The sequence below is a fragment of the Pseudoxanthomonas sp. LH2527 genome, assembly GCF_022539275.1.
In the GTDB taxonomy this organism is placed as follows: domain Bacteria; phylum Pseudomonadota; class Gammaproteobacteria; order Xanthomonadales; family Xanthomonadaceae; genus Pseudoxanthomonas_A.
In genome coordinates, this window is record NZ_JAKZBW010000004.1 from 1 (window position 1) to 115,343 (window position 115,343).

The following is a 115,343-nucleotide window of genomic DNA, read 5'->3' on the forward strand; positions in this document are numbered from 1 at the left end:
GCTTGCGGGGGGGGGTCGGGGTGGGGGCGAGCGACGCCGTCTGACGTCGGCGCTGCCCCCATCCGCCCTTCGGGCACCTTCCCCCGCATGCAGGGGAAGGAACCTTCGGTTACTTCGACAACTGCTGCCAGAGGAAGGTGTAGGCCAGCGCGCTCATGTGCGCGGCCTGGGCGTTGTTCGCCGCGCCGCCGTGGCCGCCTTCGATGTTCTCGTAGTAGCGCACGTCCTTGCCGGCGTCCAGCATCATCGCCGCCATCTTGCGGGCATGGCCGGGATGCACGCGGTCATCGCGCGTCGAGGTCATGAACAGGGTGGGCGGATAGTCCTTCTTCGCATCGAACAGGTGGTACGGCGAGAAGGTCTTGATGAACTCCCAGTCGGCCGTATCGGGATTGCCGTATTCGGCCATCCACGACGCACCGGCCAGCAGATGGCTGTAGCGCTTCATGTCCAGCAGCGGCACCTGCACGACGACCGCGCCGAACAGCTCCGGATACTGCGTCAGCATGTTGCCGGTCAGCAGACCGCCATTGCTGCCACCCTGGATGCCCAGGTGCTTCGGCGAGGTGATCTTGCGCGCGATCAGGTCCTGAGCGACCGCCGCGAAATCCTCATACGCCTTGTGGCGATTGGCCTTCAGCGCTGCCTGGTGCCAGCGCGGACCGTACTCGCCGCCACCGCGGATGTTGGCCACGGCGTACACGCCACCCTTCTCCAGCCAGCCCTTGCCGACACCACCGGAATAGCCCGGCGTCATCGAGATCTCGAAGCCGCCGTAGCCGTACAGCAGGGTCGGCGTGCTGCCGTCGTACTTCAGGCCTTCCGGACGCACCAGGAAGTACGGGATCTTGGTGCCGTCCTTCGAGGTGGCGAAGTGCTGTTCGATCTTCTTGCCCGAGCCGTCGAAGAACGCCGGCATCGACTTCAACTGTTCCGGTGCCTGGCCCAGTTCCACCAGCGACAGCGTGGTCGGGGTCAGGTAGTCGGTGACGGTCATCCACACCGCGTCGCTGCTGTCGGCATCGACCGCGCTGACGCTGACGGTGCCGAAGCCCGGTGCGCCGACGAACTCGCCGCGCTTCCAGCCGGTCGCCGACGGCGTCAGCACGCTCAGCCGGTTCTTGACGTCGTCCAGCACGTTCAGCACCACGTGGTTCTTGGTGACGGACATGCCGGCGAGCGAGGTGCTGACGGTCGGCTCGAACAACACGTCGAACGTGCGCTTATCGGCGATGAAGTCGTCGAACTTCGCCGCCAGCAGCGAACCGGCAGCGTAGGTCTTGCCGCCGACGGTCCATGGCTCGCGCAGTTCCAGCGTCAGCCATTCGCGGAACACGCCCTTGTTGGCCGAGTTCGGCGCGTCGATCTTGGCCAGCGTGCCGTCGGCGCGGCGCAGGTACAGCTCGTCGTTGTAGAAGGCCAGCGTGCGGCTGACGAAATCACGCTGGAAGCCCGGCGTGTCGTCGTGGTACGCGGCGATGTACATGTCGTCCGGCTTGCCTTCGTAGACCACCTTCGCGCTGTCCAGCGGCGTGCCGCGCTTCCATTCCTTGACGATGCGCGGATAGCCGGAGCTGGTCATGCTGCCGGCGCCGAAGTCGGTGTAGACGTAGACGGTGTCGGCGTCCTTCCAGCCCAGGCCGCCCTTGGCCTCGGGACGGTAGAAGCCGTCGGCGAGGAACTGCTTGTTGACCAGGTCGAACTCGCGGGTCTCGTCGGCATCGGCGCCGCCGCGCGACAGCGCGACCAGGCAACGGGTGTAGTCGGGCTTGCGGCAGTCGGCGCCGTGCCAGACCCAGTTCTTGCCCTCGGCCTTGTTCAGCGCGTCCAGGTCGAGCACGGTTTCCCACTGCGGCTGCGGCTTGCGGTACTCGGCCAGCGTGGTGCGGCGCCACAGGCCGCGTTCGTGCTGCTTGTCCTTCCAGAAGTTGTAGTAGTGGTCGCCGATCTTCTGCACGCCGGGGATCTTGGCGTCGGAATCGAGGATGGCGCGGATGTCCGCTTCCAGTTGCTTGAAGGCCGGGGTCGAGGCGATCTCGGCCTCCGCCTTCGCGTTCACACTCTTCACCCAATCGAGCGGCTTCTGCCCTTCGACGTCTTCCAGCCAGGCATACGGGTCGCTGGACACGTCAGCCTCCGCGGCGTTGACGGGGGCGGACAGCGCGCCCGCCATGGCAAGGCCGGCGGCCAGGCAGGCATGGGTGAGTCTGGGCATCGAGGGTGGCTCCGGAGGTGCAGTTCATGAACACGTCACGCTAGCACAAGGCCCGGAGGCCACCCCCTGCCGAAGGTCAGGCCGCCCGGGACGGGCCAACCGGGGCCAGACGCAAGCGCCGCGCCTGCGGTCCGCGGCGACGCACGGCCTTGCGCGCCAGGACGACCCGGCCGGGCATCCTGAACCGGTGCAGCGCCCACCACGCCACCGCCGGCATGCCGACCAGCCAGAGCGGCAACCAGCCGAGTGCATCGGTATTGGCGCGCGCCAGCGGCACCAGCAGCACCAGCGCCAGGCCCGTCAGCACGAGCCGGCGCAGCAGGCGGTCCAGTGCCGCGTCGGGGCGGTCGGAGGAAGAAGAGGCGGAAGAAGCATGCGGAAGGAAGAACATGGCGGTGCACTCCTGTGAGGCGATGTCGGCGATGGGTCACCGTCGCGCAGCCGCATCTCACGGGTTGCGACATCACCGGTTAACATCTCCCTCGCATCCTGATGACTAGCGTGTCCGTATGACGGGGAGAAAGGAGTTCCACATGCCCATGCCGTTGTTTCCCCGCGTGGCCCGCCTCGCCCTGCTGGCCTGCCTGCTGGCGCTGCTCGCCGGCTGCGGCCATCGCGGCGCCGTCCGGGAAGGCCCCGCCGCGCTCGACCTGCCCCGCTTCATGGGCACGTGGCACGTGGTGGCGCATGTTCCCTACTTCGCCGAGCGTGGCCATGTGGCGGCGCGCTACGAATACGCGCTGCGCGACACCGACAAGGTCGGCGTGACCTACCACTACCGCGAGGGCTTCGACCAGCCCGAACAGACGCGCGAAGCCCGCGCTTCGGTGAAGAGCGAGTCTGGCAACCGCGAATGGACCCTGTGGTTCGTCGGCGTGGTGCCGGCGAAGTGGCGCATCCGCGAGGTGGCGCCGGATTATTCGTGGGCGCTGGTCGACTACCCCGGCCGCGACATGGGCTGGATCATCGCCCGCGACCCGGTGATGGCCGATGCGCAGTACCAGGACCTGGTGAAGCGGGCCCGCGACCATGGCATCAACGCCCGCCAGCTGGTGCGTGTGCCGCAGGTGCCGGCGCAGGTCGGTACGCCGGGGTTCGGGGAGCCGAAGGCGCCGTGATCCGGCATCCTGTAGGAGCGACGTCAGTCGCGACCGGATGCGGACGTTGTCCTTGGCGCTTCGCCAGGCAAGAAATGTGGCGCTTGCTACCTGCGCCATGACGCGTAGCTACAGCTTCAAGACACTCAAGATCAGCGGTCGCGACTGACGTCGCTCCTACAGGAACTCATTTCTTCTCGTAGTTCGACAGCGCCAGCTCCAGCAGTGCTTTCGCCTGTTCGCGCAGCACGGCAGGCTCGATGATCTCGGCATCGGCGCCGTAGTGCAGGATGTCCATCAGCAGCTCGCGCGAGACGCTGTAGGGAATCTTCAGTTCGTAGCGGCCATCGGACAGATGGCGGCCCTGCTGCTTGGAATGCCACTGCTCGTCCGCCACCCAGCGCGCCGCCTTGGCGCTGAACAGGATGGTCGCCCAGCCCTTCGGTTCGCCCGAGAAGATGCCGTAGCTCGAGGCCAGATGCTGGTTCAGTTCCTCGTTGGGGAGGTCGCGCGCGGGTTCGTCGCCCATCCTCGCCTGCCCGATGCGGTCGACGGCGAAACTGCGCAGCGCGTTGCGCTCGTGATCCCAGGCATCCAGGTACCAGTTGTCGCGGTAGTGGGTGATGCGCTGCGGCGACACCGTGCGCCTGGTGCGCTCGTCGGTGGAACGCGCGCGGTATTCGAACTGCAGCTGTTTGCGCTCCAGCACCGCGGAGGCGACGGTACGGAAGCTGGCTTCGTCGAGCGTGCGGCCGCGATGCGGGATGACGCGCACGCGGTCGACCGGCCACTGGTCGACGCCCGCGTGGTCGGCCAGCAGGCCTTCGATGCGCTTCTGCAGCGGCGCCAGCGCGCCGGACAGCACGCCGCCGCCGGTGCGCACCAGCAACTGCTGGGCGGCGAGCAGCGCGTACAGTTCCTCCGAACTCAGCCACAGGCCGGGCAGTTCGAAACGGTCGCTCTCGGCGGCGTGGTAACGGAAACCCGCCTCGCCATCGCCCTCGATCGGGGCCATCAGCGCATCGCGCAGGTAGGCCAGGTCACGGTAGACCGTCGCGCGCGAGCAGCCGAGTTCCTCCTGCAGCCGCTTCACCGTGACCGGATAGCGGGCCGCCTTGAGGAGTCGGTGCAGGGCGGTGATGCGTTCGATCTTGTCCATGGGCGGCACGACGGGGGGCGTGCACGGATTATCACCGACGGGTGGCCGTTTTCGTCGCCCTGCCGCCGTTGGAACAGGCACGGGGGACCTGCGCCGACGGCGGCTTGGGCCCGTGCGGTGCCTGGTGCCACGGCGTGTCCTCACCGCCGTGGCGCCCTCAACGCGCGGACCCAAGTCGCTGTTGCGCCGCGCCGCTTCGGAGGGAGCGTGCACCGCTCTGCCCGCACGGGCTCACCGACGTACGCCTGCCATGGGCGCATGCGGCGCACGCCTTCTTGACCCTCGAAGCCACGGTCCCCGCTCTGCGTGCAGCGGATGCGTCCGGCCCGACGCCAGCGACCCGCAAGGGGAACGCCGTCGATCGTGACGGCCATCGCGAATCGGACACATGCGCCTGCCAGAATGCATGTCGCAAACCTGAATCCGAACAAGCACTTGGGTTGTGGCGGCGCAGGCGTCTGCCTACCATGTAACCGGTTTCAGTCATTCACCTCCCCCGAGATCCGCCATGTCCGCCCGGATGCCCCTCTCCCTGCTCGCCCTCGCCCTGCTGGCCGGCGGCGCACTCCCGGCGCATGCCACCGAGGTACTGCTGCCGCGCAACGACAAGGTCGACGCGCCCCCGGCTGGCAAGGGGTTCACCAAGCAGGAGGGGATGGCGCTTCCCGTGGTCGCCATGGCGGTGCGTCCGATTCCGGAAACACCCCCGCCCCCACCGCCGCCCGCGCCGACCCTGACCGGCGGCGGTGAACTGGGGTTCGCCGCTGCGAGCGGCAACAGCAACAACGAGAGCTTCAACGGGCGACTGGACCTGACCTATACCGACGGCGGCGCGTGGCGGCACAGCGCCAGCCTGTTCGGGCTGCACTCGCGCTCCGAGTACAACCGCACCCTGGACGACGGCAGCGTCGTGCGCGACCGGCGCACCACCGCCAACCGGCATACGGTGACCGCCAACAGCGCCTACCTGATGGACGACCGCGGCACGCTCAATACCTCCGTACGCCATGAGGAAGACGACTTCGGCACCTACAGCCGCCAGCAGTCGGTGAGCTTGAGCTACGGCAACCGCGTGATCGAGAACGAACGCGCGCACCTCGACCTGCAGGTGGGCCCCGGCTTCCGCCGCGCCTACGACACCATCGACGAACGCAACGAAGCCAGCTTCATCGGCCGAGGCCTGGTCGATGTGCGTTACGCACTGAGCGAGAACACCGAGATCGTCAACAAGCTGCTGGTCGAATCGGGTGAGTACAACACGTTCGCGCAGAACGACCTGGGCGTGTCGGTGACGATGAACTCGCACCTGGCATTGAAGGCCGGCTGGCAGGCACGCCACAACAGCGACGTACCGCCGGACAGGAAGCGCACCGACACGCTGACCACGATGAACGTGGTCTACCGCTTCAAGTAATCGCGGCGCGCGCGGCTCAGGCCAGGAAGGCGCCCGCCCCCTGCTCCAGCAGCTGCGCCGCCACCCGGCGACCGAGCGCGTCGGGATCGGCGGCCGGTCCACGCCCTTCCGCGCGCAGCACCTGGCCGTCCGCCGCCGAGCCCACCAGGCCGGACAGCACGAGGTCGTCGCCATCGCGCCGCGCGAAGGCCGCCACCGGCACATGGCAGCTGCCATGCAGCGCCCGGTTCATCGCCCGCTCCGCTTCCACGCACAGGCGCGTAGGCGCGTCGTCGAGGGCGGCGAACAGCGCCTGCGTGTCCGGATCTTCGGCGCGGCACTCCACCGCCACCGCCCCCTGCGCGGGCGCGGGCAACCAGTCCGGCGCGTCCAGCCGCGCGCGGATGCGCGAGGCGAAGCCGAGCCGCTCCAGGCCGGCACAGGCCAGCACGATGGCGTCGTACTCGCCGGCGTCCAGCTTGGCCAGGCGCGTGTTGACGTTGCCGCGCAGGTCGCGCAGGTCCAGATCGGGACGCACCGCGCGCAACTGCGCCTGCCGACGCAATGATGACGTCCCCACGCGCGCACCCTGCGGCAACGCCACCAGGCCTTCGTGGTGGTTCGAGACGAAGGCGTCCGCATGGTCGGCACGCGGCAGGATAGCCGGCAGGACGAACGGTCCCTCCAGTTCCATCGGCACGTCCTTCAGCGAGTGCACGGCGCAATCCGCGTCGCCGCGCAGCATCGCCAGCTCCAGTTCCTTCAGGAACAGACCCTTGCCGCCGATCGCGGCCAGCGAGCGATCGAGCACTTCGTCACCGCGCGTGCTCATCGGCACCAGCTCGACGGCCAGGCCGGGATGCGCGGCGCGCAGGCGGTCGGCAACGTGTTCGCTCTGCCAGAGGGCGAGCGGGCTCTTGCGGGTGGCGATGCGCAGCGTGGTCATGCGGGCATTATCCCGCATGGCGCGGCGATGGCGGGGAATCAGAGCGCCTTGACCGTCTCGCGCAGGCCGGCCACGCAGCGCCGGCTGACTTCCAGCGGTGCCTTGCCGTGGCGCAGGATCGCCTGCACGTGGCCATCGCCGACACGCTTGATCTCGACCAGTTCGTGCCGCGCGACCAGGCAGTTGCGGTGGATGCGCACGAAGCGGCCGCCGAACTCCTCTTCCAGCGACTTCAGCGACTCTTCGATCAGGTCCTCGCCGCGCGCGTGGTGCACCACCACGTATTTCTCTTCGGCCTGCAGGTAGTGGACTTCATCCACCGGGATCAGCCGCAGGCTGCCGCGCAGGCGCGCGCACAGGTGGGTGCGTGGCTGGCTGCTGGAGGCGGCAGGCGGCTGGTTCTCGCGCCCGGCGATGAAGGTGCGGGCGCGCTCCAGCGCCGCGGCCAGCCGCTCGGGGCGGATCGGCTTCATCAGGTAGTCGATGGCGGCGGCTTCGAACGCGGACAGCGCGTGTTCGTCATAGGCGGTGCAGAACACCACGGCCGGACGCGGATCGAAGGCGGCCAGGTGACGCGCGGCTTCCAGCCCGTCGACGCCGGGCATGGCGATGTCCAGCAGGACCATGTCGGGGCGATGCTCCGAGCAGGCCTGCAGGGCGTCGAGGCCGTTCTCGGCTTCGGCGACCACCTCGATACCGGGATGTTCGGCAAGCAGGGCGCGCAGGCGCTCGCGCGCAAGGGATTCGTCGTCGGCGATGACCACTTTCACGGCAAAGGCGTCCTCGGTGAACGGTGGCGTGATCCCCCGTGGCCTAGGTTACCCATGGCGACGCCGTGCGTCATCCACCGGGGGCACGTGGGGATTACAACGCAAATCGTTGCGCCATCCAGTCACCGAGGTCACGGATTTCCTCTGCGCAGACCTGGTGCGCCATCGGATAGCGTTGCCACTGCACGTCGAAACCGAGCTCGCCCAGCACGCGCGCGCTGTGTTCGGCATGGACCAGGGGAATGACCGGATCGCCGCTGCCGTGCGCCATGAAGACCGGTTGCGCGGTCGCTGCCGGATGCAGGTGGCCGGCGGCCTGTGCGGCACCGGGCAGGTAGGTCGACAAGGCGATCAGCCCCGCCAGCGGCACCTGCCGGCGCAGGCCGGCGGCCAGGGTAATGGCGCCGCCCTGCGAGAAGCCCGCCAGCAGCAGGCGCTCCGGCGCGATGCCGCGCGCCTGCTCGCGTTCGATCAGCGCTTCCACCTGGGCGATGGATTCCTCGATGCCGGCGCTGTCCGCGCGGGTGGGGAAATCCATGCCGACGATGTCGTACCAGGCGCGCATGCGCACGCCGTTGTTGATGGTCACCGCGCGCACCGGCGCATGCGGGAACACGAAGCGCAATGCAGGCCAGCCCGGCCGCACCAGTTCGGGCACCAGCGGCGCGAAATCATGGCCGTCGGCGCCCAGCCCGTGCAGCCACAGCACGGACCACTGCGGCGCCGGGCCGGTTTCCTGTTCGACGGTATCGAGTACGGCGGAAGCGTTGGAAGTCGTCATGCCGCCATTCTGGCCGCAGACGCGCGCCGACACCACTCAGCCGCCGCGGGCCTCGCCGGCCGGCAGGCGGAACCGCACGGTGCGGCTGGAGGCGTGTGCCTGGCCGGTCGCCTCGAAGCGCCAGCGTTGCGCCACCGCGAGTGCCGACGCATCGAACATGCCGTCCGCCGTCGACGACAGCAGGCGGACATCGCGCACGCTGCCATCGGGCTGGATGGTGAAGGCCACTTCCGCCTGCCCCTCGATGCGCGCACGCAGCGCCGGCAAGGGATAGCGTGGCTGCGCATCCTGCAGCAGCCGCGGCGTCGCCGTGCCCTGCGCGATGCGCGCTGCCGGCTGGGGCGTGCTGACCGGCCGGGGCGGTTCCTGGGCCGCTGCAGGCACGACCGGCGTGGACACGGGATCGGCTTGCGGCGCGGCCATCGCGGTCATGGGCACGACGGCGGGTGGTGGCAACGCGGCTGCCGAAGCCGCGGGTGCCGAAGCCACGGGTGCGGATGCCAGCGGTTGCACGGCCTCCTGAGCGACCGCCACCTCCCGTGCCGCCTGTTCGCGCACGAGCGCGGCCACCGCGGTCCGCAATCGCGGCAGGGCCGGCGCACGGGGATCGATGCGCTCGATCAGGCCCTGCAGCCGCAGCGCCTCCGGCGCGTCACCGCGCGCGATCGCCTGCTCGGCGGCAATCAGCACGTACGGCTGCAGTTCGGCCAGTGCGGCCTGCGCGCGCGCCTGCTCCGGGGCCTGTGTGCGCGCGGCGAGATAATGTTCCACCGCATTGTCGCCCACCGGCGACAGCATCCGGCCGGCGGACAGTGCACGCGTCGCCCGCTCGTACGGCGTCGCGGGTTCGTCCCCGGTTGCGACGTCGATCGCCACCGCTTCTTCCCGGCTCGCCGCGGGTGCAGCCGCATCGCCGCACGCCGTCATCCCCAGAGCGATTCCCACGCCCACCCACATCCACATCGTTTTCATGGCCACCCCTGTCCTGCGGTCGGCAAATCTAGGCGGCGTAGATGACGGGGATGCGTCAGTGGCATGGACGCCACCGGGGGTGCCTGCGGGAGCCGGGGAGTCGGCCACGCCCCCCCTCCCGGCTGCACCACCGTGGAGCATGTGGTCCACCGGTGCCATTGGAAGCGTTTGCAGGCGCGCCGGCGGCCCGCGCGCCTCGAAAACTCGGGTACAGTGAGATGATTCGGGGCCGATACCACTGCGTACCGTCCCCTTCGGGGCGGCTCAGCAGGGAATGCCGTAGCGGACCCTGTCCATCATGCGGCAACCGTTCTTTTGGGGAAGAACCGACCGTGAGGCCCACCGCCATCACCATGCCCTCGCACATCGTCGATGGCGAACCGGACGTGTCCTGGGTCATCGACCACAGCGACAACGCCATCGTCGTCTGCGACGATTCCGCGCGCATCACCTGGACCAACCAGGGCTTCACGCGGATGCTGGGCTACACGCGGGAAGACGCGGTGGGACGCCGGCCCAGCGATTTCCTGGCCGGCCCGCATACCGATCCGGAAACGGTCGAATGGGTGCGCGGACAGCTGCACACGCAGCAGGGTTACCGCACCGAACTGCTGGTCTACGCCAAGAACGGCGTGCCGCTGTGGATCTCCGCCGTGGTGAACCCGGTCTTCGATCCCGAGCGCAATATCCGCTACCTGCTCGGCGTCTACACCGACATCACCCACAGCAAGCTGCACGAAGAAATGCACCGCAAGGTGCTGGGCGCCATCGTCCGCGAACAGCCGCTGCGGGACGTGCTGACGCTGATCTGCCGCGAGGTGGAGAAGGTCATGCCCGAAGCCGTCGCGTCGGTGATCGGCGTCGACGAATATGGCCGCCTGCGCCCGCTGGCCGCGCCCAGCCTGCCGGACGCCATCGCCTCGGTGATCGACGGCGAACTCGCCGGTCCGATGGTCGGCGCCTGCGGCTCGGCCGCATGGAGCGGGCAACCGGTGGAATGCCGCGACATCGAGCGCGACCCGCGCTGGCAGGCCTACAACGCGCCGTTCCTGGCGCTGGGCATCCGCGCGTGCTGGTCCAGCCCGATCAAGGACAACGACGGCCGCGTGCTGGGCACGTTCGCGCTGTATTACTGGGAAAACCGCGCGCCGGACGACTTCCACCAGCGCGTGGTCGATGTCTGCCTGCACCTGTGTGCGCTGGCGATGGAGCGCGAGCGCGCCCATGCCCGCATGCACCAACTGTCGTTCTACGACACGCTGACCGGCCTGCCGAACCGCGCGCTGTTCAACAGCAAGGTGGAACAGATGCTGCTGGGTGCCGCCCGGCGCGACGCCCACGTGGCGCTGCTGTTCGTCGACATCGACCGCTTCAAGATCGTCAACGACACCCAGGGTCACACCGCCGGCGACATGCTGCTGCGCGAACTCGCCAAGCGGCTCGGCAGCGAACTGCGCGAGGGCGACGTGGTGGCGCGGCTGGCGGGCGACGAGTTCGTGCTGGCGGTGCCCGACCGCACCGCGGAGGAAGCCGCCAACCTCGCCGACCGCCTGATGGCGCGCCTGTCCGAGCCGGTCAGCGCCGGCCGCATGATGCTCACCCCGCAGGCCAGCGTGGGCGTGGCGATGTTCCCGTCCGACGGCTGGGACGTCGACTCGCTGGTGCGGCATGCCGACATCGCCATGTACCGCGCCAAGTCCGAGGGCGGCGGGCGCATCGTGTTCTACAGCCTGGAAATGAACCAGGCGATGCAGGAGCGCCTGGCGCTGGAGAACGCCCTGCGCGAAGCCATCCGCAGCGGCCAGCTGCGCCTGCACTACCAGCCGCAGGTCGCGCTGGACGACGACGCCACGCTGCATGGCGTCGAGGCGCTGCTGCGCTGGCGGCACCCGGAGATCGGCGAGATTTCCCCCTCCACCTTCGTGCCGATGGCCGAGGAATGCGGCCTGATCGACGAACTGGGCCGCTGGACGCTGGAGGAAGCCTGCACGCAGATGGCCGACTGGCGCCGTCGCGGCGTGCCGGTGCCGCGCGTCTCGGTCAACCTCTCGGCGATCAACTTCGAACAGCAGGATCTGCCCACCTTCATCGGCAACGTGCTGGGCAAGTGCGGCCTGTCGCCCGACCACCTGATGGTCGAGGTGACCGAAAGCGTGATGCTGGCGCAGAAGCCGGAAGTGCTGGCGAATATCGATGCGATCCACCGGATGGGCGTCAGCCTGTCGATCGACGATTTCGGCACCGGCTACTCCAGCCTGAGCCATCTGCACCGCCTGCCGATCAGCGAACTGAAGCTGGACATGAGCTTCGTCCGCGACCTGGAGCACAGCGAGTCCGCGCGCGCACTGACCACCTCGATCCTGCGCATCGGCGAGAGCCTGTCCCTGAAAGTGGTGGCGGAGGGCGTGGAGAACGCCGCCCAGCGCGCCGTGCTGGCTTCGCTCAACTGCGACCTGCTGCAGGGCTACTACGTCTCCCGTCCGCTCTCGCCGCACTCGCTGGAGCGCTGGGTCAGCCTGCAACCGCCGGCCGAGTGAGGGCCGGGCTTCCTGCATCGTCCAGCAGGAAGTCGAGCGCTTCGCCGCACGGGGCCGCCAGCCGGAACTGCAGCAGATCATCGGCGCGCGTGCGACCCAGGCCTACCGCCGCCACCGGCAGCCCCAGGCGGACAGCCGCGTGCACAAAGCGCAGCCCCGAATAGACCATCAGCGACGAACCGACGACCAGCATGGCGTCGGCGTGCCCGAGGTGCGTCATCGCGGTCTCGACACGCAGCCGCGGCACGTTCTCGCCGAAGAACACCACGTCCGGCTTGAGCAGTCCGCCGCAGGCCTCGCAGGCGGGCACCTCGAACGTGCCGAAGTCCCGGCCCTCCAGATCGGCGTCGCCGTCCGGCGCCGTACCCGCGTCCAGCGACAGCCACGCCGGATTGGCCTGCGCCAGCCGCTGTTGCAGCTGCGCACGGCCTGATACCGCAGCGCAGCCCAGGCAGACGACCCCGCCGAGCCGCCCGTGCAGGTCGATCACCGACACGCTGCCGGCGGCCTGGTGCAGGCCGTCCACGTTCTGGGTCAGCAGCACTTCGCAACCGCCCTTGGCTTCCAGCGCCGCCAGGGCGACATGCGCGGCATTCGGCCGCGCCGCGGCGACGCGCGGCCATCCGAGCAGGCTGCGCGCCCAGTAGCGCTGGCGTGTGGCGCGATCGCCGACGAAGGCCTGGTAGGTCACCGGCGGCGTGCGCTTCCAGGCGCCCTGCTCGTCCCGGTAGTCGGGGATGCCGGACGCGGTACTGCAGCCGGCGCCGGTCAGCACGAACAGGCGCCGGTGCGCCGAAACGAAGTCTTCCAGTCGCGTGTCGATCATGCCGGCAGCATAGGCCATGCCGCGCCGGCGTGGCTCAGGGCTTCGGCGCGGGACAGTAGCTGCGCAGGTAGTCCATGTGGGCCGGCATCTGCCTGGCCGTGTCCAGGACATTGCGGCGGATGTCGTCGAGGAAACGTTGCAGGTCCGCCGGCGACATCACGTCCGCGGTCGGGTGGTAGCGCTTCGGCACGATGCCCTGGCCCATCATCACCTGGATCCAGGAATTCTCGCCGAACAGTTCGCCGGGAACATGGAACACGGTGCCGGTCTCGCGGAACAGGTCGATGCGATGCCGCAGCGTGGACGGGATTTCCATCTCCGCGATCTCGCGCCAGTACGGCGTGTCGCGCCGGTCGCTGACCTTGTAGTGCATGATCACGAAGTCGCGGACGTGTTGCAGCTCCTCGTCCAGGCGCGCGTTGTATTCATCGATCGCCGGCTGGGTGATGGTGTGCGGGAACGTCTGCAGCAGGCGCACGATGCCGCGCTGGATCAGGTGGATGGTGGTCGATTCCAGCGGCTCGATGAAGCTGCCGGCCAGGCCCAGCGCCACGCAGTTCTTCGCCCAGCACTGCTGGCGCTGGCCGGGCTGGAAGCGGATCGGCCACGGCTGCTTGATCACCTCGCCCTCGACGCTCGACAGGAACTGCTCGCGCGCCTCGTCGTCGCTGATGTGCCGGCTGGAATACACGATGCCGTTGCCGACCCGGTGCTGCAGCGGGATGCGCCACTGCCAGCCCGCCGTGCCCGCGATGGCGCGCGTATACGGCACGGCATCGCGCACGGCGGTGGTCTGCGTGGCCAGCGCGCTGTCGTTGAACAGCCACTGCGACCAATCGGTGTAGCCCACGCCCAGCGTCTTGCCGATCAGCAGGGCACGGAAGCCGGTGCAGTCGATGAACAGGTCGCCTTCGATCACCTCGCCGCGCTCGAGCTTGATCGAGGAGATGCATCCCTCGGCGTCGGTGGCCACGTCGACGATCTTCCCCTCAACGCGCTTGCAGCCATGGCGCGCGCTGAAGTCGCGCAGGAACCGCGCGTAGAGCGCGGCATCCATGTGGTAGGCGTAATTGACGTGGTAGCGCGGCAGGTGCGAGAAGCGGTCCTGCAGCGCCGCCTGCAACTCGATGCAGTAGTCGCTGTACTCGCTGGCCAGGCCTTCGGCGCGTCCACGCAGCCAGAAATGCTGGAAGCCCGCCGACCAGTGGTCCTTGCCGCTGATGCCGAACGAGTGGATATAGCGATGGTCCACGTCCTTCCAGTTTTCGAAGGAGATGCCCAGCTTCACCGTGCCCTGCACGGCCGCCATGAAGTCCTGTTCCTTGATGTCGAGCAGGCGATGGAAGACCACCAGGGTCGGAATCGTCGCTTCGCCCACGCCGACGGTGCCGATCTCTTCGGACTCCACCAGGGTGATGTCGAGCACCTTGCCCAGGGTCTTCGACAGTGCGGCGGCGGCCATCCAGCCCGCGGTGCCGCCACCGGCGATGACGACGCGCTTGACGGGACGGGGGGTGGCGACGGGTTCTGGCGTATGCATGCGGTGGGCTCTATCGGTTCAGGCGCTGCACGAGCAGCGCACGCAGGTGGCGGACACGGTCTTCGTCGAGCGACGCCAGCACGCGCCGCGCGGATTCGGGAATATGGCCGGCGTCGACGGCCTCGTCGTAGCCGAACACGTAATGGTCGAACACGTCCTTCCAGATGGCGCGCTCGTGCGGCGGCAGGTCGCGCAGGCTGGTGATCGCCAGCATCAGCGCGTTCATCGGCGTGTCCATCCACGCAGGCGTGCGGCGCCACCAGTAGTTCACCAGCACGTTGAAGGGTTCCAGGCCCTCCATGTGATGCCACCACATGGAAGGAATGAACACGGCATCGCCGGGCGCGAGCACCGCAGTGCGTGCATGGCGCATCGCTTGGGCAAAGCGGGGAAAGCGCTGCAGGTCCGGCGCAGCGAAATCGACCAGGCTCACCGCCTGCCCTGCCGGCGTGTGATCGAGCGGTCCGATGTAGAGGTTCTGCAGCTGGTCCGGCGGGAACAGCGTCACCCGTCGCCGACCCGCGACCACGCAGGCCAGGTTGTCCGGCACGTCCTGGTGAGCCGCGATGCGGCTGCGGTTGCCAATCCAGATGCTGGCCAGCGGATCGCGGGCGCCCAGCATCATGGGATTTTCCGCGCGGAACCCCGGCAGGAACGTATCCAGCGTGGTGGACGCGACGTAGATCGAGGGCGGCGCGGCGGCATCGAGATACTTGCGCAGGGTATCCAGCGCGACCATCAGCGGCACCTCTTCGCGCCGGAAGTTGAAGCCGCTCAGGTCGTCGTTGTAGAAGACACGCCCGCCGGCCTCCGGTGGTGCCACCGTGGCGACGACCGGCATGCTGCCGTGGTCGAACCGCTTGAGATACGCGATCGCATCGTGCGCGGATGCGTGCGCCGCCTGAACGGCAGGCCATGCCGATGCCAGGCCGCGCAACACCACGGGACTGCTTGCCGACAGCAACGATTCCGGTACGGCGGCGGGGTCGTACCCGCTCACCTCTTCGATGGCATCAGTTTGCGGCAGCACGACGTCGATTGGTCCGTTCGATCAGGTCGCGGAAGCGCGACATCGAGGCCAGCACCATGTAGATGGGCAACAGGTGGCCCTCGTGCGCCAGCCGTTCAAGCGCCGCGCCCGGTAATGCCTGCAGGCGCGCTTCGTCGATCGTGTGGAAGCCGGCCAGGCGATTATGCGAGCCGTCGTCCAGCTTCACGTCCAGTACGAACGACTCCAGCAGTCCGTGCTGCAGCAACGCGTCGATGAAGGCGGGTGTGGCCATGACACCGTCATGCAGGGCCAGCAGCACGGACTTGACGCGCTCCAGGTATTCGGTGGCGACGCCATGGTCGTCGTGGAAGAGCGTCTCACCGCCGTCGGTGGTGACGCGCGGATGCTCCAGGTCGACGTGCAGCAGGCGCTCTTCGCCCGAGACGCCGACGAGAAAAGGCTGCCGCCTGATGGCCAGCGGCACGTAGGTCGCATCCCAGCGCGTACCGTCGAGGAAGAGGTTGTCGCCTTCCTGCAGTCCGAACAGCGCAAGCGGTACGAAGCGGCCCTCGCCATCGCGCCCGAACACGATCGGATAGTGCGCCTGCACGTCACGGAACTCGGCGGGAAACGTCAGCGCGCGCATGACCGCATCGCCGAGTGCCGCGCCGTGTCCGGCGTGCACGCGCAGCGTGCGGTGTTCGACGTTGTTCAACAGCACATGCTGGCTCATCGGCTCTCGCAGGCTATCTGTAATGAGAAGCGCAGTACCCGGGCATCGTGCCCGATCGGATGGCGCAAAGAAAGACGGAGCCGCCGGACACGCCGACGACTCCGCCCTGGATCACGCAGCAAGGATCAGAACTTGTACCGCAGACCGAACATGTAGCGCGGGCCGGTCTGGGTGGCGAACCGCACCATGTTCTCGTGACGGGCGTGGGTACGCATCGTCTCGTCGGTGAGGTTGATGCCTTCCAGGCTGAGCGTCAGCTGCGGGGTCACCTGGTAGCTGACGTTCATGTCGAACTGGCCGTAGGCTTCGGTGTAGTTCGGGTTGTTGCCCTGCCCGCCGACGCCGCTGAAGAACTCGTCGCGCCAGTTGTACGCCGCACGGACCTGCCACGGCCCCTTGTCGTAGAACGCCACCAGGTTGGCCGAATCGCTCAGGCCCGCCAGCGGGTACTGGTCGCCCAGGTCGGTGTCGTCGAACGTCAGGCCCGAGTCCACCTTGGTGTAGTTCGCCGCCAGGCCGAAGCCGCTCTCGCCGAACAGGTGCTGCACGTTGATCTCGAAGCCATCGAGCGTGTCCGAACGCTGGTTGGCCGGCACGGTGATGTTGAAGCCGGCGATGGGATCGCCCGGCTGGCCGGTGATCGTGCCCGCCGCGACATCGACGCCCGGATCGTTGGCATGGTTGGCGAAGATGTAGGTCCGGATGCAATCGCCGTCGGTCGGCAGGCAGCCCGCCGCCAGCGCGTTGTTCCAGTAGGTGCCACCCACCGGCGTATGCAGGGAGAACGGCTCCTCGCGCACCACGGTGTCGCTGATGAAGTTCTCGATGTCCTTGCGGAACCAGCCGACCGAGAAGTAGCTGCCCGAACCGTAGTACCACTCGAACGACAGGTCGAAGTTGTCCGACAGCAGCGGCTCCAGCGCCGGATCGCCGCGGCTGCCGTCGCCACCGCTGATGCGCACCACGTTGGCCAGCTGCTGGCCGCCACGGATGGCGCCCCAGCCGGGACGGCCGATGGTCTGGCTGTAGCTGCCGCGCAGCACCATGCTCTCGCTGAGATCCAGCTTCAGGTCCAGGTTCGGCAGCAGGTAGTCGTACTTGCCCTCGCGACGGCCGAACGACTGGCCGTCCGCGTAGTTCACGTACAGCTCGTTCGCGGCCACCCAGCTGATGGTCTCGCCGACGCGCTCCAGCGCGGTGGAGACCACTTCGGTTTCCTCGTAGCGGACGCCCAGCGCCAGGTGCAGCGGCATGGACCAGTCGAACATCGTGGTCCACTGCACGTACGCGCTCTTCGACTTCTCGGTCGTGCGGATGTCGTCGGTGAACTGGGTCGGCATCTGGTAGCAGGTGGCGCAACCGGATTCGCTGATCGCGGCCTGGCGCAGGCGCTCGAAATCGAACACCAGGAAGGCGTCGGTCCAGTTCGGATTGTTGTGGTTGCCGAAGGCGTCGAAGTACCGCGACATGTGGTCGGTGTACCAGATGCTGTCGTCGTAGTCGGCCGGCGTACCCACGCCGCCCCACGTATCGCGCTGCATCACCGCCGAGGCCGAGCGGTTCTGCACGTCCATGGCGGACACGCCGAAGTCCAGGCCCGAGTACTCGCCGAACTCGAAGCGGCCCTTGGCCTGCATCTGCTCGACTTCGGACTTGTTGTAGCTGTTCTGGAACACCGAGCCGGTGACCAGCGCCTGCGAGGCCAGCACTTCGGTCTGGCCCGGCGGCAGCACGACGTTGACGATCGGGATCTCGCCCGAGTAGTCGACCGTGGTGGTCCCGCGCACGTAGGCGGCCACGCCCAGCACGCCGGCCGAGCCGAGCGGGCTGTCCGGCTTCGATTCGGACTGGGAGTTGTGGTAATCGAACTCGAGGTTCAGGTTGTCGCTGACTTCCCACTCCACGTTGAAGCCCAGCGAATCGCCCTGGGTCTTGGTGGCCAGCTGCATGCCGCCCATCGACAGGTCGGCGCCGGTCATGTCTTCGGAGTAGATGATCGGCGCCGCGACCGGACCGTCGGTCCACGAGCTGTCGCCCGGGCCGTAGTTGAACCACACCGACAACTCGCTGCGCTGCTGCTGCACCTTGTTCTCGATGTAGTTGTAGTCCAGCGTCGTGGTCACGCGGTCGGTGGGCGCCCACTGCAGGGTCACCTGGCCGTTGGTGCGCTGGCGCTGCACGCCGTTGACGCTGTAGCCCGTGTTCTGCGGGCGCGCGTACACATCGTCCGGGCCGGGACGGTTCTGGATGCGGTCGTAGTAGGTCTCGCCCGGCAGCGGCAGGCGCTGCCAGCTGTTCGAGTTGTCGCCATAGAACGTCAGCCAGCCATCGGCGACGGACGCCTGGTTGAAGCCGGAATCGCGCTCCTGGTAGCTGCCGCTGAGGGTGACGCCGAAGCGGCCATCGGCATAGGTCTGGCTGAAGATGCCGGACATCTCGCCGGTGAAATCGCTGCCCTGCAGGGTATCGGGCAGGTTGCGGTTGGAGCTGTCGTTGACGGCCTTCAGGCCGAATGTCGCCACCGGATCGGCCTCCAGCGGGCGCGCCGTGCGCACGTCGATGGTCGCACCGATGCCGCCGGTGGGATTGTCGGCGCGGCCGGTCTTGAACACGCGCACTTCAGAAACCGATTCGCTGGCCAGGTTGGCGAAGTCGAACGAGCGCGAGGTGGAGTTGCCTGCGCCGCCGCTGCCGAGATTGGACGCCGGCATCTGGCGGCCGTTGAGCAGTACCAGGTTGTAGTCCGGACCCATGCCGCGCACGGTGACCTTGGAACCTTCGCCGCTGGACGTGCGATCGATCGACACGCCGCTGATGCGCTGCAGCGATTCGGCCAGGTTGGTGTCGGGGAACTTGCCGATGTCCTCGGCGACGATGCCGTCGACCACACCCTGCGCGTCGCGCTTGAGGTTCATCGACGACTCGAGGCTGGCACGGATGCCCTTGACCACGACCGTGTCGAGCTCCGTGGGATCCACCTGGTTGGTGGTGGCGGGCGCGGCACTGGTGTCGCCCTGCGGCTCGGCCTGCTGCGCCCACGCGGGGCCGGCGAGCGCCAGCAACAACGCGGATGTCAGCACCCGCTTCCTTGGAACGGACTGCAACTGCTTCATGGACTTTCCCCTCTCCGGAAATTCACGAATGGTGGTGGTGTACGTGCTCGCGGCCCTTTCGCCGCGTGCATGGGGCCGCATTGGACGCGCGATTGACAGCGTTGTCAACTTTTCCTGATTTTCGGCCGAGTGATCGCGAAACCCCTTGTTTTAAGCCATATCGTGCATGTTGCATCGCAGCTGAAACCGTTTTCTGCATTGCATCCGTGACACGACGCCGGACGAAATTTCCGCCCGGACCAGACCTGAGGTTTTCTATTGGTATGGAAGATGCCGGGCGCGACAGGCACGCGCGAACCGGCGCATCGCGCGCCAACGGAATCCGGCAGCGATACCTTCAGCGCGTTGCGGGAGGCTGCGTCGACTCGCGGAACAGCACTTCGTGCTCCACCTGCACCATGCCGCCCGCTTCGGCCGCGCGGATGCGCGACAGCAACTGCAGCGTGGCCAGCTTGCCCATCTCGGAGGTGGGCTGGCGCACGGTGGTGAGCGCGGGATAGATATGGCGCGCGATCGGCGTGTCATCGAAGCCGCAGACCGAGATATCGCGCGGCACTGCCAGCCCGCGCTCGCAGGCGGCACGGATCACGCCGGCCGCCATGTCGTCGTTCGCCGCGAAGATCGCGGTGGGCGGCTGCGCGAGGCCGAGCAGCGCATCGCCGGCCTCGATGCCGGATTCGAACGAGAACGCGCCCTGCACCACCAGCGCGGGGTCGTATTCCAGTCCCGCCTTCTTCAGCGCATCGCGATAACCCTTGTAACGCCACTGGCAGGCGCCGTGGGCGGGCGGGCCCTTGATGTGCGCGATGCGGCGGTGGCCCTGCGCCACCAGCCCGGCCATCAGCTCCAGCACGGCCGAGGTCTCGTCCATTATCACGCCGATCCGCCCGTCGGTGCGCTTGGGCGCGATGCAGGCGAACGGCACTTCGTGCTGCTCCAGGAACTCCAGCACCGCCGGATCGTCGGTCAGCGGCGGGATCAACACCACGCCGTCCGGGGCGAAGTGCTCGAACACCACCTTCAGGTCTTCGGCCTTGCGCTGCCTGGCCGAGCCCACCGGCGCCAGCACCAGGTTGTAGTGATGGTCGCGGCAGGCATCCAGCATGCCGCTCTGGATTTCCATCAGATAGTTGCGCGACGGGTTGTTGTAGACCAGCGCGATGACGTAGGAGCGCTGACCGGCCAGGCTGCGCGCGGACAGGTTCGGGCGGTACTGCAGCTGCTCGACGGCCGCCATGACGCGCTGGCGCATCGCGTCGCGCACGTTGGGCTCGTTGTTGAGCACGCGCGACACGGTCTTCATCGAAACGCCGGCGGCGGCGGCCACATCCTCGATCCGACTACGCATAAGACGGTTCCCGCTCCACTTCGTCCATCCCTTCCGGCAACGAGGCCGGATTCTGACAGCGCCGCGCATCGCTGGATACTGCGTCGTCCCCACGTGAGGCGGCGCGACCGACGCATCCTTCATGCTGCATGGCAACAGACCGCGCAGCGCGCAGGGCCGACATCCGCACCGCGCCGCGTCTCACCGTGGCGTTCCTCGCCTCCGGTTGACAGCATGGTGTAGCAACTGTATGACAGCGCTGTCAACCATCCCGCTCCGAGAGCGCCCGCGCAACACGCGGGATGCCATGCCGCGCCCACGAGGATCACGCCGATGCGCCACACGCCCCTGTTCGCCGCCGCCCTGCTGGGGTTGTCGATGATGAGCGGCGCACCGTCCGCGCAATCGGCCGACGCGTCCGCCACCGTCACCATCTACACCACGGCGCAGGACAGCACGCAGCGGCTGGCGCGGACCGGAACCGCCAGGCTGCAGGCGGGGCATGCACTGACCGAGGTGGAGAACTCGGTCTTCGTCGATCCGACAAGGAAATTCCAGGCGCTGCTCGGTATCGGCGGCGCGATAACCGACTCGACCGCCGAGGTCTACGCCAGCCTCTCGCCGGAAAAGCGGGCCGAGTTCATGCGCGCGTACTACGACACCCGGGACGGCATCGGTTACTCGCTCGCGCGCACCACCATCCACAGCTCCGACTTCAGCCCCGCCAGCTACACCTATATCGAAGAAGGCGACAAGGCGCTGGCGACGTTCTCCATCGACCACGACCGCCGTGCGCGCATCCCGATGATCAAGCAGGCCATCGCCGCCGCCGGTGGTGCGCTGCCGCTGTACGCCAGCCCGTGGAGCGCGCCCGCCTTCATGAAGACCAACAAGCACATGCTGCGCGGCGGCGCCCTGCTGCCGGAGTATCGCGACGCGTGGGCCAACTACTTCGTGAAGTTCATCCAGGCCTACGAGCAGGAAGGCATCCCGATCTGGGGCATTACCGTGCAGAACGAGCCGATGGCGAAGCAGACCTGGGAATCGATGCTGTACACGGCCGAAGAGGAGCGCGACTTCCTCAAGCTGCATCTCGGCCCGAACCTGCATGCCGCCGGTTACGCCGACAAGAAGATCATCGTGTGGGACCACAACCGCGACATGATGCTGTACCGCGCGCAGGTGATCCTGGGTGACCCGGAAGCGGCGAAGTATGCGTGGGGCCTGGGCTTCCACTGGTACGAAACCTGGGCCGGTTTCGACCCGATGTTCCGCAACGTGGCCGCGGTCACCGAGGCCTTCCCCGACAAGCCCGTGCTGCTGACCGAAGCGGCGGTGGAGAAGTTCGACCCCGCCCGCTACCAGCACTGGCCGAACGCGGAGCGCTACGGCACCTCGATGATCCACGACTTCAACAACGGCGCGGTCGGCTGGACCGACTGGAACATGCTGCTCGACCAGACCGGCGGCCCCAACCACGTGGGCAATTACTGCTTTGCGCCGTTGCACGCCGACACCCGCACCGGCGAGCTGATCTACACCCCCAGTTATTACTACATCGGCCACTTCTCGAAGTTCATCCGGCCGGAGGCGCGCCGCGTCAGCACCGCCACCAGCCGCAGCACGCTGCTGGCGACCGCCTTCGTCAATCCCGACGGACGGCTGGCCACGGTGGTGATGAATCCCACCGACGACGCGATCGACTACAACTTCTATGTCGGGCAGGCCTCGGCGGTGGTGACGATTCCCGCACGCGCCATCCAGACGCTGGTGCAGTAGGCATGCGCGGCGTACAGCGTTTCCTCCTGTCGCTGCTGGTCATGGCGACCGGCGCGGCACAGGCGAGCGAACCCTTTCCGTGGCCCGGCGGACGCAGGGCGGCAGTCAGCCTCGCGTACGACGATGCCATCCCCTCGCAGCTCGACCACGCCATCCCCGCCCTCGATCGCCACGGACTGAAGGGCAGCTTCTACCTGACACTGGCCTCCGACACGCTGCGCACGCGCCAGCGGGAATGGATCGCCGCCGCGCGCAACGGCCACGAGCTCGGCAACCACACGCTGTTCCACCAGTGCTCGGCGTCGCAGCCCGACCGCGCCTGGGTCGAGCCGCACCGCGACCTCGACACCACCACGGTGGCGCAGATGGTCGATCAGGTACGGCTGGCGAACACCATGCTGGCCGCGCTCGACGGCAGGAGCGAGCGCACGATGACCGTGCCCTGCGGCGATACGCAGGCACGCGACGGCAACTACATCGATGCCGTCGCCGCGGACTTCGTCGCGATCAAGCTCGGGCAAGGCGGCGTGATCGAGGACATGGCCGGGGTCCATCCCGCTGCGGTACCCGTCGATGTTCCCGTCGATGCCACGGGCGAACAGCTGATCGCACGCGTGGAGGAAGCGGCGCGCCGCGGCACGATGGTCAGCTTCACCTTCCATGGGATCGGTGGCGATTACCTGGCCGTCTCGAACGGGGCGCACGAGCAGCTATTGCGCCATCTCGCCGCACACCCCGACGTCTACTGGGTGGCGCCCTTCGTCGACATCATGCGGCACGTCAGATCCCACCAAAGCGCAACGCCAGCCTCGCGCCCATGACGGGCGCGGCGCGTCATCCGCCGCCGGCCCAGTGCCAGCGCACGCCGACGGTGAAGGTACGATCCGCACCCGGTTCGTAGTAGCGGCCATTGCCTTCGTTGACGATGACCGAGCCGATGTGGAAGCGGTCGAGCGCATTGTCGATGCGGGCGAATCCCTGCAACCGGCCATGGCCTGTCGCCCAGGCGCGCGCCACTTCCAGATTGAGCAGGCCGTAGCCGGGCGCACGCTCGCTGCCGGTGTCGTTGACGCTGACATCGCCCACGGCCAGCAGCTGCGCCGCGGCATGCCACTGTTCGCCCTGCCATCGCAGCCGTGCCGAGGCCTGCTGCCGTGCGACACCCGGGATGCGGGTGCCGGCGGCGACCTGCACGACGGGCGAGGTGCAGCCGCTCGCGGTGCAGATCGGGAAGTCGTCGCGGAACGTCGCATCCAGCCAGGTGTAGGCCAACTGCAGCTGCCATGCCGCCTGCAGCGGCAGCTCGGCCTGGATCTCCACGCCCTGCCGGCGTGCGGCGCCGACATTGCGGAAGCTGCTGCGGCCGCCGACGTTGCGCGCGACCGCGAGTTCGTCGTCCGTGTCGGCGCGGAACACCGCGGTTTCGACGCGCAGCCCCTGCTCGCCGCGCCACTTCATGCCCAGCTCGGCATTGCGCGTGGTCGCAGGCTTCAGGTCGAATGCCAGTCCGGCGCCGCCGTCGGCGCGATAACCGACCTCGTTGAACGTCGGCGTCTCGAAGCCGCCTCCGATCGAGGCGTACAGGCGCAGCGCGTCGGAGGGAGAGAACACCAGGCCGGCCACCGGCGTGGTGCGCGCGTACACCACCCGGCCGCTGTCGTCGGGATTGGTGGCGGTGACGTAGGCATCGTCGGAGCGGAAGCGCACGCGGCTGTGGCGGGCGCCGACCAGCAGCGACCACTGTGGCGCGAATCGCCACCACGCCTGCGCATACTGGTCCGCGTTCGCCACCTGGTTGCGCTCGTCCCGCCGCAGGTCGCCGCGTACGCCCAGGGCGGTGCCGACGAAGTTCTCGTAGCCGCGACGATGCTGGCGCTGGCGGTCGGCATTGACGCCTGCGCTCAGCTCGAATGGGCGCCCGGCGAGATCGCCGGTCCATGACCAGCGCAGGTCGGCACCGCCATAGTCGTTGTCCAGATCGATCACGCCGCCCGAATTGAGCGGATTGGCCTGCGCCGCGATCGGCAGCGACAGGTACTGCTCGACCTCGCGGCGACCGCCGTAGGCCATCGCGCGCAACCGGTGTCCGTCGGCAAACGGCCATGCGTAGATCGCGCCAAGCTGGTCCTGGCGCACGGATTTTCGCGTGTTGTATTGGGTGGCGACCGGCGACGCCTGGCGCGGGTCCTGCCAGGCCTGCGCGCGCGTCAGGCCCAGCGGATCCTGGGCGTCGGGCGCGTCGAAATGGTTGAGCAGCAGGTCCAGCGTGCCGGCACCGGGCTGCAGCCGCAGCTTCGCGTTGAGCGATTCGCGCCGCGCCGCACTGTGGTCTCGGTAACCGTGCGTGTCCAGCACCGACGCCGCCACGTTGTAGCTGACCGCATCACCGACACCCCGCAGGCGCGCGCCCAGCAGCCGGCTGTCGTGGCTGGCCACGCTGGCCTGCACGCGGGCTTCGTGCCCTTCCTCGGGGACCTCGCTCCACAGTTGGATCACGCCACCGGACGAATTGCCGTGCAGGGCCGAGAAAGGACCGCGCAGCACCTCCACGCGATCGGCGCCCAGCATGTTGAAGTGCGATACCTGGCCCTGCCCGTCCGGCATGGTGGCCGGCACGCCATCGGCGTACAGCCGCAGTCCGCGCACCCCGAAGGTCGAGCGCGCACCGAAGCCACGGATCGACAACTGCGTGTCCTGCGCGAGGTTCTGCCGTTCGCGCGCGAGCAGACCCGGGATGCCGTCCAGCACTTCCGACAACGCGGCTTGCGGCCGGGCGCCGCCATCGCCCAGCGAGACCACGTGGGTGGACGCGGGCGTATCGAAGGCGCTGACCACTTCCAGGCGGGTGGCAGTGACGACGACGCGGTCCAGCGTTTCCGCGGACGCGGCCGACTGCGCGCGGGCAGGCGTGACGAAGGGCGATGCGAGCAGCGAACCACCCAGCATCCAGCAGAACGAGGACTTCACAAGCGGGTATCGAATCGGCGGAGCGGCCGATGGTACAGGGTGCGGTGCTTCCCGCGGCACCGTCGCCGTCACGCAGAACGACGCCCCGCCGTCCGTGCGACCGCGTCAACCGCGACACCGCATGATCGCTACTTCGCCGGCTCGAAGAGCAGGTCCGGATAGTCGTAGCTGAAGTCCGCCAGCGGCGAGACCGCCTTCATCGTGATGCGGTCCACGCGGCCGTCGCCATCCAGCGCGAAGGTCATGTAGGCGGGCTCGATGGAGGCGTCGTCCCAGTCCACGCGGAACGTGTCGTACTGCCAGTGACGCAGCGTCCCGGCCATGTTCGGCGTCTGGCTGAAATCGACGCGCAGCGTGCCGCCCTGTTCGGCGACGCTGATCGGACCGTACCACGCGTCGCGGTAGGCGCCTGCGTAGCCGGTGACGGCCAGCGAGGGCCGTGATGCCGCGCGTGCGCCGGTCGACGCGCCCTTCAGCGCTTCCAGCCCGCCCGCCAGCCGCGCCTGGTTCCACGTCGAGAACGCGCCGACCCAGTCGCGCGACGCCAGGCCGAGATAGTGGTCCAGCAGTTCGTAGCCGAGCCCGCGCATCACCTCCACGTCTTCGGCGTTGATCTGCAGCGCAATTCCCAGATTGCGCTCGGGCACCAGCACCACGAAGGCGAGCACGCCGAACACCGCGCCGCCGTGCTGCACGACCTTGACGCCACGGTAGTCCTGCACGTTCCAGCCATAGCCATAGCCGGAGAACTGCGGCGTGATGTCGGTGATCGGCGCCGGATACGCACGGATCGGAATGGTCACCTGCGGCGTCCACATCGCGCGGGCCGACGCCTCGCTGTAGAGCCTCCCTTTGCCGTCGGGCAGTGCACCCAGCGCCAGTTGCACCTGCAGCCAGCGGGCGAAATCGTTCGCGCTCCAGGACAGGCCACCGGCCGGTGCGCCGACTTGGCCCAGGCCTTCGCGTTCGGGCAGCACCTGTTGCGCACCGAGTCCGCGCAAGCGCGGATCCAGGCGCGCATGCGGCTGCGCCCGATTGGGGTTGGCGAAGCGGTCCTTCTCGTCGCTGACTGCGGTCGTCATGCCGAGCGGCTGGAAGATGCGCGTGCGCACGAAGTCTTCCCACGGCTGTCCGCTGACCTGCGTGACCAGCTCACCGGCGACGATGTAGAGGATGTTGTCGTAGGCGTAGCCGCTGCGGAAGCTGGTCGCGGGTTTGATGTGCCGCAGCGCGCGTACGATGTCGGCGCGGCTGCGCGAGGTGCGCGGAATGAACAACAGGTCGCCGGCGCCCAGTCCCAGTCCGCTGCGGTGGAGCAGCAGGTCGCCGACGGTCATCTCGCGCGTGACCCAGGCGTCGTACATGCGGAAGTCGGGCAGATGGTCGATGACCTTGTCGTCCCACGCCAGCTTGCCGTCGTCGATCAGGATGGCCAGCGCCGCCGCGGTGACTGCCTTGCCGGTCGAGCCGGTAGGGAAGATCGTGTCCGCGTCGACCGGCTCCGTGCCGCCCAGCCGGCGCACGCCATAGCCCTTGGCATGCACGATCTGCCCATCCTTGACGATGGAAATGGCCATGCCGGGTACATCGCGCGACCGCATGGCCTGCTCGACGCGCGCATCGAAGCCGGCCGGCACCTGCGCTTGCGCTTGCGTTGCCAGGCCCGGCAGCACGGCGACCGCGGCCACCACCAGCAGCTTGAGGAACACGTTCATCGGCGATCTCCGGACAGGACGGGCGCAGGCGAAGCGCCGGATGCGGGGCGATGCCGCAGTCGCCAGACGCCGACCGTCAGCAGCGGCACGATGTAGACCACGAGGAACAGGTATGCCAAGCCGCGGTATCCCTGCGCGATCAGGTCCACCAGGCCGACACGGTCGGCAATGAAGATCGAGCCGACCAGCAGCACGGCGGCCACCGTCAGGCGCGCAGCACGGCCCATGCCGAAGCCACCGCGCGCGCGCCAGGCGTGCGCGATGCGCTCGTTGCAGGCGTGGATCACCGCCGTGCCGCTTTCCAGCAACGCGCTGAAGATCATCAGCTGGAACAGCAGGTGGAATACCGGCAGCTGCAACTGGCGCAGGATGAAGTCCGAGGGCAGCGCTTCGTCGCCGATCCGCGGATACCAGGCCAGCATGCAGAGGAAGAACAGCAGGCCCGGCAGCATCGCCAGCGGCCCCGACAGCACGCCGGCCACCACGGCATCGCGGCGGCTCAGGAAGTGCCGAACCAGCGGCAGCACCACCACCGCGCCGACGATGTTGTAGCCCGCATACGTCAACCCGCCCTGCAGCCAGCCGGTGGTCGGATGCGGGGTGGCCAGCGTGGCCAGCGCCGGCTCGCCGAACCTGGCCAGCACCAGCACCACGAACAGTGCGTAGGTGCCGTACAGCAGGATCGACACCCACTTGAACAAGGCCTCGACCGTTTCATTGCCGAAGGCGACGAAGCCGCCGATCGTCACCATCAGCAGCAACGTGCCGACCAGCGTGGGCCAGCCCAGCATCGCCGCGAAGATCTCGCCCGCGGCCGCGCCAAACACGGCCAGGATCAGCACCATGAAGACCAGGTAGGCCAGCTCGAACAGGAAGGCGAAGCGGCCCAGCAGCATGACGAAGAAGCGGCGGTAGTCGAAGCTGCGGGTCGCATGGGCGACGGCGAAGGTCAGCGCGCAGATCGCGCTCCAGCACAGCATCGCCACCATGATCGCCAGCAGGCCGCCCTGCGGACCGCTGGGGATGAAGTACTCGGCGAGTTCACGGCCGGTGGCGTACCCGCCGCCGATCACCGCCGCCTTGAACGCCAGTCCCGGCAGGATCCAGCGCTGGAAGCGCGTTGCCGGCATCGCCTCAGCCGGCCTGCCGGGCGAGGCAGGCGGCGACCAGCGCGGTGAACGTGTCGCCTCCCCGCACAGGATCGGCGACCGGCATGCCCAGCCGGTCGGCCAGCGCGTCGATCGCCTCGCGTGCGGCCTCCGCGTCCAGCATGCCGGTGTTGAGGCTGACGCCGCCGCAGCGGATCGCCGGATTGGTGCGTGCGCCGAGACGCAGTGCCAGCTCGATGGTTTCCTCGATGGACGGCAGCAGGTACTGCGGATAGCCGAGCACGCGCTCGCGGCCATGGGCGTGGCAGACGACGATCACGTCCGGCTGGCTGCCATGCAGCAGCGCCAGCGACACGCCCGCGTAGGCCGGATGCGACAGCGATCCCTGGCCTTCGATCACGTCCCAGTGCGACGGGTCCGCGTCCGGCGACAGCATTTCGGCCGCGCCTGCAGCGAAGTCGGCGACCACGGCATCCATCGGAATGCCCGCGCCGGCGATCAGGATGCCGGTCTGGCCGGTGGCGCGGAAATCGGCATCGATCCCGCGCGCGCGGAATGCGCGGGCCAGGGCCAGCGCCGTGTACTTCTTGCCGAGCGCGCAATCGGTGCCGACCGTCAGCAGGCGATGTCCGCTGCGCTTGGCGCCGGTGGCCACCGGGATCTCCGCCGGCGGCTCGCGCACGTCGATCAGGCGACGGCCCAGCGCGCGCGCCGCGTTGCGCAGCGGCTCGATGCCCGACAGCCGCATGTGCATGCCGCCGATCAGGTCCAGCCCGGCTTCCAGCGCCTGCACCAGCAGCGGAATCCATGCCGGCGGAATGCGTCCGCCAGGATTGGCCACGCCGATCACCATGGCCCGCGCACCCGCCTGGCGCGCCTGCGCCGGCGAGAGAAACGGCAGGCCGGCGCTGACCCGTGCCGTGTCGCAGGCGAATTCGCCGACGCAGCGCTCGCGCGCCCAGTCGCGCAGGCCGAACGCGGTCTTGGCATAGCCCGGCTCGACGGTGTCGCCGAGGAACAGCAGGTACGGTTGCGGAAGCGCGTCGACGTCGGACGACGCCGGAAGAGCGGTCTGCATGTGCGGGGTCCGGAGCGCGGAAAGAGCGGACGCCATCCGCGGGAAGCGGATGGCGCGCGGTCAGAAGCGGACGTCGAGTTCCAGCCCGAAGGTCCGCGGCTGGATCGGCACGCCGGTCACATGCGACCTCGTGCCCGACAACGCGCCGTCCATCGGTGCCAGCGTCGACCACGCCTGCTCGCCGGTGACGTTGTTGGCGTACAGGCGCAGCTCCCAGTTGTCCTTGCCGATGCCGGCGTACAGGTCCAGCGCGTGGTAGCTGTCCAGTTCCAGCGGCACCGCGATGTCGTCCGGCGCCAGCAGCGTGTCCGGATCGCCTGGCGCGGTGACACGCTGGCGCTCGGTGGTGTCGTTGAGGCGGTCGTCGGCCCAGCGCAGCGCACCCCCCACCTGTCCGTTGAGGCCGCCCACGGAGAAGGCGTACTCGGCCGTCCCGGTCCACGACAGCTTCGGCGTGTACGGCATGCGGTCGCCGGCAAGGCCGGTCCACAGGATCACGTCGAACAAGGGGTTGCCGTCCACGTCGTACTGCGGGATCACCGTCGGCTCGAAATCGTTCTTGATGCTCGCGTCGGTGTACGCGGCGTTGAAGCCCAGCGTCAGGTTATCGGTGGCGCGGAACAGCGACGACAGCTCCAAGCCCTCGCTGGTCGCCTTGCCGCCGTTGACCAGGCCGCCGACGCCGTTGAACGACGACGCCACCTGGATGTCCTCCCAGTCGATCCGGAACGCGGACACGTCGAGGGTCACGCGACGATCGGCGAACTGCGACTTCATGCCGATCTCGTAGCTGTCGAGCATCGAGGAATCCACCTGCGGCGGCACCCCGGCCAGCGCGACGTTCGGACCGCCCGGCTGGTAGCCGGTGGCGACGCGCGCGTACAGCATGACGTTCTCGGACAGCTTGAACTGCGGGCTCAGGCTCCAGGTGAACACGTCCTCGCTGGAGTCGCCCGGCGATTCGCCGATGGGCGCCAGGATGCCGGTCGGCACGTTCTGGCTGAACCACTGGTCGTTGCGCGCCTGGCGCAGGCCGGCGTCGATCTTGAAGCGCTCGCCGAACCGCCACGAGCCGTTGGCGAACAGCGCGTACTCCTTGTACGTGCTGGGCAGGTTGATGATCGCCAGCGTGCCATACGCGCTATCCAACGGCGCCGGCAAGGGCGAACCGTCGCGCAGGCCCAGCCAGGCGAACTGGCTCTGCAGCGCGTCTTCCTTGGTGTAGAACGCGCCGACCATCCACTCGAAGGTGCCGCCGCCCTTGGATTGCAGGCGGAACTCCTGCGTGACCTTGTCCAGGTCGAAGCTGTAGCGCACGAACGAGCTGCCTGGCTCCGGCAATCCCAGCAGCAGGTTGGCCACTTCGCCGAACTGCACGGTCGAATCGATCTGGTCGACGGTGTCGGTCTGCGACCAGCCGGTCGCCGAAATGAAGTTGCCCCAGCCCAGGTCCCAGTCCAGGCTCAGCGATGCCAGCGTCAGGTCCTTGGAGAACGGACGCGGCTGCCAGGCCAGGTCGTCGTCCTCGCCGAACAGCGGGTCCAGCGTGTCTCCGTCGAGCGCCTCGCCGGCGCGGTCGTCGCTGCGGATGCGCTGGTGCAGCACCGACAGGCCCAGGTCGAACGCCTCGCCATCCCACGACAGCGCCGTGCGCGCACCGATCTGCTCGCCCTTGTTGATGTCCTCGCGGCCGTCCACTGCGTTGTCGGTGAAGCCGGCGATGCCGTTGCGCGCAAAGCTCATGCGCAGGCCCAGGCGATCCTCCTTCAGCGGCAGGCTGGCGCCGAAGCGGGCATTCCACGCATGGCCTCCGTCCTGCACGGAACGCAGGCCGAAGCCGACGCGCGCCTCTTCGCCGAACATGTCCGGCGCACGGGTGACGTACTTCAGCAGGCCGCCGACCGCGCCGGCGCCGTACAGCGTGCCCTGCGGGCCGCGCAGCACTTCGACGCGGCTGATGTCGTACGGCAGCAGGTCGAGCATCAGCGTGCTCGCGCCCTGGTAGATGCCGCTGGAGCCGACCGGCACGTCGTCGATGTAGGTGGACACCGTCGCACCCGAGGACAGCGCCGCGATGCCGCGCAGCGACACGCGGGTCAGGCCCGGGCTGCCGTCGTTCTGCACCTGCAGGCCGGGGATGTAGGCGGCGTAGTCGGACAGCGACACTGCGCCGATGTTCTCCAACTGCCGCTCGCCGATCACGCTGATCGAGGCGGCGACATCGCGGATGTTCTCCACGCGCTTGTTGGCGGTCACCACCACCGTATCGAGGTTGGTGGCGGACGCCTCGTCGGCCGGTTCGGCCTGCTGCGCCAGCGCGGGTGCGGCGCAGCAGGCCAGTGCGCCTGCGATCGCCAGGGAGAGTTGCTTGCGGTACCACGGCCGTGCGGACTGGGACTGGTTCATGCCTGCGCTCCCGGGCGACGTTGGAAAGGAGGGATGGGGCGCCGGCATCGACCCGGCGCGCGAGGACTATCCTGATTGGCGATAATGATCCCAATCAGAGAATTGTCAACACATTTGGAAAATTTTCGGCCGCAGCCTAATCCGCCGCCGGCACCCAGCCCGGGCCGCGCACCACGCGGCCCGGCGTGGCGCCGGTGTGTTCGCCCGCACGCAGCACCTGCACGCCGTTGACGAAGACCTCGCTGACGCCGCTGGCGTACTGCTGCGGGCGGTCGTAGGTGGCGTGGTCGGTGATGGTGGCCGGGTCGAAGACGACGATGTCGGCATGGCAGCCGACCCGCAGGCAGCCGCGGTCGGTGAGTTTCCAGTTCGCCGCCGGCAATCCGGTCAGGCGGTGGATGCCCTCTTCCAGCGGCATCAGCTTGCGGTCGCGCACGTAGTTGCCGAGGAAGCGCGCGACATTGCCGTAGGCGCGCGGATGCGTGCTGGATTTCAGGAACACGCCCTCCGGCGCCGACGACTCGGCGTCCGAGCCCAGGCTGACCCACGGCTGCTTCAGGCCGAGCTCGATGTTCTCTTCGCTCATCAGGAAGTAGGCGGTGCCGATGCGGTGGTTGTCCTCGATGATCAGGTCGATGGCGGTGTCTTCCGGCGACGTGCCGCGTTCGCGCGCGATGGCCGCCAGCGTCTTGCCGCCCAGCGGCTTCAGCGCCTCGCTCTTGAATTCGATCAGCAGCAGCCGCTCGTCCGAGCCGGCGAGCAGGCGCAGGTTCTCCCACGGCGCATGCGGGTCGCGCATCTCGGCGATGACACGCGCACGCGTGGCGGGGTCCTTGAGGCGCTGGATCATCGCGTCATGGCCGCCGGCCTGCACCCACGGCGGCAGGCTGGCGGTCAGGCCGGTGGCACCGGCGGTGTAGACGTACATGTCGGCGCTGACCTGCAGGCCTTCGGCGCGCGCCGCAGCGATCCGGTCGATCGCCTGCTGCATCTTCGGCCAGTTCTTCTCCCCGGCCGCCTTCAGGTGGTAAGCCTCGGCGCGCTGGCCGGTGGCACGTGCGATCGAGATGGTTTCATCGATGGCCTCGAGGAAGCGGTCGGCCTCGCTGCGCATGTGCGAGACGTAGCCGCCGCCGGATTCGCCCGCCGCCTGCGCCAGCGCGATCAGTTCCGGCGTCTCGGCGAACGCCGCAGGTGGATAGATCAGCGAGCTGCCCACGCCCAGCGCACCTTCGCGCATCGCCTGCCGCACCACGTCCTGCATGCGCGCCAGCTGTGCCGGCGTGGGGTCCACGTCGTCCTCGCCCAGTTCGTGGATGCGGACCGTGGTCGCGCCGATGAAGGACGCCACGTTCGGCGTGACCCCGCGCTGCTGCAGGTGTTCCAGATAGCCGCCCAGCGTGGTCCAGGGAATGTCGTAGCGGATGTCGCCCTGCTGCTTCAGTGCATCGGCCTTCATGCGCGGATTGACCGGCCCCATCGACCAGCCTTCGCCGAAGATCTCCAGCGTCACGCCCTGCTTGGTATCGCTGACGCCGCGGCCGTCGGCGATCAGCGATTCGGTGGCCCAGCTCAGCACGTTGATGAAGCCCGGCGACACCGCCCTGCCCTTCGCATCGAGCACCTGCGCCGCCTCGGCCTGCTGCCCGGCGGGCAGCAGTGCCACGATGCGGTCGCCGCGCACGGCCACGTCGACGCGCTTCGGCGCGCTGCCGCTGCCGTCGTAGACCACGCCGTTGCGGATCAGCAGGTCGTAGCGCGGCGCGTCGGCGGCGAGGGCCGGCGCACTGCCGCAGGCGGCGAGCGCCCCCGCGAGAACGGCAACCATCACGGAAACAGGCAGTCGATGCATCGTTGTCCTCCAGTCGATTCCAGGTAGCGCGAGCGAGCGACCATGGCGCCCGCCGTCACGGTCAATGCCGGATGCGACCCCTCTCAAGGTCCCAGCACCTCGAACAGGCCGATCCCCACGAAGTTCCCCAATGCATAACCCAGCACCCCGGTCGCCACCGCGGGTACCGCCAACTTGCGCCAGCCGAACAGCACGGCATAGGCGATCGAGATCGGCGGCCCCCCGATACAGGCCGTGGACGCGATGATGATCTCGCCATAGTTGAGCTTGAACAGCCGCGCGGCGACCAGGATGAAGACCACATGCGTGGCGAAGATGATCAACACGTAGCCGAACAGCGACGGCGCCGCGCCGAGCATCGCGCTGATGTCCGCACCCGCACCGAGCAGGGCGAAGAACAGGTACATGAACAGCGTGGCGGCCAGCTCGGGTCCTGCGATCGACTTCAGCCAGCGCCGCCCCAGCGTCGCGATCCCGACCATCAGCAGCGTGATGTAAAGGATCGCGTAGCTCGCCTGCCCCAGCGCGGCGGCGATCGCATTGCCGGCCGCGCAGGCCAGCGATGCCAGACCCAGTGCCAGGGCAAGATCGATGACCGTCGGGATGCGCTGGGTCTCGTCGGTCCCGACCACGGTATCGACCAGCGTGTCGGCGCGCCATGCGAAGCGGCGGGTGAAGATCGTCCACGATGCCGCCGCACCCGCCATCACCAGATAGGACAGGCCGATCACGTTGTCGATCGCCACGCCCGCCGCCAGCGCGGTGGGGTCGCGGAAGCCGATGGCTTCGGCGACGGCGGCGAAGTTGATCGAACCCCCGACATAGGTCGCGCTGAACACGGCCGCGTACTGCGCGCCAAACGGGCCCAGGTCCAGCAGTTGCGCGCCCAGCCACGCCCCGACCACCACGCCGACCGCGCCGAACAGGAACGCCACCAGCGTGCGTCCGCCTTCCACCACGATGCTGAAGAGATCGGCGCGCAGCAGGAACAGCGCGATCGCCAGCGGGACGAGATAGGTCCAGATCAGGTCGTAGGTGGGCGCCGAAGCCGGGATGATGTCGAAGTGCGACAACACGATCGCGAGGGCGATGACGAACATCACCCCGGAGACGCGCCGCCCGATCTTCGTCTTCTCCAGCGATGCGCCGATCACCGCGATCGCGAAGAACACCGCGAGCAGCGCGAACGCGTTGTCGGCGGGGATCAGCGAGGTGGCGGGCGCCGGGATCATGCCGACGCCGATGCGCCCCAGACCGCATCGGGACAGTCGATGTGGCCGTCGGCGTAGACCACGCCTGGCGTCCGGTCCTGTTTCAGGAAGATCGGACCATCGAGATCGACCACGTCGCAGAACTGCCCCAGAACGAAGGCCGGCGCGGCCGCCAGGCTGGTGCCGCACATGTTGCCCACCATCACCTGCTTGCCGAGTTCGCGTGCGCGGCGCGCCATCATCAGCCCTTCGGTCAGGCCACCGCACTTGTCGAGCTTGATGTTGATGACATCGAAGCGGTGGTGGCGCGCCTCCAGTTCGGCGAGATCGAGGATGCTTTCGTCGGCGGCGAACGGCAGCGCGCGCTCGATACCGTCCAGCTCGTCTTCGCGACCGCGCACGCAGGGTTGTTCCAGCAGCGACACGCGCGCCTGCACCAGCGCGGGCAGCAGGTCCGGCAACGTCGCGCCGCCGTAGCCCTGGTTGGCGTCGACGCCGATCCAGGCCTCCACGCAGCGCGCCCGCACCGCCTGCACGCGCGCGGCGTCGAGCGCCGCATCGCCGGTGAGTTTCAGCTTCAAGGCCCGCGCCTGCTTCGGGCCCTGCACGTAGGCGGCGGCGCGATCGGCCATCACGCCGGGATCGTCGGCGCCCACGGTGAACGTGGTCAGCAGCGGGCGCACGCCGTCGAGCCCGGCCAGTTGCCACACCGGCGTGCCGGTCCGCTGCGCCTCCAGTTCCCACAGCGCGGCATCGAGCGCATTGCGGGCGCCGCCGGGCGGCAGCAGATCGCGCAGCGAAGCGCGGTCGAGGCCGGCTTCGATGCGCGGACGCAGGGCTTCCAGCGTGACGATCATCGTGTCCGGATGATCGTCGTTGTAGTAAACGCCGGCCGCTTCGCCGCGACCGACGCGATCGCCCTCGCGCAGCGTGACCACCGTGGCCGGCATCGCCTCGAACACGTGCCCGGCGATGCGGAACGGCGCCGACATCGGCAGGGGTTCGTTGTGCAGTTCCAGTCGAAGGGACACGCCAGCCTCGTGCAGGCAGAAGGACACGGGAGCGGCCGGCGACAGAGGCCGCCGGCCGCCGGGGATCAGTAGTTCGCGCCGAAGCCGATGACGTGGTGGGCGATGCCGATCCACAGCAGGAACAGGCAGGCCAGCGCCAGCAGCACCGCCCACAGCTTGGCCAGCCACTTGCGGCGCCCGCGCAGCACATGCCACGCGTTCCAGACCGCGATGGCGGCGCCCAGCGGCAGCGCCACGGTGGCGAACAGGCGCATCGCGATGATCAGGCCGTCGGTGTCCGGGCTGGTCATCTCCAGCTTGCTCAGCATGCCGACCACCAGCCCCAGCGCCGCCGACGTCGCCAGCAGCGACAGCAGCGCGCCGATCCGCACCAGCCGGTGCGCGCGCGCATCGATCCCGCTCAACGCATAGCGCACGCCGTAGTAGCGCCGCACCAGCGCCGACACCGGCCATGCGATCACCGTCAGCAGCAGGATCGCCAGGCTGGCGACCACCAGCGGCATCGACAGCGCGCGCCAGGCCGACAGCCGTTCGAACACCATGATCGGCGCGTACGGCTCCATGCTGAAACGGGTGACCTTGCCGTCGACGACATCGGCGGCCAGGCGATCGGTGCTGGTGGTGTCCTGCCACAGGTAGGGCGCGACTTCGCGCCACTTCTTCGGCACGCCGTTCGGCCCCATCGCGGCGGTCACGCTGATGGTGCCGTCCTCGTTGGCGACGATCTTGACCGGCCCCAGCAGGTTGGCCAGCGAGACGAAATTGCTGTCCGGACGGCGGCTGCTGGTGTACGTGCCGGCGAGCTGTTCCGCATGCAGCGCGGCGTCCTCCTTCGACACGCCCGCCGCCTTCGCCGGCGTGCCGGGCAGGTAACGGTCGGCGAAGCCACGCGACAGCGCATAGCGGATGTGCCCGGTGGCGCCATCGCGGCCCGAACTGTTCATCGACACGAACACGCCGACGCCGTCATCGAGGAACAGCTGCAGGTCGCTGTGGAACCACTGGGTGTCGCCGCCGTGCGAAATGGCGCGATGCCCGTTCACCGAGGTCTCGTAGAAGCCGAGCATCATCCGGTTCAACGGGCCGACCGAGGCCTGCCCGGTGCCGTGCATCTTCTGCGCGGTGGCGGCATCGAGGATGCGCGCGTCGCCGAACGCACCGTCCTGCAGGTGGGCGATCATGAACTTCGCCATGTCGGTGCCGGTGGCGGCTAGGCTGCCGGCCGGCGCCAGGCTGATGAATTCGTACTCCTTGGCCTCGCCTTCCGACGCCTTCGCATAGCCCTTCGACATGCCGGCGAGCAGCGCCGGTGGCAGCGGCTGGCGGAAGCTGGAACGGGTCATGCCGAGCGGCTTGAAGATGTGCGCGTCGAGGTAATCGTCGAAGGACTGGCCCGAGACGCGTTCGACGATGTAACCGGCCAGCGCGGTGGCGTAGTTCGAGTACGCGGGCGTGGCGCCGGGCACGTGGATGCGTTCCGGCGTCCAGTGCTTCAGCGCATCGCCGAGCGGCGTGATCTCGTCCTGTTGCGCGGTGATCAGCCCGCGGATCTGCTCTTCCATGCCGGTGGTGTGCGTCATCACCTGGCGCAGCGTCACCGGCTTGCCGTCGCGTTCGGGCAGCTTGAAGTCGAGGTACTGGTTGACGTCGGCGTCCAGGTCCAGCTTGCCCTGCCCGACCAGCTGCATCACCGCCGTCCAGGTGAACAGCTTGGACACCGAGCCGGGGCGGAACAGGGTGGCGTCGGGATCGACCGGCGTGCGTGTGGCCAGGTCGGCATAGCCGTAGCCCTTCTGCACCAGCACCTGGCCATCCTTCACCACCACCACGACCGCACCGGCGATATCGCCGTTGGCCAGCGCATACGGCATGAAGCCATCGAGCCAGGCGCCCACGTCCTCGCGGGTGAGTGCCGGCGTGCCGGCAGGCGTGGCGGGCACGTCGCTCGCGGCCGGCGCGGTGGCGGCAGGCGTTGCGGGAATCGGCGCGGGTGGCACGGCGGCCGGCGACACCGCGGCGTCCTGCGCCAGCAGCGGCACGGCCACCAGCGCGGTCAACACGGCGCCGCACAGGATCTGGTGAATCGAACGCATCGAGTGATCTCCCGACTGAGGCGATGGAACGGATGGCCGGCCACGCCTGCGGCATGGCTGGCGGATATATCCTGATTCGGCGATAATGATCCCAATCAGAGAATTGTCAACCCGTGCCGAAAGTCGGGGGCGGGCCCTCGTTGAGCCGGCTGCCCTTTCCACTGACCATGGCGGAAGGCGATCATGCCGCCATGCTGGATACGCCAGCAGAAGTGCACGGGTCCCAGGAGATCCCGCAAGGATGACGTCACAACACCCCACCATCGGCGGACTGCTGCGCTCGCTGCGCGCGCGCAAGGGATGGACGCTCAAGCAGATGAGCGAGCATGCCGGCATTCCGCTTTCGACCCTGTCCAAGGTCGAGCACGATCGCCTGACGCTGACCTACGACAAGCTGCTGCAGCTGGCGCAGCGGCTGCAGCTGCGCATGTCGGAGCTGTTCGCCGAAGACGTGGAGACGGTGGAGCCGCCGGTGACCGCGCGCCGCAGCATCGGCCGCATCGAGGACGCGATCCGCGTCACCACGCCCAACTACGATTACTACTACCTGTGCCCCGAGTTGCGGCGCAAGCGCATGATCCCGGTGCTCACCCGCGTGCGCGCCAAGACCATCGAGGAGTTCGGCGCACTGGTCCACCACTCCGGCGAGGAATACATCCACGTGCTCGAAGGCCGGATGGAAGTGCATACCGAGTTCTACGACCCGATCGTGCTGGAGACCGGCCAGTCGGTCTACATCGACTCCAACATGGGCCACGCCTACATCGCCGCCGAAGGCTGCGACGAGGTGCTGCTGCTCGGCGTCTGTTCGAGCTCGGACGAACAGCTGATGGAATCGCTGCTGACCCTGCACGGCGAAGAAAGCCTCGCCCAGCAGGGCAAGGCGAAACGGCTCACGCCGCCGGCGGCGACGCCGGCGAAAACCCCGCGGAAGAAGCCGGCGCCGAAGCCGAAGGGCTGACGCCAGCGCCGTCATCTTCGCTTCTCCCTCCCGCGGCGACGGCCCTCAATGCGTCGCGGCCAGGCGCTGGGCGTAGGCCTGTACCTGCCCGCGGATGTTGGCCCACAACGACCGTTGCCAGGCGAAGGCGAGCAGCATCGCGACCATGAAGCCGAAGGCCAGCCCGGGTAGCGTGAAAACGAAAATCCCGGCCGCCAGGTCCACCGCCGCGCCGGCGGCCGCCACCGCAAGACCCCAGCATGCTGCCTTGAGCAGCGAGAGCCGCGAGGCGATGCCCTGTGCCTGCCGGGTATCGACGGCCACGTCGTGCGTGTCCATGTTCACCACCGCGACCGCCACGCCCAGGCGCGACCGCGTGTCGCCGCCATAGACGATGGCGACGCGGTTGCCGGACCTGACGGCGAGCGGAAGATCGACGAAGCGCTCCTGCAGTTCCCGGCCGTCGTCGGTCCTGACGAACAGCGCCAGATGATCCGTGGTGCTGACCGTCGTGGTCGTCGATGGCGCCCGCGACTGGTAGCTGTCGGGATGGACGTAGCCGTTGTCGGTGGTCGTGGTGACGTGCGTCCTGGTGTGGCGCTGGACGTCGATCACCCGCCCGCTCGTCGCGAACAGATGCAGGTCGTCGATCGAGGCGATCCTGGTCAACGTGGTGGCAGTGCGTCGCCGGCGGCGTCGGGCGCCTGCGATCAGCAGCGCGAGGATCGTCAGCGGCACCAGCAACAGGAACAGGATGCCGCCGGCGACGAGGCGACGCGTCATGGCCTCCTTCCGTGCCACCGCAAGCCGCACGTCGGCCGCGCGTTGTTCTGCCTCGCGCTGCTGCACGGCCCTGGCCTTGGCTTCGGCCAGGCGCTTTGCAGGCGAGTGCGCGACGAGGTCCTCCTGGTACTTCGCCGGAAAGTAGCGCTCCGCGACCTGCCGGACCTCGGCGAAATCGTGTTGCTGCCGGCTTTCGGCCTCCATGAAATTCACCCGCGCACAGATGCGCTTGGCGACCTGCTCGTCGATCGTGCGGCCGACGCACTCGGGTTGCGCCGCGGGCCAGTGGCCGCCGCGGACGGCGGCGTACGCCTGCAGATACCGGTCACGCAACTCTCTGGCGCGGGCGGGTGCGCGATGCTCGAAGCTTTTCGGACCGTACTTGCCGCCCCAGGAGGCTTCCAGCACGCCGGCCAGCAGCAGGTAACGGCCGGCGGTGCGTCCATCGATCTCTCCCGGCGGGCTGTCGCGGTAGGCCGCTTCCACGTCGGCCCGCACCTGCCCTGCCGAGGGGTAGTAGCGCAGGCTGGCCTGGTCGGGCCCGGCGGCCCACGCCTGGCCGACGGCCAGAAAAAGCAGAAGGGAAAGGACGACCGGCATGCGCGAGGACACGCCGCACTCCACAGACGCTTTCATCCCGGTCACCGCGGCACGTAGCCCACAGCGCCATCGGCATACAGCACGATCTGGTCCCAGACGCGGCCGGCATGTTCGACCACGCCGCTGCGACGGTAGCGCACGCCCGGCGGCAGGGTTTCCTGCACGTGCGCTTCCATGTCCGGGAACTCCCGCACCTGCACGGTCGCCGGCGCCTGCCATTGCCCGCCCTGCGGCTTGACGCGGTAATCCAGCATCGCCATCCGCGCCATCAGCGGGTCGTGCACGTAGGCCTTGCGCTTGTCCAGGCCCCACGGCGCGACTTCGATCCAGCCGGTCGTGCCGACGATGCCGCTGACCGGCACCAGGAAATCCTTGTCCAGGTCGTCGATGGGCGGTGCCTGCGGCGACGGTGCCGCGCGGAAGATCATCGGCATGTCGTTGCGGTGCGCCCACTTGGACAGGTTGCGGCTGCGCAGCAGCGACGGCGGCTGTGCCGACAGGGCGATGCCGGCCGGCACCAGCGAAGCGGCGCGCGGCTCGTTCAGCACCTCGGCAGACAGCGCGGCGAGATTGCGCGGATTGCCGGCGACCACCTTGACGCTCTTGCCGCTGCGGTAGACCAGCGTGGGGAATGCGAAGGTCTTGGAGCGGTCGTAAGGCCGCAACTGGTAGGTGATGCTGTCCATCACGCCGTGGTTGTAGACCAGGCCGCGCTGCGCACTGGCATCGCCCGCGCGCGACGCGCGGCCGCTGAACGCGCCGGCGACGCTGGCACTGTCGCGTCCCGCCACCACCGACCCAGCCGCGCTGCCCGCCACCGGGATCCAGCGCAGCTGCACGTTGCCGGCCAGCGCGCGGGTATCGTCGAACAGGCGCTTGCTCCACGCGCAATCCGTGCTGTAGACCACGTACACGGCCTTGGAGGCCGGCTTGCCGTCGGCCGCCCAGATCGCGTTTTCCACGGCATCCATCAGCCGTGCCGCATCGTCGGCTTTGGTGACGACGACCTGCCGGCCGCGGTCCACGGCAAGGCCGGGTTGCGGCAGCACGAGCAGCAGCGACAGCGCCATCAGGCACCGCGCCAGCCGCATCGCCCGCCTTGCAGACATGCCCTGTGCTGACAAAGAGGGTGTGGTACGTCGATACACGATGCTTGCCGTCATGGCCTTGTCCCCTGTGATTGAAGATGGCGGCAGCGGACCCCGCGTCCGCTGCCGGATCGCAGTGCACGCCTTACTTGCGGCGGATGTCCTGCAGCGCTTCGTTGATCTTGAACAGCACGATCATGATTTCGCAGTAGATGCGCGCCATCAGGGCGGACAGCACCGCCAGGATCGGGGCGGCCACGATCATGCCGAAGCCCGCGAATCCCGAGTAACGCATCAGGCCGAAGCCCTTGACCATCAGGACCAGTCCCGAGACGGCGGCGCCGGCCAGCAGGATCCAGTAGATGAAGGTGATGATCTTGGGCGTCACCATCGCGTCGAAGTACAGCCAGTCCCGCATCGTCGTTTCTCCTCGTTGGATTGCAGGGTGTGCCGCGCCATGTGCGCGGCAGGGTGTCCGCATGGCCTCAGTCGGCCACGCGGCGGTAGGTCACGCCCATCGGGCCGGACAGCGTGTCGGCGTCAACGCGCGTGAGCACCAGCGTCGCGCCGTCGACATCGGGATGACGCAGGCGGATGCGGTCGCCTTCCAGGTCGTAGCGCATCTGCCGCTCCACGCCGCCGAGCTGCGACGACTGCACCACCGCGTCGCCACGCTCGAAGCGCAGCCGCGTCAGTCCCATCGAGTCCTCGTAGGTGCCGCTCATCCCGCCGCCGCATGCCGTCAGCAACAGCGCCAGGGAGACGGTCATCACGGCGGGCCGCACGGCCATGTCAGTGCTCCCCGCCGGCATCGAACCGGAGTTCACCGAACGTCGCCGGACGGTTGTAGTGGTCGCTGCCGATCGCGTAGCCGGCCAGGCGCGCGCTGATGACCCGCCCGTCGTTGCGCCGGCTGATGCCGGTGATGACGAAGCGGCTGTCCAGCACCACGCTGCGCATGCCGCTGTTGCGTGTCAGCACGTCCTGCGCCGCTGTCGCGTCCAATGGCCAGAAGTTCAGCTCCTCCGGGTTGTCCACCTGCAGGCTGATCTGCTGGGTGCCCGCCGATGGCGAGGGCTGCACACTGAAGTTGAACGCACTGCCCGGCATGAACGCATCCAGGTAGTAGCCGCCACGGCTGGCGTCGTACTCGCCGAAGCGCGCGTTGACGTTCATGCGCAGGCGGCCGACGTCGGCGGTGCCGTCGTAGATGCCCTGCAGCCGCTCCTGTTCTTCCTTGAGCAGTGCAGGACGCTTGAACTCGTCGGCGTACGCCACGCGCGACTGCGCCGCGGCCCACTCGTCGATCGGCGGCGTGCGCCCTTCAAGCCGGTAGGCCAGCATCAGGATCTGCAGGTCGTCGGGGTGGTCGAGCTGGCGGTCGCCGAACCGGGCCGCCGCCGGTGCGCCCGATGCCGCGACGGCCTTGTCCGACGACGCGCGTGCTTCGGGCGATGCAGCCGCAGGCGATGTGCCGGCCGCCTGCGCCGTCGACGCGGACGCCGATGCGGTATCGCCCTCCGCTTGCCCGCCCTCGCAGGCGGCGAGCGCGACGGTCAGTGCGAGGACCAGGCAGGCAGGCGCGCGCCGGCGCGCTTCAGAGGCGGACATCGCTGGCATCGCCGGCCTCCTTCACTTCGGCATCGCGCCGTTGCTGGCCGATGCGCTGCAGTTCCGCCTGCAACCCTTCGACATGCGCGTAGGTGTCGCTCTGCTGGATCATCGCGGTGTGAAGCTCCATCGCCAGGCCGGGATTGCTGCCGCTCAGCACAACGCGTGCACTGATGTTCAGGCCGCAGCCTTCGGTCCAGCGCGCGCGGGCGGTGTCGGCTCCCCCCGAAACACCGTTGCGGCAGCGACCGAACAGCGGGTTGGCTTCCGACAGCGGATTGCCCGCGCGGTCATAGATCCACTGCAGGTCGCGCGTGCCGGCCGAGTAGCCGCGCGGCGAGTCATCGTTCTCGCGCACCTGCGGCTGCCCGTACTTGGCGGTCAGCGCCTGCAGCGTGGCGTCCACCGACGGCATCTGGCCCTCGCGGAACTTCTGCGTGCGCCACAGCACCTGTGCCGTTTCCTTGCCCGGCACGCCGGGCGTGGCCACGCTGACGATCTCGTCGGTGTGTTCCCACTTCAGCTTGCCCCGGCATTCCTGCCACTCGCGGGCGAAGTTGCACGGCCGGTAGCTACCCTTCTCGACCGTGAAGAACTGCGTGCCCAGCGCCACGCCATGCGTATCCAGGCGATCTAGCCAGCGCTTTTCTTCGGTGACCACCGCCTCCTCGCCCAGGCTGCAGCGCGTGGTGGCCATCGCTTCCTGCAGCGTCATGCCCAACCGCAGCCCGATGATGTCGGGACCGGCGAGCTCCTTGCGCACCTTGGCCGGACAGCGCAGCGGCGCCGGCCCGTCGGGCCCGGCCATGGCGGCTTCCTCCAGTTCGTCCAGCGGCACACCGACTTCTTCCTGGCCGTCGGCCAGCTCGTTGCCGCCGCCACAGGCGGACAGCAGCAGCACGGACAACGCCAGCATCGGGATCGGGGTTTTCTTCGGCATCATTCCTCTCCAGGTGGACCACGCCCTGCGCCACCGCGGCGCACGGCACGGCGGTTCAATCCAGCAACACGATCGCGACACGGCGGTTGGCGTCCGCGTCGGGCGCGTCGGGCCGTTTCAGCCGGCTTTCGCCGAAGCCCTGCACGTCCAGGCGCGAAGGCGCGATGCCGAACGTGCGGCCCAGGTACTCGGCCACGGCGGCCGCGCGTTGCCGCGACAGGCGCAGGTTGGCGTCGGCCTCGCCGACCGCGTCGGTATGGCCATGGATGCCGATGCGGCGCGCGGCGAGCGCCGGCGTCAGCAGCACGCGACCCAGTTCGTCCAACTGCATCAGGCTGTCCTGACGCAGCGTGGCGCGCGCGAAATCGAACAGGATGTTGAGGTCGATGCGACCATCGCCGGCCAGCGCGTCGCCGATGCGGCCGGCATCGTGAAGGTCGGGCTGGATCGTCGGCATGGCGACGGCGCACGCCGCGGGGGGTGTCGCCGGTGGGGCCGTGCGGCCGAGATCGAACTGCTTGCACGACGTGCCACCGCTGACCTTGCCGGTGAAGGACCGGCCTTGGGCATCGACATGGCCATCGAAATGCACGACCCGGTAACCGCCTGGCTTGAGCAGCCAGTCCTTCCCTTTCAGCTGCAGTCGGCCGCTGGCGGGGTCGTAGGTACCGGTCATGGTGAAGCAGCCGGTCGGCACGCGCGGGTTGCGCGGGTGGGCATGGAAGTGGAACAGCGCGCTGGCCCGGGTGGGCGCGGCCTCGGTGATGCTGAGCGTCAGGCCGGTCAATCCCTGCGAGCAGACGTAGGTGCCGACCCACGGGCCCAGCACGCTGCGGGCGGGCGGCGCCGGCTGCGCGGCCGCCGTGGCCGCCAAGCCCCACGCCAGCGCCGCCACCCGCATCCGCCAAAGCCGCCTTCCCGCTTGCCCCCTGGCCTTCATGTCCATCCCCTGTCCCCGGCCGGCGCCGGGCATGGGGGGAGACTGGCGGCGCCGCCCGCCGCGCGTCCTCATGGAGGTTTCAAGAAACCTTCAAGCGCGCCGTGACGGGGCTTCCGGCGGCACGAACGGCCGTGTAACCGGCGTTATCATCGGCCGCATGGCCCCCTCCCCTTCTTCCGATGTGCGGCTCTACCGCTGGCGTTTCGGCACCGTCGAGTTCGACGAGGCCCGCCACGAACTGCGTGTCGCCGGCCTGGCGGTGGACATCGAGCACAAGCCGCTGCAGGTGCTGTCGGTGCTGCTGCGCCATGTGGGCGAGGTGGTGACCAAGGAGGAGCTGTTCGACCAGGTGTGGACCGGCAGGATCACCGTCGACCACGTGCTGGCCACGGCCGTGGGCAAGCTGCGCAAGGCCCTGGACGCGGCCGGCGAGGACCGCATCGCCACCGTCCCGCGCGTGGGCTACCGCCTGGACGGCCCGGTCGAACGGGTGGCCCAGGGCCAGCGGCGCGAGACCGCGCTCGACTTCACCGCCGGCCAGGCCGTGCCCGGCCGCGGACACTTCGTGCTGGAGCGTCCGCTGGGCCGCACGCTGGGCAGCGAGGTCTGGCTCGCGCGGCAGCCGCGCACGCGCGATGCGCGCGTGTTCAAGTTCAGCCTGGGCGGCGAGCGGCTGGCGGCGATCAAGCGCGAGGCCACGCTGATGCGCGTGCTGCGCGACACGCTGGGCGAGCGCGACGACTTCGTCCGTGTGCTGGACTGGAACTTCGAGAGCGAACCGTTCTTCCTGGAATGCGAGTACGGCGGCCAGGCCCTGCCCGACTGGGCGGACGAACACGGCACGCTCGCCGGCTGGGACCGCGCGCGCAAGCTCGCGTTCTTCCTGCGCATCGCCGCGGCGGTCGACGCCGCGCATGGCGTGGGCGTGCTGCACAAGGACATCAAGCCGGCCAACGTGCTGGTGCGCGCGCGCGGCGATGAGGCGTGGCAGCCCTGCCTGACCGATTTCGGCAACAGCCGCCTGCTGCAGCCGGAACGCCTGGCCGAGCTGGGCATCACCGGCATGGGCATGACCGTGACCACCGCCCACAGCGGCGACAGTTCCGGCACGCCGCTGTACCTGGCGCCGGAACTGATCGCCGGACAACCGGCCACGGTCCGCAGCGACGTGTATGCACTGGGCGTGCTGCTGTACCAATGGCTGGTGGGCGATCTGCGCCGGCCGATGGCGCCGGGCTGGGAACGCGACATCGACGACCCGCTGCTGGTGGACGACATCCGCCGCGCCACCGATGGCGATCCCGCGCAACGCCTGGGCAGCGTGGCCGAACTCATCGATCGGCTGTCCACGCTGGCGCAGCGCGGCGCACAGGCGGAGCAGCAGGCGGCCGCCGCAGACGCCGCCCGGCGCGTGCAGCGCGCGCTCGAAAATACGCGTGCACGCAGGCCGTGGGTGATCGCCACCATCGCCATGTTGAGCGTCGGCTTGCTGGCCAGTTCGGCGCTGTGGTGGCGCAGCGAGCAGCAGCGCAAGAGCGCGGCGATGCAGGCCGCACGCGCGGAGGCGGTGACGCGCTTCCTCAGCGACGACCTGATCGGCGCGCTGAGTCCGGGCGGCGCAGGCTTCGAAGGCGATCCCACGGTACGGCAGATGCTGGAGAAGGCGGGCACGCCGCTGGCCACGCGCTTCGACCAGGATCCCGCCGTGCGCGGCGGCATCCATGCCGCGCTGGGCGATGCGTGGCGCACGCTCGGCGACCGCGAGCGCGCGGCACGGCATCTTCGCCAGGCCGTCCAGGACTACGGCCGCGCCTTCGGCGTGGACGACGAACAGACCCTCGTCGCGCGCTACGGCCTGGTGCGCACGCTGGCCTATGCCGGCACGCCCGAATCCTTCGCCGAGGCGGAACGCCAGTTGCAGGAGGCCGATCGCCTGGCCGGCAAAACGCGGCTCGACGGCGAGAACACGGTCGCGCTGCACGCCGCCATCGCGCGCGGCCAGTTCCATTTCCAGCAACTGCAGATCGAGCCCTCGCTGCTGGCGCACCGCCGCGCCGACACCTTGCAGCGCGCGCTGCGTCCCGACGATGCGTCGATGGCGGCGCTGATCCGCTCCAACATCGCCGATGGCCTGCTGCGCTCGGACAAGGCGGACGAAGCCATTCCGCTGCTGCAGGCCGTGCTGGCCGATCCGCTGCTGACGCCCGCGCGCATCGGCGAATCCACGGTGGCCGGATATCGGGTGATGCTGGCGCGCGCCCTGCGCAACCTGGGGCGGTACGCGGAGGCGCTGCCGATCGCGCAGGCGGCCGCCACCACCACCGAACGCATCCTCGGCCCCGACGACTACAGCACGCTGGTGCAGATGTCGCTGGTCGCCAGCATCCACGACTACGCCGGCCACTGCGACAAGGCGCTGCCCATCGCGCGCACGGTGCGCGAACGCATGGCGAAGCGCTACGGCGAAGAACGGCAGGCCACGCTGATCGAGACCGGCAACCTGGGATTCAAGGAATACGACTGCGGCGACCGCAACGCCGGCCTGGCCTACCTGCGCCAGGCCGAAAGCGGACTGCGCCGCAACTTCGGCCAGGACAACGTGGCCGCACACAGCTTCCGCTATGCGCTGGCCGGACACCTGGCAGACCAGGGCCGGTATGCCGAAGCCCTGGAGATGGCCGAAGGGCTCAGCGTGCCTGCGTTGACCGCCGGCGATTCCACCCCCGGCTGGGAGCACCGCCTGCAGGCGCTGCGCGGCCAGATCCTGATCCAGTCCGGCCGCGTCCGCGAAGGCCGCCCGTTGCTGGAATCGGCGGTGGCGTCGCTGACCCGGCTGGGCGCGGCCGACCAGGCGCAGATCGAGGGTTGGCAGAAGCTGCTCGGCACACCATGAGGCTGCGCGCCGACAGCGCGGTTCGTACCACCCCGGCCGCTCAGGCCATCAAGGTGTCCTGCGCCCATTCGATGAACGCCCGCAGCCGCGGCGAGGGCAGGCGCGTCTTCGGGTAGACGATGGATACCGGACTCGGCAGCGGCGGATGCGCTTCGAGCAGCGGAACCAGCCGGCGGTCGCTGAAGTAGCTGTCGAGCCGGTAACGCGGCGCCTGGATGATGCCGAACCCGGCGAAGGCGGCACCGACGTAGGAATCGGCACCGCTCACGCGCACGCGGGTCGGCAGCGTGACCAGTTCCACCTTGTCGTCGCGCTGGAACTCCAGCGGCAGCAGGCCTCCCAGCGACGACGACCTGAAGCCGACCATGACATGGCCACTGGCCTGCAACGATGCGATGGTGTCCGGCGTGCCGTGGCGTGCGCAGTAGGCCGATGATGCCGCCGTCGCTTCCGGCAGCGCGGTCAGGCGGCGGGCGATGAGGTCGCTGTCGCGCAGCTCTCCCACGCGCACGGCGCAGTCCACGCCCTCGCGCACCAGGTCGACATAACGGTCGCCTTCGCCGATATCGAGCTCGATCTCCGGATAGCGTTCGAGAAAGGCCGGCAAGCGGGGGAACAGCAGATGGCGCGCGAGCGTGCCGTGCACCTCGATGCGCAGCGGACCACGCGGACGCACATCGCGGAAGGCGCTTTCGGCGTCCTCGACATCGGCGATCAGGCGCAGGCAGCGCCCGTAAAAGGCCTCGCCTTCGAGCGTGGGCGTCACCGTGCGGGTCGTGCGCTGCAACAGGCGCACGCCGAGCCGGGCCTCCAGCGCCTTGATCGCGTCGGTGACGGTGGCCCGCGGTAGTCCCAGGTCGTCCGCGGCACGGGTGAAGCTGCGCCGCTCCACGATCCGCGCGAACACCCTCATGGCATCGAAGCGGTCCATTAGCCGGATATCCGAATTGTGATATCGGATTATGCGGGATTATCCGGGCGATGATTGCCAATAAGGTGGCCACACGCCATTCCGGCGCGCAATGGAGCCTCCCCATGAACCTGCCCTCCAGGCCGGTCGCCATCGTCACCGGCGGCGCCCGCGGCATCGGCGCGGCGATGTCCACGCGTCTGGCCGCTGACGGCCATGCGGTGATCATCAACTATGCGGCGCGGCGTGAAGACGCGGATCGGCTGGCCGAGCGCATCCGGGCGGCCGGCGGCGACGCGATCGCCGTGCAGGCCGATGTCCGCGATCCCGCCGCCATGCGCACGCTGTTCGATGCTGCCGAGGCGCGCCACGGCGGCATCGATGTGCTGGTGAACAATGCCGGCGTCCTCGATCTCGATCCCATCGCCGACTACAGCGACGACCGCTTCGACCGCATCGTCGCCATCAACCTCAAAGGCAGCTTCAACGGCATGCGCGAGGCGGCCCGGCGCCTGCGCGACGGCGGCCGGATCATCAACGTCTCGTCCAGCGTGCTGCCGCTGCGGCTGGAGACGTACGCGCCCTACGCCGCGACCAAGGCGGCGGTGGAGGCGATGACCACGGTGCTCTCGCGCGAATTGCGCGGGCGCGCGATCACGGTCAACGCGATCGCGCCCGGCCCGACGGCCACCGACCTGTTCCTCGACGGCAAGTCGCCCGAGCTGATCGAACGGATGGCGAAGATGAATCCACTCGAACGTCTCGGCACGCCGGACGACATCGCCGCGGTCGTGTCCTTCCTCGCCGGGCCGGACGGCGGCTGGATCAACGGACAGGTCGTGCGCGCGAACGGCGGCATGGCCTGAGTACCCGCGTCCCGCACCGATGTATGCACACCTCGCCGACGTGACGCGCCCGTCGTCTTCCACACCCGACTCCCACCCTGCCTGGAGCACCCCATGAGCATCACCACGACCTCGCGCAACACCTATGTCCTGGCGACCCTGGTCGCCGCGGTCACCGCCGCGGGCGCCAGCGCCATCAGCCTCTCGCTGGCCCTGCCCGTGTGGGCGATGTTCATCGGCTGGATCGCGTTCTATACGCGCGGCCTCAGCGTGCGCTCGACCATCGAGAATCTCGCCTGCGTGGGCGCAGGCCTGTTGCTCGGCGTGGTGGCCACGCTGGCCCTGCAAGCGCTCTCAGGCAACGCGGGACCCGCATGGTCGCTGCCGCTGGTCGTGTTCGTCGTGGCCATCGTGGTGGTGTCGCTGCGCGGACTGCCGGTGATGAGCAACCTGCTCGCCTATTTCCTCGGCCTGGTGGCGTGGTTCGCCGCACATCTGGAGCCCTCGTTCGAGAGCGTGGGCAAGCTGTTCGGCGCCGGCACGCTCGGCAGCACCGCCGGCTGGATCTCGCACACCGTATCGACGCGACTGTCGCGTGCAGCCACAAGCCCTGCCCACTGAGCCGACACCGCTTCGCCATGACGAAGCCGACACACCCCGAGGAGACATCGAGATGAAAACCCGTCACTACGCTGCACTCGCCCTGTTGGCCGTTGCCCTGCTGGTCAACGGCATGCCACCGGCCCACGCGCACGACGCCACCACCGAGCGCAATCGCCAGTTCATCACCCAGGCCTTCGCGCAATGGAGTGCGGGCGGAAAGACCTTCTTCGACGATGTGCTGGCGCCGGACATGGTGTGGACGATCAAGGGCAGCAGTCCGGTGGCGGGCCGCCATGAAGGACGCGAGGTCTTCATGGCCAAGGCGGTCGCCCCCTTCGCCGCACGCCTGTCGTCGCCCGTGCGGCCGACGGTCAAACATGTCTGGGCCGATGGTGACCACGTGGTCGTGCATTGGGATGGCGAGGCTACCGCCCTCGATGGGCAGCCGTACCGGAACAGCTACGTATGGATCTTCCAGATGGAGAACCTGCGTGCGTCGAGGTGACCGCGTACCTCGACCTGGTGCCCTATGACGATGTCATCCGGCGGATTCCGCTGGATTGAGACCGGCAGTGGAAGCACGGCATCGCGCCCGCGCATCGTGTGCTGGCGCGATGCCGTGTGGCAGCCGTGTTTGCATGACAGATATTCAAGAGGTGCCAAGCATCACGCGACTTCATCGTGCGGTACTCGCAGTCGTGGCTCGGACAACGCCCACACCGATCTGTGTACACATTGCACGAATTATTTTCCTGGGCGGCCGCCGCCTTAAACGCTTCTTAAAGTCCGCGCCGCACAGTGCGTCACCTGCTGATCGCACGCAGGCCTCTCCCCCATCGTTTTCCTGCGAGGTACCGCCCGTGGTCCACCGGCTTGTATCCGATGCGCTTGCGCATCCCGTTCCTTCGTCGTCTCCCGGCAATGCGATCCATCGTGCGCGCAGCCGCTGGACGGCGATGCTCGCCATGGCCGGCGCGCTGCTGCTTTCCGCCTGCACGGCCAGCGGCACGGTCGCGCAGCCGGCGCCCAAGCCGGACTGGGGTACGGCCGACATGCCGTCCCAAGCCGGACGCATCTTCGTGGTGACCGGCGGTACCAGCGGCATCGGGCTTGAAAGCGCCAAGGCGCTGGCCGCCGCCGGTGCGGAGGTGATCATCGCCGCGCGCAATCCGCAACGCGGCGAGGAAGCGATGGCCAGCATCCGCCAGGACACTCCCGGCGCCAACGTGCGCTTCGAAGCGCTCGACCTCGGCGACCTGGCGTCGGTGCATGCCTTGGGAAATCGCCTCGCCGTGTCGCTGCCGCGCCTGGACGGGCTGATCAACAATGCCGGCATCATGGAGCCGCCCCAGCGTGGCACCACGCCCGACGGGTTCGAGTCGCAGTTCGCGATCAACTATCTGGGCCACTTCGCGCTGACGGCCGACCTGCTGCCGCTGCTGCGCAAGTCCGACGCGCCCCGTGTCGTCACCCTGTCCAGCATCGCGGCACGACGCGGCGCACTCCACTTCGACGATCTGCAGTTCGAACGCGAATGGGATACGGCGGCAGCCTACCGGCAGTCGAAACTGGCGTGCCTGATGTTCGCGCGTGAGCTGCAGCGGCGCAGCGATGCGCAGGGTTGGGGTATCACCAGCATCGCGAGCCATCCCGGCCTTTCGCGCACCAACCTGCTGCCGTCGCAGGGACGCAGCACGCCGCTGTGGCGTTTCTTCCAGACCGCGGAAAGAGGTGCCGTGCCGACGCTGTACGCGGCCACGGCGCAGGACGCGCAAGGCGGACACTATTACGGACCGACCGGCCTGCTGGAAGCACGCGGCGCGCTGGGTCATGCCCGTGTTCCCGAGGCCGCCGCGGACGCCGAGGCCGCCGCACGCCTGTGGGACATCAGCGAGACGCTGAGCGGCGTGCACTACCCGTCGGGCACGGCCGAATGACGTCCGCGGACAGCACAGCCCGGGACCTTCGCCGATGAGCCGGAACGCGCCCACCGACCGACCGCGCCTGCCGTATCGCCTGTTCAATCTCCATCGCGAAGAGGTCGCGCCGGTCCTGATTGCCGCGCTGTTCTTCTTCTGCGTGCTGACCGCCTTGATGCTGCTGCGGCCCGCACGCGACGCACTGGGCATGGAGCGCGGCATCGAAAGCATCCGCTGGCTGTTCGTCGGCACGGCGCTGGCGACGCTGGCGGTGAACCCGGTGTTCGGCTGGCTGGTGGCCCGCCTGCGGCGGATGCAGTTCGTCGGTGCGACCTACGGCTTCTTCGTCGTGAGCCTGGTTGGATTCTGGGCCCTGCTGATTTTTGCGCCGGGCGCGATCGGCGAGCGCAGCGGCCAGGTGTTCTACGTCTGGTTCAGCGTGTTCAACCTGTTCGTGACGATGGTGTTCTGGGCGCTGCTCGCGGATCGCTTCACCAGCGACCAGGGCAAGCGCTTCTTCGCACTGATCTCGGTCGGCGGCACGCTGGGCGCGATCTTCGGGCCGTGGCTGACGTCGCGCCTGGCGGTGCCGTTGGGCACGCCGAGCCTGTTGCTGGTCGCGGGCGGCTTCCTGCTCATGGCGTTGGTCAGTGCCTGGCTGCTGCTGCGGGTGGTGCCCGACAAGGCGGCAACGGGCGATGCCTCTTCATTCGCCGCGCGTGTCGTGGCCGAACCGGCGCGCATCGGCGGCAGCGCCTGGGCCGGTCTCGTTGCCGTGTTCCGCTCGCGCTACCTGACCGCCATCGCCGGCTACGTGGTGCTGATGACGGTGCTGGCGACCTTTATCTACTTCACCCGCCTGCAGATGGTGGCCGCGGTCACCGACGACATGGATGCGCGCGCGGCAATCCTGGGCAGCATCGACATGTGGACGCAGGTCGCGGTGCTGGTGTTGCAGCTCACGCTGACCGGCAAGCTCATCCAGCGCTTCGGCCTGGGCGTGGCGCTGGCGATCCTGCCCGTGGCCACTGCGCTGGGGTTCATCGGACTGGCGATCTACGGTTCGTTCGTCGTGCTGGTGTTGCTGGAGGCCACCAATCGCGCCGTGCAGCGCGGGATCACCCGGCCGGCACGCGAGGCCTTGTTCACCGTGGTGAGCCGCGAAGAAAAGTACAAGGCCAAGGCCTTCGTCGACACCTTCATGTACCGCACCGGCGATGTGGTCGGCGCACAGGCCGAAGGCGTGCTCGGCCGGCTCGGCCTGGCACTGGGCGGACTGGCCAGCGTGGTGGTGCCGCTGGCCGTGGCCTGGGCGGCGATCGGCCTGTGGCTGGGACGCGCGCAGGCGCGCTATGCCACTGCCGCGGAACAGGAGTTCTCCTCCACGCCCGGACAACACCGTGCGCCGTCGTCCTCCGGAAAAGAGGCATGACGGCGACAGCGACACCACGCATCCACACACACGGCGCTGCACCTGAGCTGGCGCTTCCCATACCAACGCACGACCCACTCCCCCACGAGGACATGCCCATGATCAATGCACCCCACACCCCATCACTCTCCGCACCGTCCGCCTGGCGCGGGCGCCTCGCCGCCCTCGGCCTGCTGCTCGGCGGCGTGGCCGCGCTGGATGCCGCGGCGCAGACACCACCGCCGCCGACCTGGAGCACGGCCGAGATGCCCTCGCAGAAGGGACGCATCTTCGTGGTCACCGGCGGCACCAGCGGCATGGGCTTCGAGGATGCGAAGGCGCTGGCTTCGGCTGGTGCCCGCGTGGTCATCGCCGCGCGCAACCCGCAGCGCGGACAGAAAGCGATCGAGAAGATCCGGCAGGACGTGCCCGCGGCGCAGGTGGAGTTCGAAGCCGTCGACCTGTCCGACCTGTCCTCGGTCCGCGAGTTGGGCGAGCGCCTGGGCGATTCGCTGCCGCACCTGGATGGCCTGATCAACAACGCGGCGATCATGGCGCCGCCGGAACGTGGCATGTCGGTGGACGGGCTCGAGATGCAGTTCGCCACCAACTACGCCGGCCACTTCCTGCTCACCGCCGAGCTGCTGCCGCTGCTGCGCAAGAGCGAGGCGCCGCGCGTGGTGACCCTGTCCAGCATCGCGGTCCATCGCGGCACCCTGAACCTGGACGACCTGCAGTCGACCGGCGCCTACGAGCCGATGGCCACGTATTCGCAGTCGAAGCTGGCCTGCCTCTCCTTCGCGCTGGAACTGCAGCGTCGCAGCGATGCCGGTGGCTGGGGCATCCAGAGCATGGCCGCCCATCCCGGCGTTGCAGTGACCGAACTGGTCGCACGCGGTCCCGGCCTGGAGAGTCCGCAGGGACGCCAGTGGGCCAGCAATCGCGCGAACCTGCAGACCGCAGCCCAGGGCGCCATTCCCACGCTGTACGCGGCGACAGCACCCACCGCACAGGGTGGCGTCTACTACGGACCGACCGGCCCGAACGAGATCGCAGGACCGCTGGGCCTGGCCGCCATTCCCGCCATCGCCCGCGATGCCACCGTCGCTGCGCGGCTGTGGGACCTGAGCGCGCAGATCACCGGCGCACGCTTTCCGTCGCCGGCCCGCTGATCGCACGCCATGCGGCACGACCGGGATAATCGCGGCCGTATGAGCGTGGTGCCCGACGCGCCGCACGCCATGGCAGGCCACGGGGCAGCGCATGCTGCCTCGCGGTTGAGCACGGGCCTGCTGCTCGCCACCAGCTGGATCAGTGGTGTCGTGTTCGCCGCCTACATCGTGGCGTTCTTCGGCGGCACGCTGCTGGCGGGCGCGGGCCAGCGCTGGAACGAATCCCTGCCGGGCCTGCACGACCCCGCATCGCCGCTGGCCATCATCGCCATCGGCGTGCATTTCCTCACCGGCGCCGTCTTGCTGCTGCTGGGCCCGGTGCAGTTCATCGGCCGCCTGCGGCAGCGCGTGCCCGCGCTGCATCGCGGGCTCGGCCGTCTCTATGTGGCGTCGGCGGCGCTGGCGGGCGTGGGCGGACTGTTCTTCATCGTCGCCAAGGGAACGGTGGGCGGTCCGGTGATGGACATCGGCTTCGGTCTGTACGGCGTCCTGATGGTGCTGTGCGCGGGCATGGCGTTCCAGCATGCGCGCGCACGCCGCATCGCGCAGCATCGTGCATGGGCCATCCGGCTGTTCGCGCTGACCGTCGGCTCCTGGCTGTACCGGATGGAATACGGCGCCTGGTTCCTGGTCGCGGGCGGCATGGGCACCGGCAGGGGCTTCACCGGATGGTTTGATGCGGTGATGGTGTTCTTCTTCTATCTGCCCAACCTGCTCATCGCCGAGCAGATCATCCGCTCGCAGCGATCACCGCATAGCACCCTGTCCCGCGTCGGATCGAGCGCGCTGATGCTGGTCGCCAGCGGCTTCATCGCGGTGGTGACCTGGCTCTTCATCAACGGCGCCTGGGGCCGACGCCTGGTCAGCGGCCTGATGGCGACATCGTTCTAGGCGCGCGGCGCGCGCTCCCCCTTCCCCCACTTCAACGAGGCACGCGTCATGGCAGGTTGGACAACATCGGATATTCCGTCGCAGATCGGTCGAACGGCCGTGGTCACCGGAACCGGAGGTATCGGTTTCCACATCTCCGCGGCATTGGCACGGGCCGGCGCCAACGTCATCGTGGCGGGGCGCAATGCCGCGAAGGGTACGGCGGCGGTCGAACAGATACGCGAGGCCGTGCCGCACGCGCATGTGCGGTTCGGCTCGGTCGACCTGGCCAGCCTGGAGTCGATCGAAGCCTTTGCCGAGACGCTGCGCCGCTCGCACGGCAGCCTGGAGCTGCTGGTCAACAACGCAGCGGTGATGGCGCCGCCGCAGCGCAAGGAAACCGCTGACGGCTTCGAGCTGCAGTTGGGCACCAACCATCTGGGGCATTTCGCGCTCACCTCGCGCTTGCTGCCGCTGTTGCGCCAGGGTCGCGACGCGCGCGTGGTATCGCTGTCCAGCGTTGCGGCGCGCAGTGGCACGATCAACTTCGAGGACCTGCAGTCCAGGCGCTACTACACGCCGATGGTCGCCTATGGCCAGTCGAAGCTGGCCTGCCTCATGTTCGCCTTCGAATTGCAGCGTCGGAGCGTGGCAGCGGGCTGGGGCATCCAGAGCCTCGCCGCGCATCCGGGCATCTCGCGCACCGATCTACTTACCAACGGCGCCGGCGCCTCCAGCCTGCCCGGCCTGGCACGGCGATACCTGTGGTTCCTGTTCCAGCCCGCCGAACAGGGTGCGCTGCCGCCGCTGTTCGCCGCGACCGCGTCGACCGCACACGCAGGTGCGTACTACGGCCCCGACAGGCTGGGCGAGACGCGCGGCCACCCGGCACCCGCGAAGGTGCCGTCGCAGGCCGAGGACGTCGCGGTCGCCGAACGCCTGTGGCAGGTGTCGGAGCGGTTGACCGGCACCGTATTCGGCACGGAGGGAATGCGCCGCCCGGCGCCTTGACGATGTTGCGCGCGGACCGTCGTGCTCCGTCACCGCGCTTCGCCGGTTCCGAACCGACACCGTCAACGTCCGCATGCCATGGCCTCGCTTGAGACCGACATGACGCGATCCGCGCGGCGACCGCCGCGGCGATGGGTGGCGAGCTGGACGAAGGCGGTCTTCGATGTGCGTCGGGAAGACCTCGGTCCGCTGCTGGCCGCCGTGTGCGGATTCTTCTTCGTGCTGACGGCGCTGATGCTGCTACGGCCCGTGCGCGATGCGGTCGGCATGGCCGGCGGCATGGAGAGCGTGCGCGGGTTGTTCATCACCACCGCCCTCGTCACGCTGGCGCTCAATCCTGTCTTCGGCCTGCTGGTGGCCCGCGTCCGCCGACCGCACGCCATCGCCATGACGTACGGCTTCTTCGGACTGACGTTGCTGGTGTTGTGGGCGCTGATGACGTTCGGCTCCGCGGCCGCGGCGCTGCGCAGTGGCCAGGCGTTCTATGTGTGGTTCAGCGTGCTCAACGTGTTCGGCACCATGGTGTTCTGGGCGCTGGTCTCCGACCGCTTCACCCGCGAACAGGGCACGCGCCTGTTCGCGCTGGTCGGCGTGGGCGGCACCCTGGGCGCGATCTTCGGCGCCTGGCTGACGTCACGGCTTGCGCAACCGCTCGGCGCGTCCAACCTGCTGCCGCTCGCGGTGGTGCTGCTGGTGGCGGGCATCCTGTCCGCGTGGTGGTTGATCCGCCTCACGCCGGCCCGCGGCAAGGCGCACGACGAGACGGACAGACAGCCCGCCGACGATGCAGCCCCGATGGGCGGCGGCGCATGGGACGGTGCGCAGGCGGTCGTCCGCTCGCCCTATCTGGCCGGCATCGCCGGCTACGTGTTGCTGATGGCGGTGATGACCACCCTGGTCTACCTCGCCCGCCTGCAGCTGGTCGCCGGCGTGGATGCGGGACAGGATGCGATGGCGGCGTTGCTGGCGAACATCGACATGTGGACCCAGCTCGTATTCCTCGTGTTGCAGCTCGCGATGGCCACCCGCATCGGCCACCGCGTCGGCCCGGGGCATGCGCTGGTGGCGCTGCCCATGGCCACCGCGCTCGGATTCGCGGGACTCGCGGCACACGGCGGCATCGCGATCCTGTACGTGCTCGACGCCGCCAACCGGGCGGTGCAGCGCGGCATCGCGCGTCCGGCCCGCGAACTGCTTTTCACGCACGTCCGGCGCGGTCACAAGTACAAAGCCAGGGCCTTCATCGACACCTTCGTCTATCGGCTGGGCGACGTGCTGGGCGCGCAGATCGAAGCGATCGTCGGGCGAGCGGGCACGGGGCCGGGAAGCCTGCTGGGCGCGGTCATCCCCCTCACGGCTGCGTGGGCGCTGCTGGCCATCTGGCTGGGGCGACGCTACCGCAATGCTCGACAAGAACCGGCGCCCGACATCGCAGGTTGATGATGCGGCCGCTGCCTGTCCGTTGAACCTCCTGACAGAGGAGAGGCGAGAACGCGGTGCGTCTGGAATGCACGGAAACAGGGACAGCCTGCAGGTCGACCACAGGAGAGACGTCATATCGACGTCATGTTGGCTTTCCAGAATCGCCGGAGGGTCCCTCCTTCCACGCGGGACTGGCGTGGGGATCCTTCTTGTCGCTCCAACACTCCGCCGAAAGGGTCGTGGCCGATGACAGCGGGCGCGAGCACTGGTTCGCTTTCAACATCCTCCCGCACGAAACATCGCTGAGGCGCTGGCTGGCTGGCCTGCGGATCCAGGATTCCGATGCCCTGGACATCATCCAGGAGAGTTATGCGCTGCTGCTGGAGCGCGACAGGCTGGACGACATCCTCAATCCGCGGGCGTACCTGTTCCAGGTGGCGCACTCGCTCATGCTGCGCAATATCCGGCGTGCGCGGATCGTGCCGATCATGGCGATCGAAGAGCTCGGCACGATCGAAGTGGCGGACAAGGCCGCCACGCCCGAGCAGAAGGCGATAGGGCTGGACGATCTGCGCCATCTGTCCGAACTGATCGAGGGCATGCCCGAGCAGGCGCGTCAGGCCTTCGTCTTCCGCCGGATACACGCGCTTTCGCAGCGGGAGATCGCCGAACGGATGGGCATTTCCGAGAACACGGTCGAGAAACACATCGCGCGCGGGATCCGGTGGCTGGGAGACAGGCTGGCGGATGGCGGAAACCCCTGCTCCCAGATCTCCAAGGGAGATGGACGGAAAAACAAGCGTGTCTGAGGAGGGTCGCGAATCAAGCCGGGCGATCGAAGCGACCGCGGCCCAGTGGGTGGCGCGGCTCGACCGTGCGCCGCTGACGCCCGCCGAGGACAGGGAACTCCAGGACTGGCTGCGCGGGGATCCCCGCAGTCGCGGCGCCTTCATGCGTGCACGGGCCTTGTGGTCCCGACCTGAGGCCATCCTCGTCGTCGCCGACGCTCCAGCCGCAGAGCCCACGTCGTCCCCGCTTCACCAGGACGCAGCGCTCCCCCGAGACCGCAGGCGGGTCCGCCATTGGCTGGCCGCACTGGCCGCCTCGCTCCTGCTGTCGGTCTTCATCTTCGTCACCATCCCCGTGCCGACCGCCTATGCGACGGCCAAGGGCGAGATGCGGCGGATTCCGCTGACGGACGGCTCAACGCTCACGCTCAACACCGACAGCCGCGTGGATCTCTATGAAGACAATCACCGCCTGCTGGTGAAGGTACGTCGCGGCGAAGTGCTGGTCGAGGCGACCGGCGACGGCGGATCGCTTCGGGTGGAAGTCGATGGCCGATATCTCGATGCCGGAGCCGCGGTGTTCGTGGTGCGCAAACTCCCGGGCAAGCCGACGCAGGTGGTCGTGCAGAACGGCGAGGTTGCCGTGCCGGCCAGCGGCAAGGGCCGGGAGCTGCTCGCTGCCAACACCCGCGCTTCCCTGATCGCCGCCTCCATGGACGTGCAGGTCTCGTCGCTGTCGGCGGACCAGATGCAGCGCGAGCTGGCGTGGCGGGAAGGCAAGCTCGCGTTCCGCGGAGAAACCCTGGCCGAGGCGGCGGCGGAGTTCGCGCGCTACAACGATGCGTCGATCGAGATTGCGGATGCCAGACTGGCGGCGTTACCCATCACCGGGTACTTCGCGGCCAACAATCCGGCCGGCTTCAGCCGGGCGGTCGCCGGCGTGTTCGGCGCGAAGATGCGCCAGGAAACGAAGAACAGGATCGTCATCGAAGATTAAATTTTCATGACGCATGGCGGAAGCGCGCGCGCCGCGTCTCTTGCATTCGAGGCCCGCAATTTCTGCGGCCACTATCCACGAGTGCACGCCCGATGATCCGCTCCAAGAAGCTCCTGCTCGCCAGCGCCGTGACGATGGCGCTGACATCCACCCCGCATGCGATGGCGCAGCAAAGGCAGTTCAACGTGCCCGCGCAGCCGGCAGTGAGCGCCATACCCGAGTTCGCTCGCCAGGCACAGGTCCAGATCATCGCGCCGGCAGCGTCACTCGATGGCGTGCAGACGCCGGCGGTGGTGGGTGAGCAGGACCTCCGCGCTGCACTGCACACGCTTCTGAGCGGCACCTCACTTGTCATCACGTCCGATGACGGCAGCGTGATCCTGCTGCAGGACTCCGCAAACCCCTCACGCGATGCGGGCAGCGGCACCGTGTCCGGCAGCGTGCTGGACCCCGCAACGGGCGGCTATCTGCGCGATGCCATCATCAGGATCAGCAGCGGCAGCTGGACCCGGGTCGTGAATTCCGGTGATCGCGGCGAGTTCCAGCTGACGGGGGTTCCTGCCGGCCCGGTCCAGGTGACCGTCAGCTACACCGGCTTCGGTGAGCAGCGGAAGACCATCGAACTGGAGCGTGGCGAACGCGAGCGCGTGGAGTTCCAACTGCGCAGCACGTCGACGGAAGCGGGCGATGCGCAGACACTCGACGCACTGAAAGTCGTCGGCGTCCGCGAGGGCGATGCCCGCGCGATCATGGAGCAGCGCGCGTCCATGAACATCACCAACACACTGTCGGCGGACAGCTTCGGCGAGATCGGCGATGGAAATCCGGGCGAGTTCCTGAAGTACATGCCCGGCGTCGATTTCGATGTCGTGGCCGACGATGCGCCGCGCAACATCAGCCTGAGAGGTCTGCCGGCCAAATACACCGGCGTGACCCTGAACGGTGTGAGCCTGCCGGGTATCGACGCCAACTCGTCCAGCTCGCGCACCTTCAGCTTCGAGCAGAGCGCGCTCGCGGGCGTCGACTCCATCAGCATCAACAAGACGACGTCCGCCGACATGGACGCGAACGCGCCAGCCGGCACGATCGATATCCGGACCAAGCGGGCGTTCGACGCCAAGGGCCGGCGCGTCGTCGTATCGCTGGGGGGCACGACGCATGCCGGTCTATGGGATAGCAAGAATACCGGCTGGATGGAGGGCGGTTACGACAGCAAGTGGCTGCCGAGCAGTTCGATCACCTACTCGGATGTCTTCCTTGGGGGTCGGCTGGGAATCGCCGCCGGCATCAGCAGCACCAACAACCTGGTCGAACAGACGCAGATCACCGCCGGCCGCAACTATGTGGCGACCCCGACCAGCCCCCAACCGTATGCGGTCACGTCGATCGCGGCGGCCGGATACGACCGCGAGTACAACCGCCGGGTCGCTTCGTTCAATGCCGATTTCAAGGCTACCGATGAGCTGATCCTGTCGTTCGCCGCCAACCTGAGCCGCGGCGACATCGATCCCAACAACATCACCCCTACCCTCACCAACGGTCGGGCCACCGCCGCCAATCCGCACGAGGGCGATCCGTCGCTGGACTGGACGACGCAGTTTCCCGCCACCACCAACACGCTGGCGCTGACCCACGTCTATACCTACAAGGTGGGTTATTCGCGCAACTTCGTGCCGAGCTTCGTCTGGCAGAACGAGCGGTTCAAGTTGGACGGCAACCTGTTCTCGGCCAATTCGACCAGCCGCTACGACTCCGGCAAGAAGGGCCAGGTGTCGGGCCTGATGAATACCCTGACCGCACGCGGCAACTACAGCGCCTCGCGCAGCAACTGGATGACGCAGGACTGGCAGGTCCAGCAGATCGATGGCATCGACTGGGCAAGCCCGGATGCTTTTACCCTGGGCTCGTATGCCGGCGCACTGGGAGCGTCCACCCGCCCTTCGATCCGCACCACCAGCGGCAGCTCTGCGGAGCTGGAATATCGGGGAGGCAGCCTGAACTTCGAGTTCTACCAGGACATCGGCAACGTGCCGGTCACGTGGAAGACCGGCCTGAAGGCCACCGACGCCGGCTACGAGTTCGGCAACACGTCCGACGCCAACATCTGGACCTACACCGGGCCGCTCACCAACGCCGAGTTCCTGCGTGCGGTGCAGAGCCAGAACGTCTGGCATAGCGGCGAGAGCGGGATGAACATCCGCACGCTGGGCGGCGGCGAGATGTACGTGCACAGCCTGGCCAGGATCCATCAGATGATGAAGGCGAATCCGGAGCAGTGGGTGCGCAGCGAGACCGCTGCGCAGTGGTATGCCGCCAACGTGGCCAACGCCAACAAGCTGGACGAGAAGATCACCTCGCTCTACTTCATGGGCACGGCGGACTTCACCGACAGGCTCAAGGTCCAGGCCGGCCTGCGCTGGGAGAAGACCCGCCAGATCGGCCACGACTTCGATCCGCTCAGCGCCGACGAGGTGCGCGCCGCAGGCTATGCGGTGTCCGCCACCACCGGGCGCGCCACCACGGTGGAAGGCCTGAAGTACCAGTACCTGAGCAACCGCCGCAGGGAAACCGAGGGCGGTTACAACGACTTCTTTCCCAGCGCGTCGGCCAAGTACAGCATCACGGACAACCTGGACGTGCATGCGGGCTACAGCAAGACGATCATGCGGCCGGAAGTAAGCGATCTTTCCGGCGCCTCGTCGATTGCCTACGGTACCGAGGACGGCAACGTACTCACCGCGCCCAACACGGACTTGAGGCCGGAATACTCGGACAACTTCTCGATCCGCGCCACCCAGTATTTCGAACCTGTCGGCCTGGTCGCGTTCGGCGTGTTCCACAACAGGATCAAGGACCTGATCGGCGTCAGGACGGTGACGGCCGAAGAATTCGGCTACACCGGCAGCGAGCCGGTCGATCTGGTCAGCACCTCCGTCAACAGCGCGGAGGAGATCACCGTCAACGGTTACGAGTTCGAGTTCAACCACGCCATGGACTACCTTCCGGGTGCGCTGAGCGGCCTGACCATCCGCGGACATTTCACCCATACCAATCCGTCGGAGCGACTGTCGCGCGTGGCGCAGCAGGTGGCGGGCCTCGGATTCGGCTGGAAGTACGGGCCGGTGCGGCTCAACCTCAATGGTGTCTGGAGCGACGAGAAGGATCGTGGCCCCACCGGGTCGATCAACGTCAACAACGGCAACGGTGCGTACTCGCTGACCCAGGAACAACCCTTCGACGACTATCTGGAAGTGAACCTGTCCGGCAGCTACACCCTCATTCCCAAGACCCGGGACAACTGGCTGGGTCTGGAGGTGTATTTCAGCGCCAACAATCTCTTCGACCAGAACCGGCACACCGTGTACTCGAACGGTCCCGTCGGCCTCGGTGCGGGGGGACACCACAGCCAGATCTACATCACCAGCGGTCGCCGCGCCTCGCTCGGCATCCGCGCGCGATTCTGATCCTCACGCGGCACCGGACTTCTCCCATGGCTGATGCATGCCCGGCGAATGCGCTGCGGAATGCCGGCACAGAGCCCTCAATGGAATTCGTCATGCAGAACCGTTTTGATCGCCGCAAGTTCCTGCTGGGAGTCGGCAGCCTGGCCCTGTTCGCGGGGCTTGGAAGCGCCGGACGGGTGTGGGCTTCTGCCCGGTTCCCTGCCTATCCTTTCCTGCTGGGCGTCGCGTCAGGCGACCCGATGCCGGATGGTTTCGTCATCTGGACCCGTCTGGCGCCCGAGCCGCTGGAAGAGCACGCGGGAATGCCGATGCTCGCCGTTCCGGTGCGATGGGAGGTGGCGGAAGACGGGAAGTTCGCGAAGGTGGTGCGCAAGGGCGAAACCCTCGCGCGTCCCGAGCTGGGGCACAGCCTGCATGTGGAAGTCGAGGGACTGCGCGCGCAGCGTCCCTACTGGTACCGGTTCCATGTCGAAGGCCAGCCGCCGAGTCCTGCAGGTTGCGTGCGTACCGCGCCTGCCGCCGGCGACATGCCGGAGCGCGTCCGCATCGGTGTGGCCGGATGCCAGCATCATGAGGCAGGGCTGTTCACCGCCTATCGCCACCTCAGCCAGGAACCGGATCTGGATGCCGTGTTCCACTACGGCGACTACATCTACGAGGGTCGGGGAAAGGAAACGGCGCTCTCCGTGCATGATGGAGCGGGTGGGCTGATCGATCGACGCCACATCGGTGGCGAGATCTACACGCTGGACGATTACCGGCGCCGGTACGCGCAGTACAAGCGCGATCCCGACCTCCAGGCCGCGCACGCAGCGGCGGCCTTCCTGTCCACCTGGGACGACCACGAGTTCGACAACAACTGGGCCGCAGCGCTGGACCAGGACGGCACGCCGCCGGAGGTGTTCGCCCTGCGGAAATTCGCGGCCATGCAGGCGTGGTACGAAAACATGCCGGTGCGTCGTGCACTGTTCCCCACGCCCCGGCACGGCATCACCATGCATCGCAGACTGGACTACGGCCGGATGCTGCGGGTCCATCTGCTGGACACCCGGCAGTACCGCAGCCGGCAGCGTTGCGAGCCGGGCATGACCAAGGCCTGCCGTACCGCGGACGAGGCCGGGACGGAGCAGATGCTCGGCGTGGCACAGGAGGGATGGCTGGAGCAGGGCCTGAATGCGCAGCCGCGCTGGCACCTGCTCGCCCAGCAGGTGATGATGATGCCTTACACGTATCCCACCAGCCGCAAGTCGGGCCGTCTCAATACGGACTCGTGGAGCGGCTATCCGTCATCGCGCGCGCGCGTGCTGGACATGATCCAGGCGCGGAAGCTGGGGAATGTGGTGGTGGCGACGGGAGACGTGCACAAGCACCATGCCGGCGTCATTCCCTCCCGTGACGGCGACCTCCTCAGTGCGCCGGTGGCCACCGAGTTCGTCACCACCTCCATCGCTTCGGGCGGCGACGGCAGCGACGTTCCCGCGACGTGGGAGACCGTGCTGGACGACAACCCGCACAACGTTCTGGTCAACGACCGTCGTGGTTACCAGATGTTCGACATCGGCCCGCGCGTGTGGCGGACCGATGTCGTGGCCATCCACAGGGTGACCACGCCCGGAGGCAGCAAGTCGGTGATTGCCCGCCTGGTCACCGAGAACGGAAAGCCGGGCATCGCGAAGGCGTGACGTGCGTGGTCCTGCACTGCGCTCCCTGCCCCGCAGACAGGGAGCAGGACGTCCGGCTTCGACAGGGGCATGCGGCTTCGGCCTTCGCCACGAACGCCCGTGGAGGGCTCCGATGAAAGCAATCACGTTGTACATGGTGCTCCCCATGCTCGCGTTGTGGTCGTCCACCGGTGCGGCGGAACGGGACGCCAGGGGAACGACCCGCGGCGAACCGCTGCCGCCATGGCGCGAAGGAGAACTCGACATCCACCACATCCACACCGGCCGCGGTGAAGCCCAGCTCATGGTGCTGCCGGACGGCACCAGCGTGTTGATCGACATGAGCGGAAAGACGAGCGAGCAGGCGCCGTTCCTGCTGCCGACCAGACCGGATGCCTCGCGTCCCCCGGGCGAGTGGGTCGCCCGCTATGTGCGCCGCGTGCTGCCGGCGGGTGCGGTGAAGCTGGACTACGCCCTCATCAGCCACTTCCATGGCGACCACATGGGCACGATCGTCCCGGACTCGCCGCGCTCGCCGAACGGCTACCAGCTTAGTGGCATCACCCAGGTCGCCGAGTCGGTCGGCATCGCCAAAGTCATCGACCGCGGATGGCCCCGCTACGACTATCCGGCCCCGATCAGGAACCCGACGATGGACAACTATCGGCGGTTCCTCGACTGGCAGATCAGGCATCGAGGCATGCGGGTCGAGGCCTTCGAGCCCGGCCGCAACGATCAGATCGCGCTGGTGCACGGAAGCGGCCGCTACCCCGGGTTCGAAATCCGCAACCTGTACGCCAATGGGCGGGTGTGGACGGGGGAAGGAACAGCCACTCGCAGTCTGTTCCCGCCACTGGAGGGTATTCCCCCGGAAGACCAACCCGGCGAGAACAAGTTGAGCATCGCATTGCGTGTGCGATACGGCGCCTTCGACTACTACACCGGCGGCGATCTTTCCGCGGTGGACGAAGAGGTCACGTTCGAACCGCATGCCTGGAAGAACGTGGAGCCCCCCGTCGCGCAGGCTGCCGGGCCGGTCGACGCGATGAAGGCCAACCATCACGGCAGCTGGGATGCCAACAGCATTCCCTTCCTGGCTGCGCTTCGGCCGCGGGTGATCGTCGTGCCCGCGCGCGCCGACGGGCATCCTGCCGTCAACACCTACCGGCGCATGACGTCGCAGAAGGTCTGGCCGGGCGAGCGGGATGTGTTCATCACCCATGTCTCCGACGCGACGGCCAAGACCACTTATCGCGTGGACAAGGCGGCCAGCGTGCAAGGCCATGTCGTGATCAGGGTGGAACGCGGCGGCGCCCGTTATCGCGTGTTCGTGCTGGACGATGCCGACGAAGCGATGCGGGTGAAGGCCGTGCACGGACCGTATGAGTCGAACTAGCCTGAGGTGGACGGCGTCTGCTTCTGGCCGACGGCCACCGGAGCGACATCATCTGGCCGTCACGCGAAGGCAAGTCGTTGCAACTGCCTCCTCACTCGAGCATCGCAAGTCGAAACAAGGTTTCAACTTGAGCTGCCGCTGACAACCACCTGAGTGATTGAAGCGATTGGTGGGCCCACCAGGACTCGAACCTGGAACCAAAGGATTATGAGTCCTCTGCTCTAACCATTGAGCTATAGGCCCTCCGCGGCCGGGATTGTACCGGAGGCGGTGGCGGTCAATGGGATGTCGGGCGGCGGCGCGCGCAGTTCGAGGGCGCGGGTGAGGATCGCGGGCGGTGCGGCTTCTTCCGGCGTGCGCAGCCAGCCTGCGCGGCGCAGGCGGTCGCCCAGCGCGGGCGATGCCGTCAGCAGGTTGATGGGCACGGAGAGCACCATGCCCAGCACCACCGGCGCCATCCATGCCGCCAGTGCGGGCGAGACCAGATAGGCCAGCACGCCACTGAACGCACCGAACAGGCTGAGGCCGGCGTAGCGACGCACCAGGCCGGCCAGCGGCACGCTGCCATCATCGCGCCGTTGCGTTTCCCAGCCCGAATCGCGTCCGGCGAGCACGTCGGCCACGCCACGCGATTGCACGTACATCGTGACGGGCGCCATCAGCGCCGCCATCACGGTCTCCAGCAGTGCGCTGCCGGCGATCCGCAATGCACCGCCGCATTGCCGGCGCAACGACGGCTCCAGCACCGTGGCGATGCACCCCATCGCCTTGGGCGCCAGCAACACCGCCATGGTGAGATAGAAGACCCACAGGAAACGCTCCGGATCGCCGCCGCGCCAGTACAGCGCAGGCGTGAAGCCGTCGAGATGCGGCTGCGCCAGATGGAAGCCGGCCTGCTGCAACGGAATCGCCAGGCCCACCAGCATCAGCATCGCCCACATGGGTGCGGTGGAGTAATGACCGATCCCCACCAGCAGGTGCAGGCGGCTGACCCAGTGCAGCCCACGCGCGGGCACCACCGCGCCATGCTGCAGGTTGCCCTGGCACCAACGGCGGTCGCGCACCAGCATGTCGATCAGCGAAGGCGGCCCTTCTTCGTAGCTGCCACCAAGACCCGGGGCCATGTGCACGGCCCAGCCGCCACGCCGCAGCAGGGCGGCTTCGACGAAATCATGGCTCAGCACCGCGCCTTCGAACGGCTTGCCGCCGCCCAAGTGGGGCAGGCCCGCGTGCCGCGCGAAGGCGGCCGTGCGGATGATGGCGTTGTGACCCCAGTAGTTCCCCTCCGCGCCATGCCACCACGCGATGCCATGCGCGGCCACCGGACCATAGACCCGCCCGGCGAACTGCTGCATGCGCGCGAAGAACGTGCGCCCGTTGACGATCATCGGCAGCGTCTGGATCAGCGCCAGGGTCGATTGACGCTCCATGGCCGCGGCCAGGCGCACCAGCGTTTCGCCCGTCATCAGGCTGTCCGCATCCAGGATCAGGAAGTGCGGATAGGCGCCGCCGAAGCGACGCACCCAGTCGGCGATGTTGCCGGCCTTGCGTTCGGTGTTCTTGTCCCGGCGCCGATAGAACACGCGCGCGTCGGATCCCAGGCGGTGCAGCAGCGCGCGCACCGCCCTGCCCTCTGTCTGGCGCACGTCCGCATCGGTGCTATCGCTGAGGATGAAGAAGTCGAAGCACGTGCCCTGGCCGGTCTGCGCCAACGATTCGTGCATCGCCTGCACCCCGGCGAGGACGCGCTCCGGATCTTCGTTGTAGGTAGGCACCAGTAGCGCCGTGCGCGTGGACAGCGCGGGCAACGGCGCGTCCTCGTCGATCCCGGGCGCCTGTGTGCGCTTCGACAGCAGCAGCACGAATCCCGCCAGCGTGCTGGAGAACGACAGAGCGATCCATGCGAACAGCGCCACGAACAGGGCCAGCAGCACCCCTTCCAGCACGCTGATGCCCTCGCCCCGCAGCACCCACCAGATCTGGTACGTGGCGAACAGCGTCATCAGCACCGCGTTGCCCATCACCAGCGCGCGCCGCCCTCCGATCCTGGCCGGTGACGTCGGCAGGCGACGCGGCGACAGGCGCCCGCTACGCAGGTCCTGCACCGGCATGGGCAACGGCGACTCGGGCGGCAGCCAGGACGGCGACGGCGGAGAGGGGTGGCGGGCATCGCTCATGATCACGCGCTCCAGCGGTACAGCCAGGTTTCGGACAAGGGCGCGTGCCCCTCCAGCACGCGTGCATGCAATTCGACGTCGCGATCATCCGCCTCTTGCGCCTGCGGGCGGAACTCGAAACTCAGGCGCCAGCCCTGCGTTTCGGGATTGGGATACACCACGGCGCCCACGATCTCGCCGCGCGCCGCCCATACATCGGGCGTCAACCGGCTGTCGCGCGGCAGCGAGGCCAGGCGGCCGCCTTCCAGATCGATCACCACCAGACGTCGTGCAGGATCGGGGGCGGCGCCGATGCGCGTATCCGTCACCATCGCCAGCCCGGGCTTCCAGCGGTGCGTGTCGCACCAGTGCATGCGGTAATCGAAGCGGTGCTCGCGCCCGGCGCGGAGCGGCTGTTGCGGGCGCCAGAACGCGACGATGTTGTCGTGGTATTCGTCGCCGGTGGGAATCTCCACCAGCGTCACCGCGCCCTTGCCCCAGTCGCCCTTCGGCTCGATCCACAGGCTGGGCCGCTGGTGGTAGCGTGCCTCGATGTCGGCATAGTCGGCGAAGCCACGCTTGCGTTGCATCAGACCGAACCCGCGCGGACCGGCATCGGCGAAGGCGCTGATCTGCACGCGTCGCGGGTTGCTCAGCGGGCGCCAGATCTGGTCGCCGGCACCGTTGAAGATCGCCAGGCCATCCGAATCGTGCACCGCAGGACGATAGTCGTCGGTGCCGACCCGATCGCCTGCATCGAACTCGAACATGCTGGTCAACGGCGCGATGCCGGCGCGCGCGAGATCGACACGCGGATAGAGGCGGGACTGCACGTCGATGACCGTCTCGGCGCCGGGTTTCATGTCGAAGCGGAACGCACCCGCCACGCTCGGGCTGTCGAGCAGCGCGTGCACCACCAGATGATCGGCGCCGGCGGCAGGCTGCTCGATCCAGAACGCGCGGAACACCGGGAATTCCTCGGCACCGGCATCGCCGCTGCCCAGCGCCAGGCCGCGCGCGGACAGGCCGTAGGCATGCCCCTTGCCCAGTGCACGGAAGTAGCTGGCGCCGAGGAACGCGATCAGTTCGTCGTACACCGCCGGCTGGTTGAGCGGCGTGTGCACGCGGAATCCGGCAAAGCCGATGTCGTCGCGCAGCCCCGGCTCGACGCCCGGCGGGAAGGAATACAGCTCGGGCGAATAGGCGATCGGCGTGGCGATGCCGTCGTGCACCCGATGCAGGTCCACGCGCTGCTTGAACAGGAAGCCGCGATGGAACATCTGCAGCTGGAACGGCAACGCCTCCTTGCGCCAGAGGGCCTGCTGCGGATCGAAGCGCAGGTCGCGATATGCGTCGTAGCCGGTATCCAGCGATGCGGGCAGATGCTCATCAGGTGCGCGGTACGGCTGCCGCGCCATGGCGCGTGCAAAGCGTGGAACCGTTTCCAGGTCGAATCGCGTGGGAGTTGCCGCAGTGCTTGCTGCGCTCGTGGCCTGCGCCATCACGCGGGGCATGCTGCCCAGCAACGCGATGGCGAGGACGGATTTGACTGCGTCCCGTCGCTGCACGCGGAAGTCTGACTCGTGGGGTGACCGTAGTGTAACGGCGCACATGTGATGACGATGGCAAGGCGAACGCCACGATGACGCCACCCTTGCACCAAAAAGAAACGCGGCCCACCAGGGGCCGCGCTTCGTTGGTGCAAACGCTGCTTCTGCGCGTCAGTCGATGTCGAGGAAGCTGCGCAGCTGTTCCGAACGCGACGGGTGACGCAGCTTGCGCAGGGCCTTGGCTTCGATCTGACGGATGCGCTCGCGGGTGACGTCGAACTGCTTGCCGACCTCTTCCAGCGTGTGATCGGTATTCATGTCGATGCCGAAACGCATGCGCAGCACCTTGGCTTCCCGCGGGGTCAGGCCGGCGAGCACGTCGCGGACCGTTTCCGACAGGTTGATGTTGGTGGTGTTCTCGATCGGGGACTCCACGTTGGTGTCCTCGATGAAGTCGCCCAGGTGGGAGTCCTCATCGTCGCCGATCGGCGTTTCCATGGAGATCGGTTCCTTCGCGATCTTCATGACCTTGCGGATCTTGTCCTCGGGCATGTCCATTTCCTTGGCCAGCTCCTCCGGTGTGGCCTCGCGGCCGTACTGCTGGAGCATCTGGCGGGAAATGCGGTTGAGCTTGTTGATCGTCTCGATCATGTGCACCGGGATGCGGATGGTGCGCGCCTGGTCGGCGATCGAGCGGGTGATCGCCTGGCGGATCCACCAGGTCGCATAGGTCGAGAACTTGTAGCCGCGGCGGTACTCGAACTTGTCGACCGCCTTCATCAGGCCGATGTTGCCTTCCTGGATCAGGTCGAGGAATTGCAGGCCGCGGTTGGTGTACTTCTTCGCGATGGAGATGACCAGGCGCAGATTGGCCTCGACCATCTCCTTCTTGGCCTTGCGCGCCTTGGCTTCGCCGTAGGCCATCGCACGGCTGATGTCCTTGATGTCGGCCAGCGTCAGGTGCATGGCCTGTTCGACGGCGATGGTGGCTTCCTGCTCGGCGACGATCTGTTCGCGCACGTCGCGCAGGCCGGACGACCACTTCTGCTTGCGCTTCAGCACCTCGTCCACCCAACCGAGGTTGGTCTGGTTGCCTTCCCATGCACGCAGGAATTCCTTGCGCGGCATCTTGGCGACGTTGGCGCACAGGTGCAGCACGCGGCGCTCGTGGTCCTTCACCTGGGCCACGACTTCGCGCAGCTTGCGCACCAGGGTGTCGGTCAGCGGAAGCGGCAGCTTCAGGGTGACGAAGGTTTCGCCCAGCTCGGTGCGCAGCTTGGCGACCGCCTTGTTGTCGGCGCCGTTCTTGGCGTAGGACTTCTTGAACTTGGCATAGCCGTCGGCCAGCACCTGCATGCGGCGGGCGACCTCTTCCGGATCCGGACCGGTCGGCGCGGCTTCCTCGGCGGTGTCGTCGCCGGCGTCATCGTCGTCGTCGGCGTCATCGGCCGCTTCCGCGACTTCTTCGGCGGCCGGCACTTCGACGGGCGGCTCTTCGACATCGTTGAAGCCCACGACCACTTCGGCCAGGCGCTTCTTGCCGGCCTTGTGCAGTTCGTACTCTTCCAGCAGCAGTTCGATCGACCACGGGAAGTTGCCGAGCGAGGCCTGCACCTGGCCCAGGCCTTCCTCGATGCGCTTGGCGATGGCGATTTCGCCCTCGCGCGTCAGCAGCTCGACGGTACCCATTTCGCGCATGTACATGCGCACCGGGTCGGTGGTGCGGCCACCTTCGGTATCGAGCGAGGTCAGCGCGGCGGCGGCTTCTTCGGCGGCCGTTTCGTCGACTTCGCGGTTGCCAGTGTTGCCGTCAGCCAGCAGCAGGGTTTCGGCATCGGGGGCGACTTCATGGACGTCGATGCCCATGCCGTTGATCATGCCGATGATGTCTTCGATCTGTTCCGGATCGACCAGGTCGTCGGGAAGGTGATCGTTGACTTCGGCGTAAGTCAGATAGCCCTGCTCCAAGCCCTTGCTGATCAAGAGCTTGATGTCGGACTGCTGCGCAGGACGTTCGTTGGCCATGGAGGTTGCGCCACCGGGAGTGAGGAAGGGAGAACCCCGTATTATACCAGCCCGGACCGGCTTGGGCTCTGCCGCCCGACGCCCGTCAAGGGGGAAACGTCAGGGACGGAGCAGGAAGGTCACGGGCCCGTCGTTGACGAGGCTGATCACCATATGGGCACCAAAACGCCCCGTTTCCACCCTTCCGGCGTGGGTTTGCCGACAGATCGCGACCAGTTGATTGAAGCCCTGTTCAGCCTCGGCAGGCGGGGCGGCCGTGGTGAAGCTGGGGCGCATGCCCGAGCGGGTGTCCGCCGCCAACGTGAACTGACTGACCAGCAGCAGGCCGCCGCCGGTATCGGCGAGGGAGCGGTTCATGCGGCCCGCGTCGTCGGCGAATACCCGGTAGCCCAGCAGCCGCTCGGCCATGCGCGCGATCTGCGCCTCGCTGTCGCCCGGTTCCATGGCCACCAGTGCAAGCAGGCCGCCCTCGATGGCCCCCACCACGACCTCATCGACGGCGACGGAGGCCCGGGTCACGCGCTGGATCAGGGAAAGCATGGGCACCGGTCCGGACGAGGGTGCGAACAGGATAGAGGGGCCGACACCCCGCGCCAGCGGGAAGGGTCACGCCGGTTGGCTACACTCGACGGATGAAACCGGACACTCTCGCCGCCCTCGGCTACCACGCCGCCGCCCTGGTCGGCCGCCTTCCCTGGTCCTGGCTGCGCACGCTGGGCGATCTGATGGCGTGGGCCTGGCGGCGCGCGGATGCACGCGAAAGCCGGGTGACCCGCCGCAACCTCGAGATCGCCTACCCCGACCTGCTGCCCGCTCAACGCGAGGACCTGCACCAGGCCATCCTGCGGACCACCGCCAGGCAGGCGCTGGAAACCCTCAGCTTCTGGACCCGCCCGCCGGCGGACAACCTCGCCTGCCTGCGCGAGCGCCACGGCGAGGCGCTGTACGACGCCGCGCTGGCCAGCGGCAAGGGCGTGATCGTCGCGGCACCGCATTTCGGCAACTGGGAGCTGCTCAACCAGTGGCTGGCCTCGCGCGGGCCGCTGGCCATCGTCTACCGCCCGCCGGCCTCGCCGGTCGGTGACGCCTTCCTGCTGCGCGTGCGCGGCGCCGACAACATCCGCCAGGTGCGCGCCGAAGGTCCGGCCGTGCGGCAGTTGTGGAAGGTCCTGAAGGAAGGCGGCGCGGTCGGCATCCTGCCGGACCAGCAGCCCAAGGCGGGCGATGGCGAGTTCGCACCGTTCTTCGGCAAGCCGGCCTTGACGATGACGCTGGTCTCGCGGCTCGCCGAACGCACCGGCGCCACCGTGCTGTTCGCGTGGTGCGAACGGATCGGGCCGGGACCGGACTTCGCGCTGCACGTCGAGCCCGCACCGCCCGCCATCGCCGATGCGGATCCGGTGACGGCCGTCACCGCGCTCAACGCCACCGTCGAACGGATCGCGCGCCGCGATCCCGCGCAGTACCAGTGGACGTACAAACGCTATACGCTGCGGCCTCCGGGCAGCGGCGAGGACACGCCTTACCGCTGACCTGTTGGGGAGCGCGAACGGCATGCACCTGCACCGTTCCGCCACGACGCCTGCCACGCACCAAGGACGCGCCCGCTGCAATGAGTGACCCCCTGGAGACCCTCGCGGTCGATGACATTTCGCGCCCCGACTGGCAGGCCCTGCCGACCCGCGGCGCCTGGCTGGCGGCCGTGGGCGGCGCGGCCCTGATGTTCCCGCTCGGCTTCCCGGCGTTCTTCATCTCGCGCGCGACCGATGTCGTGTCGCCCTGGCTCGCCGTTCCCGCGGCGGCGGCCGTGGGTGCGATGCTGGGCGCGTGGGTCGCGGTCAGGCGCCACCGGCGCACACGCTGGCGCCTGGACGACCGCGGATTCGCCGTGCGCCGCGGCAACTGGTGGCAGAGCGAAACCCACGTGCCGATCTCGCGCGTGCAGCACCTGGACCTGAAACGCGGCCCGCTGGAGCGCAGCGCAGGCCTGTCCACGCTGGTGGTGCACACGGCTGGCACGCGGATGGCGGCGGTCTCGGTGTCGGGCCTGGACGCGGACGATGCGGAGCGCCTGCGCGAACGCCTGGCCACACAGGTCGACCACGACGACGCGCTGTGATGGACGACGTTCTGCAGCCGGGCAGCGGACCCGACGAGCGCCGACTGCACCCGTGGTCGTGGCTGTTCGTGCTGCTGCAACAGCTCAAGCAGTTCATCTTCCCGCTGGTCGCGCTGCTGGTGTTCGGCGCACGCAGGAGCGAGGGCGATGGCGAGCTGTGGGCGTCGCTCGCCCCGGTCATCGGCATCGCCGTGCTGGTGGTGCTGGCGATCCTGCAGTACTTCACCTACCGCTACACGATCGGGCGCGACGGTCTGACCGTGCGCGAAGGCCTGCTGCATCGCTCGCGGCGGGAAATCCCGTTCTCGCGCATCCACAACGTGGTGGTCCACCAGTCGTTGCTGCACCGCGTGTTCGGCGTGGCCGAAGTACGGCTGGAGTCGGCCGGCGGGCAGAAGCCGGAAGCGCAGATGCGCGTGCTCGGCCTGCGCGATGCGCTGGCGCTGGAAGACCTGGTGCGGCACCAGTCACGGGACGCGGCACCCGCGTCGTCCGAAGCGGGCCTGGCCGTGCGCGAGGACGGCACCACGCTGCTCTCGCTGTCGACATGGGAGGTCATCCGGCTGGGCCTGATCTCCAATCGCGGCATGATCGTGGTGGCGGCCGCCTTCGGCGCCATGTGGCAGATCCTGCCGGAGAACAGGATCGAACAGATGTTCCGTCAGGGCGCGCAGCAGGCGTACGGCTATGCCGAAGACCTGCACCTGGGCTGGCTGGGCGGTGCCGCCGGCGGCGTCGCCCTGATCGGCGTGGCACTGGCGCTGGTGCGGCTGCTGTCCGTGGCGCTGGCGCTGTCGCAGTTCCACGGTTTCCGGCTGACCGAAGAGCCGCGCCGCCTGATGGTGGAGCGCGGCCTGTTCGCGCGCCTGCGCACCAGCGTGGCGCGCCGGCGCATCCAGGCATGGACGCTGCACGAGGGCCTGCTGCACCGCGTATTCAGGCGTCGGTCGCTGCGCATCGACACCGCGGTGGCGGAGAAGTCCGGCCAGCAGGACACGCGTGCGCTCAAGGATGTCGCACCCATCGCCACGCCGGATGCCTGCGATGCCCTGATCAATCACCTGCTGCCGCATGCGCAGTGGCCGCGTAACGACTGGCAGGCCGTGCACCCGTCCGCGCGCTGGCGCCTGTGGTTGCCGTCGCTGGCATGGCTGCTGCCGGTGACGGTGCTGGCGGCCTGGCAGTGGGGTGCATGGGGATGGCTGGGACTGGCCTGGATGCTGTTCGCCGCCCATGCCGCACGCCGGCAGGCCAGCCGCATGGGATGGACGCTGGACGAGCAGCTGGTGGCCGTGCGCAGCGGCTGGTGGTCGCGCTACTGGCGCTTCGCCGAGATCGACAAGCTGCAGGCGCTGCGCCTGTCGCGCTCGCCGCTGGACCTGCGCTTCGGTACCGCGACGCTCTGGCTGGATACCGCCGGTGCCAACGGCATCGCCGCGCCGCTGGCGCTGCGCTTCGTCCCCGAGGCCGATGCCCGGGCCGCCCATGAGCGACTGACCACCGCGCTGGCGCGACGCCGCCTGAACTGGTGAACGGAAAGCGGCCACACCCCACGCCATGACAATGCCTCTTCCTCTTTCCGCCGTCATCATCACCAAGAACGAAGCCGACCGGTTGGGTCGTTGTCTGGCGTCGCTGCAGGGGGTGTGCAGCGAGATCCTGGTACTGGACTGCGGCTCCGACGATGGCACCGTGGCACTGGCGCAATCGCATGGCGCGCGCGTCGAACACCAGGACTGGCTGGGTTTTGCCGGCCAGAAGAACGAGGCCATCCGCCGCGCCACGCAACCCTGGCTGCTGCTGTTGGACGCGGACGAATGGCTCGCCGAGGGCAGCGAAGCGCCGCTGCGCGCGCTGTTCGCCAACGGCGAGGTCGAGCAGGCCGACGTGTGGCGACTGAAGCGCTGCAACTGGTTCCTCGGCCGCATGCTCAGCGGATTCGAGCGCACGGAGCGGCTGGTGCGACCAGATCATCGCTATCTGCCGATGCGCGTGCACGAGAAGCCCGACCTGGCCGGCAAGCGCGTGCGGGACTGCGACATCGTCATCGAGCACAACACCGCGCGTTCGCTGGAAGCGCATCGGGCGAAGAACGCGCGCTACGCCCGCCTGTGGGCCGAGCAGCGACATGCCGACGGCAAACGCTGCTCCGCGCTCAGTCCCTGGACCCACGCCGCCGCGTACTGGCTGAAGATGTACCTGCTGCGCGCGGCCTGGCGCGATGGCCGCCAGGGCTGGTGGTTCCATGCCAGCCACGCACGGGCCGTCATCGATAAGTACCGCCACCTGCATGCGTTGGGGAAAACGCCGTGAGCGACGTTGCGCGCCCGTTGGTCGTGCGCTGCGGCGCACTCGGCGACATGGTGATGCTGACCACGCTGATCCGGCTGCTGCATGCGCGCTACGGCCAGCCCGTGGACGTGCTGACCACGGGCGCGTGGACGCCGCCACTGCTGGCGCCCATGCCGGAGGTGGGACACGTGCAGCTGGTCACCAGTCGCAACACGCCCTACCTGCTGTGCCCAAGCCAGTGGAAGGCCGTGCGCTGGCTGCGTCAGCGTGGCCGGGGACCGGTGTATGTCTGCGACACCGATGCACCCACGTTGAGGTTGCTGGATCGCGGCAAGCTGCATCCGGACGACATCGTGCAGCGGCGTAACGACGACGACGAGGACAACGGCGTCACCCGCCTGTGGCCGGACCGCTGGTTGCGGATCGGGATGCGTGACCCCCGCCATCCGTACAGCACGATGCAGGTCGACCCCTCGATCTACCGCTTCCCGTCCCTGCGCGTCACCGACCCGGACCGTCGCGACCTGGCGCAGTGGCGCGTGCAGCATGGACTGGAGGGCACCTGCGTCCTGTTCCAGCCCGGCAACAAGCGCACCCACAAGCGCGGCAACGTGGCCACCGCCTCGCACCCAAAGTACTGGCCGCCCGCTGCCTGGGCCGAGGTGGCCAATGCGATCTGGCAGCGCCTGCCGCAGGCCCGCATCGTGCTGTGCGGATCGCCCGCCGAGCACGGCGTGCTGGACGAGATTACGGCCGCCACCGGCCATGACGTCCGCATGTACAACGCGGCGCGCGAGTTGCCGGTGCCACGACTGCTGGCCCTGCTGGAGCAGGCGCACAGCCTGATGTCGGTGGATACCGGCCCGGCGCATGCTGCGGCCGCCCTGGGTTGCCCGCTGGTGGTCATGTTCGGCGCCGCCTCGCCCGCGAAATGGCGCCCGATCGGCCCCGGCGCGATCACGGTGCTGGGCGGCGAGCGCGGAGACGCGAGCCGCGTTCGCGACGTTCCCGCCGGGGACGTGATCGCCGCATGGTCGGTGTTGCCGGTACGCACCGCCGACTGAGGCGTGCGATCAGCCGGCCGGCGTGCCTGCCGACTTGTCGATCCCGTAGGGCGTCCACGTGATGCGCTGGGCCCGCGTCTGCGCGCGGATGGCCAGGTTGCGCTCGACCGATTCGCGCGTCTTGTAGCCGCGCGCATGGTCCAGGTGCACGCACACCGCCCGGTGGCGGATCTGCTTGCCGCGGATACCGTGGTTCTCCAGCCGCTCGCCCAGTTCGCGGTCGGGGCCGCCGTACTTCATCCGCTCGTCGTAGCCGTTGATCGCCAGCAGATCCGCCTTCCATGCCGACGAATTGCAGTTGTTGAACGTCGGCCGCGCGGTGGTGATCGCATCCAGCAGCTTGCCGGTCGCCGCGCCCGCACCGAGCTTCAGCGTGTTCGACAGACCCAGGCGATCCTGCGCGCGCAGCCAGCGGCGGTTGAAACAGCGGCCGTCGCGGATGTCGTCGGCACTGATCGCCTTGCTCAGCTTCATGCTCAGCTTGCAGTAGCCGCCCGACAGGAAGCGCCCCGGCTCGGCCTGCTCCGCATGGACCTGCACGAAGTCGCGCCGCGGAATGCAGTCGCCGTCCGTAAACAGGATGTAGTCATGCCGCGCCTGCAGGATGGCCGCGTTGAGGATCTCCTGCCGGCGATAGCCATCGTCCTCATGCCACACATGCCGCAACGGCATGGGATAGTCGGCCGCGAAGCGCTCGACCAGCGCGCGCGTGCTGTCGCGCGACCCATCGTCGGCGACGATCAGCTCGAACTCCCGCCAGGTCTGGCAGCGGTAGCCCAGCAGCACCTTCTCCAGCCATTCCTCGGCGTTGTACGTGCTGGCGATGACGGTGATCTTCATTGCGGCGTGCCCCCTTCGCAACGTTCGCGTGCGGGATTGTGCCGCCAATGGATGACGACCGGAAGACGAGGCTGCAGCGCTACCTGGCGGACGGGCCCCAGTACCCCAGTTCCCGACGGATCTGCAGGCCACGCAGCAGCCTACCCACCGGCTTGCGCCGCAGCGGACCGAGCCGCCCGTCGATCAGGGCATCGGTCGCCGCGATCACGCGGCGCGAGGAAAGTCCGTCGCGGCGCGGATGGATATCGTCGGCGTATGCCACCAGTGCCTCGCGCAGTGCGATGGGCGGATCGAATGCCTGCCGCAACATCGTGCCCAGGTCTCCGGGCGCCTCGAACTGCAGCATGTGCGGCTTCGGTGCACGGTTGCGGAACGTCACCACTGGCTTGCGCTGCACCACGAACTCGCTGACCACCGACGTGGTGTCGGCGACCAGCACGTCGGCGGCGCGCTGCGCGCTGACCAGGTCGACCGGATCGACGAACGCCGCGTTCGGTCCGCACAGGCCGCGATAGCGCACGAACAATGCCTCCGGGCATTTCGGGTGCAGGGTCAGCAGCCAGAAGCGGTCACCCCGTTCGACCTCCGCGGCAATCGCATCGAACAGGTGCGGCGCCGCGCTCAACCGTTCGGTGAAGGTGGAGGCGAACATGACGACAGGGCGGCCGCGGGCTTCGGCGCGCCATGCATCGGCCAGCGGATCTTCGCCGCGGAACACCGGATCGAGCTTGGGCCAGCCGGTCTCCACGACCTTGAAGTGGCCCTCGCGCGCGGCCAGCGCCGCGAACGGCGCGGTCGTCGCCGGACCCTGGGTGCAGTACAGGTCGAACAGGCCGCGCACGCGGAAATGGCCGCGCGCCGCATCGCGCTTCTCCACGTTGAAGCCGTGGAACAGCTGCACCTTCGCACCGGAGACGAAGGTCGGCACCTCGTTGGCGGCGCTGAACACCGCCTGCGGCCGCAGCGCCACCGCCGAGCGCGCGTCGGCGACGGCAAGCACGCCACCGCGCAGCATCGCACCCCGTGCACCATCGACCAGCCAGGCGTGCACGCCATGGCCGGCTTCTTGCAGCGCATCGGCCAGCGGCTGCAAGATGGGCAGCGCATAGCGCTCGGTCCCGAACAACAGGTACTCCGCCATCAACGTGTCCTCATCCCACCGGCCTGCGATCTCGGCCTGCATTATCGCGTTCAACGAGGCCGACCGCATCGGGGATTGCCTGGCGTCGCTGGCGTTCTGCGACGAGATCGTGCTGGTGGACTCGTATTCCACCGATCGGACGGTCGCGATCGCGCAGGCCATGGGCGCGCGTGTGCTGCAGCGGGCGTTCGATGGATTTCGCAGCCAGAAGCAGTACGCCGTCGAGCAGGCACGGCATGACTGGGTACTGTGCCTGGATGCGGACGAACGCGTGGGCGATACGCTGCGGGCATCGATACTGCAAGCGCGCGATGACGGGTTCGGCACGGCGGCGGGGTATCGCTTCGCGCGGCTGTCGGAGTATTTCGGCCGCTTCCTTCGCCACGGCAATGCGTACCCGGACCGCGTGCTGCGGCTGTTCGACCGACGGCGCGGGGGGTGGCGAGGCAAGCGCGAAGTGCACGAGGCGGCCTCGGTCGACGGCCACGTGCAGACGCTCACCGGCGACCTGATCCATTACCCGTACCGGTCACTCGAGCAGCAGCTGGCCAAGACGCAACGCTACGCACGGATGATGGCCGAGCACGATTTCGCCCGCGGTCGCCGCGCCACGCTGACCGCGCTGGTACTGTCGCCGGCGTGGCGCTTCTGGCGCGGCTATCTGCTGCGCGGAGGCTTCCGCGACGGCTGGCACGGGCTGGTCTACGCGTACGTACGCGCCAACTATGTCCGGCAGAAGGCGATCATGCTGTGGATGATCCAGCACGGACTGCCCGTCGCGACACCGCCGCCCCCCGAAGACTGAGGTCACATCCCATGTGCGGAATCGCCGGCGCCCTCGCGCCCGACGGGCGTCATGACGAACAGGCGCTGCATCAGCTAGGCAGTGCGATGGGCGCGGCCATCGCGCATCGCGGCCCCGACGATGCCGGCACGTGGACCGAGGCGGCCGCAGGGCTGGTGCTGGCGCACAGGCGGCTGGCGATCGTGGACCTCAGCCCGGAAGGCCATCAGCCGATGGTGTCGGACGATGGACGCTGGGTGATCGCCTTCAATGGCGAGATCTACAACCACGCCGCACTGCGCCGCGAGCTCGCCGCGCAGGGACAGGCCTTCCGCGGCCATTCGGACACCGAGGTGCTGCTGGCCGCCATCGCCCACTGGGGCGTCGAAGCGGCGCTGGTGCGCAGCAACGGCATGCTCGCGCTTGCCGCCTGGGACCGCCGTACGCGCACCCTGTGGCTGGCGCGCGATCGCGTGGGCAAGAAGCCCCTTTACTACGGCTGGACCGGTGACGGCACGTTCCTGTTCGGCAGCGAACTGGCGGCGCTGCGCGCCTGCCCGTCGTTGCACGCCGAGGTCGATCAGGATGCGTTGGCGTTGCTGCTGAGACTGGATTGCATTCCGGCACCGCACTGCATCCTCAAAGGCATCCGCAAGCTGCCGGCTGGCGCACTGGTCCGGATCGACACGGCGCACACCGACGCCCGCGCCATGCCGGACGCGCATCTCTGGTGGGACGCGCGCGCGCGGCAGGAAGCAGCGCTCGATGCGGGGTTCGATGGCGACGAAACCGTTGCCCTGGACACCCTGGACGGCCTGCTGCGCGACGCCGTGGCGCTGCGCATGGAAGCGGACGTGCCGCTGGGCGCCTTCCTGTCCGGCGGCACCGATTCCTCGCTGGTCACCGCCCTGATGCAGGCGCAGTCGACGCGACCGGTACGCAGCTTCTCCATCGGCTTCGACAACGCCGTGCACGACGAGAGCGCGCATGCCGCGGCGGTGGCGCGACAACTGGGCACCGACCATACCGAGTTGCGCGCCGACGGCCGCGCGGCGCTGGACCTGGTGCCCACCATCGCACGCGTCTACGACGAACCTTTCGCCGACTCCTCGCAGTTGCCGACCGCGCTGCTGTGCCGGCTGGCGCGCGGGCATGTCACCGTGGCGCTGTCGGGCGACGGCGGCGACGAGCTGTTCTTCGGTTACGGCCGCTACCTGCGCGCCCTGCGCAACAACGCACGCCTGGAACGCCTCCCCCGCCGCCTGCTGTCGCGGATGGCCGGTGAGCCGGGCGAGCGCGCGCGACTGGGCGGTCTTGCCGCGCTGCGTGCGGAACTGGCCACGCGTGATCTGCAGGACGTCGCCCGCCACCGCATCAGCCGCTGGCGACACCCGGAGCGCGTGGTGCTTGGCGCGCATCCGCTCTCCACCGCCTATGACGACCCTGCGGCCCTGCTCCGCCGCGGAACGCCGGCAGACCGGCTGATGGCGATGGACTTCGCCTGCTACCTGCCCGAGGACATCCTCACCAAGGTCGACCGCGCCAGCATGGCCGTCGCACTGGAAGCGCGCGCACCGCTGCTGGACTGGCGGGTGGTGGAACTGGCCTGGTCGCTGCCCCTGTCGATGAAGTACCGCGACGGCGAACTCAAGTACCTGCCGAAGAAGCTCCTCTCCCGCTACCTGCCCGGGCCGCTGGTGTACCGCGGCAAGTCCGGCTTCGGCGCCCCGGTCGGTGACTGGCTGCGCGGTCCGCTGCGCGAGTGGGCCGAGACGCTGCTGGACGAACGCAGGCTGCGGGAAGAAGGGCATTTCGATGCTCCTGCCGTCCGCGCCGTCTGGCTGGAGTTCCTCGCCGGCCAGCGCAAATGGCACACCCACCTGTGGAGCGTGCTGATGTTCCAGGCATGGCGGGAAACCTGGCAGTGAGACAGGGCTTGTGCCGCGGCGCGAACTTCGTCGGCAACGGGCTCATGCAACGTTGATGCTGCAAGGGTGTAGCGAAGAGGGCGCGCCCCGCCGCGGCGCCACCCAAGGGGCTCAAGCTTCGGCGGGACGCATCTCGCCTTCGCTCGCGCACCAGTCGCTCATGGCGGTCGGCACCTCGCGCGCGGCGGGACCGGCAGGCCTTCCGGCCAACAAGCCGACCGCCTCCACCAGACGGGCCCTGAAGGCGGCGTCGTTGTCCTGGTAGAAGGCCCGCGCAGCACCCTGCTTCCTGCGCACCTCCGCTTCGTCCATCGCCAGCGCGGATGCGACGGCAGCCTCAAGCGCATCGGCCTCCACCAGATAGCGCGTGGCCAGCTGCTGCGTTCCGGTGCGCGCGAACGGCATCAGGATGCCGCGTTCCGGGGTCACCAGTTCATTCATCGGCTCCGCGTCGGTCGTCAGCACGATCGCTCCCACGCTGAGCGCTTCGACGATGTAATGCCCGAAGCCTTCGGTTTCCGAGGGGCAGAGATGGAACAGGTTGGCGTTCTGCAGTTCGCGCAGCTCCGCATCGTCAAGATAGTCCACGCGGTGGATGATGTTCGCCGCCCGGGGCCGGAAATCCGCCATGCGCGGATGCTGCACCACGGTCAGCGTGGGCCATTCGGGATGCCGCATCCATGTTTCCAGCACCGTCCGCGTGCGCTTGGCGCTGCTGCGTCCGGCCAGGTGCAGGAACGTCCGCTGGCGTTCGACACCGGGCAGATGGCGGTCGCCGCTGGTGAAGCCGATGGACGCGATGCCGCAACCGCGACGATGGAAGATGTCCTCCGCGTGCCGGGTTTTCGTCATCACCCGGTCGACATGGCGCAGCCGGCGCACGTCGCGCGGCAGGCACCATTCCGGGTTCGGGATGAACGCATTGCGCTCGGCGGCCTGCAGGTATTCGGCCGTGACGTGCTCCAGCATGATGTTGAGCGCAAAGCGCTTTCGACCCAGGAAGCGCCGGGTCGTGAGACGCGCCCGCTGCCACCATGGACCCAGCCATTTCCTCAATTTGCCGCGGCCACGCGCCGGCTGGAGGCTTACCTTGAACCCCGCCTCCCGCAACACCTGCTCGATGAGTCGCAGGTCGCGGCTGAGACCGACACCGTTGTCCCAGCCGATCAGGTTTACGTGAGGCATCGGGAAAAGCAGCGGTGCGGGGGAGCGGCGATTCTAGGAAGTGCTTTCTGACTCGAATCTGAGAATCATTGGGCGCGACCGGGCGCGTTTCACTGGAGTTTACTAATGTGAAGTGACGTCCCCTGCGGCCGCATCCTCAGAAGACAGCGCACTGCCCAGCAGCAGCCCCACGAACACCACGAACGCACTGGTACTGAGCGCATGGGAGAACATCGACTGCGTCACGCCTGACACCAGATACGAGACTACCAACATGGCGGCCGTCCACGCAGCGCCGACCGGCACTCCCAGCTGCGCTTGCCGGATGCGTCGTGCCGCGATTCCGAGGGGCACCAGATACCATGCGGCCAACGCGAAGACGCCTGCCACGCCCATGGTGGCCCCCCACTGGGCGAGATCGTTGTGTGCGTGTTCCAGCCCGCAGAAATGCCGTTCCTCGTTGTGGCAATACAGACTGCGATCGACCTGTTCGCCGAAGGCATCGATACCGACGCCCGTGAGCGGCGACGCGCGGAACGCATCCCAGGCGACGGACAGCAATGCGATGCGGGCACTGATGGGCTTGTCGACCTCACCGTTCGCGAAGCCGGAGACATCGGCATGCAACTGGTCGAGCCTGAACTGCGCGGACAGCCACGGAACCATCCACATGGCCGCGAACAGCACCGCCAGCAGGCCGAGCGCACCGCCCAGCTTCCACCAGCGATGGCGGGTTGCCGTGCCGACGATCAGCATCAACACGACCAATCCCAGACCAGGCAGTACGCCGCGACTGCCGCTGAAGATGACGGCCACGTTGGCCAGCACGATCACGACGACCATCAGCAGGTGCATCGGCCATCGGCCCTGGGCAGGCCTGCAGAACACGGCGATGACCAGCAAGGCGAGCACGGCATTGGCGAACACGATGGGGTTGGCGTCGCTGCCCACCCGCTCCACACCCAGCGACACCTGGGCGACCGAGATCGCAAAGGCGACCAGCAGCCCTGCCAACGCGCCGAACCAGAGGCTCGAGACCCGGACACGGGTCACCCAGGCCAGCCATGCGCACCACGGCAGGAGCAATGCCCTGGACGGATTGTCCAGCATGGTCAGGGGGGCATCGACGGCCCACATCGACAGCGCCACCACGACCACCACGACCAGCGCCGCCGCCAGAAGGAGAGTCAGCGCGCGCGGAACGACACGCTCACTGCGCCAGGCATCCGGCAAGGCGGCCAGGGTCGCCAACAGCAGCAGCGCCGCAAAGACAGACAGACCTTTGGGCACCACCAGCAACGCAGCCGCACTGAACCCCGCCAGCCACGCCATCGTGCGCGCGACATCCTGTCGACGTGTGCTTCTTCCCTGCATGGCCTCGGGTCCTGCGGATGGCAATCGCATGATCATGGAAATCGACCACCGGAACGTGCCGTGGCCGCGCAGTCTGCTTCATCCACCGCGCCACAACGTCAATGCGACGTGAACCGGCGGACGGTCCGCGATGCGGGAGTATGCCGCACTCGCGCCGCTCCGATACACCTGTTGACGCGACATGATCGCGACGCACGACGTACTGCAATACAGCTCACGTTTTACGCAAGGCAGCGTAGAAGAACCCGTCCATGCCCTGCTCGCCCGGAAAGCGTTGACGACCGTCGCCGTCGGCATGGCCCCATGCTTCCTCCAGCACCTCCGGGCGGGCGTCCGGATGGCGCGCACGGAAGGTATCGAGTTGGCCTGCGTTTTCGCTCCGCAGCAGCGAGCAGGTCGCGTAAACCAGCTGTCCGCCCGGGCGCAGCACCTTCCACGCCGCATCCAGCAGGCGCGCCTGCAGGCCGGTCAGCGCCACCAGGTCCTCCGGGCGCCGGTGCAGCAGCACGTCCGGTTGCCGGCGCACGATGCCGGTCGCCGAGCAGGGTGCATCCAGCAGGACCGCGTCGAACGGCTCACCGTCCCACCACGAAGCCGTATCGGTCGCGTCGGCGGCACGCAGCGCTGCGTCCACGCCGACACGCAGCAAGGTCTCGCGTACCCGCTGCAGGCGCCGTTCGTCGACATCCAGCGCCAGCACCTGCAAGGACGGATCACGCTCGAGCAGATGCGCGGTCTTGCCGCCGGGCGCGGCACACATGTCGAGCACGCGCGCGCCCGTCGGGAGATCCCGGAAAAGATCGGCCACCCGCTGCGCCGCGCCATCCTGCACCGATACGTCGCCCGCCGCGAACCCGGGCAGCGTGGTGGCCGCAATCGGCGCGTCCAGCACCAAGGCGTCGGCCATGCCGTCGACCGATGCCGCCGCAATGCCCGCGTCCAGCAGCCGCTGCCGGTACGCCTCGCGGGTGCCGTGGCGCCGGTTGACCCGCAACCAGAGGGGCGCCTCCTGCTGGCTGGCGGCGAAGATCGCATCGGCGTGCTGCGGCCAGTCCTCGCGCACCTGCTTCCGCAACCACGCCGGCCACAGGGCATCGGCCGGCGCCGTCGGCAGTCCTTCGCGTTGCGCGCGCCGCAACAGGGCGTTCACCAGCTTGTCCTGGTGTGGACGCCCGAGCGCGCGCACCGCCTCGACCGTCGCCGACAGCGCGGCATGGGCAGGCAGTTCCATCACCACCACTTGCGCGAAGCCCACATGCAGCAGCGCGCGCAGCTCGTTGTCGGCGCGCGCCAGTGGCCTGGGCATCCATGCCGCAAGCGCGGCCTCGCTGCGGGCGCGCGAGCGCAGCACCGCGAAGCAGATCGCTTCCAGCAAGGCGCGATCGCGCACGTCCTCGATCCGGGGCAGGTTCGCGGCCAGTTCGGCCTTCAGCGAACGGCCGCGGTGCATCACGGCGTCCACCACGCGGGTCGCCAAGACCCGGACCGCGACCCCGGCCTGGGTGCTCACGGGAACACCAGGTCGCGTCGCGCGTTGAGGTAGTCGGCGGCGGTGATCGCCTTGCCGCCTTCGCGCTGCACCACGCGCAGTCGCAGCACGCCTGCACCGCAGGCGATGTCCAGGCCCTGCCGGCCGGCCGCCAGCAAGGTGCCCGGCGCTGCGGCATGGGCCTGGTCGACGGCCACGGCGCCATGGATGCGCAGGCGCTCGCCGGCGACCTGGGCTTCTGCCACCGGCCACGGGTTGAAGGCGCGTACCTTGCGCGCCAGCACCTCGGCCGGCTGGGCCCAGTCCAGCTTCGCTTCCGCCTTGTCCAGCTTGTGCGCGTACTCCACGCCCACGTCGGACTGCGGATGCGGCGGCAGGCGGACGCCGGCCCGCAACAGGCCCAACGCATCCCGCAGCACCTGCGCCCCGAGGTCGGACAGGCGATCGTGGAGCTGGCCGCCGGTGTCCTCGGGCCCGATCGGCAGACTCTGCGCCAGCAGCACGGGACCGGTATCGAGGCCGGCCTCCATCTGCATCAGGCAGACGCCGGTCTCGTCGTCACCGGCCTCGATGGCCCGCTGGATCGGCGCTGCACCGCGCCAACGCGGCAGCAGCGAGGCGTGCACGTTCCAGCAGCCGTACTGCGGGATGTCGAGCACCGCCTGCGGCAGGATCAGGCCGTACGCCACCACGACCATGACATCCGGCTGCATCTCGCGCAGCGCGTCCTGGGTGGACTTCTTTTTCAGCGACAGCGGCTGCAGCACCGGGATGCCGCGCTGGATCGCCTCCAGCTTGACCGGCGACGGCGTCAGTCCGCGGCCACGGCCGGCCGGCCGGTCGGGCTGGGTGTAGACCGCGACCACCTCATGGTGGGCATGGGCGGCGCGGAGGCAGGGCACAGCGAACGCCGGCGTGCCGGCGAAGACGATTCTCATGGGCGCGGGAAACAGAGGATGGGAAACGGAGAAGGGAAGACCGCGACCGTGGCGACGACGGGGCCGACGGAGCGGCAGCGAACCGTCATTCCCGGTTCCCCGTTCCCGCCTTGCCGCGTTACGCCACGTGCTTGCGCTGCTTGGCCAGCTTCTTGCGCACCATCTCGCGCTTCAGCGGCGAGAGGTAGTCGACGAACAGCTTGCCGTCCAGGTGGTCCATCTCGTGCTGGATGCACACCGCCAGCAGACCGTCGGCGCGCAGTTCCTGCGGCTGGCCCTGGCGGTCGAGGAAGCGCACGGTCACCTCGTCGGCACGGGTGACGTCGGCGAAGATGCCGGGCACCGACAGGCAGCCTTCCTGGTAGACCTGCTCGCCGAGCTTGTCGCTCAGCTCGGGGTTGATGAAGACCTGCGGCTGGTTCTTCTCTTCGCTGATGTCGATGACCATGAAGCGCTGGTGCACGTCCACCTGGCTGGCGGCCAGGCCGATGCCCGGCGCCTCGTACATGGTCTCGAACATGTCGTCGAGCAGGCGCTGGAATGCGGGCGTGGTCACATCACCGGCGGCGACCGGCACCGCCTTGGTGCGCAGGCGCGGATCAGGGAATTCGAGGATCGGGAGCAGGGCCATGGTACGTCTCGGGAGGGGGGCGCCAGTGGAATCCGGCAAGGCCTCACGAATTCTAACGCGGGCGCTTGCGTTGCGCCGGGTTTTCTGGACTATAGTGCGGACCACCTGTCGGGGAATCAGGTAGATACCGCCATGTTTAAATGTTTTCGTACGGTTTTCGCCGTTGCGGTGCTGACCGTCGGCACCTATGCGGCTGCCGCCGAGATGGCGGCAAGCCATCCTGATACCTACGTGGTCAAGCGTGGCGACACGCTGTGGGACATTTCCGCGCGCTTCCTCAAGAAGCCGTGGCTGTGGCCCGAGATCTGGCAGGCCAATCCGCAGATCCAGAACCCGCACCTGATCTATCCGGGCGACGTCATCAGCCTGGCCTATCTGGACCGCGTGGCGGTGCAGCCGGGTCCGCGCCAGGAAGCGCCGCTCAACGCGATCCCGCTGTCCGACATCGAGGCCTACCTGAAGGACCGTCGCGTCGTCGACAGCTTCGAGCAACTGCCGCATGTCGCCGGCTTGGAAGAAGACCGCCTGCGCGGTTCCGGCGGCCACAACATCTACGTCCGCGGCCTGGACGGCGCGCAGGCCGGCCAGCGTTTCCTGGTCGTGCGCCCCACGGCCAAGTTCAGCGACAACCCGCGTGCGCAGGACCTGGACTTCCGGGGCCGGACGATCCGCGGCGAAATCGACCAGTGGAAGGACATCGTCGAGCAGTCGGGCAAGGGTGCTTTCCTGGGCTACGAACTGGTCAAGGTCAACGTCGCCACCTTCACCCGCGGCGTGGTCCCGGGCACCGAGGTCAGCACGCTGGTGGCCGACATCGGCGGCCATGAGGTGCGCGTCGGCGACCGTTTGATCCCGGTCGACGCCCAGCCCTACGACCTGCACTTCTTCCCGCACCCGCCCGCCAGCGATCCGGCCGGCAAGCTGCGCGTGCTGGCGGTGGCCGATGCCCTCACCTCGGGCGGTACGCGCGACGTGATCGCCATTTCCGGTGGCCGCTTGGACGGCGTGGACAACGGCACGGTCTTCTCGATCTGGCGCAATGGCAGCCACACCGCCAACCGCATGGCCCATCCGGAGTCCTCCCGCATCAGCGAGTCGACCAAGTCCGGCGCCGGCCGCGTCAGCCTGCCCGACGAGTACGCCAGCCACGCGATGGTGTTCCGCACCTTCGACAAGGTCAGCTATGCGCTGGTGATGGAAAGCGTGGACGTCACGCGCGTCGGCTACGAACTGAAGCACCCCGACGCGACCTACTGACCCGCGTCAGGCAATTCCTACGCAACACCGCGACGGCGCCTTAGGGCGCCGTCGTCATGTGCGGCCTACGCTGGCCGCATGCCCAACGACGATCTGATTGCGCTGGCCAGGCTGGTGCTGGCCGGCGGCCCCGTCCTGCCCCGCCGCCGCCTGCTGGAACGCCATGGCGCCCCTGCGCAGGCGCTGGCGGCCGGCACCGCCCTGTGGCGCGCGGAGGGACTGGACGCCGCGCAGATCGCACGCCTGCAAGGCGACGACCCCGACGGCACGCTCGAGCGCACCCGGCGCTGGCTGCAGGCGCCCGGCCACCACCTGATCGGCTGGCACGATGCCGACTACCCCGCGCCACTGCGGACGATCTCCAGTCCTCCGCTGGCCCTGTTCGTGGACGGCGACCCCGACCTGCTCTGGCGACCCGCCGTCGCCATCGTCGGCAGCCGAAGCCCGACCAGCGGCGGCCGCGACAACGCCCATTTCTTCGCGCGGTCGCTGGCGGCGGCCGGCATCGTCGTGGTCAGCGGGATGGCCCGCGGCATCGACGCGGCCGCCCACGAAGCCGCGCTGGCGGCCGGCGCCGGCACCACGGTCGCGGTGGTCGGCACCGGCCCCGACATCGCCTATCCCCCCGCGCACGATCGCCTGCGCGACCGCCTGGCCGCGCAGGGCGCCGTGGTCAGCGAACACCCGCCCGGCACAGCCGCGCTGCGCAGCCACTTCCCCGCCCGCAACCGGATCCTGGCTGGACTGTCGCTGGGCACGCTGGTCGTCGAGGCGACCGAACAGTCCGGCGCGCTGATCACCGCCCGCCAGGCCGGCGAGGCCGGACGCGAGGTCTTCGCCATCCCCGGCTCCATCCACAACCCCAGGGCACGGGGCTGCCACCGCCTGATCCGCGACGGCGCCGCGCTGGTGGAAGAACCCCGCGAAGTGGTCGAGGCGCTCGCCCCGCTGGCCACCGACCTGGCCCATGCCCTGCGCGCCCGGCTTGGCGAGACTGAATCGGGGGTGATCGCAGGCCCGTCCGATACATCGCCACGTCTGGACGCCGACTACCAGTGCTTGTGGGAAGCGCTCGGTCATGACCCAACAGGTATGGATCAGCTCGTCTCACGCACCCGATTGACGGCCGCGGAACTGTCCTCCATGCTGCTGGTCATGGAACTGGATGGCTTAGTAACGGCGGAACACGGCCGATACCAGAGAAAGACCGGTTTCTTCACCTCCACAGCGTCGATGACGCAGGCCGAGGGGCAATGAAAGAGAGCATCCTGGATGTACTGCTGTACCTGTTCGAACACTACTTCACCGAAGATGCGGACCCCGTCCGCGACCGCGACTCTCTCCAGAACGGCCTGATCCAGGCCGGCTTCAGCCCCACCGAGATCAGCAAGGCCTTCGATTGGTTGGATGCCCTGGCCGACCAGCGTCCGGCGGCGTCCACGCCGCGCGTCGGCGGTCCGACCCGGGTCTTCCATGGCCCGGAACTCGAGAAGCTGGACGTCGACTGCCGCGGCTTCCTGCTGTTCCTGGAACAGCATGGCGTCCTCGATGCCGACCAGCGCGAGCTGGTGCTGGACCGGGCGATGGCGCTGGACCAGGACGAGCTGGACCTGGACGACCTGAAATGGGTCGTGCTGATGGTGCTGTTCAACCAGCCGGGGTCCGAGGCCGCCTACGCGTGGATGGAGACCCAGATGTTTGCCGACGAGCCAGAGCCGGTACACTGAGGCGTTGATCCGCTTCAGGGGGAAGCATGTCGGGTTGGTATTACGCCGACCGGAACCGTGAACAGCACGGTCCGGTCTCGTCGGATGAACTGGTCACCCACTACCGTTTCGGACGCGTTGCGCTGGACAGCCTGGTCTGGCGCGAAGGCCTGCCGCAATGGCAACCGCTGCGCGATTTCGCCGACGAACTCGGCCTGAACCCCGCACCTGTCGAGACGGTCGGCACGCCGCCACCGGTCCCGCCTGCGCCTGCTGGTCCCGCCGCCGCCGCGCCGCAGGACCGCCTGCTGCGCACGCCCGCCGCGCCGGTCGCCAAACCGGGCATGTCCGGCGGCAAGATCGCGCTGATCGTCGCCGCCGTGCTGCTCGTGCCCTGCCTGGGTATCGGCGGCATCCTCGCCGCGATCGCGCTTCCGGCCTACCAGGATTACACGTTGCGCGCGAAGGTCGCGCAGGGCATCGCCGCGAGCCAGCCGCTGAAACAGCAGGTGGAAGCCATCCGCGTCGGTGGGGAGCGCTGCCCCGGCAATGGCGAAGACGGCATCGGCACGCCGGAAAGCTACGCCGGCACCTACGTGACGCGTGCGACCGTGGGCGAGTTCGACGACGGCACCTGCGGCTTCGAGCTGGAATTCGGCAACACCGGCAACACGCAGATCGACGGCCGCAAGCTGTGGTGGGACCTGGGCAGCGACAACAGCGAGTGGCAGTGCTCGTCGGAGATCGACGACAAGTGGCTGCCGCTGGAGTGCCGCGGCTGAACAACGTCAGCGTGGCGACGCGGGCCACGCTTTTCATCGGGGAATGACGCAATGACGCAGTGGTATTACGCCGATGCCAGCGGGCAGCGGCACGGGCCGTTCTCGGCCGAGGAACTGGAAAGCCACGTGCGCCATGCGCGCCTGGGCGCCGCATCGCTGGTCTGGCGTGAGGGCCTGCAGGACTGGCAGCCGCTGGGCGCGGTCGCCACCGAACTCAACCTGCAGCTCGATGCCATCGCCACGCCGGACGTGGACGTCGCCGTGCCGGCAGCGGACGCGCCGTACACGCCGCCGACGGCGGACCTGGCGTCGTTCCAGCCCATCGTCGCCGGCCACCTCGTGCACGCGGGCCTGTGGAAGCGGTTTGCCGCCAGCTTCATCGACAGCATCGTCACCACCGTCATCAGCTATGCGTTGATGATCCCGCTGATGCTGATCGGCGTGGGCGTGATGGGTGCCGGCGGTTCCGACAATCCGTTCGCCACCGGGGCCGGCCTCGCCTCCATGCTGGCCATCTATCCGATCCTGTTCCTGGCGCCCTGCATCTACTTCGGCTGGATGCAGTCCAGCTCGCTGCAGGCCAGCCTGGGCAAGCTGGCGGTGGGCATCAAGGTGGCGCGTACCGACGGCCAGCGGATGAGCTTCTGGCGCGGTTTCCTGCGCTCGCTGGCCTACCTGGTCTTCACCATGGTCACCTGCGGCCTGGGCGTGCTGATCTCCGGTCTGATGGTGGCGCTGACCGAGCGCAAGCAGGCATTGCACGACATGCTGTGCGACACCCTGGTGGTCGACAAGTGGGCGTTCACCGCCTATCCCGAACGCCAGCGCGACGAACTGGGCGTGGTGACCATCGTGATCCTCGCCCTGGCCGGCCTGGCGATCGTCGGCAGCATCGCGATCTACGCGGTGATGGGCCTGATGCTGATGAAGGACCTGTCATGACCGAGTGGTACTACGTCGATGCGCAGCAGCAGCGCCAAGGCCCGGTGGACGGCGCCGCGGTGGCCGATCTCTTCCGCGCCGGCACGTTGACCCGCGCGTCGCTGGTCTGGCGTGAAGGTATGGAGCAGTGGACCGCCCTGGTCAACGTCGCGCCGGAACTGCGGCTGGATCTGACGCCACCGCCCGCCCCCAGCGCAGAAGTGGCCGAGGTGCCCACCGTGGCCGCCGTCAACGACGAGCGCCCCCTTACCGGCCGCGCGGTGTTCACCGCCAGCGAGCCCACCTACGCTGCCCCCGCTCCGGTCACTCGGCCGGAGCCGACGATCGCGACGGGGGATTCTCCCTACGCCGCGCCGCGCGCGGAGGTGGGTGCGCGTGCCTACGCCGCCCCGGTGAATGAAGGGCACGTGGTCTACGCCGGCTTCTGGAAGCGCGTAGCGGCCAGCATCATCGACGGCTTCGCCATCGGCATCCCGGTCGCCATCATCGTCGCGATCGTCGGCGGCGTGCTGGGTTGGGGCAGCAGCTTCACGGCGGGCCTGACCGGGGCCAGCGCATTCAATCCGGGCGAAACCCTCCTGTCGTACGTTCTGAGCGCACTGGTGTTCGCCTGGTTCCATTCGAGCGAAGGCCTGCTGGCGACACCCGGCAAGCTGGCCATCGGCATCAAGGTGGTGCGCACGGACGGCGAGAAGATCAGTTTCCTGCGCGGCTTCGGCCGTTACTGGGCCTACCTGCTGAGCGCCCTGCTGCTGTGCATCGGTCTACTGATGGCCGCCTTCACCGGCCGCAAGCAGGGCCTGCACGACCTGATGTGCGACACGCTGGTGGTGGACAAGTGGGCGTTCACCTCCCAGCCGGAGCGCCAGCGCGACGAGCTGGGGACCGTGACCGTGGTGGTGCTGGTCCTGGGCGGCCTGCTGATCGTGGGCGTGTTCGTCGTCGCCATTGCGGCCGGCTTCGCCCTGGCTTCGATGGGACGCTGAGCCCACCCGCCGGCGGCGTGACCGGGGTCGCGGCCCCGGACCGGCGGTGACGATCCGGCTTGACAGCCCGGCCCCGGCCGTGACACCACTATAAATAGGAAACTGAACGCCCGGGGCCCCCGCCCCGGGCGTCCGCTTCTCTGGCGCCCGCATCCGGGGCACCCTAGCCGCCCCCCGGACGGCCCACCCGAGCCCTGAACCCCTGACATGCCCAAGCACCTGCTCATCGTCGAGTCGCCCGCCAAGGCCAAGACGATCAATAAATACCTCGGCAAGGACTTCACCGTCCTAGCGTCCTATGGCCACGTCCGGGACCTGGTGCCGAAGGAAGGAGCGGTGGACCCCGACAACGGGTTCGCGATGCGCTACGACCTGATCGAGAAGAACGAAAAGCACGTCGATGCGATCGCCAAGGCCGCCAAGGGCGCCGACGACATCTTCCTGGCGACCGACCCGGACCGCGAGGGCGAGGCCATCAGCTGGCACATCGCCGAGATCCTGAAGGAGCGCGGCCTGCTGAAGGACAAGCCGCTGCATCGGGTGGTGTTCACCGAAATCACCCCGCGCGCCATCAAGGAAGCCATGGCCCAGCCGCGGCAGATCGCCGGCGACCTGGTCGACGCCCAGCAGGCGCGCCGCGCGCTGGACTACCTGGTCGGCTTCAACCTGTCGCCGGTGCTGTGGCGCAAGGTGCAGCGCGGCCTGTCCGCCGGCCGCGTGCAGTCGCCGGCGCTGCGCATGATCGTCGAGCGCGAGGAAGAGATCGAAGCCTTCATCGCCCGCGAGTACTGGAGCATCGAGGCCGAGTGCGCGCATCCGCGCCAGCCCTTCACCGCCAAGCTCACCAAGCTGGACGGGCAGAAGTTCGAGCAGTTCACCGTCACCGACGGCGACACCGCCGAAGCCGCCCGCCTGCGCATCCAGCAAGCCGCGCAGGGCATGCTGCACGTCACCGACGTGACCAGCAAGGAACGCAAGCGCCGCCCGGCGCCGCCGTTCACCACCTCCACCCTGCAGCAGGAAGCCTCGCGCAAGCTCGGCTTCACCACCCGCAAGACCATGCAGGTGGCGCAGAAGCTGTACGAAGGCGTCAACATCGGCGACGAGGAAGGCACCGTCGGCCTGATCAGCTACATGCGTACCGACTCGGTGACGCTGTCGCAGGATGCGCTGGCCGAGATCCGCGACGTCATCGCGCGCGACTTCGGCGTGCAGGCGCTGCCGGACAAGCCCAACGTCTACGTCACCAAGTCCAAGAACGCGCAGGAAGCGCACGAAGCCGTCCGCCCGACCAGCGCGCTGCGCACCCCCGCACAGGTCGCGAAGTACCTGAGCGACGACGAGCGCAAGCTGTACGACCTGATCTGGAAGCGCGCCGTTGCCTGCCAGATGGTGCCGGCCACGCTCAACACCGTCAGCGTCGACCTCGCCGCCGGCAGCCAGCACAGCTTCCGCGCCAGCGGCACCACCGTGGTCGATCCGGGCTTCCTGGCCGTGTACGAGGAAGGCAAGGACCAGAAGAACGCCGAGGACGACGACGAAGGCCGCAAGCTGCCGCCGATGAAGCCCGGCGATACCGTGCCGCTGGACCGCATCCACGCCGACCAGCATTTCACCCAGCCGCCGCCGCGCTTCACCGAAGCGGCGCTGGTCAAGGCGCTGGAGGAGTACGGCATCGGCCGTCCCTCCACCTACGCCTCGATCATCCAGACGCTGATCTTCCGCAAGTACGTGGAAATGGAAGGCCGCGCCTTCAAGCCCAGCGACGTGGGCCGCGCCGTGTCCAAGTTCCTGTCGGGCCACTTCACCCGCTACGTGGACTACGACTTCACCGCCAAGCTGGAAGACGAGCTGGACGCCGTCTCCCGCGGCGAGGAAGAGTGGATCCCGCTGATGGAGAAGTTCTGGGGCCCGTTCAAGGAACTGGTGGACGAGAAGGCCGAGACCGTCGACCGCAGCGAAGCCACCGGCGCGCGCGAGCTGGGCAGCGATCCCAAGTCCGGCAAGCCGGTCAGCGTGCGCCTGGGCCGTTACGGGCCGTACGCGCAGATCGGCGACAAGGACACCGACGAGAAGCTGGAGTTCGCCTCGCTGCGTCCCGGCCAGTCCATGCACACCATCACCCTGGAAGACGCGCTGGAGCTGTTCAAGCTGCCGCGCAAGCTGGGCCAGGACAAGGATGAAGATGTCAGCGTCGGCATCGGCCGCTTCGGCCCGTTCGCCAAGCGCGGCAGCGTGTACGCGTCGCTGAAGAAGGAAGACGACCCGTACACGATCGACCTGGCGCGCGCGGTGTTCCTGATCGAAGAGAAGGAAGAGATCGCGCGCAACCGCATCATCAAGGAATTCGACGGCAGCGACATCCAGGTGCTGAACGGCCGCTTCGGCCCGTACATCAGCGATGGCAAGCTCAACGGCAAGATCCCCAAGGATCGCGAGCCGGCGTCGCTGACCTTCGACGAAGTGACGAAGTTGCTGGAAGAAACCGGCAAGCCGGTGCGCAAGGGCTTCGGCAAGAAGGCGCCGGCCAAGAAGGCGGCGGTGAAGAAGGAAGCCGCGCCGAAGAAGGCCGCCGCCAAGAAGGCACCGGCGAAGAAGGCCACCAAGAAAGCCGCCAAGAAGACCGCGACAAAAACCGCCACCAAGAAGGCCGTTGCCAAGAAGACCACGGTCAAGAAGGCCGCCACCGCCACGGCCGGCGACGACGCCCCGTTCTGAGCGGCGGGAAGGACCCGGGCCATGCCGATCGAACGGACCATCGAGGAAGCCGCCGAGACCATCCGCAGCGGCGGCATCGTCGCCTACCCCACCGAAGCCGTGTGGGGGCTGGGCTGCGATCCGTTCGACGAGGGTGCGGTGCACCGGCTGCTGGCGATCAAGCAACGGCCGGTCGAGAAGGGCCTGATCCTGATCGCCGCCACGCTGGAACAGCTCAAGCCGCTGATCGACGTGTCCGCCGTGCCCACCGAGCGCCTGACCGAGGTGCTGTCCAGCTGGCCCGGCCCGTACACCTGGGTGATGCCGGCCAGCGCGCAGGCACCGCGCTGGATCACCGGCGCGCACCGCGGCATCGCCGTACGCGTCAGCCAGCACCCGGTCGTGGTGGGCCTGTGCCAGGCCTACGGCGGCGCACTGGTGTCGACCAGCGCCAACCTCAGCGGCGAACCGGCGGTCAGCGAGCAGGCCGCGTTGGACCCCGCCCTGCTGGCGCGCGTCGATGCCGTGGTGCCGGGCGCCACCGGCGGCCTGGACCGCCCCACCGTGATCCGCGACGCCCTGACCGGCCAGTCGCTGCGTGACTGACGGCCATACGGGCCGCGCCATCGCCTTTCCATCGCCGGTCCCGGCGCGCACCATGGGGACATGCCCCGCGCCTTCCCGCCCCTGCTGCTTGCCCTGCTGACGGCGGCGCCGTCGGCCACGCACGCGCAGTCGGCCACCACCCCTGCTACGCCGGTCACCATCTACCGCTGCGTCGCCGGCAACGGCACCGTCGCCCTGCGCGACTCGCCCTGCCTGAAGGGCGAGAAGCAGGAAGTCCGCGCGATGCAGCGCCCACAGGATCCCCCGCGCGCCCAGGCCGTGGCGCCGCCGCCCGCACCGCAGAACGCCCCCGCGCCACCGCCCGCCTCCACCCGGGTGGTGTACCTCACCCCGCCCAAGCCGATGTACGAATGCACCACGCCGGAGGGTCAGGTCTATACCAGCGACAACGGCGACGGCAATCCGCGCTGGGTGCCGTACGGCATCGGCTACTCGGCCTATCCGGCGTGGCCGCGCAGCGGCGGCAGCGTCTCGGGCAGCGTGTCGATCGGCAATGGCAACCTCGCCTTCGAAAGCGGTGACCGCTCACGGCCACGGCCGCCCGGCGGCGGCCATCATCCGGGGCCGCGTCCCGGCCCGGTGTTCGTGCCCGGCGGCGGCTGGGTGCGCGACACCTGCCATCCGCTGCCGCAGGAAGAAGTGTGCGCGCGCCTGTCCGATCGCCGCTACGAGATCCTGCGCCGTTACGGCGCCGCGCTGCCCAGCGACCGCCGCACGCTAGACTTGGAACAGCGCGGAATCGATGCGCGCCTGGCCAACGATTGCAGATGAGCATGAAACCCGTCGTACGTTCCCTCGCAATGCTGTCGATGCTCGGCCTGTCCTGGCATGCCGGCATGCCCGCCGTCCATGCGGAGGTCGTCATCTACCGCTGCACCGATGCCAGCGGCGCGCTGACCCTGCAGAACGCGCCGTGCCCCAAGGGCATGAAGCAGGAACAGCGCACCATGCAGGGCATCAACACCGTACCGATGGCGCCGGGCCAGCCCGGCACGGCGACGCCCACCGCAGCGCCCGCGCCCGCGGCCGCGGCCGCGCCCGCCGCGTCGACGACACCGACCCCGACACCAACGCCACCCGCGGCCGACGCTGCCCCGCCCTCGTCGGAGGCGCGCCGCCTGCCGCCGCCGGTGCTGTTCCAGTGCACCACCTACGACAAGGGCAGCTACGTCACCGAGGATCCGATTCCCGCCTCGCGCTGCGTGACCCTGCGCACCGTCGGCCTGGACGGCAATCCGCAGTCCGGCGCGGGCCAGGCCTGCGAAGTCGTCCGCGACACCTGCGCGCGCGTGCCCGACGGCGCCCTGTGCGATGCGTGGCAGAAGCGCCGCGACGAAACCGAAGTGGCCTCCCGCTTCGCCCGTCCCGAGAACGCCGCGAAGAACCGCGCCGACTTCGAGCGCGTCGTCCGCATCGTCGCCGAGAGCAGCTGCGGGTCGTAGGCCGCGCTCACCCGCGGGCCAGCGCCTGCAGCCGCCACGCTTCACCCAGCCGCCCCTGCATGCCCGCCACCAGGGCATGCATCAGCAGCAGGCGCTTGTCCGCCTCGGGCAATGCCGCGCGGGCCGCGCGCGCGGCCTCGATGCCGTCGCGGTGATAGACCGCCACCACCTGCACGGCGAGTTCGTCGCGTCCCGGTGCACGCGCGACCGGTGCATGGCCCAGCGCGCGCACCATCGCCTCGGCCGTGGACCACGTCGACCACGGGTTCTGCCCGGTGACCAGCCGGTCATCGACCACGGTGTTGTCCAGATACATCGTGCCTTCGACGTACTGCGCGCCTTTTTCGACCATGCGGTCCTGCAGCAGGTACGGGAAGCGCACGCGCGCATCCTTGATCAGGAACAGTTCCTCGGCATTGCTGAAGCCGGTCACGCGACGGCCACGCAGCAGCGGCGTGCCGTCGTCCCGCATCACCTCCAGCAGGCCGGCAGGTCCATGGCAGACCGCACCGATCACGCCGCCGCGCTGGTAGACGATGCGCACGATGCGCTGCAGGTCGGGATCGTCGGGAAAGTCGAACATCGTGCCCTTGCCGCCGACCAGGTACACCGCCGCATAGCGCGTGGCATCCACCTCGCGCAGCGGCAGGCTGCCGTCGAGCTTCCGCCGTGCCGCCGCATCGTTGAGGAACGCGTAATCGGCGGCCACCGCGTCTTCGTCGTCCAGCCGCATCGGCGGTGAACCGCCCCGGGGACTGGCGATGTCCACCTCGTAGCCGTTGGCCTGCAACACGTAATACGCGCGCGCCAGTTCGCTCAGCTCGAAGCCCGCCTTCATGTCGCCACCGGGAAAGTGCGCCGTGCTGGTGACCACCGCCAGGATACGTCCGCGCGTCGGCGGCAACGCCGCCCGCATGAACGCCAGATCCGCCACCGTACTGGCCGGGGCCGGCAGCGGCTGGCTGTCCAGGTCCAGCGTCTGCACGTAGAAGAAGCCGCCCACGCAGGCCAGCAACACGCTCGCTGCGCAGGCCAGCAGCCCGCACGTGATCCATCGTTTCATGTCCGCACCCCTCGTCGGTCGATACCGACACGCTACGCACGGCATGTAAAACGAACTTCAATCGCGCCACGCACGCGCGCTGGCTTGTCGGGATTGCGGACACCCGTGCGGGAACCGCGCCGGGCGCCTCGCTAGAATCGGACGTTTCCACCATCAGGACCTCCGATGCCGCACGATCCGACGCACCGCCTGCTGCGCGAAATGCGCCTGCTGCGCCTCTATGCCGGCGCACTGACGCTGGCCTTCATCGCCGTGTTGCTGACGGCGTTCAAGGCGCCGGACCCGCACTTCGAGCGGTTGTCGGTGGAGCGGCTGGACATCGTGGATGCCGATGGCGCCACGCGCGTAGTGCTCGCCAACCAGCAGCGCTTTCCGCCGCCCATGTTGAACGGCGAGACCTTCAAGCGCGCCGTCACCCCGGCCGGGCTGGTGTTCTACGACCGCAAGGGCAACGAAGTGGGCGGACTGGCACTGACCGACGTGGAGGGCGGCAAGGTTTCCGCGCTCGCCTTCGACAATCCCAACATGGATGCGATCGGCCTGATGACGCGCATCGGCGCCGACGGCGAACCGATCAGCAGCGGCCTGCAGATCAACCAGGCCGTGCCGTCGCACGTGAAGGTGCTGGACGCGGCCAAACAGGCCACCCGCCGCATCGCCGTGCAGAACCAGCACAACGACGCCGAAATCCTGCTGGCCGACGCCAGCGGCAAGGACCGCATCCGCCTGCGCGTGGACCGCACCGGCGATGCCCGCATCGAAGTGCTGGATACCGACGGGCGCGTGGTGTTCAGGGCGCCGGAGGCGACGGCCCGGAAGCCGTAGCTCAGGAACAGATCCGTCAGCGCGATGCCACTAGGACGGCGTGCAGTGGCGCAGGGATGACAAGGTTGGTCACGTTCGCCTGTGAACCACCGTCACCCGACCCGGCGGAGAATCATGCCGGCGTGGACGGATCAGGTCCCTGCGTCTGGCGCCGTGAACCGGAATGCCAGCCACAGCACGTAGATGGACACCACCATGCCGAACATCGAGATCAGGTAAGACGCCACGACGCGGGATCGGCCAGTGAGCAACAACAGCCGCAACGGCTCTCCGGCGATCTTGAAGCACAGAGCAAACGCGCATCCACAGAGCAGATAGACCACTGCGGGCGGAGTTCCACCAAGCAACAGTACGAACGCCACTGCAATCGCGGTGAAGAGCCCAGCACCCACCAACAGCTTTGCGACCGCACCCCCCATCACTCTCCCCTGTACCGACACAACACTCAGAACCCGTACCGCAAAAACCCGCCATCCACCGCAATGCATTCACCGGTGACGTAACTGGACGCCGGCAGGCACAGGAACGCGACGGCGCCGGCGACTTCGTCCGGCTCGCCGATGCGGCGCATCGGGGTGCGGGCGATGACCTCGTCGTAGTAGTCCGGGTCCGACAGCGGGCCGGAGGTGCGGCGCGTACGGATGTACCACGGCGCCACCGCGTTCACACGCACGCCGTCCTCGGCCCATTCGGCGGCGAGGTTGCGGGTGAGCTGGTGCAGCGCGGCCTTGGTCATACCGTAGGGCGCGCCGCTGCGCACGGCGGTGATGCCGGACACGCTGCCGACGTTGACGATGCTGGAGGTCGCATGCTGCGCGAGCAGCGGATGCGCGTAGCGCGACAGCTCGAACGCGGAGAACAGGTTGGTCTCGAAGATGCCGCGCCACTCGTCCTCGGTGTAGTCCACCGCAGCGCGGGTGACGTTGCCGCCGGCGTTGTTGACCAGGATGTTGAGGCCGTCGCCGTGGTCTTCCACCCAGTCGAGGATGGCGCGGCGGTCCTCGTCATCGGCGACATCGGCGGCCAGCGTGCCGATCTCGCGCTCGGGAAATTCCTCACCCAGGTCCGCGCGCGCGTCCTGCAGCGCGTCCACGTCGCGCGCCACCATCAACAGGTCCGCGCCCAGCCCCAGCAGTTCGCGCGCGATCGCCAGGCCGATGCCCGCGCTGGCGCCGGTCACCAGCGCCCGTTGTCCGTCCAGCCGCCACCGGTTCGCCGCCACATGCGCCTCCTTCGTCGATGGGCGTAGCATAGCGCCACGCCACAGGAGGACCGTCGCCATGATCCGGATCCGCCTCACCCTGCTCGCCGCCGTGCTGCTGGCCTGCACCGCCTGCCGCGCCCCCGAACCCCCACCGACCGACGAACCGCCGGAGCCGCAGGCGGATACGGACAGCGTCGCGGCCTGAGTCGCGCACCGGATCGACGCATCGGCGACGCGCGCGGCGCGACGCGGATGCGATGTCTCGCCCGCTGCTGCACGGGCGGAGAACGGGCATCAGGGTTCAGTGGACGTCGCGTGGCGGTGTCTCGCCCTTGCGCAGCGTCAGCACGCGCGCGCCGGTGCGTGTCACCGCGACGGTGTGCTCGAACTGCGCGGATAGCTTGCCGTCGCGCGTATGCACCGGCCATTGGTCCGGTTGCGAGCAGATCGCGGCGCGGCCCTGGTTGAGCATCGGTTCGATGGTGAACACCATGCCTTCCTCCAGCACCAGACCGGTGCCGGGCCTGCCGTAGTGATGCACGTGCGGGGCTTCGTGCATCTCGCGGCCGATGCCGTGGCCGCCGTATTCCCTCACCACGCTGTAGCCCTGCTGGCGTGCGTACTGCGCGATGGCATGGCCGATGTCGCCCAGCCGCGCGCCAGGACGCACGGCGGCGATGCCCTTCCACATGGCGTGGTAGGTGGCTGCCACCAGCCGTCGCACCGGGTACGCCACCTCGCCGATCAGATACGTGGTGCTGGAATCAGCCAGGTAGCCGTTCTTTTCCAGGGTGATGTCGAGGTTGACGATCTGCCCGCTGCGCAGCACGTCGTGGTGCGAGGGCATGCCGTGGCAGACCACGTCGTCGATGGAGGCGTTGAGCACGTACGGGAAGCCGTACTGCCCCTTGCTGGCCGGACGTGCGTGCAGCTCGTCGACGATCATGCGCTCGACGGCATCGTTGATCGCCATCGTGCTCGTGCCTTCCAGCGTCAGCCGGTCGAGCCGGTCGAACACGGACGCCAGCAGCGCGCCGGCCTCGGCCATGCGCGCCAGTTCGTCCGCGGTCTTGATCACGTGTGGCCGGCGCGCAGCGGTGCGGGCTGCACCCCGGCGGCGCGCAGTTCGTTGGCCACGATGTCCTGGAAACTCAGTTCCGGATGCATCTCGCAGAGCATGCCGACCTTGATCCAGAAGTTGGCCTGCGCGTTGATCGAGCGGTGACTGACGGTGCAGGCGCGGCGCAGCTGGTCGTGCAGCGCGTCGTCGATGTTGACGATGCCCATGGGGAGCTCTTGGGGAAACGGGGATATATGAATCATATACGATTCGTGTATTCCGCTCCAGCGACCGCCGTCCACGTCCCACGCCTGGCCGGGAACGGCCGACGCCCTGCGCCCTGACACGGGACGAGGGGGGCACCGCCGTCGCACACCGGGTCCGCAGGTCAGTGCCCGGACTATCGCGCCGCTCACAGGCCCTCCGGCAGCCCACGCGGCGTGCAGCGCGGCGGGTGCGTCGTGTCTCGAGCCTGATGCGTCGGGATTGCCGTCCGGCATGCCGCGCCGGGAACGCGGCATGCCGTGTCGGCGACCCGATGCGCCGGGTTTTCCCATCGAAGCATCGGGCAACGAACCCCGTGCGTCGGATTCGGAGTGCGGCGCTCCGGGTCCCGAATCCGGCGTACCAGGCTCGGAAGACGACACTCCGAGTTCCGAACTCGGTGCACGAGGCTCAGAAGACGGCGCTCCGGGTTACGAACGCGGCGTACGAGGCTCGGAAAACGGCGCTCCGGGTTCCGAACTCGGCGCACGAGACTCGGAAGACGGCCTTCCGGGTTCCGAACGCGGCGCACGGTGTCGCGGACGTGGTGCGGGGCGTCGCCAGCCCGGTGCGCGGCATGTCGAACGCGATGCACCGGGTTTTCTGCCTGACATGTCAGGTTGGGGGCTTGGTGTGTGGCGTTGCAAACCCGACACTCCGCGTTCCGACCTCGGTACATGGGGTACCGGGTGCGGCGACCTGGCGGCCGATCGACGCGTGTTGCGTCCCGCGCGTGACCTGCGGCGCGATGGGCGCCGTCGAAGAGTGCGCTTGCCTGCCCCCTGCAGCACTCGGCACCTCGCGCTTGCCCCTCATCCGCCCTCCGGGCACCTTCTCCCCGCCTCGCGGGGAGAAGGGATCCACCGCCGCACCGGATCACGGGGCCATCGTGGCGACCGCGTGCGTCGCTGACGCTCCCGACGTCGCCGGTGTCGTCCCCTCTTCCCGCCTCGCGGGGAGAAGGGATCCACTGCCGCACCGGATCACGGGGCCATCGTGGCGACCGCGTGCGTCGCTGACGCTCCCGACGTCGCCGGTGTCGTCCCCTCTCCCTGCGCAGCGGGGAGAAGGGATCCACCGCCGCACCGGATCACGGGGCCATCGTGGCGACCGCGTGCGTCGCTGACGCTCCCGACGCCGCCGGTGTCGTCCCCTCTCCCTGCGCAGCGGGGAGAAGGGATCCGCCGCCGCACCGGATCACGGGGCCATCGTGGCGACCGCGTGCGTCGCTGACGCTCCCGACGTCGCCGGTGTCGTCCCCTCTCCCTGCGCAGCGGGGAGAGCGTGCTGCCGCCGGGTGCGCGGCAACGGCGCCCGCGGCCCGTCCATGGGCAGAACGCACCTGCGACGCGCCACCGGGACGTGACGTGGCCGGTGATGTCTCCGCGCCGGGACAGAGCGAACGCCGGGCACCCCGACACAACAAAAAGCCCGGACTCGCCGGGCTTCGTGTTGGATCGAACGATCAGGCGATCGCGGCATCAGAACCCGCAGAAGCAGTACGCCAGGCTCTTCACCGGGGCGCCGTGGCGGTCGTTCACGGCCTCGTCGACGAAGCGCAGCTGCGCTTCCATCTCCGGCAGGCTGCGCGCCAGCAGCGCGCGGGCGAAATCGGAGTCCTTCAGCCAGGCGCTGCCGATCCGGCTGCCGGCGAAGCCGCCCATGAACTGCGAGAACGGCGAGGACATCTTCTCGATGTAGCGCACGCGGTACTTGCCGGCTTCGCCCAGCTTGGCGCGCTTGGCGGCGTCGGCGATGGCGGCGTCGAAGCCGGCCAATTCATCGACCAGACCGCGCTCCTTCGCCTGCGCCCCGCTCCACACGCGGCCGCGGGCCACGGCGTCGATCTCTTCGACCGGCTTCTTGCGCGCCTCGGCGACCTTGCCGGTGAAATCGGCGTAGCCCTTGTCGATGACGGACTGGATCACCTGGCCGACGGCCGGGTCCAGCGGGCGGCTGATGTCGAACGCGCCGGCGAAGCGGGTGGTGCCCACGCCGTCGGTGCGCACGCCGATCTTCTCCAGCGTGCGCGGCACGGTGGGGATCAGGCCGAAGATGCCGATCGAGCCGGTGATGGTGGACGGGTCGGCGTAGATGCGGTCGGCATTCATGCTGATCCAGTAGCCGCCGGACGCGGCCAGGTCGCCCATCGAGACGACCACCGGCTTGCCGGCCTTCTTCAGCGCGGCCACCTCGCGGCGGATCTGCTCGGAGGCGTACACGCCGCCACCGGGCGAATCCACGCGCAGCACCACCGCCTTCACGTCCTCGTCGTCGCGCGCCTCGCGCAGCAGCGCCGAGGTGGACAGGCCACCGACGCGGCCGGCCGGCTGGTCGCCGTCGGTGATCTCGCCTTCGGCCACCACCACCGCGACCTGCGGACGCTTGTCGAGCGGATTGAGCTTGGCGTCGAGCTGGGTCAGGTAACCGGTCAGGCCGATCGCGCGGAAGCCGGTGTCCGAATCCTCATCGGCCACGCCGCGTTCGATCAGCAGGTTCTCGACTTCTTCCTGCGTCTTCAGGCCGTCCACCAGCTTCTGCTGCAGGGCGTACTTGGCCAGGTCGCCACCGGCGGCGGCGATGCCTTCGGGCATCGTGTCGATGCCGGCGGCCAGCGCCTCGGGCGTGGTCTTGCGGACCTTGGCGATGTCGGCCAGCAGGCGCTGCCATACATCGTTCATCCAGAACAGATCGGCTTCCTTCGCTTCCGCAGAGGCGGCGTCCAGCACGTAGGGTTCGGCGGCGGACTTGTACTCGCCCACCTTGAACAGGTGCACGTCCACGCCCAGCTTGTCCTGCAGGCCCTCGCGGTAGTACTGGCGGTAGCGGCCCAGGCCCTCCAGCATCAGGCTGCCCATCGGGTCGATGTAGACCTCGTCGGCCTGCGCGGCCAGCAGGTACTGGGTCTGGCTGAGGTTCTCGCCGAAGGCGACGATCTGCTTGCCCGAGGCGCGGAACTTGGCCAGCGCGGCGGCGACTTCGCGCAGCGAGGCGTAGCCGGTGGGCTGCAGCTGGTCCACGCGCAGCAGCATGCGTTCGATCTTCTCGTCCTTCTGCGCCGCGTCGATGGCGCGCAGCAGGTCGCGCAGCTGCACTTCCTCGGCGCTCTTGTCGCCGAACGCCTTGGCCAGCGCGCGGGTGGCGGGATCGGCGGTGAACTGCTCCACCAGGCGGCCTTCCGGCGCCAGCACGAAGGTGGTGCGTTCCATCAGCGGCTTCACCCCGCCACTGCCGGCGGCGATGACGAAGACGATGAAGATCAGGAACAGCAACCCGAAGAAGATCAGGTTGAGGACCAGCTTGCGGGTGAAGTTCATCACGTCCCACAGGCCGATGAAGAAGGCGACCACCGGGTTGCGACGGGGGGCAGGTGCGACTTGGCTCATGGAAAACTCCGGAAAACTGGGCCCACTGTAGCGTGCGGGTGTGAGGGTTTCATGCCCCGTTGGTCACCCGTCAGGCTGAGGTGACGGACAGCCGGCGCCGGCTGCTGCGCTCGAAGCGCCAGCCCAGCAGCACGGCGGCGGCGGTCAGGCCGACGATCAGCCCCAGCCACATGCCCTGCGGCCCCCAGCCCAGCCCCAGGCCCAGCCCGGCGCCCAGCGGCATGCCCAGGCCCCAGTAGGCGGCCACGGCCAGCCACATGGGCACGCGGGTGTCCTTCAGCCCGCGCAGCGCACCGGCCGACAGCACCTGGATGCCGTCGGGGAACTGGAAGGCGGCGGCGAACAGCAGCAGCGTGCCGGCCAGCGCGGCCACCGCCAGGTCGTCGGTGTACAGCGACACCACCAGGTCGTGGCCCAGCAGCAGGAACAGCGCGGAGATCGCCTGGGTGGCCAGCACGATCACGTAGCCCGCATGCGCGGCGCGGCGGATGCCGGCCACGTCGCCCGACCCCACCGCATGGCCCACGCGCACGGTGGTGGCTTCGGCCACGCCCATCGGGATCATGAAGCACAGCGCCGACACGTTGATGGCGATCTGGTGCGCCGCCGCCGGCGTGGCGCCCAGCCGCGCGATCAGCAGCGCGGTGACGATGAACAGGCTGCCTTCCATCAACACGGTGATGCCGATCGGCAGGCCGGTGCGCAGCAACTGCAGGATGGGTTCGCGGCGTGGCGGATCGAACTGCGCGAACAGCTGCAGGTCGGCGAAGCGGCGCGCGCGCGTCAGGTAGATCGCGAATGCGATGGCCTGCAGCCACATGGTCAGCGCCGACGCGATGCCCAGGCCGCCGGCGCCCATCTCGGGGAAGCCGAACTTGCCGAACGCCAGCACGTAGCCCACCGGCGCCAGCACCAGCAGGCCGCCGAAGCCGAGGATCATGGTCGGCAGCGTCCAGTGCGTGCCCTCGCTGAGGTAGCGCATGCAGAAGTAGAACGTCAGCGCCGGCACGCCCCAGCGGATGCCGTGCAGGAAAGCCGTCGCGCCGGGAATGATGTCCGGCGCGATGCCAAACGCCGCCAGCGCGTACGGCGCCACGCTGAGGAAGGCGAACATCAGCAGGCCCAGGCCCAGCGACAGCCACAGCGCCTGGCGGAACAGCGGCGCGATCTCGCTGCGCCGGTTGGCGCCATCGAGCTGCGACACCGAGGCGGTCAGCGAGATCAGCGTGCCGATCGGCACCATCATCGGCAGCCACAGCAGCGCCGTGCCCACGGTGACGGCCGCGAGCGTGGCGGTGGCGTGGTGGCCGGCGATGACGTTGTCGACGAAGCCGATCAGGCCGGTGGACACATGGCCCAGCACCAGCGGCAGGGCGAGCGTCGCCGTCGAGCGCACTTCCTGGCCGAAGCGCGGGGTCGGAGAGGGGGAAAGGGACATGAGGATCAACCACCGGACTACGGTCGCGCGGTTGCGCGCTGGCACCGGGTCGCGGGAGGCCGGTATCTTACCCGCTCGCCCGCCGCGCCACCCCAACGCCCCATGACCCCATCGCACGATGCCGTGCACGCCGCCGCGTGCGACAACTGCAAGACCCCGCTGCAGGGCGGCTTCTGCCACCAGTGCGGGCAGAACGCGCACAACCCGCTGCGCAGCTTCGGGCATGCGGTGGAAGAGGTGTTCGAGTCGTTCTGGCACCTGGACGGCCGCATCTTCCGCACCCTGCGCACGCTGCTCTCGCCGGGGAAACTGGCCAACGCCTACCTGGCCGGCCACCGCGCGCCGTACGTGGCACCGCTGCGGCTGTTCGTGATCCTGAGTGTGCTGACGTTCTTCGTGGGCAAGTTCGCCACCGGCGGCGGCGACCCGCTGAGCCCGCCTGCGGTTGCCGGCGGCACGGGCGGCAACACGACCGTCCAGGTGACCGGGGCAGGAGACGAGGGCGTGGATTTCGACGCCTTGACCAGCGCCGACGACGTCATCCGCCTGCGCGACCGCACCATCGACGGGCTGCTGGCCGCACGCGCCGCCCTGCCACCACCGCTGGCCTTCGCACGCGAGCAGGTGGAGAACAACATCCGCAGCACCCAGGCGCGGGCACGCGCGCGGATCGCCGCGCTGCAGCCCGACCATCCGGCGCTGGCCGAGCCCGACCGGATTCCGGAGAACGGGCCGATGCCGGACTCCACCGGTTCGCTGTTCTCGCAGAACGGCAAACCCTGGCACCAGACCGACAATCCGGTCCAGCTGGACTGGCTGCCCGCCTTCGGCAACCGCTGGTTGAACAAGAAGATCGCGCGGGCACAGGACAACGTCCCGCGCCTGCAGAAGGACCCGGAGCTGTTCAAGAACGCGCTGATGGGCGCCGTGCCGTCGGCGCTGTTCGTGCTGGTGCCGGTGTTCGCGCTGCTGCTGAAGCTGGCCTATCTCGGCACGGGCCGCGTGTATCTGGAACACCTGGTGGTGGCGCTCTACAGCCACGCCTACCTGTGCCTGTGCGTGCTGGTGTTCTTCGCCCTGTCCTTCCTCGACAGCCTGCTGCCGGCGCAGGCGACGGTGGCGCGCGCACCGGTGTGGATGGCCGAGCTGCTGATCATGTGCTGGATGCCGGTGTACCTGTTCTGGATGCAGCAGCGCGTCTATCGCCAGCACCCCGCCATCACGCTGCTGAAGTACCTGGCGCTGGGCATGCTGTACTTCTTCCTGGTGGTCACCGCCATGGTCCTGCTGTCCCTCACCAGCCTGGTGAACGCATAGCGAAGCGCTGACCCTGGCGAGGCGTATGCGTCTTCGTAGCGTGCGCCGTGCGCACGAGGGGCGTCGCGCGGTGGTGGGGTCATGCGGTCGTGCGCATGGCGCACGCTACGGGCGAGCGCTTGGAGAATCCGTGGAGATTAGACGGGTCACTCGGCCACGCGAGCTCGGCGCCTTGAATGTCGTTCGTGGTGAGCATGTCGAACCACGCGTTTGGCGATGGATCGTCAGATCGCGGTGGTCGGGGTTTGGCGCGAACAGCGTGGTTCGACGGGCTCACCACGAACGGAATCTCTTTGTTCGGTCATGCCGCGCCGTCGTAGCGTGCGCCGTGCGCACGACGGGCTTCGCGCGGTGGTGGGTTCATGAGGTCGTGCGCGTGGCGCACGCTACGGGTGAGCGCTTTTAGGAACCCGTGGAGATTTGACGGGCCGCGCCGTCACGCGAGCATGGCGCCTTGAATGTCGTTCGTGGCGAGCCCGTCGAACCACGCGCTTGGCGATGGATCGTCAGGCCGCAGTGGTCGGGCTTTGGCGCGAACAGCGTGGTTCGACGGGCTCACCACGAACGGGATCCGTTGGTTCGGTCATGCATGCCTCGTAGCGTGCGCCATGCGCACGACCTCATGACCCCACCACCACCCCATCCGTTTCGTGCGCGCGGCGCACGCTACGCGGGACGCGGTCGATCCGCTTCGGCGTTCCGGTGCTGCCGCGGTCAGCGGTCGCGCCGCTGGCGCAGCCACGTGCGGCGCTGGCCTTCGGGTACGGCCAGCAGTTCGCGACGGAAGGCGTCGCGGTCCTGTGGGGGCAGGCGCTGCGCCAGCGCGGCGAGGTCGTCGCGCTGTTCGGCGTCCATCCGCCGCAGCAGCGACAGCAGGGCGTCGCGTTCGCCGGGCGGTACGTAGGCGAACAGCGGTTGCAGGCGCGGCCAGTCGGCGCCGAGGTCCGGCCCCAGTCGCCAGCCCTGCCGCTGCATGCCGTCCAGCACGCGGAACTGGGTGCGCAACGCGGCCTGGTGCTCCGGCGGCAAGGCGGCGATCTCGCTGGCGGCGGCGCGCAGGCGTGCACGCTGCACCTCGTCGAGCGCGCGCCAGGCGGCATAGCGCGCGCGGCGATCGGCCTGTTCGTCGCGGGGCAGTGCGTCCCAGGCCAGGCGCCGCTGCTGCCACGCGGCCTGCGCGGTCGGCGACATCGCCGCCCAGCGGGCCGCGGGTGTAGCGTCCTGAGCGAATGACGTCGCCATGACGGCCAGCAAGGCGAGGCCGGCGGCCGCGACGCGTGCCCGACGCCGGTCAGCGTGCCGCATCGGGGTCTCCTGCTTCGGTTGTCGCGGGGGAGGTGGCGCCGGCCCCGGCGACGTACCAGGCGAGGAAATCCGCTTCGCGTGCGCGCGCTTCGTCGTCGGCATCGGCGAGCAGCAGGAAATCAGGATGGGCTTCGGGCGCGGTCACCGGTTCCGCGCGTGCGGCCGGCGCCTCCGCCGGGGGCAGTTCGACGGACGCGATCTCGGGATCCGGCGGCAGCATGGCGACGCCCGGTTCGTCCGCGGGCAGGGCCTGCGGCAACGGGGAAGGCGGCAGGCCCGCTCCCCGCCACCACCACAGCGCGGCACCGGCCGCCGCCAGCAACACGACCGCGGCCAACAGGATCCACGGCCAGCGGCGCGGCGCCGGGGTCGGCGCAGGCCCGGCCGCCTGTGCCACGACCGCGGGGGGCACGCGCGTGCCGGCCAGGGCTTCTTCGCGCAGGCGGGCGAGCGTGGCCAGCCGGTCGGCCGGCAGTTCGCGCAGGTGCTGCTGGATGGCGTCGGCCAGCACCCGCCACGCGGCGGCATCGGGATGTCCCAGCGAGTCGCGCGGGCAAGCGCGGGCCAGCGCATCGCGGTAGGCCGCGCCGTCGAGGCCCAGCACGTCGGCCGCCTCGGCTTCCTGCAGGCCACCGGCGAGGCGCAGCAGCAGGGCGGCCCGGTCGGCGGGTGTGGGGCGGGCCAGCGCGGCGAAGGCGCCGGGCCAGCGCGCATTGGGGCCGTCGGTCCGCAGCTGCGGGGTGGCCGCCAGCAGCGACCAGAAGCGCGCCGGCCAGTCGGCCATCGGCAGGGCGGCGGCCTTGCTCCGGAACGCCCGCAGCGCGGCGGCCAGGGCGACATCGCCGCGGTCGGCGTCGCCGCACTGGAGTTCGGCGAACACGGCCCCCCGGCGTTCGCAGCCGCGCAGGAAGGCGGCGAGCGCGGCGGGGGGAAGGGGCGCGGCGGAGTCGGAGGAGGCCATCATGGAACCGGTTGCGGATGGGTCGATCATAGTGACCCGGCGCACCCGTACGGACGCTTGACAGACCGCCGAAATCTGCTCTCTTCGGCGCCACAAGGGTTTCCGCGAAAAACGTTGTGCACAGCGGTCATCGATTCGTCATGCAGACGGACGGCAGCCACCCGCGGCTCAATGTTTCAGTTCGGTTTCACGCCTAACTGTATGATTCACATGGGAAAAGGCTTGATGGCACTTTTTTGGCCAACCCGACCCGGACGCTTGCAGGAGCGCCGTCGCGCCGTGAAGCATCGGCGCCATGCACAGATTTATCCACAGCAGGTGTGGATAAACCGGAATCTCCTTCCGGGATGGGCACTTGCGTGATTTTCGTCAAGATTTTGACAGGACATCACCGCAACTATGTGAGACCTGACCCGGGTCCGGGCGGGCCGATACACTGCACGCAATGTCGCCCGTTTCCGTCCTGCAAGTCGCCCTGCCCGTGCCGCTGCCACGGCTGTTCGACTACCTGCCCCCGGCCGGCCACGACCCCTCGCCCGGGGACGTCGGCAAGCGGGTGAGCGTGGTGTTCGGCAACCGGGCGCTGACCGGTTTCATTGCCGGGGTGGCCCCGCCCGCCGATCCCGGCCTGGAGCTGCGCCACGCGGAGGCCCTGCTGGACGCCACCCCGCTGCTGCACGGGGAACTGCTGGACTCGCTGCACTGGCTGGCGCGCTATACCCACGCGCCGCTGGGCGAAGTGGTGGCGACCGCCCTGCCGGTCCTGCTGCGCCAGGGCGAGCCGCTGCCGGACACCCATGCCTGGCACTGGCGCCTGACCGAGGCCGGCCGGTTGCAGCGGGATCGCCTGCGCGCCGGCAGCCGCCCGCGCCGCCTGGCCGACCTGCTGGCCGAACACGCCTCGCTCGACGAGGACGTGCTGGACCTGCATCTGGACGCCGGCCGGGTCACCGCCCGCGACCTGGGCAAGCGCGGGCTGGCGGAGCGCTTCCCGGCCGCGGCCACGCCGAGCGCACCCTCGCCGCGACCGGGCGCGGCACTCAACGACGAACAGCAGACGGCGGCGCTCGCGATCACCGGCACGGCCGGCTTCGGCGCGCTGCTGCTGGATGGCGTGACCGGCAGCGGCAAGACCGAGGTCTACCTGCATGCGATCGCCGATTGCCTGCGGCGCGGGCGGCAGGCGCTGGTGCTGGTGCCGGAGATCGGCCTGACCCCGCAGACGCTGGCGCGCTTCCGCGAACGGCTGGGCGTGCCGGTGCACGCGTTGCACTCCGGCCTCAACGATGGCGAGCGCGCCCGCACGTGGGCGGCCTGCCTGCGCGGCGAGGCACGGGTGATCGTGGGCACGCGCTCGGCGGTGTTCACGCCGCTGCCCGAGGCCGGGCTGATCGTGGTCGACGAGGAGCACGACGGCAGCTACAAGCAGCAGGACGGCATGCGCTACCACGCGCGCGACTTCGCCCTGGTGCGCGGCAAGGCGCTGGACGTGCCGGTGGTGCTGGGCAGCGCCACGCCGTCGCTGGAGACGCTCCACAACGCGCGCAGCGGCCGCTACGCGCACCTGCGGCTGTCGCGGCGCGCGGGCGAGGCGCAACCGCCGGCCGTGCGCGTGCTGGACATGCGCAAGCGCGCCCAGCAGGCCGGCCTGCTGGCGGACACGCTGCAGGCGATACGGCAGGCACTGGATGCCGACGGCCAGGTGCTGGTGTTCAAGAACCGCCGCGGTTACGCACCGGTGCTGCTGTGCCACGACTGCGGCTGGAGCGCGCACTGCAAGCGCTGCGACAGCGCGATGACGGTGCACGCCGGCGGCCGGCGCCTGCAATGCCACCATTGCGGCGCACGTCAGGCCTCACCGCCCGCCTGCCCCGACTGCGGCGGGCTCGCGCTGCAGCCGCAGGGCATCGGCACGGAGCGCCTGGAGGAACTGCTGACCGAACAGTTCACCGATGTGCCGGTGCTGCGCGTGGACCGCAGCACCACGCAGAAGCGCGACGGCCTGGCGCAACAGTTGGCCAAGCTGGGCGACGCGCCCGGCATCCTGGTCGGCACGCAGATCCTGGCCAAGGGCCACGACCTGCCGCACCTGACCCGCGTGGCCGTGGTCGGTGTGGACGAGGGCCTGTTCTCCACCGATTTCCGCGCCGGCGAGAAGCTGGCGCAGCAGCTGATCCAGGTGGCGGGGCGCGCCGGACGCGCCGGCAAGCGTGGCGACGTGTGGCTGCAGACGCACCATCCCGACCATCCGCTGTTGAACACGCTGATCAGCGGCGGCTACCACGCCTTCGCCGAGGCCGAACTGGAACAGCGGCAGATGGCCGGTTTCCCGCCGTTCGCGCACTTGGCCCTGCTGCGTGCCGAAGCCCAGCACGTCGAGGCCGCGCAGCAGTTCCTGCAGGCGGCGAAGCAGGCGTTGCGCCGGCACGATGCGACGCTGGAGCTGCACGGGCCGCTGCCGGCGCCGATGCCGCGCCGCGCCGGCCTGCACCGCGTGCAGTTGCTGCTGTCCTCGCCGGAGCGCCGCACGCTGCACCGCGCGCTCGACCTCGCCCTGCCGGACATCCATGCCCTGCCCGAAGCGCGCCGCACGCGCTGGTCGCTCGATGTCGATCCCATGGACCTGTACTGATGACGCCGACACCCCGCGCCGCCCTCACGCCCGCCCAGCGCCTGCGCAGCATCTTCAGCGGCTCGGTCGGCAACCTGGTGGAGTGGTACGACTGGTACGTGTACGCGGCGTTCTCGCTGTACTTCGCCGAAGTGTTCTTCCCCGGCGGCGACCGCACCAGCCAGTTGTTGAAGACGGCGGCGATCTTCGCGGTGGGTTTCCTGATGCGCCCGCTCGGCGGCTGGCTGCTCGGCCGCTACGCCGATCGCCATGGCCGCAAGCGCGCGCTGATGCTGTCGGTGGTGATGATGTGCGGCGGCTCGCTGATCATCGCCTGTACGCCGGGCTACGCCAGCATCGGCGTGGCCGCGCCGATCCTGCTGGTGCTGGCGCGGTTGCTGCAGGGCCTCTCGGTCGGCGGCGAGTACGGCACGTCGGCGACCTACCTCAGCGAGATGGCCACGCGCGAACACCGCGGTTTCTGGTCCAGCTTCCAGTACGTGACGCTGGTGATGGGCCACCTGATCGCGCTGGCCGTACTGATCGCGCTGCAGCGTGTGTTCCTGACCGATGAGCAGCTGCGCGAATGGGGCTGGCGCATTCCGTTCGCGATCGGCGCGGTGGCGGCGCTGGTGGCGCTGTGGCTGCGCCGGAACATGGTGGAAACCGAATCGTTCGCGCGCAGCGAAGCCGCGGGCGCCTCGTCCCAGCAGGAGGCGCAGGGCACGTTGCGCGCGTTGATGCAGCATCCGCGTGCGGTGCTCGCCGTGGTCGGGCTGACGATGGGCGGCACGCTGGCGTTCTACACGTACACGACCTACGTGCACAAATTTCTCGTCAACAGCGCCGGCATGGCCAGCGAGACGGCCAGCCTGATCAACGCCGCGACACTGTTCTTTTTCATGCTGCTGCAACCGGTGGTCGGCGCACTGTCGGACCGCATCGGTCGCCGGCGCATCCTCATCGCCTTCGGCGTGCTGGGCACGCTGTGCACCTGGCCGATCCTGTCGACGCTGCAGACCGTGTCCAGCCCGGTGCAGGCGTTCTGGCTGGTGATGGCCGCGCTGGTGATCCTCAGCGGTTACACCGCGATCAATGCGGTGGTGAAGGCGGAGATGTTCCCGGTCGAGATCCGCGCGCTCGGCGTCGGCCTTCCGTACGCATTGACGGTGGCGATCTTCGGCGGCACCGCCGACATGGTCGCGCTGTGGTTCAAGGACATCGGGCTGGAAACCGGCTTCTACTGGTACGTCACCGCCTGCATCGCGTGTTCGCTGCTGGTGTACCTGTGGATGCCGGACACGCGCGAGACCTCGCTGATCGATCGCGACCCGCACTGACGGCGCCCTGCACGGGTCGCATGCGACAATCGCGGCGATCCGCCACGCGGTCCGTGGCAGCGGGAGACGGCATGCAGGCTGCGCATCATTTCGTCATCGTCGGCGGTGGTTTCGCCGGTCTCTGGGCTACGCGCGCCCTCGCGTCCGCGCCGGTGCGCATCACCCTGATCGACCGCCACAACCACCACCTGTTCCAGCCGCTGCTGTACCAGGTGGCCACCGCCGGGCTGTCGGCGCCCGACATCGCCGCGCCGCTGCGCCACATCCTGCGCAAACAGGGCAATGTCGAAGTGCGGCTGGGCGAGGTGAGTGCCATAGCGCCGCAGGACAGGCATGTGGTGCTGGCCGATGGCACGACGATCGCCTACGACACGCTGCTGCTGGCCACCGGGGCCACGCATGCGTACTTCGGCCATGACGAATGGGCGAAGCACGCACCGGGCCTGAAGACGCTGGACGATGCACTGCATCTGCGCCGCCGCCTGCTGTTGGCGTTCGAGCGCGCCGAAGCCGAAACCGATCCGGAGCGCCGCGCCGCCTGGCTCAGCTTCGCCATTGTCGGCGGTGGACCGACCGGCGTGGAACTGGCCGGCACGCTGGCGGAGATCGCGCGGCACACGCTGAAGAACGAGTTCCGCCACATCGATCCCTCGCAGGCACGCGTGCGTCTGGTGGAAGCCGGACCGCGCGTGCTGGCTTCGTTTCCCGAGACGCTGTCGGACAAGGCGCG

Annotated in this window: 94 protein-coding genes and 1 tRNA gene (1 of these 95 running past the window's edge); 44 read left to right on the top strand and 51 right to left on the bottom strand. The window is 68.7% G+C overall.

The window, feature by feature from the left end; genetic code table 11:
- Window positions 1-109: 109 nt before the first annotated feature.
- Window positions 110-2,215: a prolyl oligopeptidase family serine peptidase gene (locus MMG85_RS03575; RefSeq protein WP_241044776.1), complete on the bottom strand. Its 2,106-nt coding sequence runs from the start codon at window positions 2,213-2,215 to the stop codon at window positions 110-112.
- A gap of 76 nt (window positions 2,216-2,291) precedes the next feature.
- Complete coding sequence (locus MMG85_RS03580; RefSeq protein ID WP_241044777.1) at window positions 2,292-2,606, bottom strand: hypothetical protein; 315 nt, start codon at window positions 2,604-2,606, stop codon at window positions 2,292-2,294.
- 142 nt (window positions 2,607-2,748) lie between these two features.
- Between MMG85_RS03580 and MMG85_RS03585 the strand changes: the two genes are divergently transcribed.
- A complete protein-coding gene (locus MMG85_RS03585) occupies window positions 2,749-3,333 on the top strand; it encodes a lipocalin family protein (RefSeq protein WP_241044778.1) in 585 nt (194 codons plus the stop codon).
- A 166-nt stretch (window positions 3,334-3,499) separates the two neighbouring features.
- Here the strand turns inward: MMG85_RS03585 and MMG85_RS03590 are convergent, their stop codons facing one another.
- A complete protein-coding gene (locus MMG85_RS03590) occupies window positions 3,500-4,471 on the bottom strand; it encodes a YafY family protein (RefSeq protein ID WP_055937415.1) in 972 nt (323 codons plus the stop codon).
- A gap of 520 nt (window positions 4,472-4,991) precedes the next feature.
- Here MMG85_RS03590 and MMG85_RS03595 point away from each other — a divergent pair.
- Window positions 4,992-5,885, top strand: coding sequence for a DUF481 domain-containing protein (locus MMG85_RS03595; RefSeq protein WP_241044779.1), 894 nt, complete (start codon window positions 4,992-4,994; stop codon window positions 5,883-5,885).
- A gap of 16 nt (window positions 5,886-5,901) precedes the next feature.
- On the opposite strand, the gene hemC is transcribed toward MMG85_RS03595, so the two are convergent.
- The 4 genes from hemC to MMG85_RS03615 all read right to left on the bottom strand — a co-directional run bounded on the left by hemC (window position 5,902) and on the right by MMG85_RS03615 (window position 9,333).
- Complete coding sequence (gene hemC, locus MMG85_RS03600) at window positions 5,902-6,810, bottom strand: hydroxymethylbilane synthase (protein WP_241044780.1); 909 nt, start codon at window positions 6,808-6,810, stop codon at window positions 5,902-5,904.
- A 38-nt stretch (window positions 6,811-6,848) separates the two neighbouring features.
- On the bottom strand, window positions 6,849-7,580 hold the full coding sequence (locus MMG85_RS03605) for a LytTR family DNA-binding domain-containing protein (protein WP_241044781.1): 732 nt from the start codon (window positions 7,578-7,580) through the stop codon (window positions 6,849-6,851).
- A gap of 94 nt (window positions 7,581-7,674) precedes the next feature.
- Window positions 7,675-8,361 carry an alpha/beta hydrolase gene (locus MMG85_RS03610; protein WP_241044782.1) on the bottom strand — a complete coding sequence of 229 codons (687 nt, stop codon included), beginning with the start codon at window positions 8,359-8,361 and terminating at the stop codon, window positions 7,675-7,677.
- Between the two features lie 36 nt (window positions 8,362-8,397).
- Window positions 8,398-9,333 carry a TonB family protein gene (locus tag MMG85_RS03615; RefSeq protein ID WP_241044783.1) on the bottom strand — a complete coding sequence of 312 codons (936 nt, stop codon included), beginning with the start codon at window positions 9,331-9,333 and terminating at the stop codon, window positions 8,398-8,400.
- A gap of 332 nt (window positions 9,334-9,665) precedes the next feature.
- Here MMG85_RS03615 and MMG85_RS03620 point away from each other — a divergent pair, with 332 nt between their 5' ends.
- Complete coding sequence (locus MMG85_RS03620; protein ID WP_241044784.1) at window positions 9,666-11,870, top strand: EAL domain-containing protein; 2,205 nt, start codon at window positions 9,666-9,668, stop codon at window positions 11,868-11,870.
- Here the strand turns inward: MMG85_RS03620 and MMG85_RS03625 are convergent.
- The 6 genes from MMG85_RS03625 to MMG85_RS03650 form a co-directional block, all read right to left on the bottom strand.
- Entirely contained in the window at window positions 11,845-12,714 is an 870-nt protein-coding gene (locus tag MMG85_RS03625; protein ID WP_055937430.1) for an NAD-dependent protein deacetylase, read from the bottom strand. The genes MMG85_RS03620 and MMG85_RS03625 overlap by 26 nt on opposite strands.
- 16 nt (window positions 12,715-12,730) lie before the next feature.
- Window positions 12,731-14,236: a tryptophan halogenase family protein gene (locus MMG85_RS03630; RefSeq protein WP_241044785.1), complete on the bottom strand. Its 1,506-nt coding sequence runs from the start codon at window positions 14,234-14,236 to the stop codon at window positions 12,731-12,733.
- A 10-nt stretch (window positions 14,237-14,246) separates the two neighbouring features.
- Window positions 14,247-15,263, bottom strand: coding sequence for a cupin-like domain-containing protein (locus tag MMG85_RS03635; protein WP_241044895.1), 1,017 nt, complete (start codon window positions 15,261-15,263; stop codon window positions 14,247-14,249).
- On the bottom strand, window positions 15,250-15,960 hold the full coding sequence (locus MMG85_RS03640) for a SapC family protein (protein ID WP_241044786.1): 711 nt from the start codon (window positions 15,958-15,960) through the stop codon (window positions 15,250-15,252). The genes MMG85_RS03635 and MMG85_RS03640 overlap by 14 nt, the downstream gene beginning before the upstream one ends.
- A 125-nt stretch (window positions 15,961-16,085) precedes the next feature.
- Window positions 16,086-19,073 (bottom strand): TonB-dependent receptor, encoded by a 2,988-nt coding sequence (locus tag MMG85_RS03645; protein ID WP_241044787.1) that lies wholly within the window; start codon window positions 19,071-19,073, stop codon window positions 16,086-16,088.
- Window positions 19,074-19,410: 337 nt separating this feature from the next.
- A complete protein-coding gene (locus tag MMG85_RS03650) occupies window positions 19,411-20,421 on the bottom strand; it encodes a LacI family DNA-binding transcriptional regulator (RefSeq protein ID WP_241044788.1) in 1,011 nt (336 codons plus the stop codon).
- Window positions 20,422-20,778: 357 nt separating this feature from the next.
- Between MMG85_RS03650 and MMG85_RS03655 the strand changes: the two genes are divergently transcribed.
- Window positions 20,779-22,179, top strand: a complete 1,401-nt coding sequence (locus MMG85_RS03655; protein WP_241044896.1) for a glycoside hydrolase family 30 protein — start codon at window positions 20,779-20,781, stop codon at window positions 22,177-22,179.
- Window positions 22,180-22,181: 2 nt separating this feature from the next.
- Window positions 22,182-23,000: a polysaccharide deacetylase family protein gene (locus tag MMG85_RS03660; RefSeq protein ID WP_241044789.1), complete on the top strand. Its 819-nt coding sequence runs from the start codon at window positions 22,182-22,184 to the stop codon at window positions 22,998-23,000.
- A 13-nt stretch (window positions 23,001-23,013) separates the two neighbouring features.
- Here MMG85_RS03660 and MMG85_RS03665 read toward each other — a convergent pair whose 3' ends face one another.
- The 9 genes from MMG85_RS03665 to MMG85_RS03705 all read right to left on the bottom strand — a co-directional run bounded on the left by MMG85_RS03665 (window position 23,014) and on the right by MMG85_RS03705 (window position 37,641).
- Entirely contained in the window at window positions 23,014-25,125 is a 2,112-nt protein-coding gene (locus tag MMG85_RS03665) for a TonB-dependent receptor (protein ID WP_241044897.1), read from the bottom strand.
- Window positions 25,126-25,274: 149 nt separating this feature from the next.
- Window positions 25,275-26,861 carry a serine hydrolase gene (locus tag MMG85_RS03670; RefSeq protein WP_241044790.1) on the bottom strand — a complete coding sequence of 529 codons (1,587 nt, stop codon included), beginning with the start codon at window positions 26,859-26,861 and terminating at the stop codon, window positions 25,275-25,277.
- A complete protein-coding gene (locus tag MMG85_RS03675; protein ID WP_241044791.1) occupies window positions 26,858-27,991 on the bottom strand; it encodes a hypothetical protein in 1,134 nt (377 codons plus the stop codon). The genes MMG85_RS03670 and MMG85_RS03675 overlap by 4 nt, the downstream gene beginning before the upstream one ends.
- Window positions 27,992-27,995: 4 nt before the next feature.
- The gene (locus tag MMG85_RS03680) at window positions 27,996-29,048 is read right to left on the bottom strand and encodes a DUF1611 domain-containing protein (protein ID WP_241044792.1); all 1,053 of its coding nucleotides are present in this window, start codon (window positions 29,046-29,048) and stop codon (window positions 27,996-27,998) included.
- Between the two features lie 60 nt (window positions 29,049-29,108).
- Entirely contained in the window at window positions 29,109-31,454 is a 2,346-nt protein-coding gene (locus MMG85_RS03685) for a TonB-dependent receptor (RefSeq protein ID WP_241044793.1), read from the bottom strand.
- A gap of 136 nt (window positions 31,455-31,590) precedes the next feature.
- On the bottom strand, window positions 31,591-33,282 hold the full coding sequence (locus MMG85_RS03690; protein ID WP_241044794.1) for an amidohydrolase family protein: 1,692 nt from the start codon (window positions 33,280-33,282) through the stop codon (window positions 31,591-31,593).
- A gap of 107 nt (window positions 33,283-33,389) precedes the next feature.
- Window positions 33,390-34,538: a DUF819 family protein gene (locus tag MMG85_RS03695; RefSeq protein WP_241044795.1), complete on the bottom strand. Its 1,149-nt coding sequence runs from the start codon at window positions 34,536-34,538 to the stop codon at window positions 33,390-33,392.
- A complete protein-coding gene (locus MMG85_RS03700) occupies window positions 34,535-35,548 on the bottom strand; it encodes a dipeptide epimerase (RefSeq protein WP_241044796.1) in 1,014 nt (337 codons plus the stop codon). The genes MMG85_RS03695 and MMG85_RS03700 overlap by 4 nt, the downstream gene beginning before the upstream one ends.
- A gap of 65 nt (window positions 35,549-35,613) precedes the next feature.
- The gene (locus MMG85_RS03705) at window positions 35,614-37,641 is read right to left on the bottom strand and encodes a beta-lactamase family protein (protein ID WP_241044797.1); all 2,028 of its coding nucleotides are present in this window, start codon (window positions 37,639-37,641) and stop codon (window positions 35,614-35,616) included.
- 241 nt (window positions 37,642-37,882) lie between these two features.
- Between MMG85_RS03705 and MMG85_RS03710 the strand changes: the two genes are divergently transcribed.
- Complete coding sequence (locus MMG85_RS03710) at window positions 37,883-38,602, top strand: XRE family transcriptional regulator (protein ID WP_241044798.1); 720 nt, start codon at window positions 37,883-37,885, stop codon at window positions 38,600-38,602.
- A gap of 45 nt (window positions 38,603-38,647) precedes the next feature.
- On the opposite strand, the gene MMG85_RS03715 is transcribed toward MMG85_RS03710, so the two are convergent.
- From MMG85_RS03715 to MMG85_RS03745, 7 genes are all read right to left on the bottom strand, one after another.
- Complete coding sequence (locus MMG85_RS03715) at window positions 38,648-39,976, bottom strand: hypothetical protein (RefSeq protein WP_241044799.1); 1,329 nt, start codon at window positions 39,974-39,976, stop codon at window positions 38,648-38,650.
- 29 nt (window positions 39,977-40,005) lie between these two features.
- Window positions 40,006-41,073 carry a hypothetical protein gene (locus MMG85_RS03720; RefSeq protein WP_241044800.1) on the bottom strand — a complete coding sequence of 356 codons (1,068 nt, stop codon included), beginning with the start codon at window positions 41,071-41,073 and terminating at the stop codon, window positions 40,006-40,008.
- Window positions 41,074-41,197: 124 nt separating this feature from the next.
- Window positions 41,198-41,470: a DUF4282 domain-containing protein gene (locus tag MMG85_RS03725; protein WP_142126226.1), complete on the bottom strand. Its 273-nt coding sequence runs from the start codon at window positions 41,468-41,470 to the stop codon at window positions 41,198-41,200.
- A gap of 67 nt (window positions 41,471-41,537) precedes the next feature.
- On the bottom strand, window positions 41,538-41,843 hold the full coding sequence (locus MMG85_RS03730; protein ID WP_241044801.1) for a hypothetical protein: 306 nt from the start codon (window positions 41,841-41,843) through the stop codon (window positions 41,538-41,540).
- A gap of 1 nt (window position 41,844) precedes the next feature.
- Window positions 41,845-42,672 carry a hypothetical protein gene (locus MMG85_RS03735; RefSeq protein WP_241044802.1) on the bottom strand — a complete coding sequence of 276 codons (828 nt, stop codon included), beginning with the start codon at window positions 42,670-42,672 and terminating at the stop codon, window positions 41,845-41,847.
- On the bottom strand, window positions 42,650-43,603 hold the full coding sequence (locus tag MMG85_RS03740) for a hypothetical protein (RefSeq protein ID WP_241044803.1): 954 nt from the start codon (window positions 43,601-43,603) through the stop codon (window positions 42,650-42,652). The genes MMG85_RS03735 and MMG85_RS03740 overlap by 23 nt, the downstream gene beginning before the upstream one ends.
- 55 nt (window positions 43,604-43,658) lie before the next feature.
- A complete protein-coding gene (locus tag MMG85_RS03745) occupies window positions 43,659-44,543 on the bottom strand; it encodes an OmpA family protein (protein ID WP_241044804.1) in 885 nt (294 codons plus the stop codon).
- Between the two features lie 157 nt (window positions 44,544-44,700).
- Between MMG85_RS03745 and MMG85_RS03750 the strand changes: the two genes are divergently transcribed.
- Window positions 44,701-47,436, top strand: a complete 2,736-nt coding sequence (locus MMG85_RS03750) for a winged helix-turn-helix domain-containing protein (protein WP_241044805.1) — start codon at window positions 44,701-44,703, stop codon at window positions 47,434-47,436.
- Between the two features lie 40 nt (window positions 47,437-47,476).
- On the opposite strand, the gene MMG85_RS03755 is transcribed toward MMG85_RS03750, so the two are convergent.
- The gene (locus MMG85_RS03755) at window positions 47,477-48,367 is read right to left on the bottom strand and encodes a LysR family transcriptional regulator (protein WP_241044806.1); all 891 of its coding nucleotides are present in this window, start codon (window positions 48,365-48,367) and stop codon (window positions 47,477-47,479) included.
- Window positions 48,368-48,471: 104 nt separating this feature from the next.
- On the opposite strand from MMG85_RS03755, the gene MMG85_RS03760 reads away from it, so the two are divergent.
- The 14 genes from MMG85_RS03760 to MMG85_RS03825 all read left to right on the top strand — a co-directional run bounded on the left by MMG85_RS03760 (window position 48,472) and on the right by MMG85_RS03825 (window position 65,905).
- Entirely contained in the window at window positions 48,472-49,212 is a 741-nt protein-coding gene (locus MMG85_RS03760) for an SDR family oxidoreductase (protein WP_241044807.1), read from the top strand.
- Between the two features lie 93 nt (window positions 49,213-49,305).
- Window positions 49,306-49,812 carry a DUF1097 domain-containing protein gene (locus tag MMG85_RS03765; RefSeq protein WP_241044808.1) on the top strand — a complete coding sequence of 169 codons (507 nt, stop codon included), beginning with the start codon at window positions 49,306-49,308 and terminating at the stop codon, window positions 49,810-49,812.
- 52 nt (window positions 49,813-49,864) lie between these two features.
- Entirely contained in the window at window positions 49,865-50,299 is a 435-nt protein-coding gene (locus MMG85_RS03770) for a nuclear transport factor 2 family protein (protein WP_241044809.1), read from the top strand.
- 355 nt (window positions 50,300-50,654) lie between these two features.
- Window positions 50,655-51,731: an SDR family oxidoreductase gene (locus tag MMG85_RS03775; RefSeq protein WP_241044810.1), complete on the top strand. Its 1,077-nt coding sequence runs from the start codon at window positions 50,655-50,657 to the stop codon at window positions 51,729-51,731.
- 34 nt (window positions 51,732-51,765) lie between these two features.
- Window positions 51,766-53,145 carry an MFS transporter gene (locus MMG85_RS03780; protein WP_241044811.1) on the top strand — a complete coding sequence of 460 codons (1,380 nt, stop codon included), beginning with the start codon at window positions 51,766-51,768 and terminating at the stop codon, window positions 53,143-53,145.
- A gap of 98 nt (window positions 53,146-53,243) precedes the next feature.
- Entirely contained in the window at window positions 53,244-54,296 is a 1,053-nt protein-coding gene (locus MMG85_RS03785) for an SDR family oxidoreductase (protein WP_241044812.1), read from the top strand.
- Window positions 54,297-54,335: 39 nt separating this feature from the next.
- Window positions 54,336-55,187 (top strand): DUF2306 domain-containing protein, encoded by an 852-nt coding sequence (locus MMG85_RS03790; protein ID WP_241044813.1) that lies wholly within the window; start codon window positions 54,336-54,338, stop codon window positions 55,185-55,187.
- A gap of 48 nt (window positions 55,188-55,235) precedes the next feature.
- On the top strand, window positions 55,236-56,177 hold the full coding sequence (locus tag MMG85_RS03795; RefSeq protein WP_241044814.1) for an SDR family oxidoreductase: 942 nt from the start codon (window positions 55,236-55,238) through the stop codon (window positions 56,175-56,177).
- A 99-nt stretch (window positions 56,178-56,276) separates the two neighbouring features.
- Window positions 56,277-57,617 (top strand): MFS transporter, encoded by a 1,341-nt coding sequence (locus MMG85_RS03800; RefSeq protein WP_241044815.1) that lies wholly within the window; start codon window positions 56,277-56,279, stop codon window positions 57,615-57,617.
- A gap of 221 nt (window positions 57,618-57,838) precedes the next feature.
- On the top strand, window positions 57,839-58,408 hold the full coding sequence (locus MMG85_RS03805) for an RNA polymerase sigma factor (protein ID WP_241044816.1): 570 nt from the start codon (window positions 57,839-57,841) through the stop codon (window positions 58,406-58,408).
- A complete protein-coding gene (locus MMG85_RS03810) occupies window positions 58,401-59,384 on the top strand; it encodes a FecR domain-containing protein (protein ID WP_241044817.1) in 984 nt (327 codons plus the stop codon). Before MMG85_RS03805 ends, MMG85_RS03810 begins: the two co-directional genes overlap by 8 nt.
- A 92-nt stretch (window positions 59,385-59,476) precedes the next feature.
- Complete coding sequence (locus tag MMG85_RS03815) at window positions 59,477-62,848, top strand: TonB-dependent receptor (RefSeq protein WP_241044818.1); 3,372 nt, start codon at window positions 59,477-59,479, stop codon at window positions 62,846-62,848.
- Window positions 62,849-62,940: 92 nt separating this feature from the next.
- Window positions 62,941-64,530 (top strand): alkaline phosphatase D family protein, encoded by a 1,590-nt coding sequence (locus tag MMG85_RS03820; protein ID WP_241044819.1) that lies wholly within the window; start codon window positions 62,941-62,943, stop codon window positions 64,528-64,530.
- A gap of 112 nt (window positions 64,531-64,642) precedes the next feature.
- The gene (locus MMG85_RS03825; protein ID WP_241044820.1) at window positions 64,643-65,905 is read left to right on the top strand and encodes a hypothetical protein; all 1,263 of its coding nucleotides are present in this window, start codon (window positions 64,643-64,645) and stop codon (window positions 65,903-65,905) included.
- Window positions 65,906-66,072: 167 nt separating this feature from the next.
- Here MMG85_RS03825 and MMG85_RS03830 read toward each other — a convergent pair.
- From MMG85_RS03830 to dtd, 5 genes are all read right to left on the bottom strand, one after another.
- A tRNA-Ile gene (locus MMG85_RS03830) sits at window positions 66,073-66,148 on the bottom strand.
- Window positions 66,139-68,082 (bottom strand): glucans biosynthesis glucosyltransferase MdoH, encoded by a 1,944-nt coding sequence (gene mdoH / locus MMG85_RS03835; RefSeq protein ID WP_241044821.1) that lies wholly within the window; start codon window positions 68,080-68,082, stop codon window positions 66,139-66,141. Before mdoH ends, MMG85_RS03830 begins: the two co-directional genes overlap by 10 nt.
- Window positions 68,083-68,084: 2 nt before the next feature.
- Complete coding sequence (locus tag MMG85_RS03840; protein WP_345778833.1) at window positions 68,085-69,674, bottom strand: glucan biosynthesis protein G; 1,590 nt, start codon at window positions 69,672-69,674, stop codon at window positions 68,085-68,087.
- 108 nt (window positions 69,675-69,782) lie between these two features.
- Window positions 69,783-71,636, bottom strand: coding sequence for an RNA polymerase sigma factor RpoD (gene rpoD, locus MMG85_RS03845; protein WP_241044823.1), 1,854 nt, complete (start codon window positions 71,634-71,636; stop codon window positions 69,783-69,785).
- 99 nt (window positions 71,637-71,735) lie between these two features.
- Window positions 71,736-72,176 carry a D-aminoacyl-tRNA deacylase gene (dtd, locus tag MMG85_RS03850; RefSeq protein WP_241044824.1) on the bottom strand — a complete coding sequence of 147 codons (441 nt, stop codon included), beginning with the start codon at window positions 72,174-72,176 and terminating at the stop codon, window positions 71,736-71,738.
- A 92-nt stretch (window positions 72,177-72,268) separates the two neighbouring features.
- Between dtd and MMG85_RS03855 the strand changes: the two genes are divergently transcribed.
- From MMG85_RS03855 to MMG85_RS18530, 5 genes are all read left to right on the top strand, one after another.
- Window positions 72,269-73,168 carry a lauroyl acyltransferase gene (locus tag MMG85_RS03855; RefSeq protein WP_241044825.1) on the top strand — a complete coding sequence of 300 codons (900 nt, stop codon included), beginning with the start codon at window positions 72,269-72,271 and terminating at the stop codon, window positions 73,166-73,168.
- Window positions 73,169-73,248: 80 nt separating this feature from the next.
- Complete coding sequence (locus tag MMG85_RS03860) at window positions 73,249-73,755, top strand: PH domain-containing protein (RefSeq protein WP_241044826.1); 507 nt, start codon at window positions 73,249-73,251, stop codon at window positions 73,753-73,755.
- Entirely contained in the window at window positions 73,755-75,287 is a 1,533-nt protein-coding gene (locus MMG85_RS03865; RefSeq protein WP_241044827.1) for a PH domain-containing protein, read from the top strand. The genes MMG85_RS03860 and MMG85_RS03865 overlap by 1 nt, the downstream gene beginning before the upstream one ends.
- Window positions 75,288-75,312: 25 nt before the next feature.
- Window positions 75,313-76,068, top strand: a complete 756-nt coding sequence (locus MMG85_RS03870) for a glycosyltransferase family 2 protein (RefSeq protein ID WP_241044828.1) — start codon at window positions 75,313-75,315, stop codon at window positions 76,066-76,068.
- Window positions 76,065-77,111 carry a glycosyltransferase family 9 protein gene (locus MMG85_RS18530; protein WP_241044829.1) on the top strand — a complete coding sequence of 349 codons (1,047 nt, stop codon included), beginning with the start codon at window positions 76,065-76,067 and terminating at the stop codon, window positions 77,109-77,111. The genes MMG85_RS03870 and MMG85_RS18530 overlap by 4 nt, the downstream gene beginning before the upstream one ends.
- 9 nt (window positions 77,112-77,120) lie before the next feature.
- Here MMG85_RS18530 and MMG85_RS03880 read toward each other — a convergent pair whose 3' ends face one another.
- A complete protein-coding gene (locus MMG85_RS03880; RefSeq protein WP_241044830.1) occupies window positions 77,121-77,951 on the bottom strand; it encodes a glycosyltransferase family 2 protein in 831 nt (276 codons plus the stop codon).
- Window positions 77,952-78,030: 79 nt separating this feature from the next.
- A complete protein-coding gene (locus MMG85_RS03885) occupies window positions 78,031-79,095 on the bottom strand; it encodes a CDP-glycerol glycerophosphotransferase (RefSeq protein ID WP_241044898.1) in 1,065 nt (354 codons plus the stop codon).
- Here MMG85_RS03885 and MMG85_RS03890 point away from each other — a divergent pair.
- Together MMG85_RS03890 and asnB are read left to right on the top strand one after the other, a co-directional pair.
- Window positions 79,091-79,897, top strand: a complete 807-nt coding sequence (locus tag MMG85_RS03890; protein WP_241044899.1) for a glycosyltransferase family 2 protein — start codon at window positions 79,091-79,093, stop codon at window positions 79,895-79,897. The two genes, MMG85_RS03885 and MMG85_RS03890, sit on opposite strands and share 5 nt — an antisense overlap.
- 11 nt (window positions 79,898-79,908) lie before the next feature.
- Window positions 79,909-81,804, top strand: coding sequence for an asparagine synthase (glutamine-hydrolyzing) (gene asnB / locus MMG85_RS03895; RefSeq protein ID WP_241044831.1), 1,896 nt, complete (start codon window positions 79,909-79,911; stop codon window positions 81,802-81,804).
- A gap of 111 nt (window positions 81,805-81,915) precedes the next feature.
- Here the strand turns inward: asnB and MMG85_RS03900 are convergent, their stop codons facing one another.
- The 5 genes from MMG85_RS03900 to def form a co-directional block, all read right to left on the bottom strand.
- Window positions 81,916-82,773: a glycosyltransferase gene (locus tag MMG85_RS03900; RefSeq protein ID WP_241044832.1), complete on the bottom strand. Its 858-nt coding sequence runs from the start codon at window positions 82,771-82,773 to the stop codon at window positions 81,916-81,918.
- A gap of 318 nt (window positions 82,774-83,091) precedes the next feature.
- Complete coding sequence (locus MMG85_RS03905) at window positions 83,092-84,300, bottom strand: O-antigen ligase family protein (RefSeq protein WP_241044833.1); 1,209 nt, start codon at window positions 84,298-84,300, stop codon at window positions 83,092-83,094.
- 256 nt (window positions 84,301-84,556) lie between these two features.
- Entirely contained in the window at window positions 84,557-85,852 is a 1,296-nt protein-coding gene (gene rsmB, locus MMG85_RS03910) for a 16S rRNA (cytosine(967)-C(5))-methyltransferase RsmB (protein ID WP_345778834.1), read from the bottom strand.
- On the bottom strand, window positions 85,849-86,769 hold the full coding sequence (fmt, locus tag MMG85_RS03915; protein ID WP_241044834.1) for a methionyl-tRNA formyltransferase: 921 nt from the start codon (window positions 86,767-86,769) through the stop codon (window positions 85,849-85,851). Before fmt ends, rsmB begins: the two co-directional genes overlap by 4 nt.
- Window positions 86,770-86,887: 118 nt before the next feature.
- Complete coding sequence (def, locus tag MMG85_RS03920) at window positions 86,888-87,400, bottom strand: peptide deformylase (protein ID WP_241044835.1); 513 nt, start codon at window positions 87,398-87,400, stop codon at window positions 86,888-86,890.
- Between the two features lie 132 nt (window positions 87,401-87,532).
- Between def and MMG85_RS03925 the strand changes: the two genes are divergently transcribed.
- From MMG85_RS03925 to MMG85_RS03975, 10 genes are all read left to right on the top strand, one after another.
- Complete coding sequence (locus MMG85_RS03925) at window positions 87,533-88,657, top strand: LysM peptidoglycan-binding domain-containing protein (RefSeq protein ID WP_241044836.1); 1,125 nt, start codon at window positions 87,533-87,535, stop codon at window positions 88,655-88,657.
- A 78-nt stretch (window positions 88,658-88,735) separates the two neighbouring features.
- Window positions 88,736-89,914 (top strand): DNA-processing protein DprA, encoded by a 1,179-nt coding sequence (gene dprA, locus MMG85_RS03930; RefSeq protein WP_241044837.1) that lies wholly within the window; start codon window positions 88,736-88,738, stop codon window positions 89,912-89,914.
- Window positions 89,911-90,384 (top strand): DUF494 family protein, encoded by a 474-nt coding sequence (locus MMG85_RS03935; RefSeq protein ID WP_055937630.1) that lies wholly within the window; start codon window positions 89,911-89,913, stop codon window positions 90,382-90,384. The genes dprA and MMG85_RS03935 overlap by 4 nt, the downstream gene beginning before the upstream one ends.
- A gap of 26 nt (window positions 90,385-90,410) precedes the next feature.
- Window positions 90,411-91,145 (top strand): pilin, encoded by a 735-nt coding sequence (locus tag MMG85_RS18420; protein WP_277399728.1) that lies wholly within the window; start codon window positions 90,411-90,413, stop codon window positions 91,143-91,145.
- 51 nt (window positions 91,146-91,196) lie between these two features.
- Complete coding sequence (locus tag MMG85_RS03950) at window positions 91,197-92,087, top strand: RDD family protein (protein WP_241044838.1); 891 nt, start codon at window positions 91,197-91,199, stop codon at window positions 92,085-92,087.
- Window positions 92,084-93,073, top strand: coding sequence for an RDD family protein (locus MMG85_RS03955; protein ID WP_241044839.1), 990 nt, complete (start codon window positions 92,084-92,086; stop codon window positions 93,071-93,073). The genes MMG85_RS03950 and MMG85_RS03955 overlap by 4 nt, the downstream gene beginning before the upstream one ends.
- Before the next feature lie 207 nt (window positions 93,074-93,280).
- Window positions 93,281-95,791: a DNA topoisomerase I gene (locus tag MMG85_RS03960; RefSeq protein WP_241044840.1), complete on the top strand. Its 2,511-nt coding sequence runs from the start codon at window positions 93,281-93,283 to the stop codon at window positions 95,789-95,791.
- Window positions 95,792-95,812: 21 nt separating this feature from the next.
- On the top strand, window positions 95,813-96,376 hold the full coding sequence (locus tag MMG85_RS03965) for an L-threonylcarbamoyladenylate synthase (protein ID WP_241044841.1): 564 nt from the start codon (window positions 95,813-95,815) through the stop codon (window positions 96,374-96,376).
- Window positions 96,377-96,436: 60 nt separating this feature from the next.
- Complete coding sequence (locus MMG85_RS03970; protein ID WP_241044842.1) at window positions 96,437-97,168, top strand: hypothetical protein; 732 nt, start codon at window positions 96,437-96,439, stop codon at window positions 97,166-97,168.
- Entirely contained in the window at window positions 97,165-97,839 is a 675-nt protein-coding gene (locus MMG85_RS03975) for a DUF4124 domain-containing protein (RefSeq protein WP_241044843.1), read from the top strand. The genes MMG85_RS03970 and MMG85_RS03975 overlap by 4 nt, the downstream gene beginning before the upstream one ends.
- Window positions 97,840-97,846: 7 nt before the next feature.
- On the opposite strand, the gene MMG85_RS03980 is transcribed toward MMG85_RS03975, so the two are convergent.
- Window positions 97,847-98,902, bottom strand: a complete 1,056-nt coding sequence (locus MMG85_RS03980) for a type 1 glutamine amidotransferase domain-containing protein (RefSeq protein ID WP_241044844.1) — start codon at window positions 98,900-98,902, stop codon at window positions 97,847-97,849.
- Window positions 98,903-99,067: 165 nt separating this feature from the next.
- On the opposite strand from MMG85_RS03980, the gene MMG85_RS03985 reads away from it, so the two are divergent.
- Complete coding sequence (locus tag MMG85_RS03985; RefSeq protein ID WP_241044845.1) at window positions 99,068-99,727, top strand: hypothetical protein; 660 nt, start codon at window positions 99,068-99,070, stop codon at window positions 99,725-99,727.
- A gap of 131 nt (window positions 99,728-99,858) precedes the next feature.
- Here MMG85_RS03985 and MMG85_RS03990 read toward each other — a convergent pair whose 3' ends face one another.
- The gene (locus MMG85_RS03990; protein WP_241044846.1) at window positions 99,859-100,146 is read right to left on the bottom strand and encodes a hypothetical protein; all 288 of its coding nucleotides are present in this window, start codon (window positions 100,144-100,146) and stop codon (window positions 99,859-99,861) included.
- Window positions 100,147-100,172: 26 nt separating this feature from the next.
- Entirely contained in the window at window positions 100,173-100,949 is a 777-nt protein-coding gene (locus MMG85_RS03995; protein WP_241044847.1) for an SDR family oxidoreductase, read from the bottom strand.
- A 58-nt stretch (window positions 100,950-101,007) separates the two neighbouring features.
- On the opposite strand from MMG85_RS03995, the gene MMG85_RS18425 reads away from it, so the two are divergent.
- Window positions 101,008-101,136, top strand: a complete 129-nt coding sequence (locus MMG85_RS18425) for a hypothetical protein (protein ID WP_277399729.1) — start codon at window positions 101,008-101,010, stop codon at window positions 101,134-101,136.
- A gap of 96 nt (window positions 101,137-101,232) precedes the next feature.
- Here MMG85_RS18425 and map read toward each other — a convergent pair whose 3' ends face one another.
- The 4 genes from map to MMG85_RS04015 form a co-directional block, all read right to left on the bottom strand.
- The gene (gene map / locus MMG85_RS04000; RefSeq protein WP_241044848.1) at window positions 101,233-102,009 is read right to left on the bottom strand and encodes a type I methionyl aminopeptidase; all 777 of its coding nucleotides are present in this window, start codon (window positions 102,007-102,009) and stop codon (window positions 101,233-101,235) included.
- Window positions 102,006-102,218, bottom strand: a complete 213-nt coding sequence (locus tag MMG85_RS04005) for a ParD-like family protein (RefSeq protein ID WP_055937677.1) — start codon at window positions 102,216-102,218, stop codon at window positions 102,006-102,008. The genes map and MMG85_RS04005 overlap by 4 nt, the downstream gene beginning before the upstream one ends.
- Before the next feature lie 1,518 nt (window positions 102,219-103,736).
- Window positions 103,737-105,641: a signal peptide peptidase SppA gene (sppA, locus tag MMG85_RS04010; RefSeq protein ID WP_241044849.1), complete on the bottom strand. Its 1,905-nt coding sequence runs from the start codon at window positions 105,639-105,641 to the stop codon at window positions 103,737-103,739.
- Window positions 105,642-105,711: 70 nt separating this feature from the next.
- Window positions 105,712-107,079: an MATE family efflux transporter gene (locus MMG85_RS04015; protein ID WP_241044850.1), complete on the bottom strand. Its 1,368-nt coding sequence runs from the start codon at window positions 107,077-107,079 to the stop codon at window positions 105,712-105,714.
- Between the two features lie 102 nt (window positions 107,080-107,181).
- On the opposite strand from MMG85_RS04015, the gene MMG85_RS04020 reads away from it, so the two are divergent.
- Window positions 107,182-108,396, top strand: a complete 1,215-nt coding sequence (locus MMG85_RS04020) for a DUF3667 domain-containing protein (protein WP_241044851.1) — start codon at window positions 107,182-107,184, stop codon at window positions 108,394-108,396.
- A 714-nt stretch (window positions 108,397-109,110) separates the two neighbouring features.
- Here the strand turns inward: MMG85_RS04020 and MMG85_RS04025 are convergent.
- Entirely contained in the window at window positions 109,111-109,701 is a 591-nt protein-coding gene (locus MMG85_RS04025; RefSeq protein WP_241044852.1) for a DUF3106 domain-containing protein, read from the bottom strand.
- Window positions 109,688-110,662 carry a hypothetical protein gene (locus MMG85_RS04030; protein WP_241044853.1) on the bottom strand — a complete coding sequence of 325 codons (975 nt, stop codon included), beginning with the start codon at window positions 110,660-110,662 and terminating at the stop codon, window positions 109,688-109,690. The genes MMG85_RS04025 and MMG85_RS04030 overlap by 14 nt, the downstream gene beginning before the upstream one ends.
- 445 nt (window positions 110,663-111,107) lie before the next feature.
- On the opposite strand from MMG85_RS04030, the gene MMG85_RS04035 reads away from it, so the two are divergent.
- The 3 genes from MMG85_RS04035 to MMG85_RS04045 form a co-directional block, all read left to right on the top strand.
- Window positions 111,108-113,294 carry a primosomal protein N' gene (locus MMG85_RS04035; RefSeq protein WP_241044854.1) on the top strand — a complete coding sequence of 729 codons (2,187 nt, stop codon included), beginning with the start codon at window positions 111,108-111,110 and terminating at the stop codon, window positions 113,292-113,294.
- The gene (locus MMG85_RS04040; RefSeq protein ID WP_241044855.1) at window positions 113,294-114,613 is read left to right on the top strand and encodes an MFS transporter; all 1,320 of its coding nucleotides are present in this window, start codon (window positions 113,294-113,296) and stop codon (window positions 114,611-114,613) included. The genes MMG85_RS04035 and MMG85_RS04040 overlap by 1 nt, the downstream gene beginning before the upstream one ends.
- Window positions 114,614-114,684: 71 nt before the next feature.
- Window positions 114,685-115,343, top strand: the 5' portion of a protein-coding gene (locus MMG85_RS04045; protein WP_241044856.1) for an NAD(P)/FAD-dependent oxidoreductase. 619 nt of this gene lie beyond the right edge of the window; only the first 659 of its 1,278 coding nucleotides appear in the window; it begins with the start codon at window positions 114,685-114,687; the stop codon falls past the right edge of the window.

Coding starts and splice junctions, on each gene's coding strand:
- MMG85_RS03765 (WP_241044808.1), top strand. CDS start 49,306: ATGAGCATCACCACGACCTCGCGCAACACCTATGTCCTGGCGACCCTG.
- MMG85_RS03695 (WP_241044795.1), bottom strand. CDS start 34,538: ATGATCCCGGCGCCCGCCACCTCGCTGATCCCCGCCGACAACGCGTTC.
- MMG85_RS03855 (WP_241044825.1), top strand. CDS start 72,269: ATGAAACCGGACACTCTCGCCGCCCTCGGCTACCACGCCGCCGCCCTG.
- MMG85_RS03975 (WP_241044843.1), top strand. CDS start 97,165: ATGAGCATGAAACCCGTCGTACGTTCCCTCGCAATGCTGTCGATGCTC.
- MMG85_RS04005 (WP_055937677.1), bottom strand. CDS start 102,218: ATGGGCATCGTCAACATCGACGACGCGCTGCACGACCAGCTGCGCCGC.
- MMG85_RS03580 (WP_241044777.1), bottom strand. CDS start 2,606: ATGTTCTTCCTTCCGCATGCTTCTTCCGCCTCTTCTTCCTCCGACCGC.
- MMG85_RS04020 (WP_241044851.1), top strand. CDS start 107,182: ATGACCCCATCGCACGATGCCGTGCACGCCGCCGCGTGCGACAACTGC.
- def (WP_241044835.1), bottom strand. CDS start 87,400: ATGGCCCTGCTCCCGATCCTCGAATTCCCTGATCCGCGCCTGCGCACC.
- MMG85_RS18420 (WP_277399728.1), top strand. CDS start 90,411: ATGTCGGGTTGGTATTACGCCGACCGGAACCGTGAACAGCACGGTCCG.
- MMG85_RS03900 (WP_241044832.1), bottom strand. CDS start 82,773: ATGCTGGAGCACGTCACGGCCGAATACCTGCAGGCCGCCGAGCGCAAT.
- MMG85_RS03840 (WP_345778833.1), bottom strand. CDS start 69,674: ATGTGCGCCGTTACACTACGGTCACCCCACGAGTCAGACTTCCGCGTG.
- MMG85_RS03865 (WP_241044827.1), top strand. CDS start 73,755: ATGGACGACGTTCTGCAGCCGGGCAGCGGACCCGACGAGCGCCGACTG.
- asnB (WP_241044831.1), top strand. CDS start 79,909: ATGTGCGGAATCGCCGGCGCCCTCGCGCCCGACGGGCGTCATGACGAA.
- MMG85_RS03770 (WP_241044809.1), top strand. CDS start 49,865: ATGAAAACCCGTCACTACGCTGCACTCGCCCTGTTGGCCGTTGCCCTG.
- mdoH (WP_241044821.1), bottom strand. CDS start 68,082: ATGAGCGATGCCCGCCACCCCTCTCCGCCGTCGCCGTCCTGGCTGCCG.
- MMG85_RS03735 (WP_241044802.1), bottom strand. CDS start 42,672: ATGCCAGCGATGTCCGCCTCTGAAGCGCGCCGGCGCGCGCCTGCCTGC.
- MMG85_RS03575 (WP_241044776.1), bottom strand. CDS start 2,215: ATGCCCAGACTCACCCATGCCTGCCTGGCCGCCGGCCTTGCCATGGCG.
- MMG85_RS03960 (WP_241044840.1), top strand. CDS start 93,281: ATGCCCAAGCACCTGCTCATCGTCGAGTCGCCCGCCAAGGCCAAGACG.
- MMG85_RS03755 (WP_241044806.1), bottom strand. CDS start 48,367: ATGGACCGCTTCGATGCCATGAGGGTGTTCGCGCGGATCGTGGAGCGG.
- MMG85_RS03955 (WP_241044839.1), top strand. CDS start 92,084: ATGACCGAGTGGTACTACGTCGATGCGCAGCAGCAGCGCCAAGGCCCG.
- MMG85_RS03965 (WP_241044841.1), top strand. CDS start 95,813: ATGCCGATCGAACGGACCATCGAGGAAGCCGCCGAGACCATCCGCAGC.
- MMG85_RS03585 (WP_241044778.1), top strand. CDS start 2,749: ATGCCCATGCCGTTGTTTCCCCGCGTGGCCCGCCTCGCCCTGCTGGCC.
- MMG85_RS03595 (WP_241044779.1), top strand. CDS start 4,992: ATGCCCCTCTCCCTGCTCGCCCTCGCCCTGCTGGCCGGCGGCGCACTC.
- MMG85_RS03880 (WP_241044830.1), bottom strand. CDS start 77,951: ATGAAGATCACCGTCATCGCCAGCACGTACAACGCCGAGGAATGGCTG.
- MMG85_RS03825 (WP_241044820.1), top strand. CDS start 64,643: ATGAAAGCAATCACGTTGTACATGGTGCTCCCCATGCTCGCGTTGTGG.
- MMG85_RS03660 (WP_241044789.1), top strand. CDS start 22,182: ATGCGCGGCGTACAGCGTTTCCTCCTGTCGCTGCTGGTCATGGCGACC.
- MMG85_RS04015 (WP_241044850.1), bottom strand. CDS start 107,079: ATGTCCCTTTCCCCCTCTCCGACCCCGCGCTTCGGCCAGGAAGTGCGC.
- MMG85_RS03760 (WP_241044807.1), top strand. CDS start 48,472: ATGAACCTGCCCTCCAGGCCGGTCGCCATCGTCACCGGCGGCGCCCGC.
- MMG85_RS03625 (WP_055937430.1), bottom strand. CDS start 12,714: ATGGCCTATGCTGCCGGCATGATCGACACGCGACTGGAAGACTTCGTT.
- hemC (WP_241044780.1), bottom strand. CDS start 6,810: ATGACCACGCTGCGCATCGCCACCCGCAAGAGCCCGCTCGCCCTCTGG.
- MMG85_RS03870 (WP_241044828.1), top strand. CDS start 75,313: ATGACAATGCCTCTTCCTCTTTCCGCCGTCATCATCACCAAGAACGAA.
- MMG85_RS03860 (WP_241044826.1), top strand. CDS start 73,249: ATGAGTGACCCCCTGGAGACCCTCGCGGTCGATGACATTTCGCGCCCC.
- MMG85_RS03725 (WP_142126226.1), bottom strand. CDS start 41,470: ATGCGGGACTGGCTGTACTTCGACGCGATGGTGACGCCCAAGATCATC.
- MMG85_RS03785 (WP_241044812.1), top strand. CDS start 53,244: ATGATCAATGCACCCCACACCCCATCACTCTCCGCACCGTCCGCCTGG.
- MMG85_RS03800 (WP_241044815.1), top strand. CDS start 56,277: ATGACGCGATCCGCGCGGCGACCGCCGCGGCGATGGGTGGCGAGCTGG.
- MMG85_RS03815 (WP_241044818.1), top strand. CDS start 59,477: ATGATCCGCTCCAAGAAGCTCCTGCTCGCCAGCGCCGTGACGATGGCG.
- MMG85_RS03790 (WP_241044813.1), top strand. CDS start 54,336: ATGAGCGTGGTGCCCGACGCGCCGCACGCCATGGCAGGCCACGGGGCA.
- MMG85_RS03610 (WP_241044782.1), bottom strand. CDS start 8,361: ATGACGACTTCCAACGCTTCCGCCGTACTCGATACCGTCGAACAGGAA.
- MMG85_RS03590 (WP_055937415.1), bottom strand. CDS start 4,471: ATGGACAAGATCGAACGCATCACCGCCCTGCACCGACTCCTCAAGGCG.
- MMG85_RS03820 (WP_241044819.1), top strand. CDS start 62,941: ATGCAGAACCGTTTTGATCGCCGCAAGTTCCTGCTGGGAGTCGGCAGC.
- rpoD (WP_241044823.1), bottom strand. CDS start 71,636: ATGGCCAACGAACGTCCTGCGCAGCAGTCCGACATCAAGCTCTTGATC.
- MMG85_RS04030 (WP_241044853.1), bottom strand. CDS start 110,662: ATGGCCTCCTCCGACTCCGCCGCGCCCCTTCCCCCCGCCGCGCTCGCC.
- sppA (WP_241044849.1), bottom strand. CDS start 105,641: ATGAGCCAAGTCGCACCTGCCCCCCGTCGCAACCCGGTGGTCGCCTTC.
- MMG85_RS04040 (WP_241044855.1), top strand. CDS start 113,294: ATGACGCCGACACCCCGCGCCGCCCTCACGCCCGCCCAGCGCCTGCGC.
- MMG85_RS03970 (WP_241044842.1), top strand. CDS start 96,437: ATGCCCCGCGCCTTCCCGCCCCTGCTGCTTGCCCTGCTGACGGCGGCG.
- MMG85_RS03950 (WP_241044838.1), top strand. CDS start 91,197: ATGACGCAGTGGTATTACGCCGATGCCAGCGGGCAGCGGCACGGGCCG.
- MMG85_RS18425 (WP_277399729.1), top strand. CDS start 101,008: ATGATCCGGATCCGCCTCACCCTGCTCGCCGCCGTGCTGCTGGCCTGC.
- MMG85_RS03640 (WP_241044786.1), bottom strand. CDS start 15,960: ATGAGCCAGCATGTGCTGTTGAACAACGTCGAACACCGCACGCTGCGC.
- dprA (WP_241044837.1), top strand. CDS start 88,736: ATGCCCAACGACGATCTGATTGCGCTGGCCAGGCTGGTGCTGGCCGGC.
- dtd (WP_241044824.1), bottom strand. CDS start 72,176: ATGCTTTCCCTGATCCAGCGCGTGACCCGGGCCTCCGTCGCCGTCGAT.
- MMG85_RS03935 (WP_055937630.1), top strand. CDS start 89,911: ATGAAAGAGAGCATCCTGGATGTACTGCTGTACCTGTTCGAACACTAC.
- MMG85_RS03745 (WP_241044804.1), bottom strand. CDS start 44,543: ATGAAGGCCAGGGGGCAAGCGGGAAGGCGGCTTTGGCGGATGCGGGTG.
- MMG85_RS03720 (WP_241044800.1), bottom strand. CDS start 41,073: ATGTCTGCAAGGCGGGCGATGCGGCTGGCGCGGTGCCTGATGGCGCTG.
- MMG85_RS03630 (WP_241044785.1), bottom strand. CDS start 14,236: ATGCATACGCCAGAACCCGTCGCCACCCCCCGTCCCGTCAAGCGCGTC.
- MMG85_RS03655 (WP_241044896.1), top strand. CDS start 20,779: ATGATGAGCGGCGCACCGTCCGCGCAATCGGCCGACGCGTCCGCCACC.
- MMG85_RS03705 (WP_241044797.1), bottom strand. CDS start 37,641: ATGCGTTCGATTCACCAGATCCTGTGCGGCGCCGTGTTGACCGCGCTG.
- MMG85_RS03740 (WP_241044803.1), bottom strand. CDS start 43,603: ATGCCGAAGAAAACCCCGATCCCGATGCTGGCGTTGTCCGTGCTGCTG.
- MMG85_RS03690 (WP_241044794.1), bottom strand. CDS start 33,282: ATGGTTGCCGTTCTCGCGGGGGCGCTCGCCGCCTGCGGCAGTGCGCCG.
- MMG85_RS03980 (WP_241044844.1), bottom strand. CDS start 98,902: ATGAAACGATGGATCACGTGCGGGCTGCTGGCCTGCGCAGCGAGCGTG.
- MMG85_RS03685 (WP_241044793.1), bottom strand. CDS start 31,454: ATGAACCAGTCCCAGTCCGCACGGCCGTGGTACCGCAAGCAACTCTCC.
- MMG85_RS03670 (WP_241044790.1), bottom strand. CDS start 26,861: ATGAACGTGTTCCTCAAGCTGCTGGTGGTGGCCGCGGTCGCCGTGCTG.
- fmt (WP_241044834.1), bottom strand. CDS start 86,769: ATGAGAATCGTCTTCGCCGGCACGCCGGCGTTCGCTGTGCCCTGCCTC.
- MMG85_RS04035 (WP_241044854.1), top strand. CDS start 111,108: ATGTCGCCCGTTTCCGTCCTGCAAGTCGCCCTGCCCGTGCCGCTGCCA.
- MMG85_RS03795 (WP_241044814.1), top strand. CDS start 55,236: ATGGCAGGTTGGACAACATCGGATATTCCGTCGCAGATCGGTCGAACG.
- MMG85_RS03990 (WP_241044846.1), bottom strand. CDS start 100,146: ATGGGGGGTGCGGTCGCAAAGCTGTTGGTGGGTGCTGGGCTCTTCACC.
- MMG85_RS03665 (WP_241044897.1), bottom strand. CDS start 25,125: ATGCTGGGTGGTTCGCTGCTCGCATCGCCCTTCGTCACGCCTGCCCGC.
- MMG85_RS03645 (WP_241044787.1), bottom strand. CDS start 19,073: ATGAAGCAGTTGCAGTCCGTTCCAAGGAAGCGGGTGCTGACATCCGCG.
- MMG85_RS03730 (WP_241044801.1), bottom strand. CDS start 41,843: ATGGCCGTGCGGCCCGCCGTGATGACCGTCTCCCTGGCGCTGTTGCTG.
- MMG85_RS03710 (WP_241044798.1), top strand. CDS start 37,883: ATGACGTCACAACACCCCACCATCGGCGGACTGCTGCGCTCGCTGCGC.
- MMG85_RS03675 (WP_241044791.1), bottom strand. CDS start 27,991: ATGCCGGCAACGCGCTTCCAGCGCTGGATCCTGCCGGGACTGGCGTTC.
- MMG85_RS03925 (WP_241044836.1), top strand. CDS start 87,533: ATGTTTAAATGTTTTCGTACGGTTTTCGCCGTTGCGGTGCTGACCGTC.
- MMG85_RS04025 (WP_241044852.1), bottom strand. CDS start 109,701: ATGCGGCACGCTGACCGGCGTCGGGCACGCGTCGCGGCCGCCGGCCTC.
- MMG85_RS03780 (WP_241044811.1), top strand. CDS start 51,766: ATGAGCCGGAACGCGCCCACCGACCGACCGCGCCTGCCGTATCGCCTG.
- MMG85_RS03750 (WP_241044805.1), top strand. CDS start 44,701: ATGGCCCCCTCCCCTTCTTCCGATGTGCGGCTCTACCGCTGGCGTTTC.
- MMG85_RS03985 (WP_241044845.1), top strand. CDS start 99,068: ATGCCGCACGATCCGACGCACCGCCTGCTGCGCGAAATGCGCCTGCTG.
- MMG85_RS03650 (WP_241044788.1), bottom strand. CDS start 20,421: ATGCGTAGTCGGATCGAGGATGTGGCCGCCGCCGCCGGCGTTTCGATG.
- MMG85_RS03905 (WP_241044833.1), bottom strand. CDS start 84,300: ATGGCGTGGCTGGCGGGGTTCAGTGCGGCTGCGTTGCTGGTGGTGCCC.
- MMG85_RS03615 (WP_241044783.1), bottom strand. CDS start 9,333: ATGAAAACGATGTGGATGTGGGTGGGCGTGGGAATCGCTCTGGGGATG.
- MMG85_RS03680 (WP_241044792.1), bottom strand. CDS start 29,048: ATGCAGACCGCTCTTCCGGCGTCGTCCGACGTCGACGCGCTTCCGCAA.